Annotated in this window: 106 protein-coding genes, 8 tRNA genes and 1 riboswitch (1 of these 115 running past the window's edge); of the genes, 90 read left to right on the top strand and 24 right to left on the bottom strand. The window is 72.2% G+C overall.

The window, feature by feature from the left end; translation table 11 throughout:
- The 3 genes from cobT to ACFYZR_RS13100 form a co-directional block, all read left to right on the top strand.
- Positions 1-2162, top strand: partial view of a nicotinate-nucleotide--dimethylbenzimidazole phosphoribosyltransferase gene (gene cobT, locus ACFYZR_RS13090; protein WP_391909208.1) — the 3' portion only. The gene continues 2629 nt to the left of window position 1, outside the view; the window shows 2162 of its 4791 coding nt (coding positions 2630-4791); the start codon falls outside the window, past its left edge; it ends in the stop codon at positions 2160-2162.
- A gap of 171 nt (positions 2163-2333) precedes the next feature.
- Entirely contained in the window at positions 2334-3569 is a 1236-nt protein-coding gene (cobA, locus tag ACFYZR_RS13095) for a uroporphyrinogen-III C-methyltransferase (RefSeq protein WP_391909211.1), read from the top strand.
- Between the two features lie 62 nt (positions 3570-3631).
- Entirely contained in the window at positions 3632-4450 is an 819-nt protein-coding gene (locus tag ACFYZR_RS13100; RefSeq protein WP_391909214.1) for a TrmH family RNA methyltransferase, read from the top strand.
- Here the strand turns inward: ACFYZR_RS13100 and ACFYZR_RS13105 are convergent.
- Positions 4425-5720, bottom strand: coding sequence for a protein kinase (locus tag ACFYZR_RS13105; RefSeq protein ID WP_391909217.1), 1296 nt, complete (start codon positions 5718-5720; stop codon positions 4425-4427). The genes ACFYZR_RS13100 and ACFYZR_RS13105 overlap by 26 nt on opposite strands.
- Before the next feature lie 605 nt (positions 5721-6325).
- Between ACFYZR_RS13105 and ACFYZR_RS13110 the strand changes: the two genes are divergently transcribed.
- Positions 6326-6544, top strand: a complete 219-nt coding sequence (locus ACFYZR_RS13110; protein WP_391909220.1) for a hypothetical protein — start codon at positions 6326-6328, stop codon at positions 6542-6544.
- A gap of 223 nt (positions 6545-6767) precedes the next feature.
- Here the strand turns inward: ACFYZR_RS13110 and ACFYZR_RS13115 are convergent.
- The 6 genes from ACFYZR_RS13115 to ACFYZR_RS13140 form a co-directional block, all read right to left on the bottom strand.
- Positions 6768-6839: transfer RNA gene (locus tag ACFYZR_RS13115), tRNA-Val, on the bottom strand.
- Between the two features lie 19 nt (positions 6840-6858).
- A tRNA-Val gene (locus ACFYZR_RS13120) sits at positions 6859-6933 on the bottom strand.
- Between the two features lie 21 nt (positions 6934-6954).
- Positions 6955-7026: transfer RNA gene (locus ACFYZR_RS13125), tRNA-Val, on the bottom strand.
- Positions 7027-7045: 19 nt separating this feature from the next.
- Positions 7046-7120, bottom strand: a tRNA-Val gene (locus ACFYZR_RS13130).
- Between the two features lies 1 nt (position 7121).
- Positions 7122-7195: transfer RNA gene (locus ACFYZR_RS13135), tRNA-Cys, on the bottom strand.
- 35 nt (positions 7196-7230) lie between these two features.
- Positions 7231-7303: transfer RNA gene (locus ACFYZR_RS13140), tRNA-Gly, on the bottom strand.
- Positions 7304-7533: 230 nt separating this feature from the next.
- Between ACFYZR_RS13140 and ACFYZR_RS13145 the strand changes: the two genes are divergently transcribed.
- Genes ACFYZR_RS13145 through ACFYZR_RS13155 form a run of 3 tightly spaced genes read left to right on the top strand, consistent with a single transcriptional unit; the run spans position 7534 to position 10258 of the window.
- A complete protein-coding gene (locus ACFYZR_RS13145; RefSeq protein WP_391909801.1) occupies positions 7534-8577 on the top strand; it encodes a chorismate-binding protein in 1044 nt (347 codons plus the stop codon).
- A complete protein-coding gene (locus tag ACFYZR_RS13150) occupies positions 8574-9395 on the top strand; it encodes an aminotransferase class IV (protein ID WP_391909223.1) in 822 nt (273 codons plus the stop codon). The genes ACFYZR_RS13145 and ACFYZR_RS13150 overlap by 4 nt, the downstream gene beginning before the upstream one ends.
- Before the next feature lie 41 nt (positions 9396-9436).
- On the top strand, positions 9437-10258 hold the full coding sequence (locus tag ACFYZR_RS13155; protein ID WP_391909226.1) for a GNAT family N-acetyltransferase: 822 nt from the start codon (positions 9437-9439) through the stop codon (positions 10256-10258).
- A 147-nt stretch (positions 10259-10405) separates the two neighbouring features.
- Here ACFYZR_RS13155 and ACFYZR_RS13160 read toward each other — a convergent pair whose 3' ends face one another.
- Positions 10406-10912: a DsbA family protein gene (locus ACFYZR_RS13160; protein ID WP_391909230.1), complete on the bottom strand. Its 507-nt coding sequence runs from the start codon at positions 10910-10912 to the stop codon at positions 10406-10408.
- A 167-nt stretch (positions 10913-11079) separates the two neighbouring features.
- On the opposite strand from ACFYZR_RS13160, the gene ACFYZR_RS13165 reads away from it, so the two are divergent.
- Together ACFYZR_RS13165 and ACFYZR_RS13170 are read left to right on the top strand one after the other, a co-directional pair.
- The gene (locus ACFYZR_RS13165) at positions 11080-11505 is read left to right on the top strand and encodes a hypothetical protein (RefSeq protein WP_391909233.1); all 426 of its coding nucleotides are present in this window, start codon (positions 11080-11082) and stop codon (positions 11503-11505) included.
- A 79-nt stretch (positions 11506-11584) separates the two neighbouring features.
- Positions 11585-11725 carry a hypothetical protein gene (locus ACFYZR_RS13170; RefSeq protein WP_164737750.1) on the top strand — a complete coding sequence of 47 codons (141 nt, stop codon included), beginning with the start codon at positions 11585-11587 and terminating at the stop codon, positions 11723-11725.
- A gap of 51 nt (positions 11726-11776) precedes the next feature.
- Here the strand turns inward: ACFYZR_RS13170 and ACFYZR_RS13175 are convergent, their stop codons facing one another.
- Both ACFYZR_RS13175 and ACFYZR_RS13180 read right to left on the bottom strand, forming a co-directional pair.
- Positions 11777-12310 (bottom strand): CGNR zinc finger domain-containing protein, encoded by a 534-nt coding sequence (locus ACFYZR_RS13175; RefSeq protein ID WP_391909236.1) that lies wholly within the window; start codon positions 12308-12310, stop codon positions 11777-11779.
- 208 nt (positions 12311-12518) lie between these two features.
- The gene (locus ACFYZR_RS13180) at positions 12519-12932 is read right to left on the bottom strand and encodes an SsgA family sporulation/cell division regulator (protein ID WP_003959770.1); all 414 of its coding nucleotides are present in this window, start codon (positions 12930-12932) and stop codon (positions 12519-12521) included.
- 191 nt (positions 12933-13123) lie between these two features.
- Here ACFYZR_RS13180 and ACFYZR_RS13185 point away from each other — a divergent pair, with 191 nt between their 5' ends.
- The 4 genes from ACFYZR_RS13185 to ACFYZR_RS13200 all read left to right on the top strand — a co-directional run bounded on the left by ACFYZR_RS13185 (position 13124) and on the right by ACFYZR_RS13200 (position 14384).
- Positions 13124-13555 carry a TIGR02611 family protein gene (locus ACFYZR_RS13185; RefSeq protein ID WP_391909239.1) on the top strand — a complete coding sequence of 144 codons (432 nt, stop codon included), beginning with the start codon at positions 13124-13126 and terminating at the stop codon, positions 13553-13555.
- A 75-nt stretch (positions 13556-13630) separates the two neighbouring features.
- A tRNA-Val gene (locus ACFYZR_RS13190) sits at positions 13631-13702 on the top strand.
- A gap of 69 nt (positions 13703-13771) precedes the next feature.
- On the top strand, positions 13772-14251 hold the full coding sequence (locus tag ACFYZR_RS13195) for an SRPBCC family protein (protein ID WP_391909242.1): 480 nt from the start codon (positions 13772-13774) through the stop codon (positions 14249-14251).
- Positions 14252-14312: 61 nt separating this feature from the next.
- Positions 14313-14384 (top strand) — tRNA-Val (locus ACFYZR_RS13200).
- Positions 14385-14471: 87 nt separating this feature from the next.
- Here ACFYZR_RS13200 and ACFYZR_RS13205 read toward each other — a convergent pair.
- Positions 14472-15197: an exonuclease domain-containing protein gene (locus ACFYZR_RS13205; RefSeq protein WP_391909245.1), complete on the bottom strand. Its 726-nt coding sequence runs from the start codon at positions 15195-15197 to the stop codon at positions 14472-14474.
- Positions 15198-15372: 175 nt separating this feature from the next.
- On the opposite strand from ACFYZR_RS13205, the gene ACFYZR_RS13210 reads away from it, so the two are divergent.
- From ACFYZR_RS13210 to ACFYZR_RS13240, 7 genes are all read left to right on the top strand, one after another.
- Complete coding sequence (locus ACFYZR_RS13210; RefSeq protein WP_391909249.1) at positions 15373-15972, top strand: DUF4365 domain-containing protein; 600 nt, start codon at positions 15373-15375, stop codon at positions 15970-15972.
- Positions 15972-17156, top strand: a complete 1185-nt coding sequence (locus ACFYZR_RS13215; protein ID WP_391909252.1) for a hypothetical protein — start codon at positions 15972-15974, stop codon at positions 17154-17156. Before ACFYZR_RS13210 ends, ACFYZR_RS13215 begins: the two co-directional genes overlap by 1 nt.
- Before the next feature lie 83 nt (positions 17157-17239).
- Positions 17240-19216, top strand: coding sequence for a threonine--tRNA ligase (gene thrS, locus ACFYZR_RS13220; protein WP_391909255.1), 1977 nt, complete (start codon positions 17240-17242; stop codon positions 19214-19216).
- 58 nt (positions 19217-19274) lie between these two features.
- Positions 19275-19835, top strand: coding sequence for an HIT family protein (locus ACFYZR_RS13225; RefSeq protein WP_391909258.1), 561 nt, complete (start codon positions 19275-19277; stop codon positions 19833-19835).
- A gap of 27 nt (positions 19836-19862) precedes the next feature.
- Positions 19863-20201 (top strand): hypothetical protein, encoded by a 339-nt coding sequence (locus tag ACFYZR_RS13230; protein WP_391909262.1) that lies wholly within the window; start codon positions 19863-19865, stop codon positions 20199-20201.
- Between the two features lie 129 nt (positions 20202-20330).
- The gene (locus ACFYZR_RS13235) at positions 20331-21149 is read left to right on the top strand and encodes a polysaccharide deacetylase family protein (RefSeq protein WP_391909265.1); all 819 of its coding nucleotides are present in this window, start codon (positions 20331-20333) and stop codon (positions 21147-21149) included.
- Positions 21146-22399: a beta-propeller fold lactonase family protein gene (locus tag ACFYZR_RS13240; protein ID WP_391909268.1), complete on the top strand. Its 1254-nt coding sequence runs from the start codon at positions 21146-21148 to the stop codon at positions 22397-22399. The genes ACFYZR_RS13235 and ACFYZR_RS13240 overlap by 4 nt, the downstream gene beginning before the upstream one ends.
- Positions 22400-22473: 74 nt before the next feature.
- On the opposite strand, the gene ACFYZR_RS13245 is transcribed toward ACFYZR_RS13240, so the two are convergent.
- Together ACFYZR_RS13245 and ACFYZR_RS13250 are read right to left on the bottom strand one after the other, a co-directional pair.
- The gene (locus ACFYZR_RS13245) at positions 22474-24141 is read right to left on the bottom strand and encodes a hypothetical protein (RefSeq protein ID WP_391909271.1); all 1668 of its coding nucleotides are present in this window, start codon (positions 24139-24141) and stop codon (positions 22474-22476) included.
- A 154-nt stretch (positions 24142-24295) separates the two neighbouring features.
- Positions 24296-26503, bottom strand: a complete 2208-nt coding sequence (locus tag ACFYZR_RS13250; protein ID WP_391909274.1) for an elongation factor G-like protein EF-G2 — start codon at positions 26501-26503, stop codon at positions 24296-24298.
- 243 nt (positions 26504-26746) lie between these two features.
- On the opposite strand from ACFYZR_RS13250, the gene pgsA reads away from it, so the two are divergent.
- From pgsA to ACFYZR_RS13265, 3 genes are read left to right on the top strand one after another with little or no spacing between them, the layout of a single operon-like run.
- On the top strand, positions 26747-27406 hold the full coding sequence (gene pgsA, locus ACFYZR_RS13255; protein ID WP_391909277.1) for a phosphatidylinositol phosphate synthase: 660 nt from the start codon (positions 26747-26749) through the stop codon (positions 27404-27406).
- A complete protein-coding gene (locus ACFYZR_RS13260) occupies positions 27403-28332 on the top strand; it encodes a phosphatidylinositol mannoside acyltransferase (protein WP_391909280.1) in 930 nt (309 codons plus the stop codon). Before pgsA ends, ACFYZR_RS13260 begins: the two co-directional genes overlap by 4 nt.
- Positions 28329-29489, top strand: a complete 1161-nt coding sequence (locus tag ACFYZR_RS13265; protein WP_391909283.1) for a glycosyltransferase family 4 protein — start codon at positions 28329-28331, stop codon at positions 29487-29489. The genes ACFYZR_RS13260 and ACFYZR_RS13265 overlap by 4 nt, the downstream gene beginning before the upstream one ends.
- Positions 29490-29677: 188 nt before the next feature.
- On the opposite strand, the gene ACFYZR_RS13270 is transcribed toward ACFYZR_RS13265, so the two are convergent.
- Entirely contained in the window at positions 29678-30361 is a 684-nt protein-coding gene (locus tag ACFYZR_RS13270) for a VC0807 family protein (RefSeq protein ID WP_391909286.1), read from the bottom strand.
- A gap of 227 nt (positions 30362-30588) precedes the next feature.
- Here ACFYZR_RS13270 and ACFYZR_RS13275 point away from each other — a divergent pair, with 227 nt between their 5' ends.
- The 12 genes from ACFYZR_RS13275 to ACFYZR_RS13330 all read left to right on the top strand — a co-directional run bounded on the left by ACFYZR_RS13275 (position 30589) and on the right by ACFYZR_RS13330 (position 43176).
- Positions 30589-31131: a hypothetical protein gene (locus ACFYZR_RS13275; RefSeq protein WP_126913344.1), complete on the top strand. Its 543-nt coding sequence runs from the start codon at positions 30589-30591 to the stop codon at positions 31129-31131.
- An 82-nt stretch (positions 31132-31213) separates the two neighbouring features.
- Positions 31214-32125, top strand: coding sequence for a pyridoxal 5'-phosphate synthase lyase subunit PdxS (gene pdxS, locus ACFYZR_RS13280; protein WP_311610680.1), 912 nt, complete (start codon positions 31214-31216; stop codon positions 32123-32125).
- Positions 32126-32260: 135 nt separating this feature from the next.
- Positions 32261-32854, top strand: a complete 594-nt coding sequence (pdxT, locus tag ACFYZR_RS13285) for a pyridoxal 5'-phosphate synthase glutaminase subunit PdxT (RefSeq protein ID WP_391909290.1) — start codon at positions 32261-32263, stop codon at positions 32852-32854.
- Between the two features lie 60 nt (positions 32855-32914).
- Positions 32915-33667 carry a YebC/PmpR family DNA-binding transcriptional regulator gene (locus ACFYZR_RS13290; protein ID WP_126913341.1) on the top strand — a complete coding sequence of 251 codons (753 nt, stop codon included), beginning with the start codon at positions 32915-32917 and terminating at the stop codon, positions 33665-33667.
- A gap of 142 nt (positions 33668-33809) precedes the next feature.
- Positions 33810-34361 carry a crossover junction endodeoxyribonuclease RuvC gene (ruvC, locus tag ACFYZR_RS13295; RefSeq protein ID WP_311610372.1) on the top strand — a complete coding sequence of 184 codons (552 nt, stop codon included), beginning with the start codon at positions 33810-33812 and terminating at the stop codon, positions 34359-34361.
- A complete protein-coding gene (gene ruvA / locus ACFYZR_RS13300) occupies positions 34358-34981 on the top strand; it encodes a Holliday junction branch migration protein RuvA (RefSeq protein WP_391909294.1) in 624 nt (207 codons plus the stop codon). Before ruvC ends, ruvA begins: the two co-directional genes overlap by 4 nt.
- A 96-nt stretch (positions 34982-35077) precedes the next feature.
- Entirely contained in the window at positions 35078-36151 is a 1074-nt protein-coding gene (ruvB, locus tag ACFYZR_RS13305; RefSeq protein WP_391909297.1) for a Holliday junction branch migration DNA helicase RuvB, read from the top strand.
- Positions 36152-36314: 163 nt separating this feature from the next.
- Positions 36315-36830 (top strand): preprotein translocase subunit YajC, encoded by a 516-nt coding sequence (gene yajC / locus ACFYZR_RS13310; protein ID WP_391909300.1) that lies wholly within the window; start codon positions 36315-36317, stop codon positions 36828-36830.
- Positions 36831-36978: 148 nt separating this feature from the next.
- A complete protein-coding gene (gene secD / locus ACFYZR_RS13315; RefSeq protein ID WP_391909303.1) occupies positions 36979-38775 on the top strand; it encodes a protein translocase subunit SecD in 1797 nt (598 codons plus the stop codon).
- 1 nt (position 38776) lies between these two features.
- Positions 38777-39904 carry a protein translocase subunit SecF gene (secF, locus tag ACFYZR_RS13320; RefSeq protein ID WP_391909305.1) on the top strand — a complete coding sequence of 376 codons (1128 nt, stop codon included), beginning with the start codon at positions 38777-38779 and terminating at the stop codon, positions 39902-39904.
- Complete coding sequence (locus tag ACFYZR_RS13325; RefSeq protein ID WP_391909308.1) at positions 39901-40449, top strand: adenine phosphoribosyltransferase; 549 nt, start codon at positions 39901-39903, stop codon at positions 40447-40449. Before secF ends, ACFYZR_RS13325 begins: the two co-directional genes overlap by 4 nt.
- A 168-nt stretch (positions 40450-40617) precedes the next feature.
- Complete coding sequence (locus tag ACFYZR_RS13330) at positions 40618-43176, top strand: RelA/SpoT family protein (RefSeq protein WP_391909310.1); 2559 nt, start codon at positions 40618-40620, stop codon at positions 43174-43176.
- Between the two features lie 67 nt (positions 43177-43243).
- Here ACFYZR_RS13330 and ACFYZR_RS13335 read toward each other — a convergent pair whose 3' ends face one another.
- Both ACFYZR_RS13335 and ACFYZR_RS13340 read right to left on the bottom strand, forming a co-directional pair.
- A complete protein-coding gene (locus tag ACFYZR_RS13335; RefSeq protein ID WP_391909313.1) occupies positions 43244-44473 on the bottom strand; it encodes a DUF349 domain-containing protein in 1230 nt (409 codons plus the stop codon).
- Between the two features lie 213 nt (positions 44474-44686).
- Entirely contained in the window at positions 44687-45496 is an 810-nt protein-coding gene (locus ACFYZR_RS13340; protein WP_391909316.1) for a peptidylprolyl isomerase, read from the bottom strand.
- A 211-nt stretch (positions 45497-45707) separates the two neighbouring features.
- Between ACFYZR_RS13340 and ACFYZR_RS13345 the strand changes: the two genes are divergently transcribed.
- From ACFYZR_RS13345 to ACFYZR_RS13360, 4 genes are all read left to right on the top strand, one after another.
- Positions 45708-46415, top strand: a complete 708-nt coding sequence (locus tag ACFYZR_RS13345) for an MBL fold metallo-hydrolase (RefSeq protein WP_391909319.1) — start codon at positions 45708-45710, stop codon at positions 46413-46415.
- Between the two features lie 11 nt (positions 46416-46426).
- A complete protein-coding gene (gene hisS / locus ACFYZR_RS13350) occupies positions 46427-47689 on the top strand; it encodes a histidine--tRNA ligase (protein WP_391909322.1) in 1263 nt (420 codons plus the stop codon).
- Positions 47690-47749: 60 nt separating this feature from the next.
- Positions 47750-48400, top strand: a complete 651-nt coding sequence (locus ACFYZR_RS13355) for a vitamin K epoxide reductase family protein (RefSeq protein ID WP_391909326.1) — start codon at positions 47750-47752, stop codon at positions 48398-48400.
- Between the two features lie 85 nt (positions 48401-48485).
- The gene (locus ACFYZR_RS13360; RefSeq protein ID WP_391909328.1) at positions 48486-49838 is read left to right on the top strand and encodes a replication-associated recombination protein A; all 1353 of its coding nucleotides are present in this window, start codon (positions 48486-48488) and stop codon (positions 49836-49838) included.
- 82 nt (positions 49839-49920) lie between these two features.
- Here the strand turns inward: ACFYZR_RS13360 and ACFYZR_RS13365 are convergent, their stop codons facing one another.
- Positions 49921-50637, bottom strand: coding sequence for a DUF2470 domain-containing protein (locus tag ACFYZR_RS13365; protein WP_391909331.1), 717 nt, complete (start codon positions 50635-50637; stop codon positions 49921-49923).
- A 201-nt stretch (positions 50638-50838) separates the two neighbouring features.
- Between ACFYZR_RS13365 and rpsD the strand changes: the two genes are divergently transcribed.
- From rpsD to nusB, 15 genes are all read left to right on the top strand, one after another.
- Positions 50839-51453 carry a 30S ribosomal protein S4 gene (rpsD, locus tag ACFYZR_RS13370; protein WP_229352320.1) on the top strand — a complete coding sequence of 205 codons (615 nt, stop codon included), beginning with the start codon at positions 50839-50841 and terminating at the stop codon, positions 51451-51453.
- 221 nt (positions 51454-51674) lie between these two features.
- Positions 51675-52118: a DUF948 domain-containing protein gene (locus tag ACFYZR_RS13375; RefSeq protein WP_391909334.1), complete on the top strand. Its 444-nt coding sequence runs from the start codon at positions 51675-51677 to the stop codon at positions 52116-52118.
- A gap of 9 nt (positions 52119-52127) precedes the next feature.
- Positions 52128-52457, top strand: a complete 330-nt coding sequence (locus ACFYZR_RS13380; protein WP_391909336.1) for a hypothetical protein — start codon at positions 52128-52130, stop codon at positions 52455-52457.
- The gene (alaS, locus tag ACFYZR_RS13385) at positions 52457-55126 is read left to right on the top strand and encodes an alanine--tRNA ligase (protein WP_391909339.1); all 2670 of its coding nucleotides are present in this window, start codon (positions 52457-52459) and stop codon (positions 55124-55126) included. The genes ACFYZR_RS13380 and alaS overlap by 1 nt, the downstream gene beginning before the upstream one ends.
- A 1-nt stretch (position 55127) precedes the next feature.
- Positions 55128-55592 carry a Holliday junction resolvase RuvX gene (gene ruvX, locus ACFYZR_RS13390; protein WP_311610405.1) on the top strand — a complete coding sequence of 155 codons (465 nt, stop codon included), beginning with the start codon at positions 55128-55130 and terminating at the stop codon, positions 55590-55592.
- Between the two features lie 124 nt (positions 55593-55716).
- Positions 55717-57450, top strand: a complete 1734-nt coding sequence (mltG, locus tag ACFYZR_RS13395; protein ID WP_391909343.1) for an endolytic transglycosylase MltG — start codon at positions 55717-55719, stop codon at positions 57448-57450.
- Positions 57447-58280, top strand: a complete 834-nt coding sequence (locus tag ACFYZR_RS13400; protein ID WP_391909346.1) for a shikimate dehydrogenase — start codon at positions 57447-57449, stop codon at positions 58278-58280. Before mltG ends, ACFYZR_RS13400 begins: the two co-directional genes overlap by 4 nt.
- A gap of 201 nt (positions 58281-58481) precedes the next feature.
- Positions 58482-59666, top strand: a complete 1185-nt coding sequence (gene aroC, locus ACFYZR_RS13405) for a chorismate synthase (protein WP_391909349.1) — start codon at positions 58482-58484, stop codon at positions 59664-59666.
- Positions 59663-60208 carry a shikimate kinase gene (locus ACFYZR_RS13410; RefSeq protein ID WP_391909351.1) on the top strand — a complete coding sequence of 182 codons (546 nt, stop codon included), beginning with the start codon at positions 59663-59665 and terminating at the stop codon, positions 60206-60208. The genes aroC and ACFYZR_RS13410 overlap by 4 nt, the downstream gene beginning before the upstream one ends.
- A 7-nt stretch (positions 60209-60215) precedes the next feature.
- Entirely contained in the window at positions 60216-61307 is a 1092-nt protein-coding gene (gene aroB / locus ACFYZR_RS13415; RefSeq protein ID WP_391909354.1) for a 3-dehydroquinate synthase, read from the top strand.
- Positions 61308-61321: 14 nt separating this feature from the next.
- Positions 61322-61759, top strand: a complete 438-nt coding sequence (aroQ, locus tag ACFYZR_RS13420; protein WP_391909804.1) for a type II 3-dehydroquinate dehydratase — start codon at positions 61322-61324, stop codon at positions 61757-61759.
- Between the two features lie 157 nt (positions 61760-61916).
- Entirely contained in the window at positions 61917-62633 is a 717-nt protein-coding gene (locus ACFYZR_RS13425; RefSeq protein WP_391909807.1) for an AAA family ATPase, read from the top strand.
- A 59-nt stretch (positions 62634-62692) separates the two neighbouring features.
- Positions 62693-63805 (top strand): aminopeptidase P family protein, encoded by a 1113-nt coding sequence (locus tag ACFYZR_RS13430; protein ID WP_391909357.1) that lies wholly within the window; start codon positions 62693-62695, stop codon positions 63803-63805.
- Between the two features lie 50 nt (positions 63806-63855).
- The gene (gene efp, locus ACFYZR_RS13435) at positions 63856-64422 is read left to right on the top strand and encodes an elongation factor P (RefSeq protein WP_311610419.1); all 567 of its coding nucleotides are present in this window, start codon (positions 63856-63858) and stop codon (positions 64420-64422) included.
- A gap of 2 nt (positions 64423-64424) precedes the next feature.
- A complete protein-coding gene (nusB, locus tag ACFYZR_RS13440) occupies positions 64425-64853 on the top strand; it encodes a transcription antitermination factor NusB (RefSeq protein WP_311610421.1) in 429 nt (142 codons plus the stop codon).
- A 90-nt stretch (positions 64854-64943) separates the two neighbouring features.
- Here nusB and bldD read toward each other — a convergent pair whose 3' ends face one another.
- Entirely contained in the window at positions 64944-65444 is a 501-nt protein-coding gene (bldD, locus tag ACFYZR_RS13445; RefSeq protein WP_171084876.1) for a transcriptional regulator BldD, read from the bottom strand.
- Between the two features lie 223 nt (positions 65445-65667).
- Between bldD and pyrR the strand changes: the two genes are divergently transcribed.
- The 14 genes from pyrR (at position 65668) to ACFYZR_RS13515 (ending at position 82422) form a co-directional block, all read left to right on the top strand.
- Positions 65668-66237, top strand: a complete 570-nt coding sequence (gene pyrR / locus ACFYZR_RS13450) for a bifunctional pyr operon transcriptional regulator/uracil phosphoribosyltransferase PyrR (protein WP_311610423.1) — start codon at positions 65668-65670, stop codon at positions 66235-66237.
- Between the two features lie 91 nt (positions 66238-66328).
- Positions 66329-67315, top strand: a complete 987-nt coding sequence (locus ACFYZR_RS13455; RefSeq protein WP_391909361.1) for an aspartate carbamoyltransferase catalytic subunit — start codon at positions 66329-66331, stop codon at positions 67313-67315.
- A gap of 2 nt (positions 67316-67317) precedes the next feature.
- The gene (locus ACFYZR_RS13460; protein ID WP_391909364.1) at positions 67318-68604 is read left to right on the top strand and encodes a dihydroorotase; all 1287 of its coding nucleotides are present in this window, start codon (positions 67318-67320) and stop codon (positions 68602-68604) included.
- Positions 68601-69164, top strand: a complete 564-nt coding sequence (locus tag ACFYZR_RS13465) for a hypothetical protein (RefSeq protein ID WP_391909366.1) — start codon at positions 68601-68603, stop codon at positions 69162-69164. Before ACFYZR_RS13460 ends, ACFYZR_RS13465 begins: the two co-directional genes overlap by 4 nt.
- Positions 69161-70300, top strand: a complete 1140-nt coding sequence (carA, locus tag ACFYZR_RS13470) for a glutamine-hydrolyzing carbamoyl-phosphate synthase small subunit (RefSeq protein ID WP_391909369.1) — start codon at positions 69161-69163, stop codon at positions 70298-70300. Before ACFYZR_RS13465 ends, carA begins: the two co-directional genes overlap by 4 nt.
- Positions 70293-73601 (top strand): carbamoyl-phosphate synthase large subunit, encoded by a 3309-nt coding sequence (carB, locus tag ACFYZR_RS13475; RefSeq protein ID WP_391909372.1) that lies wholly within the window; start codon positions 70293-70295, stop codon positions 73599-73601. Before carA ends, carB begins: the two co-directional genes overlap by 8 nt.
- Positions 73602-73691: 90 nt before the next feature.
- Entirely contained in the window at positions 73692-74822 is a 1131-nt protein-coding gene (locus tag ACFYZR_RS13480) for a quinone-dependent dihydroorotate dehydrogenase (RefSeq protein ID WP_391909809.1), read from the top strand.
- A complete protein-coding gene (gene pyrF, locus ACFYZR_RS13485) occupies positions 74819-75667 on the top strand; it encodes an orotidine-5'-phosphate decarboxylase (protein ID WP_391909376.1) in 849 nt (282 codons plus the stop codon). Before ACFYZR_RS13480 ends, pyrF begins: the two co-directional genes overlap by 4 nt.
- Before the next feature lie 278 nt (positions 75668-75945).
- A complete protein-coding gene (locus ACFYZR_RS13490; RefSeq protein ID WP_126913308.1) occupies positions 75946-76269 on the top strand; it encodes an integration host factor in 324 nt (107 codons plus the stop codon).
- A 96-nt stretch (positions 76270-76365) separates the two neighbouring features.
- A complete protein-coding gene (gene gmk / locus ACFYZR_RS13495) occupies positions 76366-76956 on the top strand; it encodes a guanylate kinase (RefSeq protein ID WP_391909380.1) in 591 nt (196 codons plus the stop codon).
- A 34-nt stretch (positions 76957-76990) separates the two neighbouring features.
- Positions 76991-77263 carry a DNA-directed RNA polymerase subunit omega gene (gene rpoZ / locus ACFYZR_RS13500; RefSeq protein WP_126913306.1) on the top strand — a complete coding sequence of 91 codons (273 nt, stop codon included), beginning with the start codon at positions 76991-76993 and terminating at the stop codon, positions 77261-77263.
- Positions 77264-77389: 126 nt separating this feature from the next.
- A complete protein-coding gene (coaBC, locus tag ACFYZR_RS13505) occupies positions 77390-78598 on the top strand; it encodes a bifunctional phosphopantothenoylcysteine decarboxylase/phosphopantothenate--cysteine ligase CoaBC (protein ID WP_391909383.1) in 1209 nt (402 codons plus the stop codon).
- Between the two features lie 186 nt (positions 78599-78784).
- On the top strand, positions 78785-79993 hold the full coding sequence (metK, locus tag ACFYZR_RS13510) for a methionine adenosyltransferase (RefSeq protein ID WP_311610440.1): 1209 nt from the start codon (positions 78785-78787) through the stop codon (positions 79991-79993).
- Positions 79994-80271: 278 nt separating this feature from the next.
- A complete protein-coding gene (locus ACFYZR_RS13515) occupies positions 80272-82422 on the top strand; it encodes a primosomal protein N' (protein ID WP_391909387.1) in 2151 nt (716 codons plus the stop codon).
- Between the two features lie 353 nt (positions 82423-82775).
- On the opposite strand, the gene ACFYZR_RS13520 is transcribed toward ACFYZR_RS13515, so the two are convergent.
- Positions 82776-83279, bottom strand: coding sequence for a hypothetical protein (locus ACFYZR_RS13520; protein WP_391909390.1), 504 nt, complete (start codon positions 83277-83279; stop codon positions 82776-82778).
- 234 nt (positions 83280-83513) lie between these two features.
- Between ACFYZR_RS13520 and fmt the strand changes: the two genes are divergently transcribed.
- From fmt to ACFYZR_RS13560, 8 genes are all read left to right on the top strand, one after another.
- Complete coding sequence (gene fmt / locus ACFYZR_RS13525) at positions 83514-84446, top strand: methionyl-tRNA formyltransferase (protein WP_391909393.1); 933 nt, start codon at positions 83514-83516, stop codon at positions 84444-84446.
- 116 nt (positions 84447-84562) lie between these two features.
- Positions 84563-85999, top strand: a complete 1437-nt coding sequence (locus tag ACFYZR_RS13530; RefSeq protein ID WP_391909396.1) for an RsmB/NOP family class I SAM-dependent RNA methyltransferase — start codon at positions 84563-84565, stop codon at positions 85997-85999.
- A 378-nt stretch (positions 86000-86377) separates the two neighbouring features.
- A complete protein-coding gene (gene rpe, locus ACFYZR_RS13535) occupies positions 86378-87064 on the top strand; it encodes a ribulose-phosphate 3-epimerase (protein ID WP_311610445.1) in 687 nt (228 codons plus the stop codon).
- 219 nt (positions 87065-87283) lie between these two features.
- Positions 87284-88273, top strand: coding sequence for a sugar-binding transcriptional regulator (locus ACFYZR_RS13540; protein ID WP_391909400.1), 990 nt, complete (start codon positions 87284-87286; stop codon positions 88271-88273).
- Positions 88274-88460: 187 nt separating this feature from the next.
- Positions 88461-89915 (top strand): GuaB1 family IMP dehydrogenase-related protein, encoded by a 1455-nt coding sequence (locus tag ACFYZR_RS13545; RefSeq protein ID WP_391909403.1) that lies wholly within the window; start codon positions 88461-88463, stop codon positions 89913-89915.
- Positions 89916-90263: 348 nt separating this feature from the next.
- Positions 90264-91943, top strand: a complete 1680-nt coding sequence (locus tag ACFYZR_RS13550; RefSeq protein WP_391909406.1) for an amino acid permease — start codon at positions 90264-90266, stop codon at positions 91941-91943.
- Positions 91944-92067: 124 nt separating this feature from the next.
- Positions 92068-92634 carry a GNAT family N-acetyltransferase gene (locus ACFYZR_RS13555; RefSeq protein WP_391909408.1) on the top strand — a complete coding sequence of 189 codons (567 nt, stop codon included), beginning with the start codon at positions 92068-92070 and terminating at the stop codon, positions 92632-92634.
- Between the two features lie 96 nt (positions 92635-92730).
- Positions 92731-93186 (top strand): Lrp/AsnC family transcriptional regulator, encoded by a 456-nt coding sequence (locus tag ACFYZR_RS13560; RefSeq protein ID WP_126913291.1) that lies wholly within the window; start codon positions 92731-92733, stop codon positions 93184-93186.
- Positions 93187-93219: 33 nt separating this feature from the next.
- Here the strand turns inward: ACFYZR_RS13560 and ACFYZR_RS13565 are convergent, their stop codons facing one another.
- The gene (locus ACFYZR_RS13565) at positions 93220-94359 is read right to left on the bottom strand and encodes a hypothetical protein (RefSeq protein ID WP_391909411.1); all 1140 of its coding nucleotides are present in this window, start codon (positions 94357-94359) and stop codon (positions 93220-93222) included.
- Positions 94360-94411: 52 nt separating this feature from the next.
- On the opposite strand from ACFYZR_RS13565, the gene ACFYZR_RS13570 reads away from it, so the two are divergent.
- The 3 genes from ACFYZR_RS13570 to ACFYZR_RS13580 all read left to right on the top strand — a co-directional run bounded on the left by ACFYZR_RS13570 (position 94412) and on the right by ACFYZR_RS13580 (position 97680).
- On the top strand, positions 94412-94903 hold the full coding sequence (locus ACFYZR_RS13570) for a MarR family winged helix-turn-helix transcriptional regulator (protein WP_391909414.1): 492 nt from the start codon (positions 94412-94414) through the stop codon (positions 94901-94903).
- A gap of 194 nt (positions 94904-95097) precedes the next feature.
- Positions 95098-95898, top strand: coding sequence for a carbon-nitrogen hydrolase family protein (locus ACFYZR_RS13575; RefSeq protein ID WP_391909418.1), 801 nt, complete (start codon positions 95098-95100; stop codon positions 95896-95898).
- Between the two features lie 60 nt (positions 95899-95958).
- The gene (locus ACFYZR_RS13580) at positions 95959-97680 is read left to right on the top strand and encodes a flavin monoamine oxidase family protein (RefSeq protein WP_391909420.1); all 1722 of its coding nucleotides are present in this window, start codon (positions 95959-95961) and stop codon (positions 97678-97680) included.
- 64 nt (positions 97681-97744) lie between these two features.
- Here the strand turns inward: ACFYZR_RS13580 and ACFYZR_RS13585 are convergent, their stop codons facing one another.
- Both ACFYZR_RS13585 and ACFYZR_RS13590 read right to left on the bottom strand, forming a co-directional pair.
- Positions 97745-98437: a DUF5995 family protein gene (locus ACFYZR_RS13585; RefSeq protein WP_391909423.1), complete on the bottom strand. Its 693-nt coding sequence runs from the start codon at positions 98435-98437 to the stop codon at positions 97745-97747.
- Positions 98438-98549: 112 nt separating this feature from the next.
- Complete coding sequence (locus ACFYZR_RS13590; RefSeq protein WP_391909425.1) at positions 98550-99968, bottom strand: uracil-xanthine permease family protein; 1419 nt, start codon at positions 99966-99968, stop codon at positions 98550-98552.
- 234 nt (positions 99969-100202) lie between these two features.
- Here ACFYZR_RS13590 and ACFYZR_RS13595 point away from each other — a divergent pair, with 234 nt between their 5' ends.
- Positions 100203-100856 carry a hypothetical protein gene (locus ACFYZR_RS13595; protein ID WP_391909428.1) on the top strand — a complete coding sequence of 218 codons (654 nt, stop codon included), beginning with the start codon at positions 100203-100205 and terminating at the stop codon, positions 100854-100856.
- Between the two features lie 159 nt (positions 100857-101015).
- On the opposite strand, the gene ACFYZR_RS13600 is transcribed toward ACFYZR_RS13595, so the two are convergent.
- Together ACFYZR_RS13600 and ACFYZR_RS13605 are read right to left on the bottom strand one after the other, a co-directional pair.
- Entirely contained in the window at positions 101016-102236 is a 1221-nt protein-coding gene (locus ACFYZR_RS13600) for an MFS transporter (RefSeq protein WP_391909431.1), read from the bottom strand.
- 45 nt (positions 102237-102281) lie between these two features.
- Positions 102282-104660 (bottom strand): chitinase C-terminal domain-containing protein, encoded by a 2379-nt coding sequence (locus ACFYZR_RS13605; protein WP_391909812.1) that lies wholly within the window; start codon positions 104658-104660, stop codon positions 102282-102284.
- Between the two features lie 350 nt (positions 104661-105010).
- Positions 105011-105141, top strand: a riboswitch (FMN riboswitch).
- 185 nt (positions 105142-105326) lie between these two features.
- On the opposite strand from ACFYZR_RS13605, the gene ribD reads away from it, so the two are divergent.
- The 10 genes from ribD (at position 105327) to ACFYZR_RS13655 (ending at position 113913) form a co-directional block, all read left to right on the top strand.
- Positions 105327-106460 carry a bifunctional diaminohydroxyphosphoribosylaminopyrimidine deaminase/5-amino-6-(5-phosphoribosylamino)uracil reductase RibD gene (gene ribD / locus ACFYZR_RS13610; protein ID WP_391909434.1) on the top strand — a complete coding sequence of 378 codons (1134 nt, stop codon included), beginning with the start codon at positions 105327-105329 and terminating at the stop codon, positions 106458-106460.
- A gap of 2 nt (positions 106461-106462) precedes the next feature.
- Entirely contained in the window at positions 106463-107074 is a 612-nt protein-coding gene (locus tag ACFYZR_RS13615; RefSeq protein ID WP_391909437.1) for a riboflavin synthase, read from the top strand.
- The gene (locus ACFYZR_RS13620; protein WP_391909440.1) at positions 107071-107730 is read left to right on the top strand and encodes a nicotinamide riboside transporter PnuC; all 660 of its coding nucleotides are present in this window, start codon (positions 107071-107073) and stop codon (positions 107728-107730) included. Before ACFYZR_RS13615 ends, ACFYZR_RS13620 begins: the two co-directional genes overlap by 4 nt.
- On the top strand, positions 107727-109010 hold the full coding sequence (locus ACFYZR_RS13625; RefSeq protein ID WP_391909443.1) for a bifunctional 3,4-dihydroxy-2-butanone-4-phosphate synthase/GTP cyclohydrolase II: 1284 nt from the start codon (positions 107727-107729) through the stop codon (positions 109008-109010). Before ACFYZR_RS13620 ends, ACFYZR_RS13625 begins: the two co-directional genes overlap by 4 nt.
- 32 nt (positions 109011-109042) lie before the next feature.
- Positions 109043-109528, top strand: a complete 486-nt coding sequence (ribH, locus tag ACFYZR_RS13630) for a 6,7-dimethyl-8-ribityllumazine synthase (protein ID WP_391909446.1) — start codon at positions 109043-109045, stop codon at positions 109526-109528.
- A 33-nt stretch (positions 109529-109561) separates the two neighbouring features.
- Positions 109562-109831 (top strand): phosphoribosyl-ATP diphosphatase, encoded by a 270-nt coding sequence (locus ACFYZR_RS13635; protein ID WP_045932822.1) that lies wholly within the window; start codon positions 109562-109564, stop codon positions 109829-109831.
- A 77-nt stretch (positions 109832-109908) separates the two neighbouring features.
- Complete coding sequence (gene hisG / locus ACFYZR_RS13640) at positions 109909-110757, top strand: ATP phosphoribosyltransferase (RefSeq protein ID WP_361707834.1); 849 nt, start codon at positions 109909-109911, stop codon at positions 110755-110757.
- A 50-nt stretch (positions 110758-110807) separates the two neighbouring features.
- Positions 110808-111269: a PH domain-containing protein gene (locus ACFYZR_RS13645; RefSeq protein ID WP_391909451.1), complete on the top strand. Its 462-nt coding sequence runs from the start codon at positions 110808-110810 to the stop codon at positions 111267-111269.
- A gap of 233 nt (positions 111270-111502) precedes the next feature.
- Positions 111503-112837 (top strand): hemolysin family protein, encoded by a 1335-nt coding sequence (locus ACFYZR_RS13650; RefSeq protein WP_391909815.1) that lies wholly within the window; start codon positions 111503-111505, stop codon positions 112835-112837.
- The gene (locus ACFYZR_RS13655; protein WP_391909454.1) at positions 112834-113913 is read left to right on the top strand and encodes a hemolysin family protein; all 1080 of its coding nucleotides are present in this window, start codon (positions 112834-112836) and stop codon (positions 113911-113913) included. Before ACFYZR_RS13650 ends, ACFYZR_RS13655 begins: the two co-directional genes overlap by 4 nt.
- The last annotated feature ends 188 nt before the right edge of the window (positions 113914-114101 follow it).

The following is a 114101-nucleotide window of genomic DNA, read 5'->3' on the forward strand; positions in this document are numbered from 1 at the left end:
GCGATGAGCAGCTCGACGCCGCCGCCGTCATCGGCATCGACGCCAACGCGCCCGCGCAGGCCGATGCCGCAGCCCCGTCGGCGGCCGCCCCCGCGGCCGACGGCGAGCAGCCCGTCGCCGCTGTCACCGATGGCACCGCGCCTGCGCCCGCGCAGGCCGAGGCCGCCCTGGCCGTAGCCGACATCGCCGCGCCGCAGGCACCTGCGGCCGACGGTGAGCAGCCTGCCGTTGCTGTTACCGATGGCACCGCGACCGCGCAGGCCGAGGCTGCCGCCTCCGACACCGCCGTGCTGCAGGTACCCACCGCCAGCAACGAGCAGCCCGCCCCCGACGGCACCGCGACCGCCGCCGCCCCCACACAGCCGGACGCCGCCACCACCGTCACCCCCGAGCCCGCCGCAGGCGAGCCCGCAGGCGAGCCCGTCGGCGACCCCGCCGACGGCTACGCCGACGCCGAGCGCGCCGCCGTGCATCGCGTGATGCGCGAGCGCCGCGACATCCGCAAGGGCTTCCGGAGGGACCCCGTCCCGCCCGAGGTGCTGCTGCGCGTGCTCGAGGCCGCGCACACCGCGCCCAGCGTGGGGCACTCCCAGCCCTGGGACTTCGTCGTCATCCGCTCCGCGGAGACCCGTAAGACCATGCACGAGCTGGTCTCCCGGCAGCGCGAGGCGTACGCGAAGTCGCTGCCGAAGGCCCGGGCCAAGCAGTTCAAGGAACTGAAGATCGAGGCGATCCTCGACACGCCCGTCAACATCGTCGTCACCGCCGACCCCACCCGGGGCGGCCGCCACACCCTGGGCCGGCACACCCAGCCCCAGATGGCGCCGTACTCCTCCGCGCTCGCCGTGGAGAACCTGTGGCTCGCCGCCCGCGCCGAGGGCCTCGGCGTCGGCTGGGTCAGCTTCTTCGACGAGCGCGAGATGGTCCGCGCCCTCGGACTGCCCGAGCACCTTGAGGTCGTCGCCTACCTGTGCGTCGGCTACGTCGACGAGTTCCCGGAGGAGCCCGAGCTGATGCAGGCGGGCTGGTCCAAGCGGCGGCCGCTGTCGTGGGTGGTCCACGAGGAGGAGTACGGGCGCCGGGCGCTGCCCGGCGAGGACCCGCACGACCTGCTCGCCGAGACCCTGCGCGGCATCCGCCCGCTGGACGCCAAGGCGCTCGGCGAGGCGTGGGACCGCCAGAAGCGGATGACCAAGCCGTCCGGCGCGCTCGGCATGCTGGAGATCATCTCCGCGCAGCTGTGCGGGCTGTCCCGCAAGTGCCCGCCGCCGATCCCGGAGCCCGCGGCCGTCGCGATCTTCGCGGGTGACCACGGGGTGCACAACCAGGGCGTCACGGCCTGGCCCCAGGAGGTCACCTCGCAGATGGTGGCCAACTTCCTGGGCGGCGGCGCCGTGTGCAACGCCTTCGCCAACCAGGTCGGTGCCGAGGTCTGCGTCGTGGACGTGGGTGTCGCGGGCGAGCTGCCCAGCACCCCCGGCCTGCTGCCGCGCAAGATCCGGCCCGGTACGAGCGACTTCACCATCGGCCCCGCGATGACCCGCGACGAGGCGATGCGCGCCCTCGAGGTGGGCATCGAGACCGCCCGCGACCTGGTCACCGCCGGGAACAAGGCGCTGCTCACCGGTGAGATGGGCATCGCCAACACCACCGTGTCGGCCGCCCTGATCTCCGTCTACACCGGCGCGGACCCGGCCGAGATCACCGGGCGGGGCACGGGCATCAACGACGAGATGCACGCCCGCAAGATCGACGTGGTGCGCCGGGCCCTGGAGCTCCACCAGCCGGACCCCAAGGACCCGATCGGCGTCCTCGCCGCCGTCGGCGGCCTGGAGCACGCCGCGATGGTCGGCCTGATCCTGGGCGGCGCCTCGCTGCGGACGCCCGTGATCCTGGACGGCGTCAGCGCGGGGGCCGCGGCCCTCGTCGCGCGGGCCATCGCCCCGGAGGCGCTCGCCGCGTGCATCGCCGGTCACCGCAGCGCGGAGCCCGGCCATGTCGCCGCGCTCACCAAGCTCGGTCTGCGGCCGCTCGTCGACCTCGACCTGCGGCTCGGCGAGGGCACGGGGGCGTTGCTGGCGCTGCCGGTGGTGCAGAGTGCTGCGCGGGCGATGCATGAGGTGGCGACGTTCGACACGGCGGGGGTCAGCGAGAAGGGCTGACCGGTTGGCCCGCACCGGGGTTGCCCATTCGGGTGCGGGCCGTCGTTCCGGTTGTGCCCGCCCGTTCCGCCTGGGGGCACCTCCCGGCGGTAGCCGGGGGAGGAACGATCGCCCACAACCGCACACCCCGTAAGGTGTCCCCACCAGCGCTTTCGTACGAGGAGACCTGCCATGCCCCGGACCGAACAAGCCGCTTACCCCGTCGGACTGCGTCTTGCCGGTCGCCATGTGGTCGTCCTCGGCGGCGGTCAGGTCGCCCAGCGCCGGCTGCCCGCCCTGATAGCCGCGGGGGCGGACGTCCTGCTCGTCTCCCCGTCGGCCACCGCCTCCGTCGAGGCCATGGCCGACGCCGGTGAACTGCGCTGGGAGCGCCGCCGTTACCGGGACGGCGACCTGGACGGCGCTTGGTACGCCCTGATCTCCACCGACGACCCCGCCGCCAACGATGCGGCCTCCGCCGAGGCCGAGGCCCGCCGCGTCTGGGCCGTGCGTAGCGACGACGCGGACGCCGCCACCGCCTGGACGCCCGCCACCGGCCGGAGCGAGGGCGTCACCGTCGCCGTGCTCACCGGGCAGGACCCGCGTCGTTCCGCCGCCGTGCGGGACGCCATCGTGGAGGGCCTGCGCGACGGTTCGCTGGCCGCGCCGCACTACCGGGCCCGGGCCGCGGGCGGCGGCCGTGTCGCCCTCGTCGGCGGCGGCCCCGGCGACCCCGACCTGATCACCGTGCGCGGCCGCCGGCTGCTCGCCGAGGCCGACGTCGTCATCGCCGACCGCCTCGGCCCCCGTGACCTCCTCGCCGAGCTGCCCCCGCACGTCGAGGTCATCGACGCCGCCAAGATCCCCTACGGGCGGGCGATGGCCCAGGAGGCCATCAACGCCGCCCTCGTCGAGCACGCCAAGGCCGGCAAGGCGGTCGTCCGGCTCAAGGGCGGCGACCCCTTCGTCTTCGGCCGCGGCATGGAGGAGGTCCAGGCCCTGGCGGAGCACGGCATACCCTGCACCGTCGTCCCCGGCATCTCCAGCTCCATCAGCGTGCCCGGCGTCGCGGGAATCCCCGTCACCCACCGCGCGGTCGCCCATGAGTTCACCGTGGCCAGCGGTCATGTCGCCCCCGACGACCCCCGGTCGCTGGCCGACTGGGCGGCGCTGGCGCGGCTGCGCGGCACCCTCGTCCTGCTGATGGCCGTAGAGAACATCGGCGCGATCTCCGAGACGCTCGTGCGTCACGGACGCCCGGCCGGCACGCCCGTCGCGGTCGTCCAGGAGGGCACCACGGCCGCCCAGCGCCGCCTGGACGCCACCCTGGAGACCGTGGCCGAGCGGGTACGGGCCGAGGGCATACGCCCCCCGGCCGTCATTGTGATCGGCGACGTCGTCACGGTCGGCCCGCGCACCGGCGACTGACCGGCCGACCGTTACCGCGAGACACCACCACCGGCACCACGAGCACGACAAGGCGGCGCCCCATGGCCGACATCATCACCATCGACGACCCCGACGACCCGCGCCTGACCGACTACACCGGCCTGACCGACGTCGAGCTGCGCCGCCGCCGCGAGCCCGCCGAGGGGCTCTTCATCGCCGAGGGCGAGAAGGTCATCCGGCGCGCGGGCCAGGCAGGCTACGCGATGCGGTCGATGCTGCTGACGGCCAAGTGGGTCGAGGTGATGCGCGACGTCATCGACGAGAGCCCCGCCCCCGTCTACGTCGTCACCCCCGAGCTCGCCGAACGGGTGACGGGCTATCACGTGCACCGCGGCGCGCTCGCCTCGATGGAGCGCAAGGCGCTGCCGGAGGCGGGGGAGCTGCTGCGCACCGCGCGGCGCGTCGTGGTGATGGAGCGGATCAACGACCACACCAATATCGGGGCGATTTTCAGGAGCGCGGCCGCCCTCGGCATGGACGCGGTGCTGCTCTCGCCCGACTGCGCCGACCCGCTCTACCGGCGCTCGGTGAAGGTGTCCATGGGCGCCGTCTTCTCCGTGCCCTACGCGCGCCTAGAGTCCTGGCCCCGCGATCTGGAGACCGTCCGCGAGGCGGGGTTCCGGATCCTGGCCCTCACCCCGGCCGAGCGGGCCACCTCGATGGACGACGCGGCCCCGCACCGCCTGGAGCGGGTCGCGCTGATGCTCGGCGCGGAGGGTGACGGCCTGTCCGACCGGGCCCTGCGGGCCTCGGACGAGTGGGTACGCATCCCCATGTCCCACGGCGTGGACTCGCTCAACGTCGGAGCGGCCGCCGCCGTGGCCTTCTACGCGGTCACGAGCGGGCGCCCCCAGGACTGACCGCCGCGGTGGGGCCGGCCCCGGTGGAGGTCACCGGCGTCGGCACCGCCGCCACCGGCGCCGAGGGCACCCCGCCCAGCGAGCGGGCCGGGCCCTGACAGCCCTGGGCCGCCGCGATCCCCAGCGCCACCAGCAGCGTCACCACCACGAACACGATCAGCCGCTGCCGCAGCAGCTTGCGGTCCGGGCCGGGCCGCCGGGCGCCCGCGCCCGTACGGGCCCCGGGCCGGGTCCCCCGGCCGGACGCAGGTCGTTGCGGCGCGGGCCGCCGCTCCGGCGTCCGTACCCCCTCGGCCGGGCGCTCGGGGGTGTGCGGCCGCTGCGGGCGCGGTGTGGGCGCGCTGCCCGGACGGCGCTCGGTGCGCTGCCGCTCGTACTGCGCGGCACTGCGCACCGACGGCCGGTCCGGCTCGCGGCGGGGGGACGGCGGCCGGCCCTCGCCGATGCCGTGCGCCTCACGGGCCGCGATCTCCTTGAGCCGCAGCGACAGCTGAAGGGTGCTGGGCCGTTCCTCCGGGTCCTTGGCCAGGCACGCGTGGATCAGCGGCGCCAGCGCGTCGGGGACGCCCATGAGCTGCGGTTCCTCGTGGACCACGCGATAGAGCATCACCTCCGAACTGCCCTGCCCGAACGGAGAGTCCGCCGTACAGGCGTAGGCGAGCGTGGCGCCCAGCGCGAAGACGTCCGTCGCGGGGGTCACGGCCGCCCCGCGCACCTGCTCCGGCGCCAGGAAGCCCGGCGAGCCCACCGCGGTGCCCACATGGGTGAGGGTGGAGGCCCCGGTCGCCCAGGCGATGCCGAAGTCGATGATGCGGGGGCCCTTGGGGGAGAGCAGGATGTTGGAGGGCTTGAGGTCGCGGTGGACCACTCCCGCGTCGTGCACCGCGAGCAGGCCCTCGGCCAACGCGGCCCCGATGGACGCGGTCTGAGCCGCCGACAGGGGGCCTTCCTCGGTCACCTTGTCGTGCAGCGAGGGTCCGGGAACGTACTGCGTGGCGAACCACGGGCGGTCCGCCTCCAGATCGGCGGCCACCAGCCGCGCCGTACAGCCGCCGCGGATCCGCCGCGCGGCGGAGACCTCCCGGGCGAAGCGGGAACGGAACTCCTGGTCCTCCGCCAGATCCGGCCGGATCACCTTCAGCGCCACCCGCTGGCCGCGCCGGTCCGAGCCCAGGTAGACCACGCCCATGCCGCCCGCGCCGAGCCGCCGGTGCAGCCGGAACGAGCCGACGACTCGCGGGTCCTCGCGCCGGAGCCGCATCATCGTCATCTTCGTCCCCTACCTCCGGTGGGGCTGCCCCACTTAGCTGCCCGGCCTCTGACGAGCCACAGCTTACGGATTGACGGACGGTCGCGCTCAGAGGCCGCGCATGCGTCGGCGAGTGGATTACCGGTGCCGGGGGAGGGGCGCGCGGGCCTCTCCTGGGGCCCGGGACGCCCGGCCACGGCCCCGGGACGGCCTCTCAAGATCCCGTACGGAGAAGGGGATTGACGCGGTCCGTGGCGGCCCGGCGGGTCGGAGGCCGCCCGCCCGGGGCATGACCCGAACGTATGACGCGATGGGGGAAGGGGCCGGGCGGAGGGCCGTACGGGCGCCCCACCGGGGCGGGCGGGAAGTGAGGGAAGTCACCCGGGGACGTCCCCTGGGGGAAGACCCGGGGTCCGGGGCCGTCGTTCTCCACCCCTGGGAGTAGCCCATGCCGCCCGGCCTCATCCTCCCGGAGAACGCCCAAGGGGTACGAGGGCATGACGACCGGGCCGGTCGCCGCGCCTAGATTTGAGGGCAAGCGGCGGGCACGCACACTCGTCCCCCGAGGTCAGGTGCCCGCCGCTGCCTACGACGGATCCCTACGACGGATGTGAAGGAGCGGAGCGGTGGCGGACATCGCGGGGCGCACGGCCCACCGGTCGCCCGGCCGGGCGCAGGCCCACCAGGTCCAGGGCGCCCTCGGCGACCGCCCCTCCGCCACCCGGCATCCGCTGATCGCGGCGGCCATGGTGCTGCCGCTGGCGGCGCTCCTCGCCTTCGCCTTCGGCGGCTGGGACGCCGTCGTCACTCAAGCGTCGTCCGTGGCCGGACTGCTGGGGCACTGAAAAGCCCACGGCGCCCGGGAGAGCGGCCCGGGCCGGGCGGACCGGCGGATAAGAACCCCGTGGGGACGGGGGTGCGGCGGACGGCACGACGGCCGGGTACCTGGGGAGGTACCCGGCCGTCGCGTTTTCTTGGATCAGCACAGCCCCAGGTGGGAGCCCGGGTGGGAGCAGCGAAAAGCGGCCGGGGCCGGAGCTCTTCCGAGCTCCGGCCCCGGCCGGTCTGTGCGCGATACTGGGATTGAACCAGTGACCTCTTCCGTGTCAGGGAAGCGCTCTCCCGCTGAGCTAATCGCGCGGGAAGGTCCATGGGGACCTGGTGGACGATACTGGGATTGAACCAGTGACCTCTTCCGTGTCAGGGAAGCGCTCTCCCGCTGAGCTAATCGTCCGGGATGGTGCTGTGTGCTGCGTGCGCGATACTGGGATTGAACCAGTGACCTCTTCCGTGTCAGGGAAGCGCTCTCCCGCTGAGCTAATCGCGCGGGAAGGTCCGTGCGGACCTGGTGGACGATACTGGGATTGAACCAGTGACCTCTTCCGTGTCAGGGAAGCGCTCTCCCGCTGAGCTAATCGTCCTTGGAGGTGGAGACGGGATTTGAACCCGTGTAGACGGCTTTGCAGGCCGTTGCCTCGCCTCTCGGCCACTCCACCAGGAGTGCGGGGGTTCGGGAAGATCCCCCAACTCGAGCGGACGACGAGACTCGAACTCGCGACATCCACCTTGGCAAGGTGGTGCTCTACCAACTGAGCTACGTCCGCATTTGGCCTCCCCCGGGGGTTTCACCCGGGAGCTGCTCTCCGCCGTTTCGCTTCCGCGTCCCGGCGACGTGTTGAACTTTAGCGGATTCCGGCGCCAGCTCAAATTCCGTTTGCCCAGCATGCTGCGCTGATCGTTCTCCGGGCCGTCGTCCGGCCGCCGTCCGTGAGGCCCCCGAGGGCCCCGCCCTAGACTCGATGACGTGCACAGCCTCCTTCCGACGCCCTCCCCGATGGCTCGCTTCGGCGGGCTCCTCGCCACCGATCTGCGCGACGTCACCACCGACCCGGCGGCCCTGGAGTCCACCGGCTGGTGGGCCGTGGTCGCCGACTTCGAGGGAGGGCTGTGCTGCGCCCGCTTCGGCGACGTACGTCCCGCCTCCGCGCCCGGGCCCGAGGCCGGCGCCTCCTGGCGCGGCCCCGCCCCGGACAGCTGGACCAGCTCCCTGGACCGCGACGGCTACATCGCGGGCGTACGCCGTGTCCGCGAGCACATAGCGGCCGGCGAGGTCTACCAGGCCAACCTCTGCCGCGTGCTGAGCGCGCCCCTGCCCGAGGCGGACCGCGCCGACGTCGACGCCCTCACCGCCCTGCTGGCCCGGGGCAACCCCGCCCCCTACGCGGGCATGGTCCGGCTGCCCGCCCACGGCATCGAGGTGGCCACCGCCTCGCCCGAGCTCTATCTGCGCCGCGAGGGCGCGACGGTCACCTCCGGCCCCATCAAGGGCACCGGCCGCACCGCCGCCGACCTGCTGGAGAAGGACCACGCCGAGAACGTGATGATCGTGGACCTGGTCCGCAACGACCTGGGCCGCGTCTGCGCCACCGGATCGGTGACCGTCCCCGAGCTCTGCGCCGTCGAACCCCACCCCGGCCTGGTCCACCTCGTCTCCACCGTGCGCGGGGAACTCGACGGGGGAGCGGGCTGGCCCGAGCTGCTCGCCGCCACCTTCCCGCCCGGCTCGGTCACCGGCGCCCCCAAGAGCAGCGCCCTGCGGATCATCGAGGCCCTGGAGACCGCGCCCCGCGGCCCCTACTGCGGAGGCATCGGCTGGGTGGACGCCGACCGGGGCACCGGCGAGCTCGCCGTCGGCATCCGCACCTTCTGGATCGACCGCACCGCCACCGGCGGCCCGGTGCTGCGCTTCGGCACCGGCGCGGGCATCACCTGGGGCTCCGACCCGGAGCGCGAGTGGGCCGAGACGGAACTCAAGGCCGCCCGCCTCCTCGCGATAGCGTCGGGCACACATCAGCCGGCAGGAGGGACGGAACGGTGATCATCTGGAGCGATGGCGCGCTCCGCGACGCGGACAGCGCGCGCGTCTCGGTGTTCGACCACGGACTCACGGTCGGCGACGGCGTCTTCGAGACCCTCAAGGCGACCGACGGCAGGGCGTTCGCCATGACCCGCCATCTGGCCCGGCTCGCCTCCTCGGCCCGCCTCCTGGGCCTGCCCGAGCCCGACCTCGACGAGGTCCACCGGGCCTGCACGGCGGTCCTGGAGGCCAACCGGACGCCGCTCGGCCGGCTGCGCGTCACCTACACCGGGGGCATCGCCCCGCTCGGCTCCGACCGCAGCACCGCCCGGCCCACCCTCGTGGTCGCCCTCGCCGAGCACACGGCCCCGGCCCCCGCCACGGCCGCCGTGACCGTCCCCTGGACCCGCAACGAGCGCGGCGCCCTCGCCGGCGCCAAGTCCACCTCGTACGCGGAGAACGTCGTCGCCCTCGCCCACGCCCGCGCCCACGGCGCCAGCGAGGCGCTGTTCGCCAACACCGTCGGCGCGCTCTGTGAGGGCACCGGCTCCAACGTCTTCGTCGTCCTCGACGGCGAGCTCCACACCCCGACGCTCTCCTCGGGCTGCCTGGCCGGCATCACCCGTGCCCTCGTCGTCGAGTGGGCCGGCGCCAAGGAGACCGAGCTGCCCTTCGACGTCCTGGAGCGCGCCGAGGAGGTCTTCCTGACCTCCTCCCTCCGCGACGTCCAGGCCGTCCGCGCCCTCGACGGCCGCCAACTGCCCGGCGCCCCGGGCCCGGTGACGGCCAAGGCGATGCGGATCTTCGAAGAGCGCTCGGCCGCGGACATCGATCCGTAAACCCGGATGACGGGGAAGCCGGGGCCCGGTACAACACCAACGTGACCACCACGCTGCGCCCCACCGCACCCGAGCGACGAGAACCGGACGGCCGGAGGTCCCGCTCCTACGACATCTGCGTCAACAGCAGGCCCGTCGGCGGGATCGGCCTCTCCACCGACGCCGGGTTCGGGCCGCGCGTCGGCAGGATCACCCGGCTCGCCGTGAACGAGCGCGACCGGCACCGGGGGCGCGGCACGGTCGCCCTGCTGGCCGCCGAGGAGGTGCTGCGCGGCTGGGGCTGCGGGCAGGTGGCGGTGTCCGTCCCGGCGGACGCCACGGCCGCCCTGGGCCTGGTGGGCGCGCTCGGCTACACGGAACGCTCCCGCACCATGGCCAAGCGGCTGGCCGACGCCCCCCGCCTTCCGGCGGGCAGCGCGGCCCGGCCCATGGACGAGGACGACTTCGAGGGGTGGCAGACGGCCTCCAAGGCCGGCTACGTCCAGGACTGGGTCGACCGGGGCGTGCCCCGGGACATGGCCGAGGCCAAGGCCGACCACGACCACGCCTCGGCGCTGCCGCTGGGCCCGGCCAGCCCGGGTGCCGTCTTCCGCGTCCTCGCCCATGACGGGGTGGAGGTCGGCACGCTCTGGGTGATGCTGCGCGACACGGGCGCCTTCGTCTTCGACGTCGAGGTCGGCGCGCCCTTCCGGGGGCGGGGCCACGGGCGCGCCCTGATGCTCCTCGCCGAGCGCGAGGCCCTGGCGGCGGGGGCCCGCACGATCGGGCTCAACGTGTTCGCGGGCAACGTTCCGGCCCTGCGGCTGTACGAGTCGCTCGGCTACGAGCCGACGCACTATCACCTGTACAAGCCGCTGCTGTGAGCCCCGCCAGGGGCGCGGGGAACTGCGCGACCAGCCACATACGGCCCGCAGCCGACCCGGACCGGCTCCTCGCCGCTTGGCGACGGCCGTCCGCCGACCGCGGGCCGTTTCTGGCCGGTCGCGCAGTTCCCCGCGCCCCTATGGGGCTCAGCCCGCCAGGAGACGGTCCGCGATCTCCTCGATCCGCTCGCGCAGCCCCTCCTGGCTCTGGCCGCCGTCCAGCCGTTCCCCGCCGATCACATACGTGGGCGTGCCCGTCACGCCGATCGCCTTGCCCTCGGCCTGGTCGGCGTCCACGATCAGCATGTGCCGGCCGTCGACGAGCGCGGTGTCCACCTCCTCGGCGTCCAGCCCCAGCTCCTTCGCGACCGCGACCAGCACCTGCTCGCCCCGGGCGCCGAGCTCCTCGGTCCGCGCCAGCACGGCCTCGGCGTACTCCCAGCCCTTGCCCTGCTCGGCCGCCTCCTCGGCGGCCTGGGCCGCCGCGTAGGAGTGCTTGTGCTTCTCCAGCGGGAAGTGCCGCAGCCGGATCTCCAGCCGGTCGCCGTAGTGGGCGCGCAGCGCCCGGATGTCGTCGAGGGCCTGGTGGCAGTCGGGGCACTGAAGCTCGCACCAGACGTCGAGCACTGCGCGGGGGGTGTCGGAATCGCTCATGGGGCCAGTCTTCCAGCCCGTGCCGAGGGGCGCCGTCTCGCCCCCGGGGAGGAGAAGGGCTCCGGGTTACCCGGAGATCTCCCCGATCCCGGGCCCGTTCATCGCCGTTCCGGGGGTGCCCGGTGCACGATGGAAGACGAACGGACGTCACCGGCGGGAGGACCCGGATGCTGACCTCGACCGTATGCGCCGCGGTGTCCGCCGCAGGCCTGGGCATCGCCCTGGTGACGGCGTACCGCAAGCGCTTCCGCGCCGCGATCCGCCTGGCGGCGTGGTCGCTCATCCCCGTCGGGCTGGTCCTGACGGGCGTCATCGACTGGCTCACCGGGCTGGTCCTCGATCCCACGGTGTGGGCCGGCTTCGGTGTGCTGGCGCTGTCGGCCCTGCTCTTCCTCGCCGGGCGGGCGGCCGACCGCCGGGGCGGCGGCCGCAAGGAGCGCCGGGCCGCCGCCGGCGCCCCGGGCCCCGGGCGTGACGTCGTGGCGCCCGCCGCCTCCGCGCCCTCGCTGGGGCCCGCCCGCCGGGGTAAGCCCGCCTCGGGCGACGAGGACTTCTCCGACATCGAAGCGATACTGAAGAAACACGGAATCTGACGAACTTCTGCCGAACTCCCTCGCATGAGTGACGTGTTGGTGAGCCCGGGCGGCACGGCTACGCCATGATCTCGGGGAGATGAACGACGAACCGGCCGAGATCACCGATGAACCGCGCGGCTGTCTGTTCGCGCTGTCCCAACCGCCGCTGATGTTCTTCCTGGCCTTTGTCGGGACGCTGATCCTGCTGACCGCCGTGCACGACCTCTACCGCTGGTGACGCGCCGGGACCCCCGCCCGGTCGGTCCCCGCCCGGTCGGTCCCCGCCCGGTCAGTCCCCGGCCTCCCGGCGGCGGGCCCGGTAGGCGGCGACGTGCAGACGGTTTCCGCAGGTGCGGCCGTCGCAGTAGCGCCGTGAGCGATTGCGGGAGAGATCGACGAAGGCGCGTCCGCAGCCCGGCGCCGCGCAGCGCCGCAGCCGCTCCAGCTCGCCCTCCACCAGCAGGAACGACAGCGCCATGCCGCCGTCCGCGGCGAGGTGCTCGGCGAGCGAGGCGCCGGGCGCGAAGTAGTGGACGTGCCAGGGGTGGCCGTCGTGGTCGGTCAGCCGGGGCGTGGTGCCCGCCTCGGCGACCAGGGCGTTGAGCAGCCCCGCCGCGGTCGCCGCGTCCTGGGCGTCGAACACCTGGGTGAGCCGGTCGCGTATGGACCGCACGGCCGCCAGGTCCTGCTCCCCGAGCGCTCCGATGCCGTTGATCTCGTGCCGCCCGGCGAACCCCCGCAGCGCGGGCAAGCCGTCGAGGTCGGTGTTCAGCAGATCGACGACGCTGTCGAGCGTGCGCCGGGTGTCGTGGTTGATCAGCACGGATCGTTCGCTCCCCTGGCCGGACGGACGAAGGCGGCAAGTGTTCGACCGCGGGGAGCAGACTTTAGCGGCTCCGGAGCGCGACAGCGCCGTCGCCCGTGGTGGTTCCACGGTGACGGCGCGGTGTCGTGCCCCGCCCGAGGGCGGGACATGTGGCGCGTGGCCTCCCCGAGTGGGCCGGCGCGCCCGGTCAGCTCCGGTCAGAACGTCAGCTCTCGGCCAGGATGTGAGAGAGCTCGGTGTCCAGATCGAAGTGACGGTGTTCGGTGCCTGGCGGAACGGCGGCGTCGGTCCGCTTCAGGAACGACTCCAGGGCTCGCGCCGGGGCCTCCAGGAGGGCCTCGCCCTCCGGTGAACTCAGCGCGATGCAGACGACGCCCTGCCCGTGGCTGCGGGAGGGCCACACCCGGACGTCGCCCGTGCCGGTGGGCCGGTGGAGGCCCTCCGCGAGCAGGTCGCGGGCGAAGACCCATTCGACCGTTTCTTCGGCTCCGGTGTGGAAGGTGGCGTGCACGGCATACGGATCGGCCGTGTCGTACCGCAGGCCTGCGGGAACAGGCAGTGAGGATTCGCTCGACACAACGAGGCGCAGGTGCAGCTCGCAGCTGACCGTGGTGTTCATAAGCGCCAGGGCCTTTCGCTCAGTGTGCGCTCGGGGATTCGCACGTCGGCGAAATCGACATGCCACCTACGGTGCCGTTGTAAACCCCTCTGACCGTTTTGAGACTGTTCGGATACCTCGGACGGCCGAGTCGTTCCGGCGCGGGTACCGCCGAACCGGTGAGTTCCGGACTTTCCGGTACGTTGGTTCACATGAACGCGGAGAGTGACCAGCGGACCGTCGCCGGGGCCGAGGGCTCCGGCACCGACCGGGAGCGGCTCGGCTCCCGGGCCCCGCACTTCGTCCGGCGCTCCCGGGCCCTCCATCTGAGCTGGCAGGCCGGCGTCTTCGTGGTCGGGCTGGCGGTGGTCGTCGCGGGGATCGTGATGCTGCCCCTGCCCGGCCCCGGCTGGCTGGTGATCTTCGCCGGCATGGCGATCTGGGCCACCGAGTTCGTCTGGGCCCAGCTCGTGCTCCGCTGGACCAAGCGCAAGGTCACCGAGGCGGCCCAGCGCGCGCTCGACCCCGGGGTGCGCCGCCGCAACATCACCCTCACCGTCACCGGGCTGGTGATCGTCGGCGGGCTCGTGGCCGCGTACGTCGCCCAGTACGGGCTCCGGATGCCGTGGCGGGCCGGCGACTGACCCCGGCCGCGCCCCTGACCAGGCACGCGCGGTTCGGAGCACCGTCTGACATGCGGTAATGTTTGCGGTGCGCCCGGGCGATTAGCTCAGCGGGAGAGCGCTTCGTTCACACCGAAGAGGTCACTGGTTCGATCCCAGTATCGCCCACGTAACGGACCGAGGGTCCGCGAGGTTCACCCCTTGCGGACCCTCGGTTTTTCGTATGCCCTGGCAGGCATGCCGCGTCGTCGCACGCCCTCCGTCCACCACTACCGCTTCCACGACGAGTGGGTCCTGCCCGCGCCGCCGGACGCCGTGTACGCCGCGCTGGAGGACGGGGAGGGCTACCCCGCCTGGTGGCCCCAGGTCCGTTACGTCGAGCCCGCCGACGGCATCAGCGGCACCGTGCGCTTCCGCTCCCTGCTGCCCTACGAGCTCGTGATCACCGCCCGGGAGAGCCGGCGCGACCCGGCCGCCCGGGTCCTGGAGATCGTCATGACCGGCGATCTCGAGGGCTGGGCCCGCTGGACGATCCGCCCCCACGGCGCCGGCGGCAGCGTCGCCCGCTTCGAGCAGGACGTCGACGTCCGCAAAGCCCTGATGCGCCGCCTCGCCCTCCCCGGCCGCCCCCTCTTCCTCGCCAACCACGCCTGGATGATGCGCGCCGGCCGCCGGGGCCTACGGGCCCTGCTGGAGCGCCGGAGCCCGGGGATTTGAAGGACGACCGCCGCGACCTGTATTGTTCAGTGCGTCGCCGGGGGAACCCGGCGGAAATCCCGGGCGATTAGCTCAGCGGGAGAGCGCTTCGTTCACACCGAAGAGGTCACTGGTTCGATCCCAGTATCGCCCACATCACCGGAAGGCCGGTCCGTCAAGTGACGGACCGGCCTTCCGCGTTGCCCGCCGTGCCCGGGCCCCGCGCCTCATGCCTCATGCTTCACGCCGCCGCCGTCAGCTCCGGCCGCAGCGGCCACGCCGGATCGCACTGCTCCTCGGAGCCGTTGCGCGCGAACCACGCCTGGAGACCGCGCGCCTGCGCCGCGTGCCACACCGCCTGCCGGGTGTGGAGCTCCGGCGGGGTCAGCCGCTCCAGGCGCGAGGCGAACCGCCGCCCCACCGCCCGGACGACCTCCAGCGTGGCCACCGCGTCCGCCGCCGCGTCATGGGCGCCCGTCAGCTCGACCCCGTACTGCCGGCACAGGTCCGTGAGGGTGCGGCGGCCCTTGCGGTAGCGGTCCAGGTGCTTGTCCAGCACCCAGGGATCCAGCACGCACAGCGCGGCGCCCCCCAGATAGCCGGCCAGCGACGACGCCCGGTGCCGCCGCAACTCCCGGTCCAGCATCGTCAGGTCGAACGGCGCGTTCATCACCGCCAGGGGTGTTCCGCGCGCCGCGTGACCCGACAGGGCCCGGGCGACCTCCTCCATCACCGGCGCCGGCCACCGGCCGTGCCGTTGCAGGTGTTCCTCGTCCAGCCCGTGTATCGCGGTGGCCTCCTGCGGCACGGGAACCCCCGGATTCACCAGCCATCGGGTGACGACCGGCACCGCCCCCGGCTGCGACTGCGTCACAAAGGCCGCCGAGACGATCCGGTCCCGCTCCACGTCCACCCCGGTCGTCTCGGTGTCGAAGGCCGCGAGCGGCCCCTCGAACCAGCACGGCATGGCACAACTCCTCGCGCTTGTCCGACACATGGCGTGTTTCCCCTCCCCGCCTGGTGATACCCGGGCATCCCCGTACCCGAACCGCCCCCGTTTGCCGGGGAGTTCGTCTGGAGACAACACAGATGTACGACCCTTTACGCACCCCGCACCGGCGAGCCCGGAAGGTTTTTCGGACATGGCGCTCGCTCAGCCCGACCCGGCCGCCCCCGTGACCCGCCCGCCCGCCGGGCCCCTCACGGCCCGGCGCGGCACCCTCGCCACGACCGCCTGCATGGAGACCCTCCAGATCGGCTATCTCCACGCCGTCGCGGCCGCCGCCGGCTGTTCCCTCGCCCAGCCCTTCCCCGACAACGGCATCGACTGGCACGTCAGCCACAGCGCCCCCGGCCATGAGACGGACGACGAGGTCACCATCAAGGTGCAGCTCAAGTGCACCTACCAGCTGGCCCCCCGGCCCCCCGGCCCGCCGGGCCCGGGTGCGCCCCGGACGTTCGGCTTCACCCTCGACAACGACCACCTGGTCAAGCTGGCCCGCACCCCCGTCTCGGTCCACAAGATCCTCGTCGTGATGATCGTGCCCCGGGCCCGGGACGACTGGCTGCGGGCCGGCCACGACCATCTGGCGCTGCGCCACTGCTGCTACTGGACCAACCTCGCCGGCCACCCCGTGACCGGCAGGAACAGGACCACCGTGCGGATCCCGACCTCGCGGGTCTTCGACGACCGAGCGCTCTGCGAGATCATGACCCGGGTCGGGGCGGGAGGGAGACCCTGATGCACCGGCCGACCGAAGATGTCCCGCACCACCCGGACCCCGCCGTCCTCGGCGCCCTGCTCGCCCGCCACGGCTGGCGGCGGCGCGGGGGAGAGACCGGGCGCTACGGCCGCTGGACGCCCCCCGACGGGCCCGGCACCAGCCTCCTCGTGCCCGAGAGCCGCGACTATCCCGACAGCGCCGATCTGCTCGCCGAGGCCCTCACCGCGCTGGAGCGCTGCGCCGCGCCCTCCGCCCGGGACATCCTCGTCGCGTTGCGGATGCCCAGCGACGAGATCCGCTGGCGGCGGGAGATCCCCGAGAGCCGGGCCCCGGCCGTCGCGTGGGGCGCCCAGGAACGGCTGCGCACCGGCGCGCGCGCCATGCTGCTGGCCGCCGCCCAGACCGCCGGGGGCCGGGCCGGGTTCCACGGCGCCCGGCGCCGCCGGCAGGCCGAGGCGGCCCTGGCCGCCGTGCTCGCCGGGCCCGCGGCCGGCGGGCGGGAGCTGAGCGCCTTCGTGCCCGTCGACGGGCCCCCCGAGGGCGGCCGCGCGCTGGTCGGCGCGCTGCTCAGGGCGCTCCAGGCGGCCCGGGACGCCACCGACTACCGGCGCGCCACCGGCCGGATGGACGCCTTCGACGCCGCCGTGGAGGCCGGGGTCTGCCAGGAGCTCACCCAGGCCCTGGCCACCCTGGTCGGCGGCTCCGAGGGCATCCGGATCGCGGTGGAGTGGGCGCCCGCCGCGGGGACGCCGTACGGCTTCGCCACCCGCCCCGAGCCGGTGGAGTTCTCGCCCGGCGATCTGCCCGCCCTGCGGGAGGCCGGGGCCCGCTACATCCGCGACGAGCCCTCGGTGCCCGTCCGCCTCACCGGAACGGTGGTGCGGATGCGGCGCGAGACGCCGGGCGGCGCGGGGGTGGTGCGGCTGCGGGTGCTGGCCGGGGCCGATGTCGCCCAGGTGCGGATCGCCCTCGACGAGGAGGACTACCGCGTCGCCGGCCACGCTCACCTGGCCGGGGTGCCCGTCACCGTCGGCGGGCGGCTGGAGAGCCGGGGCGGCTTCCGCCGGCTGGCCGAGGCCCGTGGCGTCCTGCCCGTCCAGGTCGACGAGGCGGAGCGGGACCGGCTGCTGAAGTACCTCCAGGAGAACCTCGACCTCTTCGGGGACCGGCGCGACCCCGATCGGCCCGGCGACGAGCCATAACCATTTAGCGACCACCTGGCCGGGCTCGGTACGATTCAGGCGCGCAGCGACCGCTGTGGCGCCCCAGATGTCAGGAGAGACCGGTGTCAGACGTCCGTGTGATCATCCAACGCGATTCCGAGCGGGAAGAGCGCGTGGTGACGACGGGCACCACCGCCGCCGACCTCTTCTCCGGCGAGCGCGCCGTCGTCGCCGCGCGTGTCGCGGGCGAGCTCAAGGACCTGGCCTACGTCGTCGCCGACGGCGAGGAGATCGAGCCCGTCGAGGTCTCCTCCGAGGACGGCCTGAACATCCTGCGCCACTCGACCGCGCACATCATGGCCCAGGCCGTGCAGGAGCTCTTCCCCGAGGCCAAGCTGGGCATCGGCCCGCCGGTCAAGGACGGCTTCTACTACGACTTCGACGTCGAGAAGCCCTTCCACCCCGATGACCTCAAGCTCATCGAGAAGAAGATGCAGGAGATCATCAAGCGGGGGCAGAAGTTCTCCCGCCGGGTGGTCACCGACGAGGCCGCCCGCGAGGAGCTCGCCGACGAGCCGTACAAGCTGGAGCTGATCGGCCTCAAGGGCTCCGCCTCGCACGACGACGGCGCGGACGTCGAGGTGGGCGCCGGCGAGCTGACCATCTACGACAACCTGGACGCCAAGACCGGCGAGCTGTGCTGGAAGGACCTCTGCCGCGGTCCCCACCTGCCCACCACCCGGGTCGTCCCGGCCTTCAAGCTGATGCGCAACGCCGCCGCGTACTGGCGCGGCAGCGAGAAGAACCCGATGCTCCAGCGCATCTACGGCACCGCGTGGCCGTCGAAGGACGAGCTGAAGGCCCACCTGGAGTTCCTGGCGGAGGCCGAGAAGCGCGACCACCGCCGTCTCGGCTCCGAGCTGGACCTCTTCTCCATCCCGGAGCAGATCGGCTCCGGCCTCGCCGTCTTCCACCCCAAGGGCGGCATCATCCGCCGGGTCATGGAGGACTACTCGCGCCGCAAGCACGAGGAGGCGGGCTACGAGTTCGTCTACACCCCGCACGCGACCAAGGGGAAGCTCTTCGAGACCTCGGGCCACCTGGACTGGTACGCCGACGGCATGTACCCGCCCATGCAGCTCGACGAGGGCGTGGACTACTACCTCAAGCCCATGAACTGCCCCATGCACAACCTGATCTTCGACGCGCGGGGCCGGTCCTACCGTGAGCTGCCGCTGCGCATGTTCGAGTTCGGGACCGTGTACCGGTACGAGAAGTCGGGCGTCGTGCACGGCCTGACCCGGGCCCGGGGCTTCACCCAGGACGACGCGCACATCTACTGCACCCGTGAGCAGATGGCGGAGGAGCTGGACCGCACCCTCACCTTCGTCCTGGACCTGCTGCGCGACTACGGCCTGAACGACTTCTACCTGGAGCTGTCCACCAAGGACCCGGAGAAGTACGTCGGATCGGACGAGACCTGGGCGGAGGCCACCGAGACGCTGCGCGCGGTGGCCGAGAAGCAGGGCCTCGAGCTGGTCGCCGACCCGGGCGGCGCGGCCTTCTACGGCCCGAAGATCTCGGTGCAGGCGAAGGACGCCATCGGCCGCACCTGGCAGATGTCGACCATCCAGCTCGACTTCAACCTGCCCGAGCGCTTCGACCTGGAGTACACCTCGGCGGACGGCTCGCGACAGCGGCCGGTCATGATCCACCGTGCGCTGTTCGGCTCGATCGAGCGCTTCTTCGCGGTGCTGCTGGAGCACTACGCGGGTGCCTTCCCGGCGTGGCTGGCCCCGGTGCAGGCGGTCGGCATCCCGATCGGCGACGCCCACGTGGACTACCTCCAGGAGTTCGCCGCCGAGGCGCGCAAGAAGGGCCTGCGCGTCGAGGTCGACGCCTCGTCCGACCGCATGCAGAAGAAGATCCGCAACCACCAGAAGCTGAAGGTCCCCTTCATGGTCATCGTCGGTGACGACGACATGAACGCGGGCACCGTCTCCTTCCGCTACCGCGACGGTTCGCAGGAGAACGGCATCCCGCGCGACGAGGCGATCGCGAAGATCGCGCAGGCCGTCGAGGACCGCGTCCAGGTCTGAGCCCGGGCCCGACCGGACCGCATGGGCCCCGGAGCGTCGCCGACGCTCCGGGGCCCATATGCTTCACACCATGACGAGTGAGCCGGAGCAGCAGTTCGGAGTGGGGGCGCCGGACGCCTTTCAGCGCCTGTGGACACCCCACCGGATGGCGTACATCCAGGGGGAGAACAAGCCGACCGGCCCGGGTGCCGACGACGGCTGCCCGTTCTGCTCGATCCCGGCGAAGAGCGACGAGGACGGACTGATCGTCGCCCGGGGCGAGCTCGTCTACGCCGTGCTCAACCTCTACCCGTACAACGGCGGGCACCTCATGGTCGTCCCCTTCCGGCACGTCGCCGACTACACGGAGCTGGACGAGGCGGAGACCGCCGAGCTCGCGGCGTTCACCAAGCGCGCGATGCGCGCGCTGCGCACGGCCTCGGGCGCGCACGGCTTCAACATCGGCATGAACCAGGGCTCGACCGCCGGCGCCGGCATCGCCGCCCATCTCCACCAGCACGTCGTGCCCCGCTGGGGCGGCGACACCAACTTCATGCCGGTCGTGGGCCACACGAAGGTGCTGCCGCAACTGCTGGCCGACACCCGCAAGATGCTCGCCGACGTCTGGCCGACGGTCTGAGGCGACGATTACTCGGACATACGCTCAATGAGCGTTCAGGACGAAGTCCGATCGGCCCTCGGCTCGCCTTTGCGCGAGACCTTCCTGCGGGCCCTCGGGCGTGAGCTCGGGTTCTCCGCCCGGCTGATCTTCACGCAAGGCGGCCCGGAGGGTCTGGAGCAGGCGCGGGCCTGCAACGAGATGATGATCGTCATCTGGGCCCAGTTCTCGGGTTCCGGCCAGGTGGCGGGGGAGGGGTACCCCGACGAGGTGTTCCTCCCGGTCCTCCGCGAAAAGGCCGATGCCGGCGGCGCCCGGCGTCACCTCCGCGAGGCAGTCGAGGGAGCCCTGCGCTTCCTCGGTCACCGGCAGGCCCCCGACGCATAGCCGGACACCTCGCGATACGAAGCCCCACGGGGAGGGATCCCGGTGGGGCTTCGTGCGTCGCGGGGGACACGATTCCGTCGAAGGCGGGCAAATCACACCAGTTCTTTTTAAAGAAGCTCTAATAGGACGGTGACCTTCCTTCACCGTCGCACCGTGCTGCGCGCGGCCGCGGGCAGTGCCCTGGCCGGGGCCGCCGGGACTGCCGCCGCGGGCTGCGGCGGGGACCGGACGGCCGCCGGGCCGCCCCCGTCCGCACCCGTGTCGCGGGGCACGGGCCGGGGCGCGGCGGCCCGGGCTCCCGCGCTGCCGGGGCCGCCGCTGATCCTGCCCGCGCTGCCGGCCGGGCTGCCCGCGCAGATCGAGCACGGCTCCCGGCGGGCGCACGCGGTGGCGCTCACCTTCCACGGCAGGGGCGACGCGAAGTCGGCGACCGCTCTGCTCGAGGAGGCCGAGCGGGCCGGCGCCCGGGTGACGGTGCTCGCCGTCGGCGACTGGCTGGACGCCGAGCCCCGGATGGCCCGCAGGGTGCTCGACGGCGGGCACGAGCTGGGCAATCACACCATGCGGCATCTGAGCGTCTGCTCGATGCCCGCGAAGGCCGCCTACGCCGAGATCACCGAGTGCGCGGACCGGCTGCGCAGACTGACGGGCGGCATCGGCCGCTGGTTCCGGCCGTCCCGGGCCCGGCGGGCCACGGACCAGGTCGTACGGCTGGCGAAACAGGCCGGATACCCCCACATCCTGTCGTACGACGTGGACTCGCTCGACTTCACCGACCCGGGCGCCGAGGCGGTCCGGCGTACCGTATTGGGCGCGGTACGGCCAGGGTCGGTCGTCAGTCTGCACTTCGGGCACGCCGGCACGGTGGCCGCGCTGCCCGCGATCCTCGACGGCCTGCACCGCCGCGGTCTGCGCGCGGTGACGACTACGGAGCTGCTGACACGATGAACCGCACCCCGCATCACCGTCCTCGACGCTTCCGGTCCGGCTCTCTCCCGCGGCGCCTTCGGCCGCCCTCCTTCCGCCCGGCGAGGCCGCGCGGTGCCGTCCTGCTCACCGCCTTCTGCGCCCTGCTGGCGGCCGGCTGCGGGGGAGGCGACGACAGCCGCCCCGCCGAGCGCCCCGCGCAGGGCGCCCACAGCCAGGGCGCGGCCCGGGGCATGCCCGAGGGGCTGCCGGGCATGCCCCCGCTGCTGGACCCGAACGACCTCTACGCCGCCGACCGGCCGAACGCCCTCTCACCGGTGGTCAAGGACTTCCCCTCCCGGGTGTACGTGCCGAACACGGAGTCCGACACGGTCAGCGTCATCGACCCCAAGACGTACAAGGTCATCGAGACCATCCCGGTGGGCAACCAGCCGCAGCACGTCGTGCCCTCCTGGGACCTCAAGACGCTCTGGGTGAACAACGACCGCGGCCACACCCTCACCCCCATCGACCCGGCCACCGGCAAGGCGGGCCGGACGGTCGACGTCCACGACCCGTACAACCTCTACTTCACGCCCGACGGGAAGTACGCCGTGGTGATGGCGTCCATGGACCGCGAGCTGGTCTTCCGGGACGCCCACACGATGAAGCGGATGAAGACGGAGCACGTGGACTGCCTCGGGGTCAACCACGCCGACTTCTCGCCGGACGGCCGGTACTTCATCGTCTCCTGCGAGTTCTCGGGCGAACTGCTGAAGGTCGACACGGCCAGGATGAAGGTGATCGACAAACAGAAGCTGCCCTTCGACGGGGCGATGCCGCAGGATGTGAAGATCTCCTCGGACGGGAGGACCTGGTACATCGCCGACATGATCGCCGACGGGGTGTGGGTGCTGGACGGGGACAAGTTCACCGAGCCCTGGCTGATGCCCACGGGCAAGGGCGCCCACGGTCTCTATGTGAGCCGTGACTCCAAGTCGATGTACATCTCCAACCGGGGCGAGGGCTCGATCTCGGTGCTGGACCTGCCCAGCCGCAAACTGGTGAAGAAATGGGAGCTGCCGGACGGCGGCAGCCCGGACATGGGCGGAGTGTCCGCCGACGGCAAGGTGCTGTGGCTCTCGGGGCGTTACAACAGCGAGGTGTACGCGATCGACACCACCGACGGGCACCAGATCGCCCGGATCAAGGTGGGCGACGGACCGCACGGGCTGGCCGTCTACCCGCAGCCCGGACGCTACTCGCTGGGGCACACCGGGATCTTCCGCTAGTGGCGTGATCGCGGCCGGTGCGCCCCGGCGGGGCTCCTCGGGGACGTCCCGCCGGGCGTTTCGGGGACGTCCCGTCAGGCGTTGTAGACGTCGGCCTGGCGGGGTGTGGGGTCCTGGATCGCGCCGCTGAGGTTGCCCGCGCGGCTGGCGAAGCGCTCGGTGTTCACGCCGTTCTCGGCGAGGACGCGGAGCGTCGCCTCATGGACGACGCGCAGCACGGGCGTGGCCGCGCGCAGGGCGTCGTCGGCCATGAAGCGGTGGCGCCAGGGCTTGTCGGCCCAGGCGTGCCGCAGCCCGAAGGGCTCGGGGAGCACCAGCTTGCCGCCCCAGTACTCCAGCAGCGGCGGGTACCAGGTGAGCGGCGCCCGCGCGGCCAGCCGGACGACCTCCCGGGGCTCGACGACGGGGAGGGTGCGGGTGTAGGTGTCCCAGAACTTCAGGCCCTTCTTGAAGGTCTGGGTGCGGTTCTTGGGGCGGCCGTTGAAGACGGCGTGGGTGGGGCCGAGGGCGTGGCCGGTGACCTCGATGCGCAGCGTCTTGTGGAGCACGGTGACGTTCACGAGCAGGGTGATGACCAGCTGGCCGTCCCAGAGGACGAACTGGACGCCGAGGTAGTGGCGGTCGCCGCTGCCGAAGTGCTGCTTGTCGCAGATCTCCTGGAGCTGGGAGCCCCTTATCTGGAACGAGGCGTCGGTGCCGCCGGGACGGGACACGGCGCCCGCGCCCTCGCCGATGGGGGAGACCACCCAGTGCTCGACCTGGGGCGGGGTGAGGCCGCCGGTGTTGATGGGGGTGCGCTCCAGCAGCTTGAGCTGGTCGTGCACCGCGCGGACGATGTCCCAGCTGCGGAAGGGGTTGATGTCCTTCCCGGGCTCGGCGGGGACGAGGTCCTCGGCCAGCTGCCAGCTGCCCCAGCGGGTGCCCATCCCGAGGATGCCCTTGGGGCCGGCGTAGAAGGCGATGTTGCTGCGCTGCTCGGCGGAGAGCTTCGCGAGGTTCAGCCGGAGGGCCTCGGCGGCGCTCTCGCCGGGCGTCGAGGGCACGGCCTCGGGGATCTTGGCGGCGACGGTGCCGCCGTCGAGGAGGCCGGTCCAGCGCTCGCGGAGGTCCTTGGCCGTGCGCTCGCAGACCGCCTTGGCCCAGAAGCCGCCGATGAGGGGGGCTATCACCATCGCGCGGACATAGAGATTGAGGAAGCCGCTGAACGGCAGCTTGACCAGGAGGATGACGGCGATCGCGGCGATGCCCACCAGCAGCGCGGTGCCCAGCGCCCCGGCGCGTTTGTCCTGGGAGCCGGCGAGGGTGCGGCGCAGCTGGAAGGCGCCGAGCCAGAGCAGCACGCCGGGGAGGAAGAGGAGGCCGAAGACCACCATGATGAAGGTGAGCCTGGCGTCGCGCTGCTTGCGGATGCGGGACGAGGCCAGGCAGTGCTCGACGATGACCTGCGGTTCGAGGCCGAAGGACTGGATGATGGGCTTGCGCCCCCCGCCGAGCATCCGGTTCTGCACGGCGCGCGCGAAGGCCTCGCCGAGGTTGGGCTCGAAGAGGGAGATCCTGGCCTTCTTCACCTCGGAGGTGGCCCAGTCGGAATTGGCCTTGAGCAGTTCGTCGACCGGGCCGTCCCGGTAGGCCGCCGAGGCCAGGGCCTGGGTCGCCGCGGTCGCCCCGGCGCCGCCGGAGACCGGGATCTGCGCTCCCGGGCTGAAGTCGTAAGGATCCCCTGCTGCCACTGCCGCCCCCAATACCGTGCGCGTCCGGTGCGCCGGTGTGCTCCCGACTGCCGCCCACCGCTTGTGTCATGAGTCGCCTGCTCAGCGTAACGGGACGGGGTGCCGGCTGTCGTGGGAGATCGGAAAGCCGCCCGCACCAGGCGAGTTGATGCGGGCGGCTCGCGAACTATGCCCCGTTCTCCGCCTGTTCGCGAATGCGCTCGGCAGCCTGCGGGGGCATCGGCTCGTGCCGGGCGTAGGAGCGGCTGAACCGCCCGGTGCCATGGGAGAGGGAACGCAGGTCCACCGCGTACCGGCCGATCTCGATCTCCGGGACCTCGGCGCGGACGAGGGTGCGGCCCGAGCCGGACTGCTCGGTGCCGACGACGCGGCCGCGCCGCCCGGACAGATCGCTCATGACCGCGCCCACGTACTCGTCGGAGACGAGGACATGGACGTCCGCGACCGGCTCCAGGAGGTGGATCCGGGCCTCGGCGGCGGCCTCGCGCAGGGCCAGGGCGCCCGCGGTCTGGAACGCGGCGTCCGAGGAGTCCACCGAGTGGGCCTTGCCGTCGACGAGGGTCACCCGCACGTCGACCAGCGGATACCCGGCGGCGACACCCCGGGCGGCCTGGGCGCGGATGCCCTTCTCCACCGAGGGGATGAACTGGCGCGGCACCGCGCCGCCCACGACCTTGTCGACGAACTCGATGCCGGAGCCGCCGGGCAGCGGCTCGACCTCGATCTCGCAGATGGCGTACTGGCCGTGGCCGCCGGACTGTTTGACGTGGCGGCCGCGGCCGGCGGCCCGGGTGCCGAAGGTCTCCCGCAGCGAGACCTTGTGGGGCACCACGTCGACCTGGACGCCGTAGCGGGTGCGCAGCCGCTCCAGGCACACGTCGCGATGGGCCTCGCCCAGGCACCACAGGACGACCTGGCGGGTGTGCTGGTTGTGCTCCAGACGCATCGTGGGGTCCTCGGCGACCAGCCGGGCCAGGCCCTGGGAGAGCTTGTCCTCGTCCGCCTTGCTGTGCGCCTGGATGGCGACGGGCAGCAGCGGGTCGGGCATCAGCCAGGGCTCCATCAGCAGGGGATCGGCCCGGTCGGAGAGGGTGTCGCCGGTCTCGGCGCTGGCGAGCTTGGCCACGCAGGCGATGTCCCCGGCGATGGCCCGGCCGAGCTGGCGCTGCTGTTTGCCGAACGGTGAGGACAGGGCGCCGAGCCGCTCGTCCACGTCATGGGCCTCGTGCCCCCGGTCCTCCAGGCCGTGGCCCGAGACGTGCACGGTCTCGTCGGGGCGCAGCGTGCCGGAGAAGACCCGGACCAGGGAGATCCTGCCGACGTAGGGGTCCGAAGCGGTCTTGATCACTTCTGCGGCGAGCGGTCCGTCGGGGTCGCAGGCCAGCTCCGGGCGCGCCGCGCCGCCGGGGGTGGTGACGGCGGGGACCGCGCGCTCGGTGGGCGTGGGGAAGCCGCCGGTGATCAGCTCCAGCAGCTCCACGGTGCCCAGGCCCTGCCGGGCGCCGTCGGTGGCGGGGGCCGCGGCCAGCACGGGGTGGAAGCTGCCGCGCGCCACGGCCCGCTCCAGATCCTCGATCAGCGTCTTGACATCGATCTCCTCACCGCCGAGGTAGCGGTCCATGAGGGTCTCGTCCTCGCTCTCGGCGATGATCCCCTCGATGAGGCGGTTACGGGCCTCCTCGATGCCGGGCAGTGCCTCGGCGCCGGGCTCGGACTCGGTCCGGGCACCGGAGGAGTAGTCGAAGACCCGCCGGGTGAGCAGCCCGGACAGCCCGGTCACCGGGCGGTGACCGTCGCCGCCCTCCTGCCCGTAGTGGGGGAGGTAGAGGGGCAGGACGCTGTCGGCGGAGTCGCCGCCGAAGGCGGCGCGACAGGCCTCCGTCATCGCCTCGAAGTCCGCCCGCGCGGCCTCCAGGTGCGTCACCACGATCGCGCGCGGCATGCCCACCGCCGCGCACTCCTCCCAGAGCATCCGGGTCGGCCCGGTGATGCCCTCGCGGCCCTCCGCCGCCGAGACGACGAAAAGGGCCGCGTCCGCCGCGCGCAGACCGGCCCTCAGCTCGCCGACGAAATCGGCGTAACCCGGTGTGTCCAGCAGATTGACCTTGATCCCGGCCCACTCGACCGGCACCAGCGACAGCTGGACCGAGCGCTGCTGGCGGTGCTCGATCTCGTCGTAGTCGGAGACGGCCGCGCCGTCCTCGACCCGGCCCGCGCGATTGACCGCGCCGGTGGCCAGGGCCAGCGCCTCCACCAGCGTCGTCTTGCCGGAGCCACTGTGGCCGACCAGCACCACGTTCCGGATGTTGCCGGGCCGGTCGGCCGTCACGGCCCTGCCGGCGGCCCCTGGATGCGTACTCGTCTTCTCGCCCATGTGTCTTGCCTCCCGGTCGACACCTGCGGTCCTTCGAGCTTTCCACCGTGGTCACGCTGCGTCCATACGTCGCACACGCGAACGCAACCCGCCAGTCGGCGCGCCCCCGCCGGGGGCCGGGCGTGACCCGCGCCATGGGCCAGGTGCACGACGTGTGCGCGGCGGCCCCCGGCCGCCTGGCTACGATGGGCCAGCCGGTGTCCTTCCGACCATCCGGCCCGCACACGACCCTTCGGGAAGGCCATGCTGAACAAGTACGCGCGTGCGTTCTTCACGCGTGTTCTCACGCCGTTCGCCGCCCTGCTCATCCGCCTCGGCGTCAGCCCCGACGCGGTGACCCTCATCGGTACCGGTGGTGTGGTGGCGGGAGCGCTGGTCTTCTACCCCCAGGGAGAGTTCTTCTGGGGCACGGTCGTCATCACCCTCTTCGTCTTCTCCGACCTCGTCGACGGCAATATGGCCCGTCAGCTCGGCCGGTCCAGCCGCTGGGGCGCCTTCCTCGACTCCACGCTCGACCGGGTCGCCGACTCGGCCATCTTCGGCGGCCTCGCCCTCTGGTACGCGGGGCGCGGCGACGACACCCTGCTGTGCGCGGTGGCGATCTTCTGCCTCGCCAGCGGCCAGGTGGTCTCCTACACCAAGGCGCGCGGCGAGAGCATCGGCCTGCCCGTCAACGTCAACGGCCTGGTCGAACGCGCCGAACGCCTGGTGATCTCCCTGGTGGCCTGTGGCTTCTCCGGCCTCCACAAGTTCGGCGTGCCGCACATCGACATCCTGCTGCCCATCGCCCTGTGGATCGTGGCCGTCGGCAGCCTGATCACCCTGATCCAGCGCGTGGTGACCGTACGCCGCGAGGCCGCCGAGGCGGACGCCGTGGCCGCCGGCGAGGGCGAGGGCGCGTGAGGGAACGGCTGACCGACACCCTCTACGGGCTCGGCTGGAGCACGGTCAACAAGCTGCCCGAACCCGTCGCCGCCGAGCTGGGGCGCCGGATCGCCGACCTGGCCTGGAAGAAGCGCGGCAAGGGCGTGCTGCGCCTGGAGGCCAACCTCGCCCGGGTCGTCCCCGGCGCGGACCCGCGCCGGCTCGCCGAACTCTCCAGGGCGGGCATGCGCTCCTATATGCGCTACTGGATGGAGTCCTTCCGGCTGCCCTCCTGGAGCCAGGAGCGCATCCGCACCGGATTCGCCCCCCAGGACCGCCACAATCTGGAGCAGGCACTGGCCTCCGGCCGGGGCGTCGTCCTGGCCCTGCCCCACATGGGCAACTACGACCTCGCCGGGGCCTGGCTCACCACGGCGATGAACCAGCCCTTCACCACCGTCGCCGAGCGGCTCAAGCCCGAGACGCTCTACGACCGCTTCGTGGCCTACCGCGAGGGGCTGGGTATGGAGGTGCTGCCCCACGCGGGCGGCAGCGCCTTCGGCATTCTCGCCCGGCGGCTGCGCGCCGGCGGGGTGGTCTGCCTGGTGGCCGACCGCGATCTGTCCTCCTCCGGGATAGAGGTCAGCTTCTTCGGCGAACCGGTGAAGATGCCCGCCGGGCCCGCCGTGCTGGCCGTCCAGACCGGCGCGGTACTGCTGCCCGCCACCCTCTGGTACGACCGGTCCCCGGTGATGCGCGGCCGGATCCACGAGCCCATCGAGGTGCCCACGACGGGCACCCGGGCCGAGAAGGCCGCCGCCATGACCCAGACACTGGCCGACGCCTTCGCCTCCGGCATCGCCGACCACCCCCAGGACTGGCACATGCTCCAGCGGCTGTGGCTCGCCGATCTCGACCGGCGTCCCCGGCCCCCCGCCGAGAGCTCCGGAACGGAGAAACCGTGAGGATCGGGATCGTCTGCCCGTATTCCTGGGACGTCCCCGGGGGCGTCCAGTTCCACATCCGGGACCTGGCCGAGCACCTGATCCGGCTGGGCCACGAGGTGTCGGTGCTGGCACCCGCCGACGACGACACCCCCCTGCCACCGTTCGTCGTCTCCGCCGGCCGGGCCGTACCCGTGCCCTACAACGGCTCCGTGGCCCGGCTGAACTTCGGCTTCCTGTCCGCCGCGCGGGTGCGCCGCTGGCTCCACGAGGGCGACTTCGACGTCATCCACATCCACGAGCCCACCTCCCCCTCCCTGGGACTGCTGTCCTGCTGGGCCGCACAGGGCCCCATCGTGGCGACCTTCCACACCTCCAACCCCCGCTCCCGCGCCATGATCGCGGCCTATCCGATCCTCCAGCCCGCCCTGGAGAAGATCAGCGCGCGTATCGCCGTGAGCGAATACGCCCGCCGCACCCTGGTCGAGCACCTGGGGGGCGACGCCGTCGTCATCCCCAACGGCGTCGACGTGGACTTCTTCGCCTCCGCCGAGCCCCGGCCCGAGTGGCAGGGCGGCACCATCGGCTTCATCGGCCGGATCGACGAGCCCCGCAAGGGCCTGCCCGTGCTGATGCGCGCCCTGCCGAGGATCCTCGCCGAACGCCCGGACACCCGGCTCCTCGTCGCCGGCCGCGGCGACGAGGAGGAGGCCGTCGCGGGACTGCCCCCCGAGATGCGCGGCAACGTCGAATTCCTCGGCATGGTCAGCGACGAGGACAAGGCGCGCCTGCTGCGCAGCGTCGACCTCTATATGGCGCCCAACACCGGCGGCGAGTCCTTCGGCATCATCCTCGTCGAGGCGCTGTCGGCCGGGGCGCCCGTCCTCGCCAGTGACCTGGACGCCTTCGCGCAGGTCCTCGACCAGGGAGCGGCCGGTGAGCTCTTCGCCAACGAGGACGCGGACGCCCTCGCCGACGCGGCCCTGCGGCTGCTGGCCGACCCCGCCCGCCGGGCGGAGCTGAGCGAGCGGGGCAGCCGGCACGTCCGCCGCTTCGACTGGTCGACCGTCGGGGCCGACATCCTGGCCGTCTACGAGACGGTCACGGCCGGCGCGGCCTCGGTCGCCGCGGACGAACGCACCAGCCTTCGCGCCCGCTTCGGGCTCGCCCGGGACTGAGCGAGCGCTCTGCGGGAAGCGAGGTATTCGGCTGCGGGCCGTTCGTGGCTGGTCGCGCAGTTCCCCGCGCCCCTTGCGGGGCGGGGCGGGGGGGGGGGGGGCCGGGCCCCCCCCCCCCCCCCCCCCCGGTACCCGGTCGGACCGCCACCCCCGTAGGCGGTCCGACCGGGCCCCGGGCCCGCCCCCCGTCAGGCCCCGATCCGGCCCGATATCTCCTCGGTGGCCGGCGCCCCGGCGGGACGGACCCCGAAGAGCCCCATCCCATGGCGGGCCTGGAAGCCGCGGCTGCGCCGGATCGTGACGACCACGATCAGGGCGATCAGGCCGATCGACTGGAACCTGCCGAGCACCGGCACCACATCGACCGGCAGCGACAGCGCCTCCACCGTGCTCAGCGCCGCGTCGAGCAGCTCGATCCCGCCCCACAGCATCGTCAGACTCCGCAGCGCCGCCCGGAACTCCGGCATCCCGTCCCAGAGGCGCTCGGCCTCCTCCTCTGGCCCCCTCAGCCGGCGCCCGAACTGGAAGGCGAAGGGCCGCGCCGCGAACAAGGTCCCCAGGATCCACACCCCCAGCACCGCCGGGAGCCCCGCGTCCTTCAGCAGCAGCACCCGGGGGCTGCCGCTGATCAGCGATGTCACCGCCGACACCGCGAGCAGCGCCACGATCAGCAGGTCGAAGACCTCCGCCCGCCGCCGCACCACCGCCGTGACCAGCGCGTGCGCCGCCGGTATGGCGCTGCTCAGCAGCAGGGCCTGCCACTGGGCGGTGCCATGGGCGCGCAGCGCGTAGTACACGGCGAGAGGCAGCGCGACGCTGATGGCGAGGGGCACGAGCAGCGCCCGCGCCGGGCGCGCGCCACGCGATTCCATTCGGTCCATGAGATGCCTCCAGCGGTTCGGCGGTGAGGCCGGCCGGTACGGGTCCGGCACGGCGATCCGGCGATCTGCTTCGACGTTAGGAGCCGGGCGGGTGGAGACGGATCGGAGCCAGGGCGGGTTTCCCGACCGCCGCCTCCACCCCGCCCTCCACCCCCGGGTGGAGACCTCCGGCGCCTGCCGGGCACCCGCCCGGGAGCCGGACGGTAACGTGACCCGGCGTGACCACACTGATCTGGATCGCGGCCGCCCTGGTCGTCATCGGCGTCTACCTCAGCTGGACCGCCGGCCGGCTGGACCGGCTGCACAGCCGCATCGACGCCGCCCGCGCCGCCCTGGACGCCCAGCTGCTCCGGCGCGCATCGGTCGCCCAGGAGCTCGCCACCGCCGGGATCCTCGATCCGGCCGCCTCGATGGTGATGTACCAGGCCGCCCACGCGGCCCGGCAGGCCGAGGAGGAGCACCGCGAGGTCGCCGAGAGCGAGCTCAGCCAGGCGCTGCGGGCCGTCTTCGCCGAGGCCCCGCAGGTGGAGGCCGTACGGCAGGCGCCCGGCGGCGAGGAGTCGCTGGCCGAGCTGACCCAGGCGGTCCGCAGGGTGCCCATGGCCCGCCGGTTCCACAACGACGCGGTACGGGCGGCCCGGGCGCTGCGCAGGCACCGCAAGGTGCGCTGGTTCCGGCTGGCCGGTCACGCCCCCTTCCCGATGGCCTTCGAGATGGACGACGAGCCTCCGGCCGCCCTGGCCGACCGGGCAGGCCACTGACCCCGGATTGGCCCTTTTTCCCGTCCCTCGCACGCCGGTTTGATGACGATGCAGCATCACCGGCCCTTGATAGCGAGGTCACATCGTGTCCACCCCCAGCACGCCCCAGACTCCCGAGACCGGCACCGCGCGCGTCAAGCGCGGCATGGCCGAGCAGCTCAAGGGCGGCGTGATCATGGACGTCGTCACCCCGGAGCAGGCGAAGATCGCCGAGGACGCCGGCGCGGTCGCGGTCATGGCTCTGGAGCGGGTGCCCGCCGACATCCGCAAGGACGGCGGCGTGGCCCGGATGTCCGACCCGGACATGATCGAGGGCATCATCAACGCCGTCTCCATCCCGGTCATGGCCAAGTCCCGCATCGGCCACTTCGTCGAGGCCCAGGTCCTCCAGTCCCTCGGCGTCGACTACATCGACGAGTCCGAGGTCCTCACCCCGGCCGACGAGGTCAACCACTCCGACAAGTGGTCCTTCACCACCCCCTTCGTCTGCGGTGCCACCAACCTGGGCGAGGCCCTGCGCCGCATCGCCGAGGGCGCGGCCATGATCCGCTCCAAGGGCGAGGCCGGCACCGGCAACGTCGTGGAGGCCGTGCGCCACCTGCGCCAGATCAAGAACGAGATCGCCAAGCTGCGCGGCTTCGACAACCACGAGCTCTTCGCCGCCGCCAAGGAGCTGCGCGCCCCCTACGAGCTGGTCAAGGAGGTCGCCGAGCTCGGCAAGCTGCCGGTCGTGCTGTTCTCCGCCGGTGGCGTGGCCACCCCGGCCGACGCCGCGCTGATGCGCCAGCTGGGCGCCGAGGGCGTCTTCGTCGGCTCCGGCATCTTCAAGTCCGGCGACCCGGCCAAGCGCGCCGCCGCCATCGTGAAGGCCACCACCTTCTACGACGACCCGAAGATCATCGCGGACGCCTCCCGCAACCTGGGCGAGGCCATGGTCGGCATCAACTGCGACACCCTGCCCGAGGCCGAGCGCTACGCCAACCGCGGCTGGTAGCACACGTTCATCCCGGGTGGGCGGTCCGCGACGACAGGCGGGCCGCCCACCGGGCGTACCACCGGCGGCCGGAGGGTGCGGCCCACCGGCCGGCCCCACCGCCCCGCCGCAACCGACCCGAGAGGCAGACCCACCGTGTCCACCCCCACCATCGGCGTTCTCGCCCTCCAGGGCGACGTCCGCGAACACCTCGTGGCCCTGGCCGCGGCCGACGCCCTCGCCCGGCCCGTACGCCGTCCCGAGGAGCTCGCCGAGGTCGACGGCCTGGTCATACCCGGCGGCGAGTCCACCACCATGTCCAAGCTCGCGGTGATCTTCGGTCTGCTGGAGCCGCTGCGCGAGCGCGTCCGGGCCGGGATGCCCGTCTACGGCACCTGCGCCGGCATGATCATGCTCGCCGACAAGATCCTGGACGGCCGTGAGGACCAGGAGACCCTCGGCGGCATCGACATGATCGTGCGCCGCAACGCCTTCGGCCGGCAGAACGAGTCCTTCGAGGCGTCCGTCGAGGTGGCCGGCATCGAGGGTGGCCCGGTCGAGGGCGTCTTCATCCGCGCCCCCTGGGTCGAGTCCGTGGGCGCCGCGGCCGAGGTCCTCGCCGTCCACGACGGCCACACCGTCGCCGTCCGGCAGGGAAACGTGCTGGTCACGTCCTTCCATCCGGAGCTCACGGGCGATCACCGGGTCCATGAGCTGTTTGTGGAGATGGTCCGCTCCACCCGCTCCTGAGATCCCGGTAGGATCTCTGTCGTTCGTTCTGAATTTGGTTACGCGAAGGAGACAGGCGAGATGTCCGGCCACTCTAAATGGGCTACGACGAAGCACAAGAAGGCCGTGATCGACGCCAAGCGCGGCAAGCTCTTCGCGAAGCTGATCAAGAACATCGAGGTCGCGGCCCGCATGGGCGGCGTCGACATCGAGGGCAACCCGACGCTCTACGACGCCATCCAGAAGGCGAAGAAGCAGTCGGTCCCGAACAAGAACATCGACTCCGCGGTCAAGCGCGGCGGCGGCCTCGAGGCCGGTGGCGCCGACTACGAGACGATCATGTACGAGGGCTACGGCCCCAACGGTGTCGCGGTCCTCATCGAGTGCCTCACCGACAACCGCAACCGCGCCGCCTCCGACGTGCGCGTCGCCATGACCCGCAACGGCGGCTCCATGGCCGACCCGGGCTCGGTGTCGTACCTGTTCAACCGCAAGGGCGTCATCATCGTCCCCAAGGGTGAGCTCACCGAGGACGACGTCCTCGGCGCGGTCCTGGACGCCGGTGCCGAAGAGGTCAACGACCTCGGCGAGAGCTTCGAGGTCCTCAGCGAGGCCACCGACCTGGTCGCGGTCCGCACCGCCCTCCAGGAGGCCGGCATCGACTACGACTCGGCCGAGGCCAACTTCGTGCCCACCATGCAGGTGGAGCTCGAGGAAGAGGCCGCCCGCAAGATCTTCAAGCTGATCGACGCGCTCGAGGACAGCGACGACGTCCAGAACGTCTTCGCCAACTTCGACGTCTCCGACGAGGTCATGGCCAAGGTCGACGCGTAAGCGTCGCGTTCAGGCTGCGGTCGACGGACGGGCCGGCGGACGGGCCAGTGGGACACGTGTCCCACTGGCCCGTCGGCGTGAGCGGCCGTTGTCAGTGGCAGCCGATAGCCTGCCCGAGCAGGTGAGCGGAGGGAGGGGCGCGATGCGGGTGCTCGGTGTGGACCCGGGGCTGACGCGATGCGGTGTCGGAGTGGTGGAGGGCGTCGCGGGCCGTCCGCTGCGCATGGCCGGAGTGGGCGTCGTCCGTACCCCGGCCGATGCCGACGTGGCCGACCGGCTCGTGCTCATAGAGCGCGGCATCGAGCAGTGGCTCGACGAATACCGCCCCGAGTACGTCGCGGTCGAGCGCGTCTTCAGCCAGCACAACGTCCGTACGGTCATGGGCACCGCCCAGGCCAGCGCGGTCGCCATGCTGTGCGCCGCCCGGCGCGGGCTCCCCGTCGCCCTCCACACGCCCAGCGAGGTCAAGGCCGCCGTCACCGGCTCCGGCCGGGCCGACAAGGCCCAGGTCGGCGCCATGGTCACCAGGCTGCTGAGGCTCGACGCGCCGCCCAAGCCGGCCGACGCCGCCGACGCCCTGGCCCTGGCCATCTGCCACATCTGGCGCGCGCCCGCGACCAACCGGCTGCAGGAGCTCGCCGCCGCCCACCGCCGCACCCCCACCCCCGTACGCATCCCGAAGGGCACCCGATGATCGCCTTCGTCTCCGGGCCGGTCGCGGCCCTCGCCCCGGACACCGCCGTCGTCGAGGTCGGCGGCGTCGGCATGGCCGTCCAGTGCACCCCGGGTACCCTCGCCCGGCTGAAGGTCGGGCAGCCCGCGAGGCTGGCGACGTCCCTCGTCGTCCGTGAGGACTCCCTGACGCTCTACGGCTTCGCCGACGACGACGAGCGGCAGACCTTCGAGCTCCTCCAGACCGCCAGCGGGGTGGGCCCCCGCCTCGCCCAGGCCATGCTGGCCGTCCACACGCCGGACGCGCTGCGGCGGGCGTTCGCCGCCGGGGACGAGAAGGCGCTCACAGCCGTGCCGGGCATCGGGAAGAAGGGGGCGCAGAAGCTGCTCCTTGAGCTCAAGGACCGGCTGGGTGCGCCCGTTGGCTCCGCCGGGGCGGCTGTGGGTACGGCGGCTGTCACCTCCGGGTGGCGGGATCAGCTGCACGCTGCGCTCGTCGGGCTCGGGTACGCGAGCCGCGAGGCCGACGAGGCCGTCGCGGCCGTCGCGCCGCAGGCCGAGGCCGTTGTCGCCGACGGCGGCACGCCGCAGGTGGGGCAGTTGCTGCGGGCGGCGTTGCAGACGCTGAACCGGGCTCGGTGAGCGGCTTCGGGTGCGGGCCGGTGGTCGGTTTGTGCCCACCCGTTCCGCCCTGCGGAACGCCTGCCCACAAACCGATTCAACCGTGAGGTTTCCCCTGTGAACTGGGACGACGAGTCCACCTACGCTTCCCCCGCCGCCGACCGTCTCGTCGGTACCGCCGCCGACGGGGAGGACCAGGCGGTCGAGGCCGCTCTGCGGCCCAAGGACCTGGACGAGTTCATCGGGCAGGAGCGCGTCCGCGAGCAGCTCGACCTCGTCCTCAAGGCCGCCCGCGCCCGGGGCGCCACCGCCGACCACGTCCTGCTCTCCGGCGCCCCCGGCCTCGGCAAGACCACCCTGTCGATGATCATCGCGGCCGAGATGGGCGCCCCCATCCGCATCACCTCCGGCCCCGCCATCCAGCACGCCGGCGACCTCGCCGCGATCCTCTCCTCCCTCACCGAGGGCGAGGTCCTCTTCCTCGACGAGATCCACCGCATGTCCCGGCCCGCCGAGGAGATGCTCTACATGGCCATGGAGGACTTCCGCGTCGACGTCGTCGTAGGCAAGGGCCCCGGCGCCACCGCCATCCCCCTGGAGCTGCCGCCCTTCACCCTCGTCGGCGCCACCACCCGGGCCGGCCTGCTGCCGCCCCCGCTGCGCGACCGCTTCGGCTTCACCGGCCACATGGAGTTCTACTCGCCCGCCGAGCTCCAGCGCGTCGTCCGCCGCTCCGCCCGGCTCCTCGACGTCGAGATGGAGGACCAGGGCGGCGCCGAGATCGCCGGCCGCTCCCGTGGCACGCCCCGTATCGCCAACCGCCTGCTGCGCCGCGTCCGCGACTACGCGCAGGTCAAGGCCGACGGTGTGATCACCCAGGAGATCGCCGCCCAGGCCCTCCAGGTCTACGAGGTGGACGGCCGCGGCCTGGACCGGCTGGACCGGGCCGTGCTCACGGCGTTGCTCAAGCTCTTCGGCGGCGGTCCCGTCGGGTTGTCCACCCTGGCCGTGGCCGTGGGGGAGGAGCGCGAGACGGTCGAGGAGGTCGCCGAGCCCTTCCTGGTCCGGGAGGGGTTGCTGGCCCGTACGCCCCGGGGCCGGGTCGCCACGCCGGCGGCCTGGTCGCACCTCGGGATGGTGCCGCCGCAGCAGGGCGGGGGCCCCGGCCAGCGGGGTCTCTTCGGGGAGTGACGGCGCGGGGGCTGGTCCGGTCAGGAACCCCGGTGCCATGCTGGGCGTTGTTCCATAGGCGCGGACTCGCTTAGACTCCGCCGATGCCGTCCGTATTGTGCGGCATACCACCCCCGTAGACCAGGCCGTTTCCCCAGCGGTCGTGTGAAGGAATCCCCGTCCCGTGAATATCGTGACTCTCCTGCCGTTCATCGTGCTCATCGGGGCCATGTTCCTGATGACCCGCTCGGCGAAGAACAAGCAGCGCCAGGCCGTCCAGATGCGCGACCAGATGCAGCCGGGTACCGGTGTCCGGACGATCGGCGGCATGTACGCGACCGTCAAGGAGATCCACGACGACACGGTTCTCCTGGAGGTCGCCCCGGGCGTCCACGCCATCTACGCGAAGAACGCCATCGGCGCCGTCCTCGAGGACGCCGAGTACAACCGCATCGTCCACGGCCTGGAGCCGGAGGAGACCCCGGTCGTGCCCGACGACGCCTCTTCGCTCACCGAGGCCGTCGAGGCCGGCGAGCCCCCGGTCGAGAAGAAGATCGACCTCGGCAAGGACGCCGCTCCGGCCGCGGGCGAGGCGAAGGACGAGGTCAAGGACGCCGAGGCGGGGGCCGAGAAGTCCGGCGAGGCGACCGAGCCGAAGGACAAGGACGCGAAGCGGGACGGCGACACCGACGCCAAGTAGTCCTTCTCCGGAACCGCGGAGCACCCACTGAGCGGTGCGCCGCGGTTCCGTTACGGTCTAGGCTCCGGCGGGGGCAGGTCCCCACATCATTTCGTGGCCGCCCGGCGAACACCCGACGCCCGGCGGTTGGACAGGGAGAAACGACAAGGTGGCAGCACCGAAGAAGGGCCGCAGGTCCCCGGGCGGCCAGGGCAGGCCGGGACGAGTCCTGGCCCTGATCCTGATCGCCATGGTGGCGCTCACCGGGGGGATGTTCGCCTCCGGGCACACCACACCGCGGTTGGGCATCGACCTCGCGGGCGGCACCAGCTTCACGCTGGAGGCCAAGAACCAGCCGGGCAAGCCCAACGCGATCAACAAGACCAATATGGACACCGCCGTCGGCATCATCGAGCGGCGTGTCAACGGTCTTGGTGTGACCGAGGCCGAGGTCCAGACGCAGGGCAGCAAGCACATCATCGTGAACATCCCCCGGGGGACGAACGCGAAGCAGGCTCGCCAGCAGGTCGGCACCACCGCTCAGCTCGGTTTCCGGCCCGTCCTGACCTCCGCCCCCGGCATCAAGGCCGCCGAGCCGACGCCCGGCGCCTCGGCCGACAAGGGCAAGGGCGACAAGTCCGGCGACAAGAGCAAGCCCTCCGGCTCGCCCTCCGCCTCCGCGTCCGCCGGCACCGGTCCTCAGGGCCGCCCCGTGACCGACGCCCTCAAGGCCGACGGCACCCCGTCCCCCAAGGCCACCGCCTCCGTGTCCGGTGACAAGACCGACGACGCGAAGAAGGACGACAAGAAGGCGCCCACCCCGACGCCGACGCCCACGCCGGCCACCGGTGACATGGCCGCCCTCCAGAAGCAGTTCGACGCCCTGGACTGCTCCACCAAGGAGAGCCGTTCCAAGGCCAACGAGGCCGCGTCCAACGCCAAGCCCACCGACCCCATCGTCGCGTGCCGCAAGGACGGCTCCGTCAAGGAGATCCTCGGCCCGGTGGCCGTGGAGGGCGCGTCCATCAAGGACGCCAACGCCGTCTTCGACTCCCAGGGCGGCAAGGGCTGGCTCGTCCAGCTGAAGTTCAACTCCTCCGGCGCCAAGAAGTTCGCCGATGTCACCGGCCAGCTGGCCGGCAAGCCGTCGCCGCAGAACCAGTTCGCGATCGTCCTCGACGGCGAGGTCGTCTCCGACCCGTCCGTGAGCACCTCCATCGTCGGCGGCCAGGCGGAGATCTCCGGCGGCTTCACCCAGCAGAGCGCCCAGGACCTCGCCAACGTGCTGTCCTACGGCGCCCTGCCGCTGTCCTTCGACGTCGTCACCGAGCAGACGGTGACCGCCGCGCTCGGCGGTGAGCAGCTGCGGGCCGGTCTGATCGCCGGTGCCATCGGCCTCGCCCTCGTCGTGCTCTACCTGGTGATCTACTACCGCGGTCTGGCGCTCGTCGCCCTCGCGAGCCTCGCGTGCTCCGCCGTGCTCACCTACACGATCATGGTCCTGCTCGGCCCGGCCATCGGCTTCGCGCTGAACCTGCCGGCCGTCTGCGGCGCCATCGTCGCCATCGGCATCACCGCCGACTCGTTCATCGTGTACTTCGAGCGCATCCGCGACGAGATCCGCGAGGGCCGCACCCTGCGTCCCGCCGTGGAGCGCGGCTGGCCGCGCGCCCGCCGCACGATCCTCGTCTCGGACTTCGTCTCCTTCCTCGCCGCCGCGGTGCTCTTCATCGTCACCGTCGGCAAGGTGCAGGGCTTCGCGTTCACCCTCGGACTGACCACGCTCCTCGACGTCGTCGTGGTCTTCCTCTTCACCAAGCCCCTCATGACGATCCTCGCCCGCCGCAAGTTCTTCGCCAGCGGCCACCCGTGGTCCGGTCTGGACCCCCAGCGGCTCGGCGCCAAGCCGCCGCTGCGGGCCTCCCGCCGCCGTCCCTCCGCCACCGTCGACCCGAAGGAGGCGTGAGATGTCGCGACTCGGCACTCTCGGCGCCCGGCTCTACCGCGGCGAGGTCGGCTACGACTTCGTGGCCAAGCGGAAGATCTGGTACGGCATCTCGATCCTGATCACCATCACGGCCATCGTCGGCCTGGCGGTGCGTGGTCTGAACTTCGGCATCGAGTTCTCCGGCGGCGCGGTCTTCACCACTCCCAAGACCTCGGTCTCGGCCGAGACGGCCCGCAAGACGGCCCAGGACGTCTCGGGTCACCCCGCGATCGTCCAGAAGCTCGGTGACAAGACGCTGCGCGTCCAGGTCAGCGACCTCACCCCCGAGCAGTCCCGCAAGACCCAGGAAGCGCTGGCCAAGAAGCTGGACGTCGACCTGAACAAGGTCAACACCGACATCGTCGGCCCCAGCTGGGGTGACGAGATCGCCGGCAAGGCCTGGACGGGCCTCGGCGTCTTCATGATCCTCGTGGTCATCTATCTGGCCATCGCCTTCGAGTGGCGAATGGCGCTGGCCGCGCTGATCGCCCTGATCCACGACCTCACCATCACCGTCGGCGTCTACGCGCTCGTCGGTTTCGAGGTCACCCCGGGCACCGTGATCGGTCTGCTGACGATCCTCGGTTACTCCCTCTACGACACCGTCGTCGTCTTCGACGGTCTGAAGGAGAGCGCGAAGGACCTCACCAAGCAGACCCGCTTCACCTACAGCGAGATCGCCAACCGCAGCCTCAACGGCACCCTGGTGCGCTCCATCAACACCACGGTCGTCGCGCTGCTGCCGGTCGCCGGCCTGCTGTTCATCGGCGGCGGCTTCCTCGGCGCGGGCATGCTCAACGACATCTCGCTCGCCCTGTTCGTCGGCCTCGCGGCCGGCGCCTACTCCTCGATCTTCATCGCCACGCCGCTGGTCGCCGACCTCAAGGAGCGCGACCCGCAGATGAAGGCCCTGGCCAAGCGGGTGCGCGCCCGCCGCGCCGCCGACGCCGCCAAGGCCGAGGCGGGCGGGGCGACCGCGGACCGCGTGCCGTCCGACGGGGACGACGTGGACGACGAGGAGCCGGAGGACGCCTCCCCCGCCGGGGTCGTCACCCAGCGCCGTCAGAGCCGCGGCCGCGGCGGCCGTCCCTCGGGGAAGCGCCGATGAGCGCCCCGCAGGAGCTGCGCGAACTGCTGCTCAGCCGCATCCACGACGTGCCGGACTACCCCAAGCCGGGCGTGATGTTCAAGGACATCACCCCGCTGCTCGCCGACGCCGAGGCGTTCGCCGCGCTCACCGACGCCCTCGCCGGGCTCTGTGCGCGCCACGGCGCCACCAAGGTCGTCGGCCTGGAGGCCCGCGGCTTCATCCTGGCGGCCCCGGTCGCCGTCCGCGCCGGCCTGGGCTTCGTGCCCGTCCGCAAGGCGGGCAAGCTCCCCGGCGCCACCCTGGCCCAGTCGTACGACCTGGAGTACGGCACCGCCGAGATCGAGATGCACGCCGACGCGCTCGTCGCCGGCGACCGCGTCCTCGTCATCGACGACGTGTTGGCCACCGGCGGCACGGCCGAGGCGTCGCTGAAGCTGATCCGGCGCGCCGGCGCCCAGGTCGCGGGCGTCGCGGTGCTGATGGAGCTGGGCTTCCTGCCGGGCCGCGCCCGTCTGGAGCCGGTCCTCGACGGCGCGCCCCTGGAGGCGCTGATCACCGTCTGAGCCGCCCTGCTACGGGTGGGCCCACACTTCGCGGCGGGCACCGGGGAAGGCCCCGGTGCCCGCCGCTGTTGTTCCTGTTGGCGCCCCGTGCGCGGCGGTCCGGTGGCCGGGATCGATACCATGGCAGTCCGGACCTGAACGGGGGGCCGGTACGCATGAGGAGTGCTCTTGCCAGACGAGGTCCAGCCGCTCACCGCCGCTCAAGAGGACAAGAAGCCGTCTCCCGAGGCCGCGGCGGTCACGGGCACGCCCTCCGGCCGCCCCGCCGGCGCCGACGGGCCCGACCGGGGCACGGACGGGGAGCGGAGCCGTCCGCAGGCCGCGGGCACCCCGCACCACAAGGCCGACCGGCAGTCCGCCACGGCCCGGCCCCAGCCGGCCGCCGCCCCGGTCCCGGCGCGCCCCACGCCCTCGCAGGGCTCCGCGCCCCGGCCCGGCTCCTCCAGCCGCGTCCGCGCCCGCCTCGCCCGTCTCGGCGTCCAGCGCTCCAGCCCGTACAACCCCGTGCTCGAGCCGCTGCTGCGCATCGTGCGCGGAAACGATCCGAAGGCCGACGCCGGCACGTTGCGCCAGATCGAGCGGGCCTACCAGGTCGCCGAGCGCTGGCACCGCGGCCAGAAGCGCAAGAGCGGCGACCCCTACATCACCCACCCCCTCGCCGTCACCACGATCCTCGCCGAGCTGGGCATGGATCCGGCCACCCTGATGGCCGGCCTGCTGCACGACACCGTCGAGGACACCGAGTACGGCCTGGAGGACCTCCGCCGTGACTTCGGCGACCAGGTCGCCCTGCTCGTCGACGGCGTCACCAAGCTGGACCGGGTGCAGTTCGGCGAGGCCGCGCAGGCCGAGACCGTGCGCAAGATGGTCGTCGCCATGGCCAAGGACCCGCGCGTCCTGGTCATCAAGCTCGCCGACCGCCTCCACAACATGCGCACCATGCGCTACCTCAAGCGGGAGAAGCAGGAGAAGAAGGCCCGCGAGACCCTGGAGATCTACGCCCCGCTGGCACACCGGCTGGGCATGAACACCATCAAGTGGGAGCTGGAGGACCTCGCCTTCGCGATCCTCTACCCCAAGATGTACGACGAGATCGTCCGTCTCGTCGCCGAGCGGGCCCCCAAGCGCGACGAGTACCTGGCCGTCGTCACCGACGAGGTCCAGGCCGATCTGCGCGCCGCCCGCATCAAGGCGACCGTCACCGGCCGCCCGAAGCACTACTACAGCGTCTACCAGAAGATGATCGTGCGGGGCCGGGACTTCGCCGAGATCTACGACCTGGTGGGCATCCGCGTCCTCGTCGACACCGTCCGCGACTGCTACGCGGCGCTCGGCACCGTCCACGCCCGGTGGAACCCGGTCCCGGGGCGGTTCAAGGACTACATCGCGATGCCCAAGTTCAACATGTACCAGTCGTTGCACACGACGGTCATAGGGCCCAGCGGCAAGCCCGTCGAACTCCAGATCCGCACGTTCGACATGCACCGCCGCGCCGAGTACGGCATCGCCGCGCACTGGAAGTACAAGCAGGAGGCCGTCGCCGGCGCCTCCAAGATCCGTACGGATGTGCCGAAGAACGCCGGCAAGAACCAGGACACCGTCAATGACATGGCCTGGCTCCGGCAGCTGCTCGACTGGCAGAAGGAGACCGAGGACCCGGGCGAGTTCCTGGAGTCCCTGCGCTTCGACCTCTCGCGCAACGAGGTCTTCGTCTTCACGCCCAAGGGCGATGTCATAGCGCTCCCGGCGGGCGCCACCCCCGTCGACTTCGCCTACGCCGTCCACACCGAGGTCGGCCACCGCACGATAGGCGCCCGGGTCAACGGACGGCTCGTCCCGCTGGAGTCGACCCTCGACAACGGCGACCTGGTGGAGGTCTTCACCTCCAAGGCGACCGGCGCGGGCCCGTCCCGCGACTGGCTGGGCTTCGTCAAGTCCCCGCGCGCCCGCAACAAGATTCGTGCCTGGTTCTCCAAGGAGCGCCGCGACGAGGCCATCGAGCAGGGCAAGGACGCCATCGCGCGCGCCATGCGCAAGCAGAACCTGCCGATCCAGCGGATCCTCACCGGCGACTCGCTGGTCACCCTCGCGCACGAGATGCGCTACCCCGACATCTCCTCCCTCTACGCCGCCATCGGCGAGGGCCATGTCGCGGCGCAGGGCGTGGTGCAGAAGCTCGTCCAGGCCCTCGGCGGCGAGGACGCGGCCACCGAGGACATCGAGGAGGCCGCACCCATCCGCGGCCGCTCCAAGCGCCGCTCGAGCGCCGACCCGGGTGTGGTCGTCAAGGGCGTCGACGACGTGTGGGTGAAGCTGGCCCGCTGTTGTACGCCCGTCCCCGGCGACCCGATCATCGGCTTCGTCACCCGCGGCAACGGCATCTCCGTGCACCGCGCGGACTGCGTCAACGTCGACTCGCTCTCGCAGCAGCCCGAGCGGATCCTCGACGTGGAGTGGGCGCCGACCCAGTCGTCGGTCTTCCTCGTCGCCATCCAGGTGGAGGCGCTGGACCGCTCCCGGCTGCTCTCGGACGTCACCCGGGTGCTGTCCGACCAGCACGTCAACATCCTGTCGGCCGCCGTGCAGACCTCCCGCGACCGGGTGGCCACCTCGCGCTTCACCTTCGAGATGGGTGACCCGAAGCACCTGGGGCACGTGCTCAAGGCCGTCCGCGGTGTGGAGGGCGTCTACGACGTCTACCGCGTGACGTCGGCCCGCAGGCCCTGAGCCGCGCATGAGTAAGGGGCTCCGGCAATAGCCGGAGCCCCTTACCTCTTACTGCGTGACGGCTCGATCAGCCGCCGAACTCCTCAAGGCCCTTCAGGGCCTGGTCCAGCAGCGCCTTGCGGCCCTCCAGCTCCTGCGAGAGCTTGTTCGCCTTGGCGTCGTTGCCCGCGGCACGCGCCTTGTCGACCTGCTCCTGGAGCTTGTCGACGGCCGCCTGGAGCTGACCCGTCAGCCCGGCCGCACGGGCCCGCGCCTCCGGGTTCGTACGCCGCCACTCGGCCTCCTCGGCCTCCTGGATGGCCCGCTCGACCGCGTGCATCCGGCCCTCGATCTTCGGGCGGGCGTCGCGCGGCACATGGCCGATGGCCTCCCAGCGCTCGTTGATCGAGCGGAACGCGGCCCGGGCCGCCTTCAGATCGGTCACCGGGAGCAGCTTCTCGGCCTCGACGACCAGCTCCTCCTTGAGCGTGAGGTTGCCGGACTGCTCCGCGTCGCGCTCGGCGAAGACATGGCCGCGGGCCTGGAAGAAGACGTCCTGGGCGCCCCGGAAACGGGCCCACAGCTCGTCCTCCGCCTCGCGCTGGGCGCGCCCGGCGGCCTTCCAGTCGGCCATCAGGTCGCGGTAGCGCGCGGCCGTCGGGCCCCAGTCCGTCGAGCCCGAGAGCGACTCGGCCTCGGCGACCAGCTTCTCCTTGACCTTGCGGGCCTCCTCGCGCTGTGCGTCCAGCGAGGCGAAGTGCGCCTTGCGCCGCTTGGAGAACGCCGACCGGGCGTGCGAGAAGCGGTGCCACAGCTCGTCGTCGGTCTTGCGGTCCAGCCGGGGCAGGCCCTTCCAGGTGTCCACCAGGGCGCGCAGCCGCTCGCCGGCCGAGCGCCACTGCTCGCTCGCCGCCAGCTCCTCGGCCTCGGCGACCAGGGACTCCTTGGCCGTACGGGCCTCCTCGGACTGCTTGGCCTTGGCCGCCTTGCGCTCCTCGCGGCGCGTCTCGACGGTGGCGACCAGCTTGTCCAGCCGCTCCCGCAGCGCGTTCAGGTCGCCCACCACATGGTGCTCGTCGACCTGGGTGCGGATGTGGTCGATCGCGGCCATCGCGTCCTTGGCCGAGAGATCGGTGGTCTTCACCCGCCGCTCGAGGAGGCCGATCTCGACGACCAGGCCCTCGTACTTGCGCTCGAAGTAAGCCAGGGCCTCCTCCGGGGACCCCGCCTGCCACGAGCCGACGACCTGCTCGCCGTCGGCAGTACGCACGTACACGGTGCCCGTCTCATCGACGCGGCCCCACGGGTCGCTGCTCACAGCGCCTCCTCCACATGATGGCGGGGCCGTCGTCGCGGCCCGCGCGCATCGTCCACAGTTGTTGCCGGGCAGGGCCGCGCCCTGGCCGGTCCGACGGCTTGATCGTTCGGGTGCGCGGAACCGTCGGAGCAGGCACCCTACACAACGCCAACATAGGCGAACGGCGGCCCGGCTGTCCGTATCCCGCGCGACCGAAATTTCGCCGTACGGGCGTCAGCTTCTGGTCACCGCCGCCTTGTCGATGACGACGGTGGCGTTCGGCGCGCCGTCGCCGGCCCCGGACTGCTCACCCGCGGCGGCGATCTTCTTCAGCGTCTTCATGCCCTCGGCGCCGATGGTGCCGAACGGCGTGTACTGCGGCGGCAGCTGGCTGTCCTGGTAGACGAGGAAGAACTGGCTGCCGCCGGTGTGCGGCTGGCCGGTGTTGGCCATCGCGACCGTGCCCGCGGGGTAGACGTTCCCCTTGAGCTTCGAGTCCTTGAGGTTCTCGTCCTCGATCGTGTAGCCGGGGCCGCCCTGGCCGGTGCCCTTGGGGTCGCCGCACTGCAGGACGTAGATCCCGGCGGTGGTCAGCCGGTGGCACTTCGAGTGGTCGAAGAAGCCTTCCTTCGCCAGGAAGTCGAAGGAGTTGACCGTGTGCGGGGCGTTCGCGGCGTCCAGCTTGAGGTCGATGGCGCCGCACGTGGTCGTGAGGTTCATCGCGTACGACGCCGACTTGTCGACCGTCATCTCCGGCTCGGACTTCCACGTCTTGGCGGACGGCGTGCCCGGCGCGGGCTTCGCGCAGGGGTCCGGAACCTTCTTGGGCGTGGGGGCGGCGTCGGCGGCGGTGTCCTTCTTCTTGTCGTCGACCAGGGCGCCGGTGGCGTACGCGGTCGCGCCCGCGGCCAGCACCACGGCGACTCCGGCGGCGATCACCGCGTTACGGCGGTGGGCCTTGCGGCGGGCCGCCTCGCGACGCTGCCGCTGCCGTTCGAACTTCTCCCGGGCGAGCTGGCGCCGCCGCTGCTCGTTACTGACCACCGGGTCCTCTCCTCGTGCCGTCGCTGTGCATGTCATAAGCCACGAATCGCAACTGTCGCCCGTACCGTATACGGGTTCGCCGTGGCGGGAGTGCCGCCGGTAGGCTCTGAGACGGTCGGGTGTCCCCGCCCGGGGGCGTCCGCCGGAAAGACCACCCGCAAGACCGCCTGCAGGACCGCCTGCAAGAACTCGCCGATCATTAAGGACGAACGTGCTCATTGCCGGGTTCCCCGCCGGGGCCTGGGGGACCAACTGCTACCTGGTCGCCCCCGCCGCCGGCGAGGAGTGCGTGATCATCGACCCGGGCCACCAGGCGGCCCAGGGAGTCGAGGAAGCGCTCAAGAAGCATCGGCTCAAGCCCGTCGCCGTCGTCCTCACCCACGGCCACATCGACCACGTCGCCTCGGTCGTCCCGGTGTGCGGCGCCCATGACGTCCCCGCCTGGATCCACCCCGCCGACCGCTACATGATGAGCGACCCGGAGAAGGCCCTGGGCCGCTCCATCGGGCAGCACCTCATGGGCGAGCTCACGGTGGGGGAGCCGGACGACGTCAAGGAGCTCTCCGACGGCAGCCGGCTGGAACTCGCGGGGATGGAGTTCTCCGTCGCGCACGCGCCCGGCCATACCAAGGGGTCGGTGACCTTCAGGATGCCCCGGACCACTGAGATCCCCTCGGTGTTCTTCTCGGGCGACCTGCTGTTCGCCGGCTCCATCGGACGCACCGACCTGCCCGGCGGTGACCACGCCGAGATGCTCCAGTCGCTGGCCCGTGTGTGCCTGCCCCTGGACGACTCGACCGTGGTGCTGTCCGGCCACGGCCCCCAGACGACCATCGGCCAGGAGCGCGCCACCAACCCCTATCTGCGGGAAGTGGCCGCCGGCCTTGGAGCCCCCTCGGCTCCGCGACGAGGAATGTGACGAGAGTTTCCGTGAGCACCTTCAAGGCCCCCAAGGGCACCTACGACCTCCTTCCGCCCGACTCGGCGACCTACCTCGCCGTGCGCGACGCGATCTCCGCCCCGCTCAAGCGGGCCGGCTACGGCTATGTGGAGACCCCCGGCTTCGAGCAGGTCGAGCTGTTCTCCCGCGGTGTCGGCGAGTCCACCGACATCGTGACCAAGGAGATGTACACCCTCACCACCCGCGGCGGCGACCAGCTCGCCCTGCGCCCCGAGGGCACCGCCTCCGTGCTGCGCGCCGCCCTGGAGGCCAACCTCCACAAGGCCGGCAACCTGCCCGTCAAGCTCTGGTACTCGGGCTCGTACTACCGCTACGAGCGCCCGCAGGCCGGCCGCTACCGCCACTTCTCGCAGGTCGGCGCGGAGGCCATCGGCGCCGAGGACCCGGCGCTGGACGCCGAGCTGATCATCCTGGCCGTCGACGCCTACAAGTCGCTGGGCCTGGCGAACTTCCGCCTGCTGCTGAACTCGCTCGGCGACAAGGAGTGCCGCCCCGCCTACCGGGCCGCCCTCCAGGAGTTCCTGCGCGGCCTGGACCTGGACGAGGACACCCGCCGCCGCATCGACATCAACCCGCTGCGCGTCCTGGACGACAAGCGCGAGGCCGTCCAGAAGCAGCTCGTCGGCGCCCCCATGCTCCGCGACCACCTGTGCGAGGCGTGCAAGGCGTACCACGAGCAGGTGCGCGAGCTGCTGACCGCCGCCGGCGTCGCCTTCGAGGACGACGAGAAGCTGGTCCGGGGCCTGGACTACTACACCCGTACCACTTTCGAGTTCGTCCACGACGGCCTCGGCTCGCAGTCCGCCGTCGGCGGCGGCGGCCGCTACGACGGGCTGTCCGAGATGATCGGCGGCCCCGCCCTGCCGTCCGTCGGCTGGGCGCTCGGCGTCGACCGCACGGTGCTGGCCCTCAAGGCCGAGGGGATCGAGCTCGAACTGCCCGCCGCCACCCAGGTCTTCGCGGTGCCGCTGGGCGAGGAGGCCCGCCGGGTGCTCTTCGGCGTGGTCACCGAGCTGCGCCGGGCCGGTGTGGCGACGGACTTCGCCTTCGGCGGCAAGAGCGTGAAGAACGCCATGAAGTCGGCCAACCGCTCCGGCGCGCGCTTCGCGCTCGTCGCCGGCGAGCGGGACCTCGCCGATGGCATGGTGCAGCTGAAGGACCTGGAGAGCGGTGAGCAGAAGGCCGTGGCCCTCGACACCGTTGTGGGTGAGGTCCTTTCGGCCCAGGGCTGATTCACAGGCTACTGGTGCAGAATGGGGCGGCAACGGCCTACTGATGGGATCGACAGCGCTATGACGACTTCGGCACTCGACCGCTCCGACCTCGACGGCACGGAGCGGGACGGCCCCGGGCGTGGCGGCGTGGGCGCGAGCCGTGCGTTCGCGCTGATGCTGGTGATCACCGGTGCGATGGGTCTGCTGGCCTCCTGGGTCATCACGCTGGACAAGATCGAGCTCCTCAAGGACCCGAACTTCAAGCCCGGTTGCAGCCTCAACCCCATCGTCTCCTGCGGCAACATCATGAGCAGCAAGCAGGCCGAGGCCTTCGGGTTCCCCAACCCGATGCTGGGCCTGGTCTGCTACGGCGCGATCATCGCGATCGGGCTGGCGCTGCTCTCCGGTGCCCGCTTCCCGCGCTGGTACTGGCTGGGCATGGAGGCCGGCTGCCTCTTCGGCGTCGGCTTCGTCACCTGGCTCCAGTACCAGTCGCTGTACGTCATCGGCTCGCTCTGCCTGTGGTGCTGCCTCGCCTGGGTCGCCACCATCGTGATGTTCTGGTACGTCACCGTGCAGAACGTCCGGCACGGCTTCATCCCCGCGCCGGACGGGCTCAAGCGGGCGCTGCTGGAGTTCCACTGGGTGCTGCCGGTGCTGCACGTCGGCATCATCGGGATGCTGATCCTCACCAAGTGGTGGTGGTTCTGGACGGGCGGCACGGCCTGATCCGTCCCGTACCTGGCTCATGAACGATGCCGCCGGACCCCCGGGTCCGGCGGCATTGTCAGTGGGGTGGCATAGGGTTTCGAGCGTGGAGCCCGACCTGTTCACCGCCGCCGCGGAAGACCGCCAGGAGAAGGATCCGGCGGGCAGCCCGCTGGCCGTCCGGATGCGCCCCCGCACCCTCGACGAGGTCGTGGGGCAGGGACACCTGCTCAAGCCGGGCTCCCCGCTGCGCCGCCTGGTGGGGGAGGGGAGCGGCGGTCCCGCCGGGCCCTCCTCGGTGATCCTCTGGGGCCCGCCCGGCATCGGCAAGACCACGCTGGCCTATGTGGTCAGCCAGGCCACCAACAAGCGCTTCGTGGAGCTCTCCGCGATCACCGCCGGGGTCAAGGAGGTGCGGGCCGTCATCGACGGCGCCCGCCGCGCCTCCGGGGGCTACGGCAAGGAGACCGTCCTCTTCCTGGACGAGATCCACCGCTTCAGCAAGGCCCAGCAGGACTCCCTGCTGCCCGCCGTGGAGAACCGCTGGGTCACGCTCATCGCGGCCACGACGGAGAATCCCTACTTCTCGATCATCTCCCCGCTGCTCTCGCGCTCCTTGCTGCTGACGCTCCAGGCGCTGACGGACGACGATCTGCGCGGCCTGATCGCCCGCGCCCTCACCGATGAGCGCGGGCTGGGCGGGGCGGTCTCCCTCTCCGCGGATGCCGAGGCCCATCTGCTGCGCATCGCGGGCGGCGACGCCCGCCGCGCGCTCACGGCGCTGGAGGCCGGCGCGGGCTCGGCCATCGCCAAGGGCGAGGCCGAGATCACCCTGGAGACGCTGGAGGGCGCGGTCGACCGGGCGGCCGTGAAGTACGACCGCGACGGCGATCAGCACTACGACGTGGCGAGCGCCCTGATCAAGTCGATCCGCGGTTCGGACGTGGACGCGACGCTGCACTATCTGGCGCGGATGATCGAGGCGGGCGAGGACCCGCGCTTCATCGCGCGCCGGCTGATGATCTCGGCGAGCGAGGACATCGGCCTGGCGGACCCCACGGCCCTCCAGACGGCGGTGGCCGGAGCGCAGGCCGTCGCCCTGATCGGCTTCCCCGAGGCGAGGATCACACTGAGCCAGGTGGCGGTGGCGCTGGCGCTGGCCCCGAAGTCCAACGCGGCGTACCTGGCGATCGACGCCGCGCTGGCGGACGTACGGGCGGGGCTGGCGGGGCCGGTGCCGGCGCATCTGCGGGACAGCCACTACAAGGGGGCGGAGAAGCTGGGGCATGGGCAGGGGTATCAGTACCCCCACGATCTGCCTGGTGGCATCGCGGCGCAGCAGTACGCGCCGGATTCGGTGCACGGGAAGGTGTACTACGAGCCGACTCGGTACGGGGCGGAGGCGCGGTACGCGGACGTGGTGGAGCGAGTGCGCTCGCGCTTGCGGGGGGATTCGTAGCGGTTCGGGTGCGGCCCGGTGGGCCGGTTGTGCCCACCCGTTCCGCCCTGCGGAACGACTGCCCACAACCGGCGCGCCCGGTTCAGTAACCCGCCGCGTCGAACAACTGGTGCATCGCCCGCCGCAAGGCGACGACGTCCTCGACCGGCTCGGGGAATTCGAAGCGCGCGTCGAAGGAGCGGTCGGCCGTCGTGCCGGTGCCGTGGCGGCGGGTGAAGCGGACGCGGAGGCCGAAGCGGTCCAGCGCCACCGGCACCGCCGAGGCGTAGGCGTCCCACGTGTCGCTCTCGCGGTCGCCGAGCAGCGCGCACAGGCTCCGCACCTGGTCGCCGTGGCCGGAGTGGAGGTGCTGGAGCAGCTCCGTCTCGTGCTCGACCAGCGGGTCGGGGCAGGCCTGGGCGAAGGCGTCGGGCTCGACCGTCTCCGCGCCCCACAGGTCGTCCACGCTCGCTTCGCCCAGCTCCAGCCGCAGCAGCATCCGGCCCGGCTCGGCCACCCCGGGCACGCAGGTCAGCCAGCCGGACAGCCAGGCGCGGCCGCGGATACGGTTGGGGACGGAGACGGGGGCCACATCCGTGAGCTCCAGGACCACGGCGAGTTCGTCGTCCTGGGCGTGGGTGGCGGCCCGCACGGCCGGCGAATCGGCGGGCAGGACGAGGAAGACCTCGCCGTCCGGGCCCACGGTCCGCACGTCGGGCAGCAGCTGGTCGGGGTGGGTGCCGGGCAGCCCGGGGATCAGCAGCACCGCGGAGCATGTACTCTGTACGAGAGTTCGTGTGCGCTCGGCTGCTGACGGCATCCGGGCGATCTCAAGTCCGCTGGGACGCGGCTGACCACGATCTGATCGGACCTCCGTCACGTCGACGCCCTCGAGAGCGTCGGATCCCTTTTGGGATCCCTTCGTGCTGTCCGTGATGTGACTGGTGTTCCCCGGACGAGACATGCGATCTCCTTGAGTAAGGTAAGCCTAACCTAACCTATCAACGGAGGTCTGGAGAACGTGCCTAACCAGTCGCGTCCCAAGGTCAAGAAGTCTCGCGCGCTCGGTATCGCGCTGACCCCGAAGGCCGTCAAGTACTTCGAGGCCCGCCCCTACCCGCCGGGTGAGCACGGCCGTGGCCGCAAGCAGAACTCGGACTACAAGGTCCGTCTGCTCGAGAAGCAGCGTCTGCGCGCCCAGTACGACATCAGCGAGCGCCAGATGGCCCGCGCCTACGACCGCGCCAAGAAGGCCGAGGGCAAGACGGGCGAGGCGCTGGTCGTCGAGCTCGAGCGTCGCCTCGACGCCCTGGTCCTGCGTGCCGGCATCGCCCGCACCGTCTACCAGTCGCGCCAGATGGTCGTCCACGGCCACATCGAGGTCAACGGCAAGAAGGTCGACAAGCCGTCCTTCCGCGTCCGCCCGAACGACGTCGTGACCGTTCGCGAGCGCAGCCGTGCCAAGCACCCGTTCCAGGTCGCCATGGCCGGTGGCTACGCCGGTGAGGGCGAGACCCCGCGCTACCTGCAGGTCAACCTGCAGGCGCTGGCGTTCCGCCTGGACCGCGACCCGAACCGCAAGGAGATCCCGGTGATCTGCGACGAGCAGCTCGTCGTCGAGTACTACGCCCGCTAATCCCGGCCGTAGGACCTCTCCTTTCGCCCAGCCCGTCGTTCCGTCGGCCCTCGTGGCCGCGGGCCGGCGGGCTGGCGCGTTTCCGGGGGCCGCGAGACCCCGGACGTCCGTCGTACATCCGTGCCGTACGGACCGGTAATGCGGTACGGCCGTGAAGGCCCGGCGCGATAAGGTCGGTATCCGACAAGCAGTGAAAGACAACAGCTAGGGAGCGGTGCAGCGTGTCCGGTGGAGAGGTGGCCGGGATCCTCGTGGCCGTCTTCTGGGCGATCCTCGTGTCGTTCATCGCCCTGGTGCTGGTCCGGCTCGCGCAGACGCTGAGAGCGGCCACCAGACTGGTCGACGACATCTCCGAGCAGGCCGTCCCGCTGCTGGCCGACGCGTCCGCGACCGTCCGTTCCGCCAACACCCAGCTCGCCCGCGTCGACTCGATCACCGCGGACGTCCAGGAGGTCACGGCGAACGCCTCGGCGCTCTCCTCGACCGTCTCCTCCGCCTTCGGCGGCCCCCTGGTCAAGGTCGCCGCGTTCGGCTACGGCGTGCGCCGCGCGATGGGCCGCAAGGCCGAGCCGGAGCCGCGGAGCACCGTCTTCGTCGGCAGGGCCGTCGACAAGAAGCTGCCGTCCGCCCGGTTCGGCGGCCGCCGTACCCGTGGGAAGGGCTGAGACCCGGAAATGTTCCGCCGCACGTTCTGGTTCACCACCGGCGTAGCAGCCGGCGTGTGGGCCACCACCAAGGTCAACCGCAAGCTCGCCAAGCTCACCCCGGAGAGCCTGGCGCTCCAGGCGGCCGACCGGGCCGTGATCGCCGGCCGCAAGGTCAAGCTCTTCGCCCTCGACGTGCGCGACGGCATGGCCCACCGGGAGGCGGCCCTCAAGGACGCCCTGGGCCTGACCGCCGTCCCGCCGGAGCCCGACCGCCGCGCCCTTCCCGAGCAGCGCCGCCTCGTCGCTCTCGAACAGCACCACACCTACAACTCGTTCACCCGGAAAGAGGACCACTGATGGAGTCGGCTGAAATCCGCCGCCGCTGGCTGCGCTTCTTCGAGGAGCGCGGGCACACCGTCGTCCCCTCGGCGTCGCTCATCGCGGACGACCCGACCCTGCTGCTGGTCCCGGCGGGCATGGTCCCCTTCAAGCCCTACTTCCTCGGTGAGGTCAAGCCGCCCTTCCCGCGCGCCACGAGCGTGCAGAAGTGCGTCCGCACCCCGGACATCGAAGAGGTCGGCAAGACCACCCGCCACGGCACGTTCTTCCAGATGTGCGGCAACTTCTCCTTCGGCGACTACTTCAAGGAAGGCGCCATCAAGTACGCCTGGGAGTTGCTGACGACTCCCGTGGCGGACGGCGGCTACGGCCTGGAGCCCGAGAAGCTCTGGATCACCGTCTACCTCGACGACGACGAGGCCGAGCGCATCTGGCGCGACGTCATCGGCGTGCCGGCCCAGCGCATCCAGCGCCTGGGCAAGAAGGAGAACTACTGGTCCATGGGCGTTCCGGGCCCCTGCGGCCCGTGCTCCGAGATCAACTACGACCGGGGCCCGGAGTTCGGCGTCGAGGGCGGCCCGGCCGTCAACGACGAGCGCTACGTGGAGATCTGGAACCTGGTCTTCATGCAGTACGAGCGCGGTGCCGGCGAGGGCAAGGAGGACTTCCCGATCCTCGGCGACCTGCCCAGCAAGAACATCGACACCGGCCTCGGCCTCGAGCGCCTGGCGATGATCCTCCAGGGCGTGCAGAACATGTACGAGACCGACACCCTGCGTGTCGTGATCGACAAGGCCACCGAGCTCACCGGCGTCCAGTACGGCACGGCCAAGAACACCGACGTCGCGCTGCGCGTGGTCGCCGACCACATGCGCACGTCCACCATGCTCATCGGCGACGGCGTCACCCCCGGCAACGAGGGCCGCGGCTACGTCCTGCGCCGCATCATGCGCCGCGCCATCCGCAACATGCGCCTGCTGGGCGCCACCGGCCCGGTCGTCGCCGAGCTGCTCGACGTCGTCATCCGCACGATGGGCCAGCAGTACCCCGAGCTGCTCACCGACCGCACGCGCATCGAGACCGTCGCGCTCGCCGAGGAGGCCGCCTTCCTCAAGGCCCTCAAGGGCGGCACCAACATCCTCGACACCGCCGTCACCGAGACCAAGGCCGCCGGCGGCACGGTCCTCTCCGGCGACAAGGCGTTCCTGCTCCACGACACCTGGGGCTTCCCCATCGACCTCACCCTGGAGATGGCGGCCGAGCAGGGCCTCTCCGTGGACGAGGACGGCTTCCGCCGCCTGATGAAGGAGCAACGGGAGCGCGCCAAGGCCGACGCCAAGGCCAAGAAGACCGGCCACGCCGACCTGTCCGCCTACCGCGAGTTCGCCGACGCCTCCGGCGAGACCGACTTCACCGGCTACACCACCACCGAGGGCGAGTCGACCATCGTCGGCCTGCTCGTCGACGGTGTGTCCTCCCCGGCCGCCACCGAGGGCGACGAGGTCGAGGTCGTCCTGGACCGCACCCCCTTCTACGCCGAGGGCGGCGGCCAGCTCGCCGACCAGGGCCGGATCAAGCTCCACTCCGGTGCCGTGATCGAGGTCCGCGACGTGCAGAAGCCGGTCCCCGGCGTCCACGTCCACAAGGGTGTCGTCCAGGTCGGCGAGGTCACCGTGGGCGCCTCCGCCTACGCCGTGATCGACGTCAAGCGCCGCCGCGCCATCGCCCGCGCCCACAGCGCCACCCACCTCACCCACCAGGCGCTGCGCGACGCCCTGGGCCCGACGGCCGCCCAGGCCGGTTCGGAGAACTCCCCGGGCCGCTTCCGCTTCGACTTCGGCTCGCCGGCCGCCGTGCCCGGCTCGGTCCTCACCGACGTCGAGCAGCGCATCAACGAGGTCCTCTCCAGCGAGCTCGACGTCCACGCCGAGGTCATGAGCCTGGAGGAGGCCAAGAAGTCCGGTGCCATCGCCGAGTTCGGCGAGAAGTACGGCGAGCGGGTCCGCGTCGTGACCATCGGCGACTTCTCCAAGGAGCTCTGCGGCGGTACGCACGTCGCCAACACCGCCCAGCTGGGTCTGGTGAAGCTCCTCGGCGAGTCCTCGATCGGCTCCGGAGTGCGCCGTGTCGAGGCCCTCGTCGGCGCCGACGCCTACAACTTCCTGGCCAAGGAGCACACGGTCGTCGCCCAGCTCACCGAGCTGGTCAAGGGCCGTCCCGAGGAGCTCCCGGAGAAGATCTCCGGCATGCTCGCCAAGCTCAAGGACGCCGAGAAGGAGATCGAGCGCTTCCGCGCCGAGAAGGTCCTGGCGGCCGCCGCCGGCCTGGCCGAGGGCGCCAAGGACATCCACGGCATCGCCCTGGTCACCGGCCGGGTGCCGGACGGCACCGGCGCCGACGACCTGCGCAAGCTGGTCCTCGACGTCCGCGGCCGCATCCAGGGCGGCCGGGCCGCCGTGGTGGCCCTGTTCACCGTGGCGGGCGGCCGTCCGCTGACCGTGATCGCCACCAACGAGGCCGCCCGCGAGCGCGGTCTGAAGGCCGGCGACCTGGTCCGTACGGCCGCGAAGACCCTCGGCGGCGGTGGCGGCGGCAAGCCGGACGTCGCCCAGGGCGGCGGCCAGAACCCCGAGGCCGTCGACGAGGCCATGGCCGCCGTCGAGCGCCTCGTGGCCCAGGCGGCCTGACGTGCGACGCGGCAGGCGCATCGCCGTGGACGTCGGGGACGCCCGGATCGGGGTCGCCTCGTGCGACCCCGACGGGATCCTCGCCACTCCGGTGGAGACCGTCCCCGGCCGGGACATCCCCCAGGCCCACAAGCGGCTGGTGGCGATCGTCGCGGAGTACGAGCCCATCGAGGTCGTCGTCGGCCTGCCCCGCTCCCTCAAGGGGGGCGAGGGCCCGGCGGCGGCCAAGGTGCGCACCTTCGCCAAGGAGATGGCCCGGCGGGTCGCTCCGGTGCCGGTGCGGCTGGTCGACGAGCGGATGACGACCGTCACGGCCGCCCAGGGGCTGCGCGCCTCCGGCGTCAACGCCAAGAAGGGCCGTTCCGTGGTGGACCAGGCGGCGGCGGTGGTCATCCTCCAGAACGCCCTGGAGACCGAGAAGGTCTCCGGGCGGCCTCCGGGCGAGACCGTCGACGTGGTCATCTGATCGCAATACGGTAACGTTCCGCGCGACATGGCAGCTGTTCGAATGTCTTCAGGGCAGGACCAGACGTCGGACTTCCGCGCTTCACCAGGCGCACTGGCTGCCGCTGTGCGGCTCTAGGGGATAGATGACTGAGTACGGCCGGGGTTCCGGCTCCCAACCGTGGCACCCTGAGGACCCCCTGTACGGGGACCGGGGTTACACCGGGCAGCAGTACACGCAGCCCCAGCAGGCCCAGCAGTCACAGCCCCCCTACACCGGTCAGCAGGAGTACGGCTGGGACCCCTCGCAGCACGCGGGGGGCCCCGGCCCGTACGACACCAACGGTCAGGGCCAGCAGTACGTCGAGCAGCAGACCGGCACGTACCCCAGCGGTGGCCAGCAGGGCTACTACGAGTACGACACCGGTGCCCACGGCTACCCGGACCAGCACACGGGCCAGCACCAGGCCCTCCACCCGGGGAACCAGCAGACCGGGCAGCACCAGGTGCCCATGGATCAGCACACCGGTCAGCACCAGGTGCCCGTGAACCAGCACACCGGTCAGCACCCGGTGCCGCAGGCCCCCGCGGAGCAGCACACGGGCACGCACCAGATGCCCCAGGTGCAGACCGTGCCCGCCGACCCCGTCGAGGAGAAGATCTCCCTCTTCGACGACATCGACGACCGGGCCTCCGCCCCCGCCGTCCTCGACGACGACCCCGACGACGAGCCCGCCCGGGGCCGCGACCGCGGCAAGGGCAGGAGCAAGGGCAAGGGCGGCAAGGGCCGGGAGAAGAAGAACAAGCGCCGCAGCGGCACCGCCTGCCTGCTGGTCGCCGTGGTGCTCGTCGGCGGCCTGGGCGGCGCCGGCTACTTCGCCTACGACTACTGGGAGACCCACTACGGCACCGCGCCCGACTACGAGGGCGAGGGCAACGGCCAGGTGCAGGTCGAGATCCCCAAGGGCGCCAGCCTCACCGAGATGGGCCAGGTCCTCCAGAAGGCCGGGGTCGTCAAGAGCGTCGGCGCCTTCACCGCGGCCGCCGCGAAGAAGTCCATCCAGCCCGGCACGTACACCCTCCACAAGGAGATGTCCGGCGCCGCGGCCGTGGGCATGATGACCAACTCGGCGAACTTCCTCACCTTCGCCGAGGGCATGCGGGCCGCCGAGATCTACACCACGATCGACAAGAAGCTCGGGCTCGCGGCGGGCACCACCAAGGGCGTCGCCAAGAGCCAGGCCAAGAACCTGGGCCTGCCCGAGTGGGCGAACAGCGCCCCCGACGTCAAGGACCCGCTGGAGGGCTTCCTCTTCCCGTCGCAGTACAGCGCGGGCAAGGGCACCAAGCCGGAGGACCTCCTGCGCCAGATGGTCGCCCGCGCCAAGCAGAACTACGAGGCGCAGGACGTGGCGGGCAAGGCCGCCGCGCTGGGGCTGAAGTCTCCGATGGAGGTCATCACCGTCGCGAGCCTCGTCCAGGTCGAGGGCAAGTACAAGCACGACTTCGACAAGATCTCGCGGGTGGTCTACAACCGGCTCAAGCCGGACAACAAGGAGACCTACGGCCTCCTCGACTTCGACTCCACGGTGAACTACGCCAAGAGCCAGAGCACCCTCGACGTCGGTGCCGTCAGCGATCTGCGCAAGTTCAAGGACCCGTACAACACGTACAGCATCAAGGGCCTGCCGCCCGGGCCGATCAGCAACCCCGGCCTGGAAGCGCTGAAGTCCGCGATCCAGCCGGCGGACGGCCCCTGGTACTACTTCGTCTCCATCAACGAGAACGAGACCCTGTTCGCGGTGACGAACGCCGAGCACAACAAGAACCGCCAGCGGTACGAGCAGGAGAACAAGGCGAAGAAGGCGGCCGCGCAGTGACCGCACAACAGCGGGCCGCCGTCCTCGGCTCGCCGATCGCCCACTCCCTCTCCCCGGTCCTCCACCGGGCCGCCTACGCGGCACTGGGCCTGGGGGAGTGGACGTACGACCGCTTCGAGGTGGACGAGGCCGCGCTGCCCGCCTTCCTGGCGGGGCTGGGCCCCGGCTGGGCCGGGCTCTCGCTCACCATGCCCCTCAAGCGGGCGGTGATCCCGCTGCTGGACGACGTCAGCGCCACGGCCCGGTCCGTGGAGGCGGTCAACACCGTCATCCTCACCGACGACGGCCGCCGTCTCGGCGACAACACCGACATCCCCGGCATCGCGGCGGCCCTGCGCGAGCGTGGCGTGGAGACGGTCGGCTCCGCCGCGATCCTCGGCGCCGGAGCCACCGCCTCCTCCGCGCTCGCCGCGCTCGCCCGGATCTGCACCGGCGAGGTCACCGCCTACGTCCGCAGCGCCGAGCGCGCCGCGGAGATGCGCGAGTGGGGCGAGCGGCTGGGCGTGCCCGTGCGCACCGCCGACTGGTCGCGGGCGGCCGAGGCCCTCACCACGCCGCTGGTCGTCGCCACCACCCCCGCCGGGGCCACGGACGATCTCGCCGGGTCCGTCCCCGAGCGCCCCGGCACCCTCTTCGACGTCCTCTACGAGCCCTGGCCGACCCCGCTGGCCGCTGCCTGGGCCGGACGCGGCGGCACCGTCCTCGGCGGCCTGGACCTGCTGGTGCACCAGGCCGTCCTCCAGGTCGAGCTGATGACGGGCCGCGCCCCGGCCCCGCTGGCTGCCATGCGCGCGGCCGGCGAGGCGGCCCTGGCCGCCCGTACGAGCTGAGGCGGCCGCCCGTATGCGTCGGCCCGGCCGTCCACCACGTGACGCCGCCGGTCCACACCCTGGACCGGCGGCCGGGAATGTCCGCCCGGCATGGGAGGATCGGGGTGGCGGGCCAGGGTCGCGCTCCCCGGCCCACCGCCGCGCCGCGCCCCCGGGTCGTCGCGCGGCATGAGATTCGAGCGCGCGAGCAGAGGAGCACCGTTGAGCAGGTTGCGCTGGCTGACGGCGGGGGAGTCGCACGGCCCCGCACTCGTGGCGACGCTGGAGGGTCTTCCCGCCGGCGTGCCGGTCACCACGGAGATGGTGGCGGACCACCTCGCCCGGCGCCGCCTCGGCTATGGACGCGGCGCGCGGATGAAGTTCGAGCGCGACGAGATCACCTTCCTCGGCGGCGTCCGGCACGGACTGTCCATGGGCTCCCCGGTCGCGGTCATGGTGGGCAACACCGAGTGGCCCAAGTGGGAGAAGGTCATGGCGGCCGACCCCGTCGACCCCGCCGAGCTGGCCGAGCTCGCCCGCAACGCCCCGCTCACCCGCCCCCGCCCCGGCCACGCCGACCTCGCCGGGATGCAGAAGTACGGCTTCGACGAGGCCCGGCCGGTCCTGGAGCGGGCCTCCGCCCGTGAGACCGCCGCCCGCGTCGCCCTCGGCGCCGTCGCCCGCTCCTTCCTCAAGGAGGCGGCCGGCATCGAGATCGTCTCCCACGTCGTGGAGCTGGCCGCGGCCAAGGCCCCGTACGGCGTGTACCCCACCCCCGGCGACGTCGAGAAGCTCGACGCCGACCCGGTGCGCTGCCTCGACGAGTCCGCGAGCAAGGCGATGGTCGCCGAGATCGACCAGGCCCACAAGGACGGCGACACCCTCGGCGGCGTCGTCGAGGTCCTGGCCTACGGTGTGCCGGTGGGCCTCGGCTCGCACGTCCACTGGGACCGCCGGCTGGACGCCCGCCTCGCGGCCGCCCTGATGGGCATTCAGGCGATCAAGGGCGTCGAGGTCGGCGACGGCTTCGAGCTGGCGCGCGTGCCCGGCTCCAAGGCGCACGACGAGATCGTCGCCACCGAGGACGGCATCCGCCGCACGTCCGGCCGCTCCGGCGGCACCGAGGGTGGTCTGACCACGGGCGAGCTGCTGCGCGTCCGCGCCGCCATGAAGCCCATCGCCACCGTCCCGCGCGCCCTGCGCACGATCGACGTGACCACCGGCGAGGCCACCCAGGCCCACCACCAGCGCTCGGATGTGTGCGCCGTCCCGGCGGCCGGCATCGTCGCCGAGGCGATGGTCGCGCTCGTCCTCGCCGACGCGGTGGTGGAGAAGTTCGGCGGCGACAGCGTCGCCGAGACCCGCCGCAACGTCCAGGGCTACCTCGAGAACCTGGCCATCAAGTGACCACCCCCGTCCTCGTCCTGGTGGGCCCGCCCGGCGCGGGCAAGTCCACCATCGGTGCCCTGCTCGCCGAGCGGCTGGGCACCGGCTACCGGGACACCGACGCCGATATCGAGGAGACCGCCGGGAAGCCCATCCCGGAGATCTTCGTCGACGAGGGCGAGCCGCACTTCCGCGAGCTGGAGCGGCAGGCCGTCCGTACCGCCGTGGCCGAGCACCCCGGGGTGCTCGCCCTCGGCGGCGGCGCCGTCATGGACCCGGGCACCCGGGCCCTGCTCAAGGGCCTGCCCGTGGTCTTCCTCGACGTCGAACTCGCCGACGCCGTGCGTCGCGTGGGCCTGGACGCCCCGCGCCCGCTGCTCGCCGTCAACCCCCGCAAGCGGTGGCGCGAGCTGATGGAAGCGCGCCGGCCGCTCTACACCGAGGTCGCCCGCGCCGTGGTCGCCACCGGCGGCCGCACCCCGGCCGAGGTCGCCGACGCCGTGCTCCAGGCGCTGCGGCTCTCCCCGGCGCCCACCACCGACACCACTGACTCCCCGCAGTGAGGAACGCATGACCGACGCCCCCACCCGCATCCAGGTCGCCGGCAGCGCGGGCACCGCGCCGTACGAGGTGCTGGTCGGCCGCCAGCTGCTGGGCGAGCTGCCCGGCCTCATCGGCACCAAGGCCAAGCGGGTCGCCGTGCTCCACCCCGAGGCGCTCGCCTCGACCGGGGAGGCCATCCGCGAGGACCTGGCGGCCCAGGGCTACGAGGCCATAGCGATCCAGCTGCCGAACGCCGAGGAGTCCAAGACCGTCGAGGTCGCGGCCTACTGCTGGAAGGCGCTCGGCCAGACCAGCTTCACCCGCACCGACGTCATCGTCGGCGTGGGCGGCGGCGCCACCACCGACCTGGCGGGCTTCGTCGCCGCCACCTGGCTGCGCGGTGTGCGCTGGATCGCCGTGCCCACCACCGTCCTGGGCATGGTCGACGCCGCCGTCGGCGGCAAGACCGGCATCAACACCGCCGAGGGCAAGAACCTCGTCGGCGCCTTCCACCCCCCGGCCGGCGTCCTGTGCGACCTGGCCGCGCTGGAGTCGTTGCCGGTCCACGACTACGTCAGCGGTCTCGCCGAGATCATCAAGGCCGGCTTCATCGCCGACCCGGCGATCCTCGACCTCATCGAGGCCGACCCCGAGGGCGCCCGTACGCCCGGGGGCCCGCACACCTCCGAGCTGATCGAGCGGGCCATCCGGGTCAAGGCCGAGGTGGTCTCCTCCGACCTCAAGGAGTCGGGCCTGCGCGAGATCCTGAACTACGGTCACACGCTCGCCCACGCCATCGAGAAGAACGAGCGCTACAACTGGCGGCACGGCGCGGCCGTCGCCGTCGGCATGGTCTTCGCCGCCGAGCTCGGCCGGATCGCCGGCCGTCTGGACGACGCCACCGCCGACCGGCACCGCGCGATCCTCACCGCCGTCGGCCTGCCCGTCACCTACCGCGGCGACCAGTGGCCGAAGCTGCTGGAGACCATGAAGGTCGACAAGAAGACCCGCGGCGACCGGCTGCGCTTCATCGTCCTCGACGGCCTGGCCAAGCCCACGGTCCTTGAGGGCCCGGACCCGGCGATGCTGCTGGCCGCACACGCCGAGATCGCGGCGTGAGCGGGGTGAGCGATATCCGGAAGGTCCTCGTCCTCAACGGGCCCAACCTGGGCCGGCTCGGCTCGCGCGAGCCCGACGTCTACGGCTCGACCTCCTACAAGGGTCTCGTCGAGGCGTGCACGACGCTCGGCGCGGAGCTCGGCTTCGCCGTCGAGGTCCGGGAGACCAACGACGAGGGCGAGCTGGTCCGCTGGCTGCACGAGGCGGCCGACGGCGAGCTGCCCGTCGTCATCAACCCCGGCGCGTTCACCCACTACTCGTACGCGATGCGCGACGCGGCGGCCCAGCGGACGGCGCCGCTCATCGAGGTGCACATCTCCAACCCGTACGCGCGGGAGGAGTTCCGTCACACGTCGGTGATCGCGGCGGTGGCGAGCGGTACGGTTGCGGGGTTCGGGATCGGTTCGTACCGGCTTGCCCTGCGGGCGCTGGCGGAGGAACTGACGGGCTGACAGGGGCGTCCTCAGGGCGGGGCTTACGCTTTCCCCTGACCCGCCCCTTCCCGATTCCCGGTGGCAAGCCCCCGGACCCCCGGACCGCGCCGCGCGCGGTGTCCTCAAACGCCGGACGGGCTGAAATCAGCCCGTTGGGGGCACCTCCCAGCGGTAGCTGGGGGAGTTTGAGGACCGGGGTCCGGGGCGGAGCCCCGGTTACGGGAAGGGGCGGGATTGGGGAAACCCCACCGCCCCACGCCAGAACGAGACGGAGAGCCACCGGATGCAGCTCCCACCGATGCCGGCCGGCCCGCCACAAGGGACCATGGCCGGGCCGGCCCAGACCGCCGCCGTCGCCGTCCTCCTCATCGGCCCGGCCGGCGCCGGCAAGACCACCGTCGCCCGGTACTGGGCCGACACCCGCCGGGTGCCCACGGCGCACATCAGCCTGGACGACGTCCGCGAATGGGTGCGCTCCGGATTCGCCGACCCGCAGTCCGGGTGGAACGACCACTCCGAGGCGCAGTACCGCCTCGCCCGCCGCACCTGCGGCTTCGCCGCGCGGAACTTCATCGCCAACGGCATCTCCTGCATCCTCGACGACGCCGTCTTCCCCGACCGGCCCGTCGTCGGCCTCGGCGGCTGGAAGCGGCACGTGGGCCCGGGGCTGCTGCCCGTGGTGCTGCTGCCCGGCCTGGACGTCGTCCTCGAACGCAACGCCGAACGCAGCGGCAATCGCCGGCTCAGCGACGAGGAGGTCGCCCGGATCCACGGCCGGATGGCCGGCTGGTACGGCTCGGGCCTGCCCATCATCGACAACTCCCAGCTGGACGTCGCCACGACCGCCCGGCTGCTCGACGAGGCCGTCGCCCGCGCCCTGACCACCTGGTAGGTCCCCGGTCGGAGGCGCTGGAAAGGCCGGATGCGGCCGCCGAACGTACGCTCGGAAGCATGTCCGAGGTGTACGCGACGCGCCGGGCCCGGCTGCGCGAGCGGTGCGCGGCGGCCGGCGGCGAGGCCGCCCTGGTCTGCGGCGGCGCCAATGTCCGGTATCTGGCGGGCGGCGCGCCGCCCGGGGCCGCGTTGCTCCTGGGCCCGGACGGCGACGACGCGCTGGTGTGCGCGAGCGACCCCTTCGTGGACGCCACGGGCGCCAGCCGCCCCGGCGACGGGCTGACCGTCCTGGTGCTGCCCACGCCCGAGGGCGATCCGGCCGTGGCCGCCGCCGAGCGGGCCGCGGAGCGCGGGGTGCGGTCGCTCGCCGTCGAGGAGCACCATCTGACCGTGGCCCGGCACCGCGCGGTGCGCTCGGTCGCCCCCCGGCTGCGGCTGGGCGACCTGGGGACGGCCGTGGAGCAGCAGCGGGTGATCAAGGACGACGAGGAGATCTCGACCCTGCGGATCGCCGCCGAGATCGCCGACCAGGCCCTGGGCGAGCTGCTGGAGTCGATACTCGTCGGCCGCACCGAGCGCCATCTGGCGCTGGAGCTGGAGCGCCGGCTGATCGACCACGGCGCGGACGGCCCGGCCTTCCCCACGTCGGTGGGCGCGGGGCCCCACTCGGGGCGGACCGGGCACGTCCCGACCGACCGCCGGGTGGAGGAGGGCGATTTCCTCAGCGTCTGCCTGGGGGCGGACTATCGTGGGTACCGGAGCGAGATCGCCCGTACGTTCGTCATCGGGGCCTCTCCGGCGGACTGGCAGATCGAGCTGTACGAGCAGGTCTTCGCCGCCCAGCGGGCGGGTCGTGAGGCCCTCGCGCCGGGCGCGGCGTACCGTGATGTGGACCGCGCGGCACGGGTCGTGCTGGAGGCCGCGGGCCATGGCGAAAGGGTCGGACCCCGCATCGGTCACGGCGTGGGGCTCGAAAACGACGAGGACCCTCGGCTGGCACCGTCCGCAATGGGTAAACTGGACGCTTGCGTGCCGGTCACCGTAGATCCGGGAGTCCACCTCCCGGGGCGGGGCGGCGTCCGGATCGATGACACGCTCGTCGTCCGCCCCGAGGCGGACGGCGGACCCGAGCTACTCACCATTACGACCAAAGAGCTGCTCGCGCTCTAACCGGCGCATCGCACGTTCTTGGTTCCACCAGCCCAGGAGATACCGCAACCGTGGCATCCACGAACGACCTCAAGAACGGCATGGTGCTCAAGCTCGACGGCGGCCAGCTCTGGTCCGTCGTCGAGTTCCAGCACGTCAAGCCCGGCAAGGGCCCCGCCTTCGTCCGTACGAAGCTGAAGAACGTGCTCTCCGGCAAGGTCGTCGACAAGACCTTCAACGCGGGCGTGAAGGTCGACACGGCCACCGTCGACCGCCGCGACATGCAGTTCTCGTACATGGACGGCGAGTACTTCGTCTTCATGGACATGAAGGACTACGACCAGCTGATGATCGACCGGAAGGCCGTCGGCGACGCCGCGAACTTCCTCATCGAGGGCTTCGAGGCCACGGTCGCCACGCACGAGGGCGAGGTGCTCTACGTCGAGCTCCCGGCCGCCGTCGAGCTGGTCATCGAGCACACCGACCCGGGTGTCCAGGGCGACCGCTCCACCGGTGGCACCAAGCCCGCGAAGCTGGAGACCGGCTACGAGATCCAGGTCCCGCTCTTCGTCACCACCGGCGAGAAGATCAAGGTCGACACGCGCACCGGCGATTACCTCGGCCGGGTGAACAGCTAACCGTGTCCGCCCGCAGCAAGGCCCGTAAGCGCGCCTTCCAGATCCTCTTCGAGGCCGACCAGCGTGGCTCGTCCGTGGAGTCGGTCCTCGCTGACTGGATCCGGCATGCCCGGACCGACGACAGGCAGCCTCCGGTCAACCCGTACACGATCCAGCTGGTCGAGGGCTACGCCGAGCGCGCGGCCCGGATCGACGAGCTGATCGCCACCTACGCGATCGACTGGGACCTGGACCGCATGCCGGCCGCGGACCGTGGCATCGTGCGGCTCGGCGCGTACGAGCTGATCTGGGAGGACGAGACCCCGGACGCCGTGGCGATCGACGAGGCGGTGGAGCTCGCCAAGGAGTTCTCCACCGACGACTCGCCCGCGTTCGTCAACGGTCTCCTCGGTCGTTTCAAGGAGCTCAAGCCGAGCCTTCGGCGCGCCTAGCGCGAGCTCACCGACGAAAAACCGCCGTGGGGCGGGAAACCATCCGGTTTCCCGCCCCACGGCGGTTTTGTTGTCAAGAACGGCGGACGGTTACACGTCCTCGTGCTGAACGGCGCGGCGGGCGTCCGCGTCGAGCACGCCCCAGCTGATCAGCTGCTCGGTGAGCACCGAGGGCGACTGGTCGTAGATCACGGCAAGGGTGCGCAGATCGTCCTGGCGGATCGAGAGGACCTTGCCGTTGTAGTCGCCGCGCTGGCTCTGGATGGTGGCGGCGTAACGCTGGAGCGGGCCCGCCTTCTCGGCCGGGACGTGGGCGAGGCGCTCCAGGTCCAGGACCAGCTTCGGCGGGGGCTCGGCCGCGCCGCCGGGCGTCGTGCCGGGCAGCAGCTCCTGCACGGGCACGCCGTAGAAGTCGGCCAGCTCGGCCAGGCGCTGAACGGTCACGGCACGGTCGCCGCGCTCGTAAGAACCCACGACAACGGCCTTCCAGCGGCCCTGGGACTTCTCCTCGACACCATGGAGGGAGAGGCCCTGCTGGGTGCGGATGGCGCGGAGCTTGGCCCCGAGCTGTTTGGCGTATTCGCTGGACATAAAGCTCCCCGGACACTCTATCGATCGCGCGGCCGCGCCGTGCGACTGGTAACTCACTGTGAGGTTACGCAGCGTAATCTCGGTTCGTCAAGCCGAATGGGCCCCGCCCTGGGCCGTCAGTGGCTGTGGCTGGAGTTCGTCGTGGGTCCTGGTACGGTGAATCCTGTAAATCCGACGTCCTTTAATGTCCGTCCCGTGAGGCGGAGAAGGAGGTCCGTTTCGTATGGACGCAATTCCCAGCGCGCGTCCCGTGCTCGAAGCACCGGACATCGCCCGGGTCCTCACCCGTATCGCGCACGAGATCGTCGAACGCGCCAAGGGCGCCGACGACGTCGTACTCCTCGGCATTCCCACCCGCGGTGTCTTCCTCGCCCGCCGGCTGGCCGCCAAGCTCGAGGACATCACCGGAAGCAAGACCCCGGTCGGCTCCCTCGACATCACCATGTACCGCGACGACCTGCGGCTCCGCCCGGCCCGTGCGCTCGCCCGGACCGAGATCCCCGGTGAGGGCATCGACGGCAGGCTCGTCATCCTCGTCGACGACGTGCTCTTCTCCGGCCGCACCATCCGCGCCGCCCTCGACGCGATGAACGACCTGGGCCGCCCCCGCGCCGTCCAGCTCGCCGTCCTCGTCGACCGCGGCCACCGTGAGCTCCCGATCCGCGCCGACTACGTCGGCAAGAACCTCCCCACGTCGCTGCGGGAGACGGTCAAGGTCCACCTGACCGAGGAGGACGGCCGCGACAGCGTGCTCCTCGGCGCGGGCACGACCGCCCCGGCCGACGGGCAGTAGCGAGCCTCCCACGGACCCGCGGGGCGGGTCCGTGCGCCGCCGCATGCCCGGCCACAGCCCTCGCACACCTCCACACCCACGGAGCACCCGGATGAAGCGCCACCTCATCTCGGCCGCCGACCTCACCCGCGACGACGCCGTCCTGATCCTCGACACCGCCGAGGAGATGGCCCGGGTCGCGGACCGGCCGATCAAGAAGCTGCCCACCCTGCGCGGCCGCACCGTCGTCAACCTGTTCTTCGAGGACTCGACGCGGACCCGTATCTCCTTCGAGGCCGCCGCCAAGCGGCTCTCCGCCGACGTCATCAACTTCTCCGCCAAGGGCTCCTCGGTCTCCAAGGGCGAGTCCCTGAAGGACACCGCCCTGACCCTGGAGGCCATGGGCGCCGACGCCGTCGTCATCCGCCACCACGCCTCCGGCGCCCCCTACCGGCTGGCCAACTCGGGCTGGATCGACGGGGCCGTCGTCAACGCCGGCGACGGCACCCACGAGCACCCCACCCAGGCGCTGCTGGACGCCTTCACCATGCGCCGCCGCCTGGTCGGCCGGGACGCCGGCCTCGGCAAGGACCTGTCCGGCCGGCGGATCACGATCGTCGGCGACGTGCTGCACAGCCGGGTGGCCCGCTCCAACGTCCACCTGCTGACCACGCTCGGCGCCGAGGTCACCCTGGTCGCCCCGCCCACGCTGGTGCCCGTCGGAGTCGACACCTGGCCCTGCGAGGTCTCCTACGACCTCGACGCCGTGCTGCCGAAGTCCGACGCCGTGATGATGCTGCGGGTGCAGCGCGAGCGGATGAACGCCGCCTTCTTCCCGACCGAGCGCGAGTACTCGCGCCGCTACGGCCTGGACGGCGACCGGATGGCGAAGATGCCCGAGCACGCCATCGTGATGCACCCCGGCCCGATGAACCGCGGCATGGAGATCACCGCCCAGGTCGCCGACTCCGACCGCTGCACGGCCGTCGAGCAGGTCGCCAACGGCGTCAGCACCCGGATGGCCGTCCTCTACCTGCTGCTCGGCGGCTCCGAGCCCGCCGTCGGCACGAACAACGCCCGCACCGAGGAGAACAAGTAATCATGTCGAAGATCCTGATCCGTGGTGCGAAGGTCCTCGGCGGCGAGCCGCAGGACGTCCTGATCGACGGCGAGACCATCGCCGAGGTCGGTACGGGCATCGAGGCCGCGGACGCCACCGTCGTCGAGGCCGACGGCAAGATCCTGCTGCCCGGCCTGGTCGACCTCCACACCCACCTCCGCGAGCCCGGCCGCGAGGACTCCGAGACCGTCCTCACCGGCACCCGCGCCGCCGCGAGCGGCGGCTACACCGCCGTCTTCGCCATGGCCAACACCTTCCCGGTCGCCGACACCGCCGGCGTCGTCGAGCAGGTCTGGCGCCTCGGCAAGGAGTCCGGCTACTGCGACGTCCAGCCCATCGGCGCCGTCACCGTCGGCCTGGAGGGCAAGCAGCTCTCCGAGCTCGGCGCCATGCACGACTCCGCCGCCGGGGTCACCGTCTTCTCCGACGACGGCAAGTGCGTCGACGACGCCGTGATCATGCGCCGCGCCCTGGAGTACGTGAAGGCCTTCGGCGGCGTCATCGCCCAGCACGCGCAGGAGCCCCGGCTCACCGAGGGTGCCCAGATGAACGAGGGCGTCGTCTCCGCCGAGCTGGGCCTGGGCGGCTGGCCGGCCGTCGCCGAGGAGTCGGTCATCGCCCGCGACGTCCTCCTCGCCGAGCACGTGGGCTCCCGGGTGCACATCTGCCACCTGTCCACCGCCGGCTCCGTGGAGATCGTTCGCTGGGCCAAGTCGCGCGGCATCGACGTGACCGCCGAGGTCACCCCCCACCACCTGCTCCTCACCGACGAGCTCGTCCGCTCGTACAACCCCGTCTACAAGGTGAACCCGCCGCTGCGCACCGAGCGCGACGTGATGGCGCTGCGCGAGGCCCTGGCCGACGGGACGATCGACATCGTCGCCACCGACCACGCACCGCATCCGCACGAGGACAAGGACTGCGAGTGGGCCGCGGCCGCCATGGGCATGGTGGGCCTGGAGACCGCCCTGTCGGTCGTCCAGCACACGATGGTGGAGACCGGGCTGCTGGACTGGGCCGGGGTCGCCGAGCGGATGTCCTTCAAGCCCGCCCGGATCGGCAGCCTCGCCGGTCACGGCCGCCCCATCGCCCCGGGTGAGCCCGCCAACCTCACGCTGGTCGATTCCGCTTACCGTGGTGTCGTGGACCCCGCGGGCTTCGCCTCCCGCAGCCGCAACACCCCCTACGAGGGCCGTGAGCTGCCGGGGCGCGTCACCCACACCTTCCTGCGGGGCCGGGCGACGGTCGTGGACGGGAATCTCGCGTGACACCTGCACAAATCATCACTCTGGCGGCCGAGCAGAAGTCTGCCGACGTCACCCACTGGGCCGCGCGTGCCGGCTGGGTCGTGGGGCTGCTGCTCTTCGTCGCACTGCTCTACTGGCTGATGCGCGAGGGCTGGAAGTGGCGCGGCACGCTCCAGGGCGACCTGGACGAGCTGCCCACCGCCCCCGACGGGCCGGGTGAGCCCCTGCTCACGATGAGCGGCCGCTACCACGGTTCCACCACCTCCGGGCAGTGGCTCGACCGGATCGTGGCGCACGGGCTGGGCACGCGCAGCAAGGCCGGTCTCACCCTGACGGAGCAGGGCGTCGACGTCGTACGGCCCGGCGCGCAGGACTTCTTCATCCCCGCCGCCGCCCTGCGCGGCGCCCGCCTGGAGACGGGCATCGCGGGCAAGGTCCTCCCCGAGGGCCTGCTCGTGATCACCTGGCAGCACGGCGACAAGACCATCGACTCGGGCTTCCGCTCCGACCGGGCGGCGGAGCACACCGCCTGGGTCGAGGCGATCAGCACCATGAACAGCACTACGGAAGGCGCACGATGACGACCTCCAGCAGGGGAAGCAAGGTCCCCGCCGTACTCGTCCTGGAGGACGGTCGTACGTTCCGCGGCCGCGCCTACGGGGCGATCGGGACGACCTTCGGCGAGGCCGTGTTCTCCACCGGCATGACCGGCTACCAGGAGACCCTGACCGACCCCTCGTACCACCGCCAGGTCGTCGTGATGACGGCCCCGCACGTCGGCAACACCGGCGTCAACGACGAGGACCCCGAGTCCGGCCGGATCTGGGTCGCCGGCTACGTCGTCCGCGACCCCGCCCGGGTCCCGTCCAACTGGCGCTCCCGCCGTTCCCTGGACGAGGAGCTGACCAAGCAGGGCGTCGTCGGCATCAGCGGCATCGACACCCGCGCCCTCACCCGCCACCTGCGCGAGCGCGGCGCGATGCGCGTCGGCATCTTCTCCGGCAGCGCGCTGCCCGACGAGGGCACGATGCTCGCGGAGGTCCGCCAGGCCCCCGAGATGAAGGGCGCCGACCTCTCCGCCGAGGTCGCCACCAAGGAGACCTACGTCGTCCCCGCGATCGGTGCGAAGAAGTTCACCGTCGCCGCGATCGACCTGGGCATCAAGGGCATGACCCCGCACCGGATGGCCGAGCGCGGCATCGAGGTGCACGTCCTGCCCGCCACCGCGACCGTCGAGGACGTCTACGCGGTGAACCCGGACGGCGTGTTCTTCTCCAACGGCCCGGGCGACCCGGCCACCGCCGACCACCCCGTCTCCGTGATGCGCGAGGTCCTCTCCCGGAAGACCCCGCTGTTCGGCATCTGCTTCGGCAACCAGATCCTCGGCCGCGCGCTCGGCTTCGGCACCTACAAGCTGAAGTACGGCCACCGGGGCATCAACCAGCCCGTCCAGGACCGCACGACCGGCAAGGTCGAGGTCACCGCCCACAACCACGGCTTCGCCGTCGACGCCCCGCTCAAGGGCGCGACCGACACGCCGTACGGCCGCGTCGAGGTCTCCCACGTCTGTCTCAACGACGACGTGGTCGAGGGTCTCCAGCTCCTCGACCAGCCGGCATTCAGCGTCCAGTACCACCCCGAGGCAGCAGCAGGCCCGCACGACGCCGCGTACCTGTTCGACCGCTTCGTGACCCTGATGGAGGGCCAGCGTGCCTAAGCGCACCGACATCCAGTCCGTTCTGGTCATCGGCTCCGGCCCGATCGTCATCGGCCAGGCAGCGGAGTTCGACTACTCCGGCACCCAGGCCTGCCGCGTCCTGAAGGCCGAGGGCCTGCGGGTCATCCTGGTCAACTCCAACCCGGCCACGATCATGACCGACCCGGAGATCGCCGACGCCACCTACGTCGAGCCGATCACCCCGGAGTTCGTCGAGAAGATCATCGCCAAGGAGCGCCCCGACGCCCTCCTGCCCACCCTCGGCGGCCAGACGGCGCTCAACACCGCCATCTCCATGCACGAGAACGGTGTGCTGGAGAAGTACGGCGTGGAACTGATCGGCGCCAACGTCGAGGCCATCCACAAGGGCGAGGACCGCGACCTGTTCAAGGGCGTCGTCGAGGCCGTCAACGCCAAGATCGGCCACGGCGAGTCCGCCCGCTCGGTCATCTGCCACACCATGGACGAGGTCCTCGCGGGTGTCGACACCCTCGGCGGCTACCCCGTCGTCGTCCGCCCCTCCTTCACCATGGGCGGCGCCGGCTCCGGCTTCGCCCACGACGAGGAGGAGCTGCGCCGCATCGCCGGCCAGGGCCTCACGCTCTCCCCGACCACCGAGGTGCTCCTGGAGGAGTCCATCCTCGGCTGGAAGGAGTACGAGCTGGAGCTGATGCGCGACAAGCACGACAACGTCGTGGTCGTCTGCTCCATCGAGAACTTCGACCCCATGGGCGTCCACACCGGTGACTCCATCACCGTCGCCCCGGCGATGACGCTCACCGACCGTGAGTACCAGATCCTGCGGGACGTCGGCATCGCGATCATCCGCGAGGTCGGCGTCGACACCGGCGGCTGCAACATCCAGTTCGCGGTCAACCCCGACGACGGCCGGGTCATCGTCATCGAGATGAACCCCCGGGTCTCGCGCTCCTCCGCGCTCGCCTCCAAGGCCACCGGCTTCCCGATCGCGAAGATCGCCGCCCGGCTCGCCGTGGGCTACACCCTGGACGAGATCCCCAACGACATCACCGAGAAGACCCCGGCGTCCTTCGAGCCCACGCTCGACTACGTCGTGGTCAAGGCCCCGCGCTTCGCGTTCGAGAAGTTCCCGGCCGCCGACGCCACCCTCACCACGACCATGAAGTCGGTCGGCGAGGCCATGGCCATCGGCCGCAACTTCACCGAGGCCCTCCAGAAGGCCCTGCGCTCGCTGGAGAAGAAGGGCTCGCAGTTCGACTTCGTGTCGGAGCCCGGCGACAAGGCCGAGCTGCTGGAGAAGGCCGTCCGCCCCACCGACGGCCGGATCAACACCGTCATGGACGCCATCCGCGCCGGCGCCACCCCGGAGGAGGTCTTCGAGGCGACGAAGATCGACCCCTGGTTCGTCGACCAGCTCTTCCTGATCAAGGAGATCGCCGACGAGCTGGCCGCCGCCGAGAAGCTCGAGCCCGGGCTGCTCGCCGAGGCCAAGCGCCACGGCTTCTCCGACGCCCAGATCGCCGCGATCCGGGGCCTGCGCGAGGACGTCGTCCGCGAGGTCCGCCACGCGCTGGGCGTCCGCCCGGTCTACAAGACCGTCGACACCTGCGCCGCCGAGTTCGCCGCGAAGACCCCGTACTTCTACTCGTCCTACGACGAGGAGTCCGAGGTCGCCCCGCGCGAGAAGCCCGCGGTGATCATCCTGGGCTCGGGCCCGAACCGCATCGGCCAGGGCATCGAGTTCGACTACTCGTGCGTCCACGCCTCCTTCGCGCTCAGCGACGCGGGTTACGAGACCGTGATGGTCAACTGCAACCCCGAGACCGTCTCCACCGACTACGACACCTCCGACCGGCTCTACTTCGAGCCGCTCACCCTGGAGGACGTCCTGGAGATCGTCCACGCCGAGTCCCTCGCGGGCCCCGTCGCGGGCGTCGTCGTCCAGCTCGGCGGCCAGACCCCGCTGGGCCTCGCCCAGGCCCTCAAGGACAACGGCGTGCCGATCGTCGGCACCTCCCCGGAGGCCATCGACCTCGCCGAGGAGCGCGGCGCCTTCGGCCGCGTCCTCACCGAGGCCGGCCTGCCCGCGCCCAAGTACGGCACCGCCTACTCCTTCGAGGAGGCCAAGGGCATCGCCGCCGGCATCGGCTACCCGGTCATGGTCCGCCCGTCCTACGTCCTCGGCGGCCGCGGCATGGAGATCGTCTACGACGAGCCCTCCCTCGCCGGCTACCTGGAGCGCCACGCGGGCCTGATCTCCGAGCACCCGGTGCTCATCGACCGCTTCCTCGACGACGCCATCGAGATCGACGTCGACGCGCTCTACGACGGCCAGGAGCTCTACCTCGGCGGCGTCATGGAGCACATCGAGGAGGCCGGCATCCACTCCGGCGACTCCGCCTGCGCCCTGCCCCCGATCACCCTCGGCGGCTATGACATCAAGCGGCTGCGCGCCTCCACCGAGGCCATCGCCAAGGGCGTCGGCGTCCGCGGCCTGATCAACATCCAGTTCGCCATGGCCGGGGACATCCTCTACGTCCTGGAGGCCAACCCGCGCGCCTCCCGCACCGTCCCCTTCACCTCGAAGGCGACCGCCGTGCCGCTGGCCAAGGCCGCCGCCCGGATCTCCCTGGGCGCGACCATCGCCGAGCTGCGCGCGGAGGGCATGCTGCCGAAGAGCGGCGACGGCGGCACCCTGCCGATGGACGCGCCGATCTCCGTCAAGGAGGCCGTGATGCCGTGGTCGCGCTTCCGCGACATCCACGGCCGCGGCGTGGACACCGTCCTCGGCCCGGAGATGCGCTCCACCGGCGAGGTCATGGGCATCGACAACCTCTTCGGCACCGCCTACGCCAAGTCGCAGGCCGGCGCCTACGGGGCGCTGCCCACCAAGGGCCGCGCGTTCGTCTCCGTCGCCAACCGCGACAAGCGCTCGATGATCTTCCCGGCCCGGGAGCTGGTCGCCCACGGCTTCGAGCTGCTGGCCACCTCCGGCACCGCCGAGGTCCTCAAGCGCAACGGCATCAACGCCACCGTCGTGCGCAAGCAGAGCGAGGGCGAGGGCCCGAACGGCGAGAAGACGATCGTCCAGCTGATCCACGACGGCGAGGTCGACCTCATCGTCAACACCCCCTACGGCACCGGCGGCCGCCTCGACGGCTACGAGATCCGCACCGCCGCCGTGGCCCGCGCGGTGCCGTGCCTGACGACGGTCCAGGCGCTCGCCGCCGCCGTCCAGGGCATCGAGGCGCTCAGCCGCGGTGACGTGGGCGTGCGCTCCCTCCAGGAGCACGCCCGGCAGCTGACCGCCGCCCGGTCCTGACCCCTCCCGCCCGTCCGCCCCGGCTCCTCGCCGGGGCGGACGGGCGGCTCCATGGAACCTCCCCTTCGGCTGCGGAAGGCCCGGCACCACATGTACTCCCTCTTCTTCCGACTGTTCTTCCAGCGGATGGACCCCGAACGCGCCCATCACCTGGCCTTCTCGTGGATCCGCCGCACGGCGGGCGTTCCGGTGCTGCGCACCTTCGTCGCGGCCGTCCTCGCCCCCCGCCACAAGGAGCTGCGCACCGAGGCCCTCGGCCTGCGGATGCACGGCCCCTTCGGACTCGCCGCCGGCTTCGACAAGAACGCCGCCGCGATCGACGGCATGGCCATGCTCGGCTTCGACCACGTCGAGATCGGCACCGTCACCGCCCAGCCCCAGCCGGGCAACCCCAAGAAGCGGCTCTTCCGCCTCGTCGCCGACCGCGCCCTGATCAACCGCATGGGCTTCAACAACGACGGCTCGGAGGCCGTGGCGGAGCGCCTGGCGGCCCGCCAGGAGGTCTTCCGGACGACCGTCGGCGTCAACATCGGCAAGACCAAGGTCGTGCCGGAGGAGGAGGCCGTAGCCGACTACGTCGCCTCCACCGAGCGCCTGGCCGCCCACGCCGACTACCTCGTCGTCAACGTCTCGTCGCCCAACACGCCCGGGCTGCGCAACCTCCAGGCCACCGAGTCGCTGCGCCCGCTGCTGGCGGCCGTCCGCGAGGCCGCCGACCGCACGGTCACCTCGCGCCACGTCCCGCTGCTGGTGAAGATCGCCCCGGACCTCGCCGACGAGGACATCGACGCCGTCGCCGACCTCGCCGTCGAGCTGGGCCTGGACGGCATCATCGCCAACAACACCACCATCGCCCGCGACGGCCTGGGCCTCGCCACCCCGAAGCGCACCGTCGAGGCCATCGGCGCCGGCGGCCTGTCCGGCGCCCCCGTCAAGGCCCGCTCCCTGGAGGTCCTGAGCCGCCTGTACGCCCGTGTGGGCGACCGGATCACCCTGGTGGGGGTCGGGGGCGTCGAGACCGCCGACGACGTCTGGGAGCGCATCCTGGCGGGCGCCACGCTCGTCCAGGGCTACAGCGCCTTCATCTACGAGGGCCCCTTCTGGTGCCGGAAGATCCACAAGGGCCTGGCCGAGCGCCTGGCCGCCAGCCCGTACAAGACCCTCGCCGAGGCCGTGGGCAGCGGCGCCGGGTCGCACACGACCCCGGAGGGAAACCGATGACCACCGAGACCTTCGGCGCCCGCCTGCGCCGTGCCATGGACACCAGGGGTCCGCTCTGCGTCGGCATCGACCCGCACGCCTCCCTGCTGGCCGACTGGGGCCTGACCGACGACATCGCCGGCCTGGAGCGCTTCACCCACACCGTGGTGGAGGCCCTGGCCGACCGCGTCGCCGTCCTCAAGCCGCAGTCCGCCTTCTTCGAGCGCTTCGGCTCGCGCGGCATCGCCGTCCTGGAGCGGGCGGTCGCCGACGCCCGTGAGGCCGGCGCGCTGGTGCTGATGGACGCCAAGCGCGGCGACATCGGCTCCACCATGGCCGCCTACGCCGCCACCTACCTCGACCCGGCCTCGCCGCTGTTCTCCGACGCGGTGACCGTCAGCCCCTACCTCGGCTACGAGTCGCTGCGCCCCGCGCTGGACCTGGCCCGGGAGAGCGGCACGGGCGTGTTCGTCCTCGCCCTGACCTCCAACCCGGAGGGCGCCGAGGTGCAGCACGCGGCGCGTGTCGACGGCCGGAGCGTCGCGGCGACCGTCCTGGACCACCTGCGGGCGGAGAACGCCGACGCGGCCCCCATGGGCTCGTACGGCGCGGTCGTCGGTGCCACGCTGGGCCGGTCGATCGACGCCACGGGCGCGAATCTCGCCATCAACGGCCCGCTCCTCGCCCCCGGCATCGGGGCCCAGGGCGCCACCGCCGCCGACCTGCCGAAGGTATTCGGCGCGAACATGCGGTACGTGGTCCCGAACGTCAGCCGCGGGGTGCTGCGGCACGGTCCCGACGTGGCCGCGCTGCGGACGAGCGCGGACCGTTTCGCGGGCGAGATCCGCGACGCGGTGGCGGGCTGAGCGACGCCGGTCACCGCGGGGCGATGCGTCCCAGGTCGGCCACACCGGCGAGTTAACGCCAACCGCCAAAGAAAATTGTCGGTCATTATGTCCGGAAAAGTCCTGGTCGAGCGAGTCTGACCAGGACTTTTCGCTTGTTCTCGCTGACTGGAGCGGGATCGGCCGCTAGTCTCCGACGAGAGCGAACGCGCAAGCGCGTTGCTCGTTGCCCCCCAGGTGTGGGCCGACTAGGTTCCTCACCGGTCCGTATCCAGTTCGACTTCCGAGGTGACGTAGGCGTGGCTCTTCCGCCCCTTACCCCTGAACAGCGCGCAGCCGCGCTCGAAAAGGCCGCCGCGGCTCGCCGGGAGCGCGCCGAGGTCAAGAATCGGCTCAAGCACTCCGGCGCCTCTCTGCACGATGTGATCGAGCAGGGCCAGAAGAACGAAGTCATCGGCAAGATGAAGGTCAGTGCCCTCCTGGAGAGTCTCCCCGGGGTGGGCAAGGTCCGTGCCAAGCAGATCATGGAGCGGCTCGGAATTTCCGAGAGCCGTCGTGTGCGCGGTCTCGGCTCCAACCAGATCGCCGCTCTGGAGCGCGAGTTCGGCAGCAAGGCGGCCTGAGCCGAAGGCCCCGTCGCGGTGGCCCGGTGGCCTTGACCGCCCCTCCCGGGCGGTCCGGCGTTACCGGGCACTCCCGGGAACCGGGATAATCGCTGCATGAGTACCTCAGTCTCCCGGGGGACGTCCCCCGTACCCCCGGCCAGACAACCGCGGCTGACCGTGCTCTCCGGCCCCTCCGGGGTCGGTAAGAGCACGGTCGTCGCCCATATGCGCAAGGCCCACCCCGAGGTGTGGCTCTCGGTGTCCTGCACCACCCGCAAGCCGCGCCCCGGCGAGCAGGAGGGTGTCCAGTACTTCTTCGTCGACGACGAGCAGTTCGACAAGCTCATCGCCAACGGCGAGCTGCTGGAGTGGGCCGAGTTCGCGGGCAACCGCTACGGCACGCCCCGCAAGGCCGTGCTGGACCGCCTGGAGGCGGGCGAGCCCGTGCTGCTGGAGATCGACCTCCAGGGCGCCCGGCAGGTCCGCGAGACCGCGCCGGAGGCTCAGCTGGTCTTTCTCGCGCCGCCGAGCTGGGACGAGCTGGTCCGCCGGCTCACCGGCCGGGGGACCGAGTCGCCCGAGGTCATCGAGCGGCGGCTGGCGGCGGCGAAGGTGGAGCTGGCGGCGGAGTCGGAATTCGACACCACGCTGGTCAACACCTCCGTCGAGGACGTCGCACGCGAGCTGCTAGCCTTGCTGCGCTGAACATCTTTCTTCACCCCCCTTCGGAAGGCAGAGAGTGTCCTCTTCCATCACCGCGCCCGAGGGCATCATCAACCCGCCGATTGATGAGCTGCTCGAGGCTACCGACTCGAAGTACAGCCTGGTGATCTACGCCGCCAAGCGCGCGCGTCAGATCAACGCGTACTACTCGCAGCTCGGCGAGGGCCTGCTGGAGTACGTCGGCCCGCTGGTGGACACCCACGTCCACGAGAAGCCGCTCTCCATCGCGCTCCGCGAGATCAACGCGGGCCTGCTGACCTCCGAGGCCGTCGAGGCCCCGGCGGCGTAAGCACCGGAATTTTCGTCACCAAGGGCCCGGCAGAGCATCTGCCGGGCCCTTGGTGTGTCATAGGTACGCACACACGTGCGTGTGTGTACTGCGTGTGTACGGGGATCGTGGGGAGAAGCGAGAGCGATGGACAAGCCCAACGTCGTCCTGGGGGTCAGCGGCGGGATCGCCGCCTACAAGGCGTGCGAGCTGCTGCGGCGCCTCACCGAGTCCGGCCATGACGTCCGGGTGGTGCCCACCGCGTCGGCCCTGAACTTCGTGGGCGAGGCGACCTGGGCCGCGCTGTCCGGCCACCCCGCCGGCACCGAGGTGTGGGAGGGCGTCCACGAGGTGCCGCACGTGCGGATCGGCCAGCGGGCCGACCTCGTCGTCGTCGCCCCCGCCACCGCCGACATGCTGGCCAAGGCCGCGCACGGCCTCGCCGACGACCTGCTGACCAATACCCTCCTCACCGCCCGCTGCCCGGTCGTCTTCGCCCCGGCCATGCACACCGAGATGTGGGAGAACCCGGCCACCCAGGAGAACGTGGCGACGCTCCGCCGCCGGGGCGCGATCGTCATCGAGCCCGCCGTGGGCCGGCTCACCGGCGTCGACACCGGCAAGGGCCGGCTGCCGGAGCCAGGCGAGATCTTCGAGGTCTGCCGCAGGGTCCTGGCGCGCGGCGCGGAGGGCGTGGCCGCCGATCTCGCGGGCCGCCATGTCGTGGTGAGCGCCGGCGGCACCCGCGAGCCCCTGGACCCCGTGCGCTACCTGGGGAACCGCTCCTCCGGCAAGCAGGGCTACGCCCTCGCCCGGACCGCCGTCGCCCGGGGGGCCAGGGTCACCCTGGTCGCCGCCAACAGCGAGCTGCCGGATCCCGCCGGCGCCGATGTGGTGCACGTGGGGACGGCCGTGCAGCTGCGGGAGGCCGTCCTCAAGGCCGCGGCGGACGCGGACGCCGTGGTGATGGCCGCGGCCGTCGCCGACTTCCGGCCGGCCAGCTACGCCGAAGGCAAGATCAAGAAGCGGGACGGGCAGGAGCCGGAGCCGGTCGCGCTGGTGCGCAACCCCGACGTCCTCGCCGAGCTCTCGGCGGACCGTCCCCGCCCCGGCCAGGTCGTCGTCGGCTTCGCCGCCGAGACCGACCACGTGCTGGAGAACGGCCGCGCCAAGCTCGCCCGCAAGGGCTGCGATCTACTGGTCGTCAATGAGGTGGGGGAGCGCAAGACATTCGGCTCCGAGCGGAACGAGGCCGTCGTGCTCGCCCCCGACGGCACCGAGACCCCGGTTCCGTACGGCCCCAAGGAAGCCCTCGCGGACACGGTCTGGGACCTCGTCGTCCCCCGCCTCGGCTGACGCGTTCCGGGCACGACCTGTGCGGTTTTCGTGACGGGAGTCACAGGCCGTGCCCAATGTCATCGGGGGCGGGATGTTCGGAGAGCGACGGGGCCGGATAAACTGGCTACGGATCCGAGTCGAGCGCAGCTCTTGACCGGGTCCGTCAATGCTCAGCCAGCAGCCGCTGCAACCCCAGGGAGCGATGTGTCCCGCCGCCTGTTCACCTCGGAGTCCGTGACCGAGGGTCACCCCGACAAGATCGCTGACCAGATCAGCGACTCCATTCTCGACGCCCTCCTCAAGGAGGACCCGACCTCCCGCGTCGCCGTCGAGACGCTCATCACCACCGGCCTGGTGCACGTCGCCGGCGAGGTGACCACGAAGGCCTACGCGCCGATCGCCTCGCTCGTGCGCAACAAGATCCTCGAGATCGGCTACGACTCGTCCAAGAAGGGCTTCGACGGCGCCTCCTGCGGCGTCTCGGTCTCCATCGGCGCGCAGTCCGCCGACATCGCCCAGGGTGTCGACACCGCCTATGAGAGCCGTGTCGAGGGCGATGAGGACGAGCTCGACAAGCAGGGCGCGGGCGACCAGGGCCTGATGTTCGGCTTCGCCTGCGACGAGACGCCGAACCTGATGCCGCTCCCGATCGAGCTCGCGCACCGGCTCTCGCGCCGCCTGTCCGAGGTCCGCAAGAACGGCACCATCCCGTACCTGCGCCCGGACGGCAAGACCCAGGTCACCATCGAGTACGACGGCAACAAGGCCGTGCGCCTGGACACCGTCGTCGTCTCCTCGCAGCACGCCTCCGACATCGACCTGGACTCGCTGCTCGCGCCCGACATCCGCGAGTTCGTCGTCGAGCACGTGCTCAAGGAGCTCGTCGAGGACGGCATCAAGCTCGACACCGACGGCTACCGCCTCCTGGTGAACCCCACCGGCCGCTTCGAGATCGGCGGCCCCATGGGCGACGCCGGCCTCACCGGCCGCAAGATCATCATCGACACCTACGGCGGCATGGCCCGCCACGGTGGCGGCGCCTTCTCCGGCAAGGACCCGTCCAAGGTCGACCGCTCCGCCGCGTACGCGATGCGCTGGGTCGCCAAGAACGTCGTCGCCGCCGGCCTGGCCGCCCGCTGCGAGGTCCAGGTCGCCTACGCGATCGGCAAGGCCGAGCCCGTCGGTCTCTTCGTCGAGACCTTCGGCACCAACACGGTCGACACCGACAAGATCGAGAACGCCATCGCCGAGGTCTTCGACCTCCGCCCGGCCGCGATCATCCGCGACCTCGACCTGCTCCGCCCGATCTACGCCCAGACCGCCGCGTACGGCCACTTCGGCCGCGAGCTCCCCGACTTCACCTGGGAGCGCACGGACCGCGTGGACGCGCTGCGCAAGGCCGCGGGGCTGTAAGCCCCCTCGCTTCGCACACCGGCCCCCGGACCGCACGAGCGGTCCGGGGGCCGGTGCGTTGTCGTCCCTGCCTGGAAAGCCCTGGCGGGGCGTGAGCCTCCCGGTATACCGTCACGACGCCCTCCCGGTGCGCAGGCCGCGGCTCCTTCGGTGGAGCGCGCCCGATGGACGTGCTGTGAAACTCATGCCGCTGCCGCCGTGATCTCGGGAGGGCCCACACGCCGAGCAGCCCCCGCACCGCTCCCGCGCTGTCAGTGGCGTCTGGTAGGACTGGGGCTGTGAGCAGCGAGAACGGGCGGTCGGAGCGGGAGGGTCCCGAGGCGGAGCAGCTCGCGCTGATCCGGGAGAGCGTGCGCAAGGCCAAGGTGCCGCGGGCCAAGCCGCGGACGTGGCGGGGGGCCGCGGTGGCCAAGGAGCTGCCCGTCGCCCGGGTGCTGGTCGACAAGGGCCCGGTCCACCTCGACCGGCTGTGGGACTACGCCGTTCCCGCCGAGCTGGACGCCGAGGCCCGGCCCGGGGTGCGGGTGCGGGTGCGCTTCGGCGCGGGCACGCGGAACGTACGGGGCGGGCGCCGGGAGGGGGGCGGGCTGCTCGACGGGTTCATCGTGGAGCGGGTCGCCGAGTCCGACTACCAGGGGCCGCTGGCCGCGCTCGCGCAGGTGCTGTCGCCCGAGCCGGTGCTCAGCCCGGCGCTGCTGGGGCTCTGCCGGGCCGTCGCCGACCGGTACGCGGGCTCGCTCGCCGATGTGCTGCAGCTGGCCGTGCCGCCCCGGCACGCCCGGATCGAGGCCGAGCCGTCGCCCGGGCCGCCGCCGCGTCCCCCCGTGCCGGAGCCCGGCGGCTGGGCGCGGTATCCGACCGGGCCCGCCTTCCTCCAGGCCATCGCCCGGGGCGACGCCCCCCGCGCGGTGTGGACGGCGCTGCCCGGGCCACACTGGCCGGGGGAGCTGGCCCGGGCCGCCGCCGCCGCGCTCGCCTCCGGGCGCGGGGCCCTGATCGTCGTGCCCGACGGCCGGACCGCCGCCCGCGTCGACGCCGCCCTCGGCGAGCTGCTGGGCGCTGGACACCATGTGCTGCTCACCGCCGACATAGGCCCCGAGGAGCGCTACCGCCGCTGGCTCGCGGTCAGCCGGGGCGCGGTACGGGCCGTGGTCGGCACCCGCGCCGCGATGTTCGCGCCCGTACGGGACCTCGGCCTCGTGGCCGTCTGGGACGACGGCGACTCCAGCCACAGCGAACCGCACGCGCCCCAGCCGCACGCCCGTGAGGTGCTGCTGCTGAGGGCCGCCCACGAGAAGGCGGCGTTCCTGCTGGGCGGTTTCGGCTGCACGGTGGAGGCCGCCCAGCTGGTGGAGACCGGCTGGGCCCTGCCCCTGGTCGCGGCCCGCGACCGGATCCGTGGCACCGCGCCCCGGATCCGTACGGTCGGCGAGGCCGACGAGGCGCGGGACGCCGCCGCGCGGGCCGCCCGGCTGCCCACGGTGGCCTGGGAGGTGGCCCGGGAGGGCCTCAAGCACGGGCCGGTGCTGGTCCAGGTGCCGCGCCGGGGCTATGTGCCCCGGCTGGCCTGCGAGCGCTGCCGCGAGCCCGCCCGCTGCGCGCACTGCGCCGGGCCGCTGGAGGCGCGCTCCGGGGACGACGGCCTGCTGCACTGCGGCTGGTGCGGGCAGGAGGCCCGCGACTGGCACTGCGGCGAGTGCGGCGGCTTCCGGCTGCGTGCCCAGGTCGTGGGAGCCCGGCGGACCGCCGAGGAGCTGGGCCGGGCGTTCCCGGCCGTGCCCGTCCGGACGTCCGGGCGCGATCATGTCCTGGACACCGTCCCGGACCGGCCCGCGCTCGTCGTCTCCACACCGGGGGCCGAGCCCGTCGCCGAAGGCGCCGGCTACGCGGCGGCCCTGCTGCTGGACGGCTGGGCCCTGCTCGGCCGCCCCGACCTACGGGCGGGGGAGGAGGCGCTGCGCCGCTGGCTGGGCGCGGCGGCGCTGGTGCGGGGGCAGGAGGCCGGGGGCACGGTCGTGGTCGTGGCCGACCCGACGCTGCGGCCGGTGCAGGCCCTGGTCCGCTGGGACCCGGCCGGGCACGCGGTGCGTGAGCTGGCCGACCGGGCGGAGCTGGGCTTTCCGCCGGTGTCGCGGATGGCGGCGGTCGCCGGGCCGCCGTCCGCCGTCGCGGAGCTGATCGCCATGGCGGAGCTGCCGGAGGGGGCGGAGGTGCTCGGGCCCGTCCCGCTGCCGCCGCCCCCGCCGGGGCGGCCGCGGCGGGCGGGCGACCCGCCGCCTGGCGAGCACTGGGAGCGTGCCCTGCTCCGGGTGCGGCCCGGGCAGGGCGCGGCGCTGGCGGCCGCGCTCAAGACGGCGCAGGCGATACGGCTGGCCCGGCGGGAGGGGGAGCCGGTGCGGTTGCGGGTTGATCCGCCGGATATCGGGTGACGGGCCCGTGCCGGGCAACTCTTGTTCCGCCGCGGCGGACATCAGCCACGGTGGTGGGGGCGGCGGTGCCGGACCGGCCTCGGCCCGGTGGGTGCCCCGCTCGCGGTCTGTTCGGCACCGCCGGGTTCCCTGGTGGGGGTTGCCCGCCGTCGCGGCGGGGAGAGGGCCCCAGTCCCGCCCCTTCTCCCCCAGCTACCGCTGGGAGGTGCCCCCAGTTTCCCGGGGCGAAGCCCCGGACCCCTGGGGGCGGGGGCCGGACGTTCACGAGGGCGCGCCCCGTGCCCCTGGGGGCGCGGGCCGTACGTCCCCGGGGAGCCGGCCGTCCCGGATTCCCGGGCCCGGCCCGGGGGGAATCAGCCGTTCCGGGGGCCCGGGAACGCCGATGCGCGGGGCTCCTCGCGGTGGGCGCCCGGCTGGCCCGGGACCGTGCGGGCCGCCGGGACGACCGGTACCGGCGTGGGCTCCGCCGTGCGGACGGCGTCGGCCGCCTCCGCCGTGGCCTGCGCGCCCGCGCGCCGCGCGCCGTAACGGCGGTGCACCGCCTGCTTGGTGACGCCGAGCGCCGAACCCACCGCGTCCCACGAGAAGCCCAGCGAACGGTCGAAGTCCACGGCCGCCGTGACCAGCGTCTCGACGCTGTCCCGCAGCTCCTGCGCCAGCCGGACGGTGGGCGCGGGGGCGCGGCCGTAGACGACGAAGCCCGCCGACGGGCCGGTGCGGCGCGGCCGGTAGACGTTGCCCAGCTGGGCGGTGAGGGTGCGCAGCGCGTCCACCTGGCGGCGGACCCTCTCGATGTCCCGGACCAGGAGATGCAGGCTGGCCCGTGCCTGGGCGTCGTGGGTTGCGTGGTCGGGCATGAACAAGCCTCTCGGACCGGCGGTTAAAGGGACGTTGGGGTAGGAGAACGGAAGCGGGCCGCGGTTGCGGCCCGTTTCGGTCAATCTCTCTTGACCCAACGCGCCACGGGCCGCTGGGTCACGGTATGGGGGCGTACATCCGCCGGAATGGGGCGCGTGTCAGCCCGCACGCCCCCTGCGCCGAGGTCGCCTCTAGACTGAGACGCCGCTCACCAGAGAGGTAGTCCGCCACCCATGAGGCTCGTCTTCGCCGGTACCCCCGAGGTCGCCGTACCCGCCCTCGATGCCCTGATCGCCTCGGACCGCCACGAGGTCGTCGCCGTCGTCACCCGGCCCGACGCGCCCGCCGGGCGCGGCCGCCGGCTGGTCGCCAGCCCCGTCGCCGAGCGCGCCGAGGAGGCCGGCATCGAGGTGCTCAAGCCCGCCCGCCCGCGCGATGAGGACTTCCTCGCCCGGCTGCGGGAGATCGCCCCGGACTGCTGCCCCGTCGTCGCCTACGGCGCCCTGCTGCCCAAGGCCGCCCTGGAGATCCCCACCCACGGGTGGGTGAATCTCCACTTCTCGCTGCTGCCCGCCTGGCGCGGTGCCGCCCCCGTACAGCACGCGATCCTCGCCGGTGACGACATGACCGGCGCCTCCACGTTCCAGATCGAGGAGGGCCTGGACTCCGGCCCCGTCTACGGCGTGCTGACCGAGCACATCCGCCCCACCGACACCAGCGGCGACCTGCTGACGCGGCTCGCCTTCGCCGGCTCCGGGCTGCTCGCCGCGACCATGGACGGCATCGAGGACGGCACCCTCAAGGCCGTGCCGCAGCCGGCGGACGGCATCACGCTCGCCCCCAAGATCAGCGTCGAGGACGCCCGGATCGACTGGGCCGCGCCCGCCCTGCGCGCCGACCGCGTGGTGCGCGGCTGCGCCCCGGCGCCCGGCGCCTGGACGACCTTCCGCGGCGAGCGCCTGAAGGTGATGTCCGTGGCCCTCGACCCCGCCCGTACGGACCTGGCGCCCGGCGACATCGCCGCCGCCAAGAACTCCGTCCACGTGGGCACCGGCTCCCACGCCGTCCAGCTCCAGTGGGTCCAGCCGCAGGGCAAGAAGCCGATGCAGGCCGCCGACTGGGCGCGCGGTGTGCGCATCGCCCCGGGCGAGAAGCTCGGCGAGTGAGCGTCGGCGAGTGAGCCAGGAGCGGCCCGGGGTGGGGCAGGAGTGGCCGGGAGTGGGCCAGGAGTGATCCGGCGTAGGCTGGAGTTCCTCATCACCCCAGCTCCGGAGCACCTTTCGTGAACGACCAGGCCCCTCGCAAGCGCCCCGCAAAGCCCTATCGCCGGCCCAAGAAGGACCCGGTGCGGATACTCGCCTTCGAGGCGCTGCGGGCCGTCGACGAGCGGGACGCGTACGCGAACCTGGTGCTCCCGCCGCTGCTCCGCAAGGCCCGGGAGCAGGAGGGCTTCGAGACGCGTGACGCCGCCCTCGCCACCGAGCTCGTCTACGGGACGCTGCGCCGCCAGGGCACCTACGACGCGATCATCGCCGCCTGCGTGGACCGCCCGCTGCGCGAGGTCGACCCGCCGGTGCTGGACGTCCTGAGCCTCGGCGCCCACCAGCTGCTCGGCACCCGCATCCCCACCCACGCGGCGGTCTCGGCCACCGTCGAGCTGGCCCGGGTGGTGCTCGGCGACGGGCGGGCCAAGTTCGTCAACGCCGTCCTGCGCAAGATCGCCGCCCATGAGCTGGACGGCTGGCTGGAGAAGGTCGCCCCGCCCTACGAGGACGACCCCGAGGAGCACCTCGCCGTCGTCCACTCCCACCCGCGCTGGATCGTCTCCGCGCTGTGGGACGCGCTCGGCGGCGGCCGGAACGGCATCGAGGACCTGCTGGAGGCGGACAACGAGCGCCCCGAGGTCACCCTGGTCGCCCGCCCCGGCCGGGCCACGACCGAGGAGCTGATCGCGGCCGCCGGCGAGGACTCCGCCCTGCCCGGCCGCTGGTCGCCCTGCGCGGTCCGGCTCGCCGAGGGCGGCGAGCCCGGCGCGCTGGAGCCCGTCCGGGAGGGACGCGCGGGCGTCCAGGACGAGGGCAGCCAGCTGATCGCCCTCGCCCTCGCCGACGTCCCCGTCGACGGGCCGGACGAGCGCTGGCTGGACGGCTGCGCGGGCCCCGGCGGCAAGGCCGCGCTGCTCGGCGCGCTCGCCGCGCAGCGGGGCGCCGCGCTGCTGGCGTCCGAGAAGCAGCCGCACCGGGCCCGCCTCGTCGCCCGCGCCCTGGCCGGCAACCCCGGCCCGTACGAGGTCATCGCCGCGGACGGTACGCGTCCGCCGTGGCGCGAGGGGTCCTTCGACCGGGCCCTGGTCGATGTGCCCTGCTCGGGTCTGGGCGCCCTGCGCCGCCGTCCCGAGGCCCGCTGGCGTCGCCGCCCCGAGGACCTGGCCGGCTTCGCGCCGCTCCAGCGGGGGCTGTTGCGCGAGGCGCTGCGCTCCGTGCGCGTCGGCGGTGTCGTCGGCTACGCCACCTGCTCGCCGCACCTGGCGGAGACCCGGGCCGTCGTCGACGACGTGCTGCGCGGCCGCGGCGGCGAGGCCCCGCCCGCCGAGTGGATCGACGCCCGTCCCTTCATGCGGGGCGTTCCGGCACTGGGCGAGGGGCCGGACGTCCAGCTGTGGCCGCACCTGCATGGCACGGACGCCATGTATCTGGCGCTGCTGCGCCGTACGGGCTGACCCGCCGGTCGGGGCGCCCTCCGGGGCGGTGAGCCCATCCGGCCGGGGCGGTCCGGCACCGCCGGGCACGTGGCCGGTGGCCGGTCGCCGCTGCGGCGGGAGGGGAGCCCCGGTCCCGCCCCTTCCCGTAACCGGGGGCGAGCCCCCGGCCCCCCGGGTCCGGGGCGGAGCCCCGGGAAACCGGGGGCACCTCCCAGCGGTAGCCGGGGGAGAAAGGGCGGGATCGGGGACTCCTCCCGCCGCGACGGCGACCAGCCCACGCGACGCGTTTCGGCGGTGCCGAACCGGCCGCACGCGGCGGGACCCGGGCGCCCGGGCCGATCCGCCCGGCACGGCCCCGTGTCAAAGACAACCCCCGCGGCATGGCAGGCTTGGGGCATGGCAGTGCAGATCAACCCCAGCATCCTCTCCGCGGATTTCGCCCGGCTCGCCGACGAGGCGCAGGCCGTGCGGGGCGCCGACTGGCTCCACGTCGATGTGATGGACAATCACTTCGTCCCCAATCTGACGCTCGGCGTTCCCGTCGTCGAGTCGCTGCTGAAGGCGACCGACACGCCGCTGGACTGCCATCTGATGATCGCGGACCCCGACCGCTGGGCCCCGCAGTACGCGGAGGTGGGCGCCGGCTCGGTGACCTTCCACGCGGAGGCGGCCCACGCGCCCGTACGGCTCGCGCGGGAGATCCGGCGGCTGGGGGCCCGGGCGTCGATGGCGCTCAAGCCCGCCACGCCCATCGAGCCCTTCGAGGACCTGCTCCCCGAGCTCGACATGCTGCTGATCATGACCGTCGAGCCGGGCTTCGGCGGCCAGTCGTTCCTCGACATCATGCTGCCCAAGATCCGCCGCACCCGTGAGCTGATCTCGCGCCACAACCTCCCCATCTGGCTCCAGGTGGACGGCGGCGTCTCGGCCGCCACCATCGAGCGGTGCGCGGAGGCGGGCGCGGACGTGTTCGTGGCCGGCTCCGCCGTCTACGGTATGGACGACCCGGCGGAAGCCGTACGGGCCCTGCGCGCCCAGGCGGAGCAGGCCACCCTCGGCGCGCCCTGGGCCTGCGCGCACTGAGCGGGCCGTGCCGCTCGCCCGAATTGCTGAGGGCCGAGGTCGAGGTCTGATCGCGGACCGTCGAATCTGACAGGATGACATCGGGTCCACGCGTCACAGCGGGACAGCTTCAGCAGAAACAGCTACATACACACCAGTAGCTACCCACGCGGTAGCAGCAAGCTTGACCACAGTAGTGAGGAGACCGCGGTGTCGACGGGCGGCCGTTCAGCCACGCCTATGGGGCCCGCCGAGCTGGTGCAGGCGGCGGCGATGGCCCGCCGTTTCTACCTCGAGGGCAAGTCGAAGATCCAGATCGCCGAGGAGTTCGGCGTGAGCCGCTTCAAGGTGGCCCGGGTGCTGGAGACGGCGCTCGAGCGCGATCTGGTGCGGATCGAGATCCGGGTGCCTGCCGAGCTGGACGCGGAGCGCTCCGACGCGCTGCGCGCCCGCTACGGCCTGCGCCACGCGGTCGTCGTGGAGTCGCCGGCCGATGCCGCCGACGACGCCGCCGACCCGGAGAACCTCGGCGAGGTCGCGGCCGGCCTGCTCGGCGAGCTGGTCCACGAGGGCGATGTGCTCGGCCTCGCCTGGGGCCGCTCCACCATCCACATGGCCGCCGCCCTCCACCGGCTGCCCCCCTGCACGGTGGTCCAGCTCACCGGTGTCTACGACGCGGGCACCGCCGAGCGCGGTTCGGTGGAGGCCGTCCGCCGGGCCGCCCAGGTCGCCGGCGGCGAGGCCCACCCGATCTACGCCCCGATGCTGCTGCCGGACACGGCCACCGCCGCCGCCCTGCGCGGCCAGACGGGCATCGCCCGGGCCTTCGAGTACTTCGACCGGGTCACCGTCGCCGCCGTGTCCATCGGCTCCTGGGAGTCGGGCGTCTCCACGGTCTACGACATGCTCACCGAGGAGGAGCGCGAGCACTACGCCTCCCTCGGCGCGACCGCGGAGATGTCCGCCCACCTCTTCGACGCCGAGGGCCGCCGCATCGGCCGGGACCTGGGCGAGCGCTGCATCACCGTCGAGGCCGACCGGCTGCGCCGCATACCGGAGGTCGTCGCGATCGCCGGCGGGCTGCGCAAGGCGGCGGCGATCGGCGCGGTGCTCCGCTCCGGTCTGGTCACCAGCCTGGTCACGGACACCGCCGCCGCCGACTACCTCCTCCACGAGACGGGCCCGGGTCCCCGTCCGGCCCTGGACCGCGCCGACCCCGACGGGGCCTGAAGACGGCCGCGCGGCCCGGTTTTCCGGTATCCGCGCAGGTCACCGGCGGGGGTTGGAGGATCGACCAAGGCCCTCCCGGACAGCCCTGGAGGTTCGGGACTGGCACGGCGCCCCCGTCGGCATGGGAGAATGAAGTACGTGCTTTTCCCTCGGCATGCCTTGTCGGGGGTCACCTCGAACGACTGGGATGTATCAGCACGTGCGTTTCCTCAATGACCAGAAGCCGCCGTACGACCTGACGTACGACGATGTGTTCATGGTGCCGAGCCGCTCCGCGGTCGGCTCCCGCCAGGGTGTGGACCTCTCCTCGCCCGACGGGACCGGCACCACCATTCCGCTCGTGGTCGCGAACATGACCGCGATCGCCGGCCGCCGCATGGCGGAGACGGTCGCCCGCCGCGGTGGCCTCGTCGTCATTCCCCAGGACATTCCGATCGAGGTCGTCACCGAGGTCATCTCCTGGGTCAAGGGCCGTCACCACGTGCTCGACACCCCGATCGTGCTGGCCCCCACCCAGACCGTCGCCGACGCGCTGTCCCTGCTGCCGAAGCGGGCCCACGGCGCCGGTGTCGTCGTCGACGCGGACCACCGCCCCGTCGGTGTCGTCACCGAGCACGACCTGACCGGTGTGGACCGCTTCACCCAGCTCTCCGAGGTCATGTCCAAGGAGCTGCTGCTCCTCGACGCCGACATCGACCCGCGCGAGGCCTTCAACCAGCTGGACGCCGCGCACCGCAAGCTGGCCCCGGCCGTCGACAAGGACGGCAGGCTCGTCGGCATCCTGACCCGCAAGGGCGCCCTGCGCGCGACGCTGTACACCCCGGCCGTCGACGGTGAGGGCAAGCTGCGCGTCGCCGCCGCCGTGGGCATCAACGGCGACGTGGCCGGCAAGGCCAAGGCCCTGCTGGACGCCGGTGCCGACACCATCGTCGTGGATACCGCGCACGGCCACCAGGAGGGCATGATCTCCGCGGTCAAGGCCGTCCGGTCGCTCGACCCGCGGGTCCCGATCGTCGCGGGCAACATCGTCGCCGCCGAGGGCGTGCGCGACCTCATCGAGGCCGGCGCGGACATCATCAAGGTCGGTGTGGGCCCGGGTGCCATGTGCACCACCCGCATGATGACCGGCGTGGGCCGCCCGCAGTTCTCCGCGGTGCTGGAGTGCGCCGCCGAGGCCAAGAAGTACGGCAAGCACGTCTGGGCCGACGGTGGCGTCCGTCACCCGCGCGACGTGGCCATGGCGCTGGCCGCCGGCGCCTCCAACGTCATGATCGGCTCCTGGTTCGCCGGGACGTACGAGTCCCCGGGCGACCTCCAGCAGACCGCCGACGGCCGGCTGTACAAGGAGAGCTTCGGCATGGCGTCGGCCCGTGCCGTGCGCAACCGCACCTCCGAGGAGTCCGCCTACGACCGGGCCCGCAAGGGTCTGTTCGAGGAGGGCATCTCCACCTCCCGGATGTTCCTCGACCCGGCCCGCCCGGGCGTCGAGGACCTGATCGACTCGATCATCGCGGGTGTCCGTTCCTCCTGCACCTACGCGGGCGCGGGCTCCCTGGAGGAGTTCGCCGAGCGGGCCGTCGTCGGCGTCCAGAGCGCCGCCGGCTACGCCGAGGGCAAGCCGCTGCACGCCAGCTGGCAGTAGCCCGCACCGCCCTGAAGGGGCGCGATCCGGTTCGCCGGGTCGCGCCCCTTTTTTGCTACCCCTGTACCGATTCATAACACCGTGCGCAATGATTCACTGCTAAAAGCACCCCGACGCAATGATCGAACGGGCATACGCAAGAATGGTGCATTACGAGCGCGGGCCCTCACCTCGTAAGGTCTGCGCAGAACGTGGAGTGGCGGATACCGCTTGCTCGGCGGTACCCCCTCGCTACGGGTTTGCTCTGCCATGCCGGCGCGCGCCCCGGGGTCGCCGTGCCGCCGCTCCCGACCGGCACCCCCCGACCGGGAATCATTGAACGGAGCGACCCCTGTGGGATCGACCCCAGTGTTGGACAAAGGCGCATCGACGGCCGTGACCGCCGACGCCAAGCGAGCCCCGCTGCCGACCGCCGGCTTCGGTGCCCGCCTGATGCGCCGCAAGCCCGTCGAGCGCCTGGTCGCCGAGGGCGGCCAGGGCGAGGGCGGCACGCTGCGCCGTTCGCTCGGCATGTGGCAGCTGACGATGATCAGCATCGGCGCCACGCTGGGCACCGGCATCTTCGTGGTGCTGGGCACGGCCGTGCCCAAGGCCGGCCCCGCCGTGGTGATCTCCTTTGTGATCGCCGGTCTCACCGCGCTCTTCTCGGCCCTGTCCTACGCCGAGCTCGCCGGCACCATCCCGGTCTCCGGCTCCTCGTACTCCTACGCCTACGCCACCATGGGCGAGGCCGTCGCCTGGATCTGCGGCTGGTGCCTGATCCTGGAGTACGGCGTCTCCGTCGCGGCCGTCGCCGTCGGCTGGGGCCAGTACCTCAACGAGCTCCTCGAGGGCACCACCGGCGTCACCATCCCGACGTGGATGGCCAACCCGCCCGGTGTGGACGGCGGCGTCTTCAACCTGCCGGCCCTGCTCGTCGTGCTCCTGTGCATGGCCTTCCTGCTGGGCGGGGCCAAGGAGAGCGCCCGCGCCAACGCCATCATGGTGGGCGTGAAGATCGTGGCCCTGCTGCTCTTCTGCGCCGTGGCCTTCACCGGCATCCGCGCCGGCAACTACGCCCCCTTCATGCCGCTCGGCCTCGGCGGCGTCAGCGCCGCGGGCGCCAGCCTGTTCTTCTCGTACATCGGCTTCGACGCCGCGTCGACGGCCGGCGAGGAGGCGAAGGACCCCAAGAAGGACCTGCCCAAGGCGATCATGCTCTCGCTGCTGATCGTCACGGCCCTCTACGTCCTGGTCGCGGCCGTCGCCGTCGGCGCCCTGCCGTGGAAGAAGTTCGAGGGTTCCGAGGCCGCGCTGGCCGGGATCATGAAGGACGTCACGGGCCAGAGCTTCTGGGCCGTCCTCCTGGCCGCCGGTGCCGTCATCGCCATCGCCAGCGTCGTGCTGACCGTCCTCTACGGCCAGACCCGCATCCTCTTCGCGATGTCCCGCGACGGACTGGTCCCCAAGTCCTTCGCCAAGGTCAGCAAGAAGGGCGTCCCGGTCGCCAACACCGTGATCGTCTCGCTCTTCTGCGGTGTCCTGGCCGCCGCCGTGCCGCTCGGCCAGCTCGCCGACGCCACCAGCATCGGTACGCTCTTCGCCTTCGCGCTGGTCAACGTCGCCGTCATCGTGCTGCGATTCACCCGCCCCACCATGAAGCGCAGCTTCCGGGTACCGCTTTCGGGTGTGCGGATCCCCTTCGGTGACACCACGGTGCCGCTGGCGCCCGTCTTCCCCGCCATCGGCTGCGCCCTGTGCGTCTACATGATGACCAGCCTGGACGTGGTGACCTGGGAGGTCTTCGGCAGCTGGATGGTCGTCGGCCTGGTGGTCTACTTCGCCTACGGCATGCGCAGCTCGCGGCTGGCCCGGGAGGCCGCCGGTGAGCCGGTGGCGGACGTGACCGAGGCGGCCCAGGAGGCGCCCGAGGCGGCTCCGAAGGCGGCGGCGAAGACTGCCCAGGCCCCTGCCAAGGCCCCCGCCAAGGGCGCGAAGCCGGCGGCGAAGCCCTCCGCGAGGTCCCGGAAGCCCTCCAACCGGAAGTGATCTTCCTCCGCGCCGCCCTATGATCCCTGGCTGCCGGGTCCGCTCCGCGCGAGCCCGGCAGCCGTTTTCGGGTATGTCGACGGCCCCGGCCCGGCCGTCCGGGGCACGGAAGGGATCACATCCGATGAGCAGCCCCCACCTCCTGCTGACCGGCGACCGCCTCGCCCTGGGCATGCCCCGTGACGAGATGCTGACCGAGTACCACAGATGGGAGACCGACCCCGGCAGCGTCCTGGGCCGCGGCAGCGGCTTCCCGCAGACGTGGGAGGCCCGGGCCGAGGAGTGGGACCGCGCTCTCGACGACCGCGACCATCCGTGCTTCGAGATCGTCCGGCTCAAGGACAAGCAGCCCATCGGCCTCGCCTCGCTACGGGTCGACGCCCGTGAGCGACGGGCCGAGTTCTCCATCCTGATCGCCCCGGCCCACCGCGGCCGGCGCTTCGCCGAGGAGGCCACCCGGCTGACCCTGGACTGGTCCTTCCACCTGGGCGGGCTCCACACCGTGTGGCTGAAGGTCCTGGAACCCAACCGGGCCGGGATCACCGCCTTCGCGAAGGCCGGGTTCCGGCCGACCGGCCGCTTCCGCAAATCCGGCCACTGGATGGGCCAGCGCGTCGACGAAGTCCTGATGGACGCCCTGGTCGAGGACTTCCCCGGGCCCTCCGCCATGGTCGGCACCCTGGGCAGATGAGCCGCCCGGGCCGCGCACGGGTCGGGAGCGGGGCCGGGCACGTGATCTACTGCAGGTAGCAGTAGCCATGACCCGGAGAAAAGTGATCCACCCGCCGTGCGATTGAACGAGCTCGACGAACGCATCGTGCATGCCCTGGCCGAGGACGCCAGGCGCTCCTACGCCGACATCGGAGCGGAGATCGGCCTGTCCGCGCCCGCCGTGAAACGGCGGGTGGACCGGCTGCGCGCCGAGGGCGCCATCACCGGCTTCACCGTACGCGTGGACCCGGCGGCGCTCGGCTGGGAGACCGAGGGGTTCATCGAGCTCTACTGCCGTCGCAACACCTCGCCCGAGGCGATCCACCGCGGCCTCTCGCGCTACCCGGAGGTGGCGTCGGCCTCCACCGTCACCGGTGAGGCCGACGCCATCGTGCAGATCTTCGCCTCGGACATGCGCCACTTCGAGCGGGTCCTGGAGCGCATCGCGGGCGAGCCCTTCGTGGAGCGCACCAAGTCCGTGCTGGTCCTCTCGCCGCTGCTGCGCCGCTTCAGCTCCGGCGCCCCGTCCTGACCGTTCCGGCCGGCCCGGTCCGCGTACGGCGGGTCACCGGCGGCCGGCGACACCGATCGCGCCACCGGCGTCGAGCCTGCTGACGCGCCGCTGGGCGGCGAAGGCGGCCGCCGGGTAGCGGGGGTCGGGCCGCAGGGCGTGTTCGCGCAGGCAGGCCTCGGTGAACTTGATGACGTGCTCGTCGCCGTGCTCCACCGCCCGCGCGGCCAGCTCGGGCAGCGCGGGCGCCGCCTGCGCCTCCGCCCGCCAGGCGTCGGTGCCCTCGGCGCGCCGGTCGGTCGTGAACGCCAGCAGGAAGGTCGTGTGGACCTGCCAGAGGGCGGCCAGCGTCGGCTCGTGCAGCTCCGGCGGCAGGTGGGGGAGGACCAGCCGGGCGGCCGCGGGCGCGGTCACCCCGTGGATCAGCGGGACGGGGAAGACCTCGGGGTGGGCGAGGTAGACGTCGGCGAACCGCAGGGTCATCTCGCTCAGCAGCCGGTCCGCGCCGTCCGGCGCGAGCGACTCCAACGCCTCGCCGTAGCCGGGGAGTTCGGCGAGCCGCGCGAGGCGCTGCCGGGGGACCTCCGGGGTCAGCGGCCCGTCGTGCGGGACGCGGGGGAGCGCGGCGATCGCGCCGGCCAGGCCGTACGTCCCGGTCAGGCGCGGGCGGCCGGGGAGCTCGGTGAAGCGGGCGGCCCAGTAGGCCAGCCCCCGGGCGAGCTCGTCCAGCTGGAGCGGGGTGGGCCGCTCGGCGGCGTACAGGCCGCGCACGGCGTGCGCGGTGCGGATGAGGCCGTGGGTCAGCCCGGCGAAGAGGCCGGGGAGCAGCCGCGGCCACCAGCGGACGAGCACCTCGCGCCAGTGCGCCCCGGCGAGTTCGCGGGTGAAGAGGGCCTCCCAGTCGCCGGCCCGGTCGAACGCCCCGAGCGCGGGGCGCCAGGAGGATTCGTCGGCGGGGTCCAGGGGGAAGCGTGCGGCGGGCGGCTCGTGGTGCTCCATGGCGCGGCGGTAGCGCTCCACCCACCGGGAGACCTCGTCCTCGTGCCCGAGGAGGGCCAGTGCCTCGGCCCCCATCGGGCCGTGATTGGCCAGGTCGACGCCCTGGCCGCGTTCGTACCCCAGATCCTTCATGCGCTCCAGGGCGTCGTTGAGGGCATCGCTGTAGCTGATCGACGGCATGATTCGGCCACCCATACCTTTCGGATATCCCAATGGTTCGGAGTTCCAAAGCATCTACAATCGAAGTATGCCGCACGCGATCAGAACCGGGACACCGCCCCGCACCCCGACCGCCGAAGAGGTCGAAGTCATCGCCCTCGTCCCCCTGTTGGAGCCCTTCTTCCGCAAGGTGAGGGTCCGCGAGCAGATGCCGCCGGCGCTGGGCGAGGCCATGGAGCAGCACGGGCTCACGGCGCGGCACGGCGCCGTGCTGCCGCACCTGCTGGCGGGGGTGCCGCTCACTGTCGGCCAGATCGCCGGGCGGCTGCACGTCTCCCTGCCGACCGCCAGCGAGCTGGTCGGGGCGCTGAGCCGGGCGGGGATCGTGGAGCGGTCGGAGGACCCGGCGAACCGCCGCCGGGTGCTCGTCTCCCTGTCGGAGGAGTACCGGCCCCTGCTGGAGACCTTCATCGCACGGCGGGGCGAGCCGCTGCTGCGGGCACTGGACGGGCTGACGCGGGAGGAGCGGGCGGGCTTCGTGGCCGGGCTGGCGGCGTGGGTGCGGGAGGTCCAGGGCTGACTTCCGCTGTCCGGCCCTTGAGACCGGGGGTCCGACGCAACGATTCGCCGCTACCAGGCGAAAACACGCAACGAATCCACCGTCGTCGCGCAACGTCCGTGCCTTGTCCGGCCAAGAGCCGAAACCTTACCGTCGAGTCGTTTAAACGTACGAGCGTTTGAACTGACCTGCTCGACTGCTGAAGAGGACGACGCATGACGCCGCTGCGCATCGCGCTCTGCCAAGGCCCCAGCGGCGTTCCCGCCTCGACCGCCGACAGCATCGCCGCCCTGGACGACGCCGCGCGCCGGGCCACCGCCGCCGGCGCCCGGCTGCTGCTCACCGACGAGCTGTTCCTGACCGGGTACGCCCTCGGTACGGCCGTCGCCGGTCTCGCCGAGCCCGCCGACGGCCCCGGCGCACAGGCCGTCGCCCGGATCGCCGCCGAGCACGGCCTGGCCATCGGCTACGGCTACCCCGAGCGCGACGGCGCGGAGATCTTCAACTCCGTCCAGCTGATCGGCCCCGACGGGGCCCGGCTCGCGAACTACCGCAAGACCCATCTCTTCGGCGAGTACGAGACCACCAGCTTCACCCCCGGCCGGGACCTCGTCGTCCAGGCCGAGCTCGACGGCGTCCGGATCGGGCTCCTGATCTGCTACGACGTCGAGTTCCCCGAGACCGTCCGGGCGCACGCCCTGGCCGGCACCGAGCTGCTGCTCGTCCCCACCGCGCTGATGCGGCCGTACGAGATCGTCCCCCAGACGATCCTCCCGGCCCGCGCGTGGGAGAGCCAGCTCTACATCGCCTACGCCAACCGCTGTGGCGTGGAAGGCGACTTCACCTTCGCGGGGCTGTCCTGTCTGGCCGCCCCGGACGGGACCGTACGGGCCCGGGCCGGCGCCGGCGAGGACCTGGTCGTCGCCGACGTCGACCCGGAGCTGCTCCGGGCGTCACGCGCCGAGAACCCCTATCTCGACGACCGCCGCCCGGCGCTCTACACCTCGCTCACCTGACCCGCGGCACCCGCCCCGCGCTCCCCCTCAACACCCCCTGCCAGTAGGAGAGTCCAGCCGATGACGTCCACGGTGCCCCCCGCCGCCCACGACGAGCACGAGCAGGTCCAGCCCGTCGAGCCGCCGATCACCATGTTCGGCCCGGACTTCCCCTTCGCGTACGACGACTTCCTCGCCCACCCGGCGGGCCTCGGCCAGATCCCGGCCACCGAGCACGGCACCGAGGTCGCCGTCATCGGCGGCGGTCTGTCGGGCATCGTCGCGGCGTACGAGCTGATGAAGATGGGCCTCAAGCCCGTCGTCTACGAGGCCGACCAGATCGGCGGCCGGCTGCGTACCGTCGGCTTCGAGGGCTGCGACGACGAGCTGACCGCCGAGATGGGCGCGATGCGCTTCCCGCCGTCCTCCACGGCCTTCCAGCACTACATCGACCTGGTGGGCCTGGAGACCAAGCCGTTCCCCAACCCGCTGGCGCCCGACACCCCCTCGACCGTCGTCGACCTCAAGGGCGAGTCGCACTACGCCGAGACGATCGACGACCTGCCGCAGGTCTACCGTGACGTCGCCACCGCGTGGAACGCCTGTCTGGAGGAGGGCGCCGACTTCTCCGACATGAACCGCGCCATGCGCGAGCGCGACGTGCCGCGCATCCGCGAGATCTGGGCGAAGCTCGTCGAGAAGCTCGACGACCAGACCTTCTACGGCTTCCTCTGCGAGTCCGAGGCCTTCAAGTCCTTCCGGCACCGGGAGATCTTCGGCCAGGTCGGCTTCGGCACCGGCGGCTGGGACACCGACTTCCCCAACTCCATCCTGGAGATCCTGCGCGTCGTCTACACCGAGGCGGACGACCACCACCGCGGCATCGTCGGCGGCAGCCAGCAGCTTCCGCTGCGGCTGTGGGAGCGCGAGCCGGAGAAGATCGTCCACTGGGCGCAGGGCACCTCGCTGTCCTCGCTGCACGGCGGCGACCCCCGCCCGGCCGTCACCCGGCTGCACCGCACGGCGGGCAACCGCATCACGGTGACCGACGCGACCGGCGACATCCGCACCTACCGGGCGGCCATCTTCACGGCGCAGTCCTGGATGCTGCTCTCCAAGATCGCGTGCGATGACTCGCTCTTCCCGATCGACCACTGGACGGCGATCGAGCGCACCCACTACATGGAGTCCTCCAAGCTCTTCGTGCCCGTGGACCGGCCGTTCTGGCTGGACAAGGCCGTCGACGACGAGGGCAACGCGACCGGCCGGGACGTCATGTCGATGACGCTCACCGACCGGATGACCCGCGGCACCTACCTGCTGGACAACGGCCCGGACAAGCCCGCCGTCATCTGCCTCTCCTACACCTGGTGCGACGACAGCCTCAAGTGGCTGCCGCTGTCGGCGAACGAGCGTCTGGAGGTCATGCTCAAGTCGCTCGGCGAGATCTATCCGAAGGTCGACATCCGCAAGCACATCACCGGCAACCCGGTGACGATCTCCTGGGAGAACGAGCCCTACTTCATGGGCGCGTTCAAGGCCAACCTGCCGGGTCACTACCGCTACCAGCGACGGCTGTACACCCACTTCATGCAGGAGCGCCTCCCCGAGGACAAGCGCGGTATCTTCCTCGCGGGCGACGACATCTCCTGGACGGCCGGCTGGGCCGAGGGCGCCGTCCAGACCGCGCTGAACGCCGTGTGGGGCGTCATGCACCAGTTCGGCGGCGGCACGGACGCCACCAACCCCGGCCCGGGCGACGTCTTCGACGAGATCGCGCCCGTCGAGCTGCCGGAGGACTGAGCCGCTCCACCGCCGCGGCCGCTGACGCGCGCCCGCCCGTTCGTACGGGGTGGGCGGGCGCGCGTCAGCCCAGCGGGGTGAGGAGACAGCGGCCGACCAAGCCCACGCCGGCGTCGACGCGGTCGGTGAACTCCTCGGCCAGCTCGGGCAGATCGCGTATCGCCCACAGCGCGCGGAACGAGGCCCAGGCCGCGTTCCGCGCGGCCTCCAGGGTCCAGGAGCCGACCAGATGGGTCAGGGGGTCGGCGACGTCGAGCACGTCCGGGCCCGGCATCAGCTCCTCGCGGATCCGCTCCTCCAGGGCGACGAGGGTCTCGCCGATCCGGTGGAAGTCCCCCTGCAGGGCGTGCGGCTCGGCCCCCAGCGCCCGGCAGGTGTCGACGAGCGCCAGCGCCAGGTCGTGGCCGATGTGGGCGTTGATCCCCGCCAGCGCGAATTGCAGCGGCCGGACGGCCGGATGGCCGCGCAGCTGGAACAGCGGCCGCCAGCAGGCGGGCTGCCGTCGCCCCCGCGCGGCCTGGTCGACTGCGCGCAGATAGCGCTCGGCGAAGCGCACGTCCAGCTCCGTCATGGCGGTGCGGTCCCCGAAGCCCCCCGTAGCCGCCCGGCGGCCGACCTCCTCGGTGACGGTCAGATACACCCGGTTGAAGACGGCCACCCCGTCACCCGGCGGCAGCGCGGCCTCCAGCTCCCGCATCCGCGCCAGAACCCCCTCGATGCCGGCGGGCACCGCCGGCTGTGCCCGCGTCATCGTCATGCACACAGAGTGACAGGCGAACGCGGAGCGTAGGCGGACTGGTCCGACAGTTAACCAGAACGGGTGAACCGGGGCGCCGCGCCGGGAGCCGGCGGCGGCGCACCGGGTGCGGTCACGCCCCGCCGCGCGCCGGGGCCTCGCCGTCGCCGGCGCCGCCCTCGACCGGGTCGTAGCTGCTCGTGCCCTCGTCCAGCAGCGGCTCCTGCGCCTTGAGGTGCGCCGGGGCCAGGGCCCGCAGGACGTGATAGCCGGACAGCACCACGATCGTGCCGAGCGCGATGCCGCCCAGTTCGAAGTTCTTGCCGAACTTCAGGGAGACGCCGCCAATGCCGATGATGACGCCCGCGGCCACCGGCACCAGGTTCAGCGGATTGCGCAGGTCGACCTTGTTGTGGACCCAGATCTGCGCGCCCAGCAGGCCGATCATGCCGTACAGGATCACGGTGATGCCGCCGAGCACGCCGCCCGGGATCGCCGCGACGACGGCCCCGAACTTCGGGCAGACGCCGAAGAGCAGGGCGAAGACGGCCGCGGCCCAGTAGGCGGCCGTGGAGTAGACACGGGTGGCGGCCATCACGCCGATGTTCTCGGAGTACGTGGTGTTGGCCGGTCCGCCGACCGCCGTGGAGAGCACCGTCGCCGCGCCGTCCGCCGCGATCGCGGGGCCCAGCTGGTCGTCCAGCCGGTCGCCGGTCATCTCGCCGACGGCCTTGACGTGCCCGGCGTTCTCCGCGATCAGCGCGATGACCACCGGCAGCGCCACCAGCGCCGCCGACCAGCCGAAGCTCGGCCCGTGCAGCGAGGGCAGGCCGACCCAGTCCGCCTTGGCCACCCCCGACAGGTCCAGCCGCCAGTGGTCGACGGCCTCGGCGCCGCCGTTGACCGAGTGGATCTTGCCGAAGACCCGGTCGGACACCCACGACAGGGCATAGCCGAAGAGCAGACCGAGGAAGATCGCGACCCGGGACCAGAAGCCCCGCAGGCACACCACCGCCAGCCCGGTGAAGAGCATGGTGAACAGCGCCGTCCACTGGTCCTGCGGCCAGTACGTCCGCGCCGTGACCGGCGCCAGGTTGAAGCCGATCAGCATGACCACGGCGCCGGTGACCACCGGCGGCATCGCCGCGTGGATGATCCGCGCGCCGAACCGCCGCACCAGCAGGCCGGCCAGGAACAGCACCACGCCGACCACGAGGATCGCGCCGGTGACCGCCGAGCTGTCGCCGCCCTGGGCCCGGATGATCGCCGCGACGCCGACGAAGGAGAGGCTGCACCCCAGATAGCTGGGCACCCGGCCGCGGGTCACCAGCAGGAAGAGCATCGTGGCGATGCCCGACATCATGATCGCGAGATTCGGGTCGAGACCCATCAATACGGGTGCTACAAAAGATGCGCCAAACATTGCCACCACGTGCTGGGCGCCCAGCCCCGCGGTCCTCGGCCACGAGAGCCGCTCATCCGGTCTGACGACGGCGCCGGGGGCGGGGGTGCGCCCGTCCCCGTGCAGGGTCCAGCGGACGCCCAGGCCCATGACTGCTCCCAAAATGTTCGCGTTGTGCTGATCCGGACCATGCTAAGCGGGCCCGGCGGGTGCTCCCGCGCGCCCGGAGCCCGGTGCCGGGAGGGCGGCGCCCCGCCTGGGGTGTTGCTGCGATCGGCGCAATAAACACCTCGTAGGGCTGTATGGCCACGACCGCCGGATGTTTATCGGTTGATGCGAGGTATGCGTCTCGGTGTCCGATTTCCTGCAATTCAGGAGACACACATGCGCAAGCACGTCGGCCGCACCGCGGCCGCCGCGATCATCGCCGCCGCAACCGTCGTTCCGGTCGCCGGGGTCGCTCAGGCCGCGCCGCAGATCGCGTCCGGCAACCAGGTCAAGGGCTGGGACGACGACCACGACTGCGACCGCGGCCGGGACCACGGCCGTGGCGACCGTGACAAGGGACGCGACCGCGACAAGGGCCGCGACCGTGACAAGGGCCGCGACCGCGACAACGGCCGCGACCGTGACCGCGACCGTGACCGCGACCGGGGTCGTGACCGGGACTGCGACCGCGGCCGTCACCACGACGACTGCGACCACCACGTCCACCACCACATCTACCGGCACGTCTGGACCCACCACAACAACTGGTGGGACTGGGGCGGCATCTGGCTCGGCGGCTGGAAGCACCACAACCGCGGCTGGGGCGGCGGCCACAACCGCTGGGGCGGAGGCGGCTGGGACGAGGACTGCGGCGGCGGCCGCTGGGGTGGCCGCGGCGGCTGGGGCGAGGAAGGCGGCCGCTGGGGTGGCCGCGGCGGCTGGGAAGAGGACTGCGGTGGCGGCAAGTGGGGCCACCACGAGCGCTGGGGCGGCGGCGAGGACTGCAACCGCGGCTGGGGCGGCCACGGCGGCGGCCACGGCGGCTGGTGATCTGACCCCTCGCGCCTGAACAGTCCCCCTCCACCGCGGGCCGTCGCCGCACCCTCCGGGGTACGGCGCACGGCCCGCGGCGGCGTGCGGTGCCACCGGCCCGACGGCGACCAGCCACGACGCACCAGCGGATGACGTACCGGACATCCAGCGGAGCGCTCAGCGGCGCTCGACGGCCGGGGCGGCCCGGCCGGCCGCCGCCGCGCGGGCCGGGGCGCGCAGCACGCCCGCGCCCGCCACCAGCCCCGCGGCCCCCGCCGTCACCAGGGCGAAGGACACCGTGAGCGAGCTGGCGTTCGCGATCTGCCCGATCACGGCAGGCGCCACCAGCCCCGAGGTGTAGGTGATGGTGGCCACGCCCGCTATCGCCTGACTGGGCTCGGGCCCGCTGCGCCCCGCCGCCGCGAAGGCCAGCGGCACGACGACCGCGATGCCCAGCCCCAGCAGGCCGAACCCGGCGATGACCGGCACCGCCGACCCCCCGGCGACCACCAGCACCCCGCCGGCCGTCGCCAGCACGCCCCCGGCCCTTACGGTGCGCACCGGCCCGAAGCGCCGCACCGCCGCGTCGCCCGCCAGCCGGGCCGCCGCCATCGTGCAGGCGAAGGCCGTGGTGCAGCCCGCCGCGACCCCGGCGCCGGAACCGACGACGTCCCGCAGATAGACCGCCGACCAGTCCAGGCTCGCGCCCTCCGCGAAGACGGCGCAGAACCCCACCGCCCCGATGGCCAGCGCCGACCGCGGCGGAGTCGAGAACCGCGGCGGAGGATGCTCCTCCGGCTCGGCGCGCAGATCCAGCGCCCAGTGGCACACGACCGCGCCCAGCGGGACCAGGACGCCGGCCGCCAGCCCGAGATGGACCCGGGCGTCCGTACCGGCGTGCGCGGCGAACGTGCCCGCCGCCGAACCGGCGAGCGCCCCGGCGCTCCACATCCCGTGCAGCCCGGACATGATCGAGCGGCCCAGATGCTCCTCGGTGCGCACGCCCAGGGCGTTCATGGCCACGTCCGCCATCCCGGACGTGGCCCCGTACACCGCCAGCGCCGCGCAGAACGTGATCATCCCGGGGGCGAGGGCGGGCGGGACCAGCGAGGCGCACCACAGGGCGAGCAGGGCGCGCAGCGCGGTCCGTGAGCCGTAGCGGTGACTTATCCGCCCCGCGAGCGGCATCGCGAGCGAGGCGCCGACGGCGGGCAGGGCGAGCGCCAGCCCGAGCCGGCCGGCGCCGATGCCGAGGTGGTCCTGGAACCAGGGCACGCGGGTGGCGAAGTTGCCGGTGACCGCGCCGTGCACGGCGAAGACCGCCGCCATCGCCACGCGGGCCCGGCGTACCGCCGCCGGGGGACCGTCGTGTTCCACGTGTCCCGTGCTGCCGTCCATACGACCCCTCCTCGGCATCGGCCCGTCTTCACGGCCCTCAGTGCATCAGCAGGTGCCGAGGTCCTGCCATACGCCCCATTCGCCGGTGGTCCCGGGCTCCTCGCCCTTGGTCCACCACTTGGCCTTCCAGTTGTGGGACTTCCAGGAGACGGTGGCGCCGCCGTTGTAGGCGGTCGCCGCGTCCCAGGCGGGGGTGGCGCAGGCGCCGCCGGTCGGGGTGGCGGTGGGCGTGCCGGTAGGGGTGGCGGTCGGGGTCGCCGTCGGGGTGCCGGTGGGGGTCGGGGTGGCGCCGCCGGGGTCGACCACGGTCGTCCCCCGGGCCAGGTCGCCGGCCAGCGCGTACGTCGTCCCGCCGAGGGTCACCGTCCAGTTGGACGGGGTGGCGGCCGGGAGGTAGTAGACGAAGTCGACGACGGCCGTGGCGCCCGGGGCGAGCGACTGCCAGGAGGGCAGCTTGAGGGAGACCCGGTTGTAGTCGCCCTTGAGGCCGCCGATGTTGTTCGCCGCCGTGTGGTCGCCGCGGACGACCTTCAGGCCCCAGCCGGACTGGTCCTTGGCGTTGCCCGGAGCCGAGTTGCCGTAGTCGAACTGGAACTCGGAGCCGCCGGGGACGGTGGTCCTGCTGTTGTTGGTGATGCGCAGCTTGGGGCTGATGGGGTAGTTGGAGTCGCCGAGGGGGAAGTCGGTGAGGCTGACGTCGATGTCGAGGGCCTGGGTGGGCAGGTCGGTGGTCGCGCGCCGGGCGCCGTAGGCGGGGGCGGACTTGAAGGCGTCGTACATCGCCGAGGTGAGCGTGGTGCCGGGCTCGTACTGGCCCTTGGCGGCGTTCCAGCCGTAGTCGCCGGCGAGTTCCCAGATCATGGTGCCGCCGAGGCCCTTGTCCACGACGTACTGGGCCTTGGCCTTGACCGACTGCTCGTCCTCGGTGGAGAGGAAGACCTTCTTGTCGGCGTTCCACAGCCAGGGCGCGGTGAGCGTGGCGTCGTAGCGGCGGGCGTAGGTGCCGGTGAGCTTGGTGCCGGCGGGGAAGCCGTAGCGGGTGAGGTAGTCCCCGGCGACGCCCTTCTCCAGGTTCTTGGCGTGCCACATGGGGTTGGAGCCGGCCGGGGACTCCTTGCCGTCGTCGTCCAGGTCGTGCCAGAGGTTGTCGATGCCGACGGCGCCGTCGCCGCAGGTCGTCAGGCCCGAACCGGCCGGGCAGGCGGTCGTCTTCGCCTGGCCCCACAGGCCGTCGGTGCCGCCGGTGACGTTCTTCCAGCCGCGGGTGTAGTACGGCAGGCCGAGGTTGACCCGGCCGGGCGGCAGGGCGCCGCGGAAGTAGTGGTAGGCCCAGTCGCCGTTGAGGTAGCCGATGCCGCCGTACTGGGCGGTGGTGTAGACGCCCCACTTGGCGAGTTCGGCGTCCTTTCCGTCGTCGTACAGCGCGGCGTTCGGGCCGACGAATTCGTTCCAGGCGCCGTGGAGGTCGTACGACATGACGTTGACGTAGTCCAGGTACTTCGTGGCCTGGTAGGTCTCCATGCCGCGCAGGAGGTATCCGGAGGAGGGCGCGGCGACGGAGAGGAGGTAATGCCTGCCGTCGGCGGCGCCCGCCCGGTCGAGCTTTTCGCGGAGGGTCTTCAGGAGTGCGGTGTAGCCCTTGTTGAGCCCGCCGCGCCGGGCGTTGGCGAGCGCCCAGTCCTTGGGGTTCCCGGCGTCCTTCATGGAGGTCGGGTACTCGTAGTCGATGTCGACGCCGTTGAACCCGTACTTCTTGACGAACGCGACGGCGGAGTCCGCGAAGGTGTCGATGCCCGTCTGGTTGACCGAGCCGTCGGCGTTCGTGGCCGTCTTGTAGAAGCCGCCGGAATCGACGCGCTTGCCGTTCTCGTCGATGTATCCGCCGGTCTCGGCCCAGCCGCCCACGGAGATGAGGGTCTTCACGTCCGGGTGCTGTTTCTTGAATTTGTTGAGCAGGTTGAAGTGGCCCTTGTAGGGGAGGGCCGGGTCCATTTCCGCGCCGGCCGTTCCGGGCCAGGTCATCCCGGTCGCGGGATTGTCCGGGCCGTCCGCGCCGATGGATATCTTGTCGTCCTGCCCGACGTGCGCGAAGGCGTAATTGAGGTGGGTGACCTTGTCCCAGGGGATGTCGGGGGCCAGATAGGCGGGGGTGCCGTCCTTGCCGGTGCGCCAGCCGGTGAAGTAGCCGATGACGCGGCGCTGGTGGTCGGCGCCCATCTTCTCCCGGCCGGCGGTGTCGTAGACCGAACAGTAGGGGACGTCGACGCCCGGGGTGGCGTAGAGGCCGTCGGGGCGACAGGCGGACTGGTCCTGGGCGTGCGAGGCGGTGGCCGAGAGGGTGCCGACGAGCAGCCCGGCCAGCGCGGTGCCCGCCGACGCGAGGGCGGCGGTCCTTCGGACGCGGGGTCCGGTTGGTCTCTTCAGGGACAACACGAGCGTGTTCCTCACAGTGGGGGCTCTTGCGAGCGCGGTGCGTGGGGGGCTTGCGACGTGCTGTGGCCCGTGGTGGTGTGCGCCGACCGGCGGGCCTGCTGTGCTTTCTCAAAGACATGGCTCGGAGGTGTGGCAGAGGTTAAGAGGACTAGACCAGTGCGTCAATAGGTCCGGACCAAGCCTCCGTATTCCCCCGTCGCCCTCGGTGTGAGCCTCGGCGCACTGTGTCAAGTCCCCATGGACACCGCGGCGCCGCCCGGCGTACGCTCGGAACGTCCGGCCGGTGGATCAAGAAACCGCAGGTCAGGCGCCCTGTACTATTGAGCGAACAATTTTTTACGCAGCGCACTCCGGGGTCGGTGAAAATCCGAACCGGCGGTTACAGTCCGCGACCCGACCGCAGCCGGCGGCCGGTTGACCAGGTGAAATTCCTGGACCGACGGTTAAAGTCCGGATGGGAGGCAGTGCGCGGCGGGCACGCATCGGCACCACCGTCACAGGTGACGCGGATGGGTGGCGGTCCCACCGGTTTCACCACTGGCACCGTCGTACCCTCTCCCGTCCCCCGCCGGACGGTCCCCGCCGCTGTGGTCCCGCTCATCGTCGTCCCCTGACGACGCCCCGGAGTCCGTTGCCCGATGAGGCAGGAGGACCCTGGTGGCCACCGCGACCGAAGCAGACGCCATGCGACGCGCCATCGCGCTCGCCGCCCGCGCCCTCGGCTCCACCAGCCCCAACCCCGTCGTCGGCTGTGTCGTCCTCGACCCCCGCGGCCGGGTCCTCGGCGAGGGCTGGCACCAGCGGGCCGGCGGTCCGCACGCCGAGGTCAACGCCCTGCGCGCCGCCGCCGACGCCGGCCATGACGTCCGGGGGGCCACCGCCGTCGTCACCCTCGAACCCTGCAACCACACCGGCCGCACCGGACCCTGCGCCCAGGCCCTCGTCGAGGCCGGCGTCGCCCGGGTCGTCTACGCGGTCGCCGACCCCGATCCCACCGCCACCGGCGGCGCGGCCACCCTGACCGCCGCCGGCGTCGACGTCGAGGGCGGCCTCCTCACGGGCCCGGCCGCCGAGGGCAACGCCGCCTGGCTCACCTCCGTGCGCCACGCCCGCCCCTTCGTCGTCTGGAAGTACGCCGCCACCCTCGACGGCCGCAGCGCCGCCGCCGACGGCACCAGCCGCTGGATCACCTCCGCCGAGTCCCGCGCGGACGTCCACCGGCTGCGCGCCGAGGCCGACGCCGTCGTCGTCGGCTCCGGCACCCTGCGCGCCGACGACCCCCACCTGGCCGTACGCGGCGAACCGCTCCGCCGGGGCACCGTCACCCAGCCGCTGCGCGTCGTCGTCGACACCCACGCCACCGTCAAGCCCGGCGCCCGCGTCCTGGACGACGCCGCGCCCACCCTCGTCGCCGTGGCCGAGGACGCCGACACCCGCCACCTCCCCGGCGTCGACACCGTACGGCTGCCGCGCGCCGAGGGCGGCACCGGACTCGACGTCCACGCGCTGCTCGACGTCCTCCACCGCCGTGAGATCCGCTCCGTCCTGCTGGAGGGCGGACCCACCCTCGCCGGCGCCTTCCTGGCCGCCGGCGCCGTCGACCGTGTCATCGGCTATCTGGCCCCCGCCCTGCTGGGCGCCGGACCGGCCGCCCTCGGCGACGCCGGGATCACCACCATCGCCGGGGCGCTGCGCCTCGACGTCACCGACGTCTCCCGCCTCGGCCCCGACCTGCGCGTCACCGCCACCCCCCTCGCTCCCGCCACCGCTCCCGCCACCGAGGAGAACTGACAGTGTTCACCGGAATCGTCGAAGAACTGGGCGAGGTCGTCGCCGTCGAGGAGCTCGGCGACAGCTCCCGCTTCCGGCTGCGCGGCCCCCTGGTCACCGAGGACGCCAAGCACGGCGACTCCATCGCCGTCAACGGCGTCTGCCTCACCGTCGTGGACACCGCGGACGGCGAGTTCACGGCCGACGTGATGGCCGAGACCCTCAAGCGCTCCAGCCTCGGCGCCCTCGCCGCCGGCTCCCGCGTCAACCTCGAACGCCCCATGGCGCTCGGCGGGCGCCTCGGCGGCCACCTGGTCCAGGGCCACGTCGACGGCACCGGCACCATCGTCGAGCGGGTGCCCGGCGAGCACTGGGAGATCGTGAAGATCGCCCTCCCGGCCCCGCTCGCCCGCTACGTGGTGGACAAGGGCTCCATCACCGTCGACGGGGTGAGCCTGACCGTGGTCGAGGCCGGCGACGACTTCTTCACCATCAGCCTCATCCCCACCACGCTCGCCCTGACCACCCTCGGCGTCAAGCAGCCCGGGGACCCGGTCAACCTCGAGGTCGACGTCCTCGCCAAGTACGTCGAGCGGCTCCTCGGCCGGCCCGGCGCCGAGGAGGTCGTGGCGTGAGCGCCCTCGACTGGCTGAGCCAGGAGGCCTTCTCGGCCTTCGGCCAGAAGGTGATCTGGTCCGACATGATCGGCAACACCATCGGCCTCGCCGCCCTCGCCCTCGGCTGGCGCCGCTCCATATGGACCTGGCCCGCCCAGCTGCTGTCCGGCCTCATCCTCGTCACCGCCTACGCCTCCGCCCACCTCAGCGGTGGCGTCGGCAAGCAGCTCCTGGTCATCGGGGTCGCGGCGTGGGGCTGGCGGCAGTGGACCCGCGGCAGGCGGCAGGCCCAGGACGGCTCCCTCGCCATCCGCTTCGCCACCTGGCGCGAGCGCGCGGCGCTGCTCGCCGGCACCGCCGTCGGCACCGTCGCCGTCGGCGCCCTCTTCACCGCCGTCCCCGAACTGTCCTGGAACCCCTGGCCGGACGCGTACATCTTCGTCGGCACCCTCGCCGCGATGGTCGCCCAGGCCCGCGGCCTGGTGGAGTTCTGGTTCGCCTGGCTGCTCGTCGACGTCGTCGGCGTCCCGCTCGCCTTCGACAGCGGGCTCGCCTTCTCCGGCCTCGTCTACGTCGTCTACTTCGCCCTCGTCCTGTGGGGCATGCGCGACTGGTGGCTGCGCTCCCGGATGAGCGACGTCACGGCAACCGTTACGGAAGGAGTGGCGGCATGACCGCCCTGCAGAGCTGGTACGCGAGCGACGAGATCGTCCTGGACCCCGTCGAGCGCGCCATCGCCGACGTGGCCGCGGGCCGGCCCGTCGTCGTCGTGGACGACGCCGACCGCGAGAACGAGGGTGACCTCATCGTCGCCGCCGAGAAGGTCACCACCGAGATCGTGGCCTTCATGATGAGCGAGTGCCGCGGCCTGATCTGCGTACCCATGGAGGAGCCGGACATCGACCGGCTCGACCTGCCGCAGATGGTCACCCGCAACACCGAGTCCATGCGCACCGCCTTCACCGTCTCCGTCGACGCCTCCCGCGCCCACGGCACCGACACCGGTATCTCCGCCGCCGACCGCGCCGTCACCATCCGGCTGCTCGCCGACCCGGCCGCCATCCCCGGCGACTTCGTCCGCCCCGGCCACGTCTTCCCGCTGCGCGCCAAGCCCGGCGGCGTCCTGGCCCGCAACGGCCACACCGAGGCCGGCGTCGACCTCGCCCGCCTCGCCGGGCTCCGCCCGGCCGCCGCCATCGTGGAGATCGCCGGCGAGGACGGCGCCATGCTCCGCCTGCCCGAGCTGGTCCCCTTCGCCCGCAAGCACGGCCTGTCGATCATCTCCATCGAGGACCTGATCGCCTACCGCCGCGCCGCCGAGCCCACCGTCCGGCGCGAGGCCGAGACCCGGCTGCCCACGGCCTTCGGCGACTTCACGGCCTACGGCTACCGCTCCACCGTCGACGGCGTCGAGCACATCGCGCTGGTCGCCGGCGAGCTCGGCGACGGCGAGGACGTCCTGGTGCGCGTCCACTCCGAGTGCCTCACCGGCGACGTCTTCGGCTCGCTGCGCTGCGACTGCGGACCCCAGCTGCACGCCTCCCTGGAGCGCGTCGCCGACGAGGGCCGGGGCATCGTCCTCTACCTGCGCGGCCACGAGGGCCGCGGCATCGGCCTGCTGCCCAAGCTGCGCGCCTACCAGCTCCAGGAGGACGGCCACGACACACTCGACGCCAACCTGGAGCTGGGCCTGCCGGCCGACGCCCGGGACTACGCCGCCGGCGCGCGGATCCTCACCGATCTCGGGGTGCGCTCGCTGCGGCTGATGACCAACAACCCCGACAAGACCGCCGCCCTCGTCCGGCACGGCCTCAAGGTCAACGGCCGCGAGCCCATGCCCGTCCAGGCCGGCGAGCACAACCTGCGCTATCTGCGGACCAAGCGGGACCGCATGGGACACGACCTGCCGTGGCTCGACGGCGAACAGCACGTGTCCGCCTGCGGCAACCAGTGATCAGAAGCAACGACAGACGAAGGAGACGGTAAGTGAGCGGCAAGGGCGCCCCCCAGCTGAGTGTGAAGAACTGCCAGGACCTCCGGGTGGCGGTGATCGCGGCACAGTGGCACGAGAAGGTGATGGACGGTCTCGTCGACGGCTCCCTGCGGGCCCTCCACGAGCTCGGCATCGACGAGCCGACGCTGCTGCGCGTCCCCGGCAGCTGGGAGCTGCCCGTCGTGGCCAAGGTGCTGGCCGGCCGGGGCTACGACGCCATCGTCGCCCTCGGCGTCGTCATCCGCGGCGGCACCCCGCACTTCGACTATGTGTGCCAGGGCGTCACCCAGGGCCTGACCCAGGTCTCCGCCGACACCGGAGTCCCCATCGGCTTCGGCGTGCTGACCTGTGACGACGAGGCGCAGGCCCTGGACCGCGCCGGCCTGGAGGGCTCCGCCGAGGACAAGGGCCACGAGGCGGTCACCGCGGCCGTCGCCACGGCGGTCACCCTGCGCTCGGTCTCCGAGCCCTGGCACTGACCCCGGCGGGGAGCGGCGTAGGGTAGGGGGACCATGTCCAAGAAGACGTTCGAGGAGCTCTTCGTCGAGCTCCAGCAGAAGGCCTCCGGCGACCCCGCCACCTCCCGCACCGCCGAGCTGGTGGGCAAGGGCGTCCATGCCATCGGCAAGAAGGTCGTCGAGGAGGCCGCCGAGGTCTGGATGGCCGCCGAGTACGAGGGCGCCGAGGCCACGGCCGAGGAGATCTCCCAGCTGCTGTACCACCTTCAGGTGATGATGGTGGCCCGGGGCATCTCCCTCGACGACGTATACGCTCATCTGTAGATCCACCGGATCTCAGAGACCAATCCCCAGCCGTTCTTTCTCCGTACAAAATCTCCGCACAAAAGGAAAACGACCTCATGCTGCGCATCGCCGTTCCCAACAAGGGTTCTCTCTCCGAGCCTGCGTCGGCGATGCTCCATGAGGCCGGCTACCGCCAGCGCAAGGACCGCAGGGAGCTCGTCCTCGTCGACGCCGAGAACGACGTCGAGTTCTTCTTCCTGCGGCCCCGCGACATCGCGGTCTACGTGGGCTCCGGCCGGCTCGACATCGGTATCACCGGCCGCGACCTGCTGCTCGACTCCGGCTCCAAGGCCGAGGAGATCATGCAGCTCGGCTTCGCCGGGTCGACCTTCCGCTACGCGACCCGCCCGGGCACGGCCCAGGACGTCAGCGAGTTCGGCGGCATGACGATCGCCACCTCCTTCGCCGGCCTGGTCACCAAGCACCTGGCCGACAACGGCGTCGACGCCTCCGTCGTCCACCTCGACGGCGCCGTCGAGACCGCCATCCAGCTCGGCGTCGCCGAGATCATCGCGGATGTCGTCGAGACCGGCACCACCCTGCGCAACGCCGGGCTGGAGATCATCGGCGAGCCGATCCTCAAGTCCGAGGCCGTCGTCATCCGCCGCCACGGCGCCCCCGCCGACGACCCCAAGGTCCGCCAGTTCCTCCGCCGGATGCAGGGCGTCCTCGTCGCCCGCCGCTACGTGATGATGGACTACGACATCCGAGTGGAGCACGTCGAGCGCGCCGTCGCCCTCACCCCCGGCCTGGAGTCGCCCACCGTCTCCCCGCTGCACCACGAGGGCTGGGTCGCCGTCCGCTCGATGGTCCCCGCCCAGGACGCCCAGCGCATCATGGACGAGCTCTACGAGCTGGGCGCCCGCGCCATCCTGACCACCGGCATCCACGCCTGCCGCCTCTGACGGTCCCGCAGGGCCCCTACGCACCCACCGATCCGAGGAAGAACACCGACGTGACCACCCCCGTGCAGGCGGACCCGCCGCGGCTGCCCGTCACCTTCCGCCCGACCCGCACCCGCGCCGTGCTCCTCGGCATCGGCGCGATGCTGCTCGTCGTGCTGACGGTGATGTCGCTGCTGCTGGAGACGTTCACCACGGGGGACCGGATCACCTTCATCTGCACCGGGCTGCTCGGGTTCGGGGTCCTGGCGCTGCTCAGCCGGCCCAAGGTCGTCGCCACCGAGGACGGCGTCACCGTCACCAATCTGACGACCGTCCGCCGGCTCGCCTGGGCGCAGATCGTGCGGGTCAATCTGCGCTCCGGCGACTCCTGGGTCCACCTCGACCTCTCCGACGGAACGAGCCTGCCCGCCATGGGCATCCAGACCGGTATCGCCAAGCAGCAGGCCATCGCCGACGCCCGCGCCCTGCGCGCGCTCGTCGACGCCCACGGCACCGTCCACTCCGCGGACTGACCCGCGACACACGCCGTTTCCCCGTCCGAACGATCACGTTCATGACGTGAGAGATCCCGTTCGCGACCTGACGATGCCGTTGACGGTTCCTTGATTACTCTGGTGCCAGGGGCACACACGTGCCCCGCCCCGCACCGGGGACACCTGCGAACCGAGGAGTGACGTACTCCGGCAATGGACGGATCGTCCTGTAGTACCTGCGCCGCCCCCCACAGCGAGGCGGCGTCATGAGTATCACCGTGTCTCTTCTGCTGCTCGTGGCAGCGCTCCTGCTGATCCTGGCGAACGGCTTCTTCGTCGCCGCCGAGTTCGGCCTCGTGACCGTCGAGCGGCCGGATGCCGAGCGGGCCGCCGCCGACGGCGACCCCCGGGCCCGGACCGTGGTCGCGTCGCTGCGCGAGCTGTCCTTCCAGCTCTCCGGTACCCAACTGGGCATCACCATCACCTCCTTGGTGGTCGGCATGCTCGCCGAGCCCGCCCTCGGCCGGCTGCTCACCGGCCCCCTCGCGGCCACCGGACTGCCGGCCTCCGCCGCGCCCGGCGCCGCCGTCGTCACGGGCATGCTGCTGGCCTCCGCCGTGCAGATGGTCGTGGGCGAGCTGGTGCCCAAGAACTGGGCCGTCTCCCGGCCGCTCCAGGTCGCCCGGTTCGTGGCCGGCCCGCAGAGCGTCTTCGCCCATCTCTTCCGGCCCGTGATCACCGGGCTGAACGCGGTCGCCAACCGGCTCGTACGGGCCCTGGGCGTGGAGCCCGCCGAGGAGCTGGCCTCCGCCCGCACCCCCGGCGAACTCGTCTCGCTCGCCCGGCACTCCGCCCGGGCCGGCGCCCTGGAGCAGGACACCGCCGACCTCTTCGTACGGACCCTCTCCCTCGGCGGGCTGACCGCCCAGCACGTCATGACCCCCCGGGTGAAGGTCAGCGCCCTCCAGTCCAGCGCGACCGCCGAGGACGTCCTCAACCTCACCCGCGCCACCGGCCTCTCGCGCTTCCCCGTCTACCGGGAGCGCCTCGACGAGGTCGTCGGCATGGTCCACCTCAAGGACGCGCTGGCCGTCCCCGGCCACGACCGGCTGCGCACCCCCGTGGCGCGCATCGCCGTCGCCCCGCTGCTCGTCCCCGGCACCCTGCCCGTCCAGCCGCTCCTGGAGCGGCTGCGCAGCGAACAGCCGATAGCCGTGGTCGTCGACGAATACGGCGGCACGGCCGGGGTGGTCACCCTGGAGGACATCGTCGAGGAGCTCGTCGGCGAGGTGCGCGACGAGCACGACGCGCTCGACGCGGCCCGGCCGGACCTGGTGGCGGTGGTCTGCGAGGACGGGCGCGCCGTCTGGGACGCCGACGGCGGCTGCCGCGTCGACGCCCTGCGCCGCATCGGACTGGAGGCGCCCGACGGCCCCTACGAGACCGTCGCCGGTCTCGTCGCCGGCCTGCTGGGGCGCATCCCCGCCCCGGGCGACGGCGCCGAGCTGCCCGGCTGGCGGCTCCAGGTGCGCCGGGTCGGGCACCACCGCGCCGAGCGGGTGCGGTTCGTCCGTACGGACGCCGTCCCGGTGGGGGAGCGGCGATGAACGTACTGCAACTCCTGTTCGCCGTCCTGCTGGTGCTGGCGAACGGCTTCTTCGTGGGCGCCGAGTTCGCGCTGGTGTCCGTACGGCGCAGCCAGATCGAGCCGAGGGCCGCCGAGGGATCGGGGCGGGCCCGTACCGTCCTGACCGGGCTGGAGAGCCTGCCGGAGATGATGGCGGCGGCCCAGTTCGGCATCACCGTCTGCTCCCTGACGCTGGGCGCGGTCGCCGAGCCGACCGTGGCCCGGCTGCTGGAGCCCGCCTTCCACGCGATGGGCCTGCCCGAGGGGCTGATCCATCCGCTGGGCTATGTGATCGCCCTGGCCCTGGTGGTCTTCCTCCACCTGGTCATCGGCGAGATGGTGCCGAAGAACCTGGCCATGTCCGCCCCCGACCGGGCGGCGCTGTGGCTGGGCCCGGGCCTGGTGACCTTCGCCCGGCTGTGCCGGCCGGTCACCCGGCTGCTCGGCGCCTGCGCCCACGGGGTGCTGCGGCTCTTCCGCGTCGAGCCCAAGGACGAGGTGGAGGCCGTCTTCACCAGCGAGCAGCTCAACCGGCTGGTCGACGACTCCCGGCAGGCCGGCCTGCTGGAGCCCGAGCAGCAGGAGCGGCTGGAGGACGCGCTGGGCCTGGGCAGCCGCCCGGTCACGGACGTCCTGCTGGACCCGGCCACGCTGGTGACGGTCGAGCCGTCGGTCACACCCCGCGAGGTCGAGGAGCTGACGGTGCGGACCGGCTACTCCCGCTTCCCGATATGCGCCTCCCCGGGCGGGGCCTTCATGGGCTATCTGCACGTGAAGGACGTCCTCGACCTGGAGGACCGCGAGCGGGCGGTGCCGCAGCACGTGTGGCGCCGCGTCCAGACCATCCGAGCCGAGCTGCCGCTCGACGACGCGCTCACCGTGATGCGGCGCGCCGCCGCCCACCTGGCCGCTGTCGCGGACTCGTCGGGGCGGGTGCTGGGGCTGGTCGCGCTCGAGGACGTCCTGGAGATGCTCGTGGGCGAGGTCCGCGACCCGGCGCACCGGGCCGTTCCGGCGACGGTTCCGGAGCAACGGACGGCCGTGATGACGGGCTGACGAGGGTTCGGCACCGCCGGGCTCCCCGGTGGGGGTGGCCCGCCGTCGCGGCGGGGGAAGGGCCCCGGTCCCGCCCTTTCTCCGTTTCCCGGGGCTGACGCCCCGGCCCCCAGGGGAGGACCCGAGGGCTTCGCCCCGGGCGGGGGCGGAGCCCCTCGCCCCCCGCCGGGGGTCTGGGGGCACCCCCC

It is taken from the genome of Streptomyces sp. NPDC001678 (genome assembly GCF_042892945.1).
Classification (GTDB): domain Bacteria; phylum Actinomycetota; class Actinomycetes; order Streptomycetales; family Streptomycetaceae; genus Streptomyces.

Coding starts and splice junctions, on each gene's coding strand:
- secF (WP_391909305.1), top strand. CDS start 38,777: ATGTCGCGACTCGGCACTCTCGGCGCCCGGCTCTACCGCGGCGAGGTC.
- ACFYZR_RS13100 (WP_391909214.1), top strand. CDS start 3,632: ATGGCCGACATCATCACCATCGACGACCCCGACGACCCGCGCCTGACC.
- ACFYZR_RS13555 (WP_391909408.1), top strand. CDS start 92,068: ATGAGCAGCCCCCACCTCCTGCTGACCGGCGACCGCCTCGCCCTGGGC.
- ACFYZR_RS13595 (WP_391909428.1), top strand. CDS start 100,203: ATGCGCAAGCACGTCGGCCGCACCGCGGCCGCCGCGATCATCGCCGCC.
- ACFYZR_RS13380 (WP_391909336.1), top strand. CDS start 52,128: ATGTTCCGCCGCACGTTCTGGTTCACCACCGGCGTAGCAGCCGGCGTG.
- ruvA (WP_391909294.1), top strand. CDS start 34,358: ATGATCGCCTTCGTCTCCGGGCCGGTCGCGGCCCTCGCCCCGGACACC.
- ACFYZR_RS13230 (WP_391909262.1), top strand. CDS start 19,863: ATGAGCGTTCAGGACGAAGTCCGATCGGCCCTCGGCTCGCCTTTGCGC.
- ACFYZR_RS13585 (WP_391909423.1), bottom strand. CDS start 98,437: ATGACGATGACGCGGGCACAGCCGGCGGTGCCCGCCGGCATCGAGGGG.
- ACFYZR_RS13635 (WP_045932822.1), top strand. CDS start 109,562: ATGTCCAAGAAGACGTTCGAGGAGCTCTTCGTCGAGCTCCAGCAGAAG.
- ACFYZR_RS13590 (WP_391909425.1), bottom strand. CDS start 99,968: ATGGGCCTGGGCGTCCGCTGGACCCTGCACGGGGACGGGCGCACCCCC.
- ACFYZR_RS13625 (WP_391909443.1), top strand. CDS start 107,727: ATGACCGCCCTGCAGAGCTGGTACGCGAGCGACGAGATCGTCCTGGAC.
- ACFYZR_RS13365 (WP_391909331.1), bottom strand. CDS start 50,637: ATGCCGTCAGCAGCCGAGCGCACACGAACTCTCGTACAGAGTACATGC.
- carA (WP_391909369.1), top strand. CDS start 69,161: ATGACGACCTCCAGCAGGGGAAGCAAGGTCCCCGCCGTACTCGTCCTG.
- ACFYZR_RS13160 (WP_391909230.1), bottom strand. CDS start 10,912: ATGAGCGATTCCGACACCCCCCGCGCAGTGCTCGACGTCTGGTGCGAG.
- ACFYZR_RS13460 (WP_391909364.1), top strand. CDS start 67,318: ATGTCGAAGATCCTGATCCGTGGTGCGAAGGTCCTCGGCGGCGAGCCG.
- ACFYZR_RS13520 (WP_391909390.1), bottom strand. CDS start 83,279: ATGCCCGACCACGCAACCCACGACGCCCAGGCACGGGCCAGCCTGCAT.
- gmk (WP_391909380.1), top strand. CDS start 76,366: ATGAGTACCTCAGTCTCCCGGGGGACGTCCCCCGTACCCCCGGCCAGA.
- ACFYZR_RS13480 (WP_391909809.1), top strand. CDS start 73,692: ATGTACTCCCTCTTCTTCCGACTGTTCTTCCAGCGGATGGACCCCGAA.
- coaBC (WP_391909383.1), top strand. CDS start 77,390: ATGGACAAGCCCAACGTCGTCCTGGGGGTCAGCGGCGGGATCGCCGCC.
- ACFYZR_RS13205 (WP_391909245.1), bottom strand. CDS start 15,197: ATGCCGTGCTGGTTCGAGGGGCCGCTCGCGGCCTTCGACACCGAGACG.
- ruvC (WP_311610372.1), top strand. CDS start 33,810: ATGCGGGTGCTCGGTGTGGACCCGGGGCTGACGCGATGCGGTGTCGGA.
- ACFYZR_RS13215 (WP_391909252.1), top strand. CDS start 15,972: ATGCACCGGCCGACCGAAGATGTCCCGCACCACCCGGACCCCGCCGTC.
- aroB (WP_391909354.1), top strand. CDS start 60,216: ATGACCGACGCCCCCACCCGCATCCAGGTCGCCGGCAGCGCGGGCACC.
- ACFYZR_RS13170 (WP_164737750.1), top strand. CDS start 11,585: ATGAACGACGAACCGGCCGAGATCACCGATGAACCGCGCGGCTGTCTG.
- cobA (WP_391909211.1), top strand. CDS start 2,334: ATGCCCCGGACCGAACAAGCCGCTTACCCCGTCGGACTGCGTCTTGCC.
- pyrR (WP_311610423.1), top strand. CDS start 65,668: ATGGACGCAATTCCCAGCGCGCGTCCCGTGCTCGAAGCACCGGACATC.
- mltG (WP_391909343.1), top strand. CDS start 55,717: ATGACTGAGTACGGCCGGGGTTCCGGCTCCCAACCGTGGCACCCTGAG.
- ACFYZR_RS13540 (WP_391909400.1), top strand. CDS start 87,284: ATGGGGCCCGCCGAGCTGGTGCAGGCGGCGGCGATGGCCCGCCGTTTC.
- bldD (WP_171084876.1), bottom strand. CDS start 65,444: ATGTCCAGCGAATACGCCAAACAGCTCGGGGCCAAGCTCCGCGCCATC.
- hisG (WP_361707834.1), top strand. CDS start 109,909: ATGCTGCGCATCGCCGTTCCCAACAAGGGTTCTCTCTCCGAGCCTGCG.
- ACFYZR_RS13570 (WP_391909414.1), top strand. CDS start 94,412: ATGCCGCACGCGATCAGAACCGGGACACCGCCCCGCACCCCGACCGCC.
- ACFYZR_RS13575 (WP_391909418.1), top strand. CDS start 95,098: ATGACGCCGCTGCGCATCGCGCTCTGCCAAGGCCCCAGCGGCGTTCCC.
- alaS (WP_391909339.1), top strand. CDS start 52,457: ATGGAGTCGGCTGAAATCCGCCGCCGCTGGCTGCGCTTCTTCGAGGAG.
- ACFYZR_RS13565 (WP_391909411.1), bottom strand. CDS start 94,359: ATGGGTGGCCGAATCATGCCGTCGATCAGCTACAGCGATGCCCTCAAC.
- rpe (WP_311610445.1), top strand. CDS start 86,378: ATGGCAGTGCAGATCAACCCCAGCATCCTCTCCGCGGATTTCGCCCGG.
- ACFYZR_RS13195 (WP_391909242.1), top strand. CDS start 13,772: ATGCCGCGTCGTCGCACGCCCTCCGTCCACCACTACCGCTTCCACGAC.
- fmt (WP_391909393.1), top strand. CDS start 83,514: ATGAGGCTCGTCTTCGCCGGTACCCCCGAGGTCGCCGTACCCGCCCTC.
- ACFYZR_RS13225 (WP_391909258.1), top strand. CDS start 19,275: ATGCTTCACACCATGACGAGTGAGCCGGAGCAGCAGTTCGGAGTGGGG.
- ACFYZR_RS13355 (WP_391909326.1), top strand. CDS start 47,750: ATGACGACTTCGGCACTCGACCGCTCCGACCTCGACGGCACGGAGCGG.
- ACFYZR_RS13545 (WP_391909403.1), top strand. CDS start 88,461: ATGTATCAGCACGTGCGTTTCCTCAATGACCAGAAGCCGCCGTACGAC.
- ACFYZR_RS13240 (WP_391909268.1), top strand. CDS start 21,146: ATGAACCGCACCCCGCATCACCGTCCTCGACGCTTCCGGTCCGGCTCT.
- ACFYZR_RS13105 (WP_391909217.1), bottom strand. CDS start 5,720: ATGACGATGATGCGGCTCCGGCGCGAGGACCCGCGAGTCGTCGGCTCG.
- ACFYZR_RS13655 (WP_391909454.1), top strand. CDS start 112,834: ATGAACGTACTGCAACTCCTGTTCGCCGTCCTGCTGGTGCTGGCGAAC.
- ACFYZR_RS13145 (WP_391909801.1), top strand. CDS start 7,534: ATGGCTCGCTTCGGCGGGCTCCTCGCCACCGATCTGCGCGACGTCACC.
- ACFYZR_RS13290 (WP_126913341.1), top strand. CDS start 32,915: ATGTCCGGCCACTCTAAATGGGCTACGACGAAGCACAAGAAGGCCGTG.
- ACFYZR_RS13600 (WP_391909431.1), bottom strand. CDS start 102,236: ATGGACGGCAGCACGGGACACGTGGAACACGACGGTCCCCCGGCGGCG.
- ACFYZR_RS13185 (WP_391909239.1), top strand. CDS start 13,124: ATGAACGCGGAGAGTGACCAGCGGACCGTCGCCGGGGCCGAGGGCTCC.
- ACFYZR_RS13180 (WP_003959770.1), bottom strand. CDS start 12,932: ATGAACACCACGGTCAGCTGCGAGCTGCACCTGCGCCTCGTTGTGTCG.
- ACFYZR_RS13580 (WP_391909420.1), top strand. CDS start 95,959: ATGACGTCCACGGTGCCCCCCGCCGCCCACGACGAGCACGAGCAGGTC.
- ACFYZR_RS13270 (WP_391909286.1), bottom strand. CDS start 30,361: ATGGAATCGCGTGGCGCGCGCCCGGCGCGGGCGCTGCTCGTGCCCCTC.
- ACFYZR_RS13455 (WP_391909361.1), top strand. CDS start 66,329: ATGAAGCGCCACCTCATCTCGGCCGCCGACCTCACCCGCGACGACGCC.
- ACFYZR_RS13325 (WP_391909308.1), top strand. CDS start 39,901: ATGAGCGCCCCGCAGGAGCTGCGCGAACTGCTGCTCAGCCGCATCCAC.
- pgsA (WP_391909277.1), top strand. CDS start 26,747: ATGCTGAACAAGTACGCGCGTGCGTTCTTCACGCGTGTTCTCACGCCG.
- ACFYZR_RS13210 (WP_391909249.1), top strand. CDS start 15,373: ATGGCGCTCGCTCAGCCCGACCCGGCCGCCCCCGTGACCCGCCCGCCC.
- ACFYZR_RS13430 (WP_391909357.1), top strand. CDS start 62,693: ATGTCCGAGGTGTACGCGACGCGCCGGGCCCGGCTGCGCGAGCGGTGC.
- ACFYZR_RS13250 (WP_391909274.1), bottom strand. CDS start 26,503: ATGGGCGAGAAGACGAGTACGCATCCAGGGGCCGCCGGCAGGGCCGTG.
- ACFYZR_RS13165 (WP_391909233.1), top strand. CDS start 11,080: ATGCTGACCTCGACCGTATGCGCCGCGGTGTCCGCCGCAGGCCTGGGC.
- pyrF (WP_391909376.1), top strand. CDS start 74,819: ATGACCACCGAGACCTTCGGCGCCCGCCTGCGCCGTGCCATGGACACC.